We start from the raw sequence: 101,462 nt of genomic DNA on the forward strand, positions 1-101,462 counted from the left end.
TGCCCCAACTCGCCCCGGCGCCCGGCGCATCGATGGCCGACGAGCCGTAGCGCCTTGACCTCAAGCTGAGTTGAGGTCATAGGCCCCGGTGTGGCGATCAAGGAATACTCGCAGGATCGGCTCGCGGCCCAGCCCGTCGGCTACTGGACGCGCGAAGCCGCCGACCTCGCCATAGGCGGCATCCGGGCCGCGCTCGCGGAGGACCGAAGCGGGCGAAGCCGGCCGCCTTCGCGCGCACGAGCGCAACGCGAAGGTCCATGAGCGGATGCGGGTGGGCATCGGCGAGGCCGAGTACGCGGCGGCGATCGACGTCCTGCGCCGGCTCGTGGCCAACCTGGGCGGCAGCGGCGACCTGCCCTAATCGGCACTTCGGCCCGGTGCGGGCGTCCACGAGGGCGGTTCTTCGGGTATCGCGAGGGTGCGCTCCGCGATCGGGAGCTTGATATGCATTCGCCCGGTTGGTCGGCATTCGACGCTGCGCTCACCGTGACGAGTGAAGATCGCAAATCCTATCCGCGACCTTGAATTCGAAGGAGAAGTACCCCGAGTCGGATTCGAACCGACGCTGAATGGGTTTTGAATCCATTGCCTCTACCGCTGGGCTACCGGGGCCCCTTCGAAACAAAGGATACCGAAGACCCTCCGTGTCACAAACATACAGGAGCTAGGTAGGCTCGTGGGAGCTGAACCGCCTTGCAACGAGGAGCCCCCCGTGACCGCCGAGCACGAGTCGACGCCCACGCCCGACGCCGACCAGTCGCACGTTCCGCCGCTGACGACGCGCGTCGTCATCGCCGAGGACGAGGCGCTCATCCGTCTCGACCTCAAGGAGATGCTCGAGGAGGAGGGCTACGCCGTCGTCGGTGAGGCCGGAGACGGTCAGACCGCCATCGAGCTGGCCCGGGAGCACCGCCCCGACCTGGTGATCCTCGACGTGAAGATGCCCGTCCTGGACGGGATCTCCGCCGCCGAGAAGATCGCGGAGGAGTCCATCGCCCCCGTGCTGATGCTGACCGCGTTCTCGCAGCGCGACCTCGTCGAGCGGGCCAGGGACGCCGGGGCCATGGCATACCTCGTGAAGCCCTTCAGCAAGAGCGACGTCGTCCCCGCCATCGAGATGGCCGTGTCGCGCTTCGCCGAGCTCCGTGCGCTGGAGAAGGAGGTCGCCGACCTCTCGCTCCGCCTGGAGACCCGCAAGCTGGTGGACCGCGCGAAGAGCATCCTGCAGACGCAGTACGGGCTCTCCGAGCCGGCCGCCTTCCGCTGGATCCAGAAGACCTCCATGGACCGCCGTATGTCCATGCAGCAGGTCGCCGAGGCGGTCATCGAGGACGCCGAGGAGAAGAAGGCCGCCTCCGGCAAGGGGGAGTAGTACCCCGTAGCGCCCGGCAAACAGTGAGGCCCGCCTCCGGATCCAGAGATCCGGGGGCGGGCCTCACTCGTACGAGTACGAGTACAGGTACGACTACGACTATGAGCGCGAGGGCTCAGTCCTCGCCGAGGTACGCCTTGCGGACGTCCTCGTTGACCAGGAGCTCGCGGCCCGGGCCCGACAGGACGACCTTGCCGATCTCCATCACGTGGCCCTGGTCGGCCAGCGAGAGCGCCGCCTGGGCGTTCTGCTCGACCAGCAGGATGGTGGTGCCCTGCGACTTGAGCTCGGAGATGGTCGCCATGATCTTCTGCATCATGATCGGCGAGAGGCCCATGGAGGGCTCGTCGAGCATCAGCAGCTTCGGCCGGGACATGAGCGCGCGGCCCATGGCGAGCATCTGCTGCTCACCGCCCGAGAGGGTGCCCGCGGCCTGCTTGCGGCGCTCGCCCAGGATCGGGAAGAGGTCGTAGGCGCGCTGGACGTCCTGCTGGATGCCTTCCTTGTCCTTGCGGAGGAAGGCACCGAGCAGGAGGTTGTCCTCGATGGTCATGCGCGGGAAGATGTGCCGCCCCTCCGGGGAGTGGGCGAGTCCGAGCGCGACGATGTCGTGCGCGGGGATCTTCTTGAGGGACTTGCCCTGGAACTTGATCTGGCCGCCGCGCGGCTTGATCAGGCCGGAGAGGGTGCGCAGGGTCGTCGTCTTGCCGGCGCCGTTGGTGCCGATGAGGGTGACGATCTGGCCGGCGTCGACGCTGAACGAGATGCCCTTGACGGCCTCGATCTTGCCGTAGGCGACGCGGAGGTCCTCGACCTCCAGGAGTGCGGTCACCGGTCTTCTCCGTCCGTGCTCGTCGTGCTGTGCGTCGTCTCGCTGTGTGCGGCCTCGCTGTGTGCTTCGGCTGCTTCGACCTCGGCGAGTTCTTCGGCGCCGGGGGCGCCTTCGAAGGGTTCGCCGAGGTAGGCGGCGATGACGCGTTCGTCGCCCTGGACTTCGGCGGCGGTGCCCTCGATGAGCTTTTCGCCCTGGACGAGGCAGGCGACGCGGTCGCAGAGGTTGAAGATGAAGCGCATGTCGTGCTCGATGACGAGGACGGCGATGCCCTGGTCGCGGATGGCGAAGATGAGTTCTTCGGTCGCCCGGGTTTCCTGCGGGTTCATGCCGGCGGTGGGCTCGTCCAGGAGGATGAGGCCGGGGTCGCTGGCAAGGGCGCGGGCGATTTCGAGCTTGCGCTGCTCACCGTAGGGGAGGTTGCGCGCGAGGTGCTCGGACTTGTGGGCGAGGCCGATGAACTCCAGGAGTTCCATGGACCTCTTGCGGCTCGCCGCTTCTTCCCGGCCGAAGCTGGGGAGGCGCAGGAGGGAGGCCCAGAGGCCGACCTTGGTGCGGGTGTGGCGTCCGACGAGGACGTTTTCCAGCACCGTCATGTTGTTGAACAGACGGATGTTCTGGAAGGTACGGGCGACGCCGGCGGCGGTGACCTTGTACGACTTGGGCGGCAGGACCTTGTCCTTGTACCGGACTTCACCCTCGGTGGGGATGTACAGGCCGGTCAGGCAGTTGAAGAAGGTGGTCTTGCCGGCGCCGTTGGGGCCGATGAGGCCGACGATCTCGCCGCTGCGCACGGTGAGGTCGACGTTCTTGACGGCGGTGAGGCCGCCGAAGCGCATCGTGACGCCGCGTGCGTCGAGGACGGTCTCCGCCGTGGTGGCGGCGGGCGTGTCGGTGGTGGTGGTCGTCATGGGTTCAGACCCCTGCCTTGCCGAGGACCGTGGGCGCTTCCATCGACTCGTGGAGTTCGAGCTGGTTGCGCTTGTTGGGGATGATGCCTTCGGGGCGCAGGCGCATCAGGACGATGAGGGCGAAGCCGAAGACGAGGAGCTGGTACTCGCCGAGGAACTGGAGCTTGTTGGGGATCAGGAAGAGCAGTGATCCGCCGACGAGGGGTCCGGAGATGGTGCCCATGCCGCCGAGGACGACCGCGGCGAGCAGGAACGCGGAGTTCGGGGGCACGGCGTTGGCGAACTGGTACTGGTCGGGGGTGACCGTGTACTGGACGTGCGCCTGGACGGCTCCGGCGAGGCCGGCGAGGGTGGCGCCGAGGGCGAAGGCGATGAGCTTGACGCGGAAGCCGTTGATGCCCATGGCTTCGGCGGCGGTCTCGTCCTCGCGGATGGCGACCCAGGCGCGGCCGATGCGGGATTCCGCGCTGCGGCGGAACACCAGGATCACGATGAGGGTGATCACGAGCATCAGCAGGAAGTAGTTCGCGAATCTGCCGATGGTGAATCCGGCGATCGTATGTGTGGCTCCGAAGTCGAATCCGAAGAGGTTGACGTTCGGGATGTTCGCGATGCCGTTGGGGCCGTTGGTGATGTCGGGGCCCGAGACGCCGTCGAGGTTGTTCATGGAGATGCGGAAGATCTCACCGAAGCCGAGCGTCACGATGGCGAGGTAGTCGCCGCGCAGTCGCAGGGTGGGTGCTCCGATGAGGACGCCGAAGACCATGGAGGCGGCGGCGCCGATCAGCAGTGCGGCCCAGAAGGGGAGGTGCACTCCGAAGGGGGAGTTCGGGGAGCCGGAGACCAGGGCCGCGGTGTAGGCGCCGACACCGAGGAAGGCGACGTAACCGAGGTCGAGGAGGCCGGTGAGGCCCACGACGATGTTGAGGCCCAGCGCGACGGTGGCGAAGATCAGGATGTTGACGCCGAGGTTGGCGTACTGGTCGTCGGTCTGGGTGAGGGGGAAGGCGGCCGCGGCTGCGAAGGCGCCGACGAGGGCGACGTTGCGGTGGCGGGTGGTGAGGGCGGTGAAGCGGGCCAGGAGGCCTGCCTTGTTCAGCGCCGCGGCACCGAATCCGGCGGTGATCAGGAAGCCGACGAAGAGTTCCTGGTACGCGGTGGTGATGCCGTAGGTGAAGACGGTGAGCGCGAGCCCGAGGACGACGGCGATCAGGAGGATCTCGGCCCAGGCCGGCAGGGTGCGGGCGGGCTTGAGGGGCCCGCTGGCGAAGGCGGCCTTGAAGGTCGTCCAGCGGTTGCCGGCCTCGTGCTTGAACTTGTCCCAGTCGGTGTCGTCGGGGTCGGGGCCTTCGAGCGCGGGGCGCTCGAAGGGGAGTCCGAAGGCTCCGACGACGGCGAGGAGGCTGACCAGGGCGGCGATGCCGGCACCGGGTTCGAGGTCTACGAGGAGTCCGAGTTCGAGGACGATCGAGACGACGGTGTACCAGGTGGTGACGAAGGCGGCGAGGGCGGCGAGTTTGATCGCCGCGTCGGCGCCGGCGGGTGTGAGCCAGCCCAGGCCCTTGGTGCCGTAGGAGGCGAGGCCGAAGAGGGCTGTGAGGGCGCCGCCGATGAGGACGAGCCACTGGAGGCCGGCCGGGGAGCCGTAATAGGTGAGGTCCCCGGGGAAGGCGGTGCTCCAGGTCCAGGAGAGGAACGCGGAGACTACGGTGAGGGCGCCGCCCGCTGTGGCGAGGGCGCGGGCCGTCTTCTCGGGGAGGGGGATGAGTCCCTTGGCCGGTGCCTTGGTGTTCGCGGTGGCCGCGTTGTCCGCGGTGATGTTCGTCATGGAGATCACACCCTGTCCGCCACGCGCTGGCCCAGCAGGCCTTGTGGCCGGAAGAGGAGCACGAGGATGAGAAGTACGAACGCCCAGGTGTTACCCCAGGACTGGCCGCCGAGCTGTTCGAAGCCGGGGATGTCGGCGACGTAGACGGTCGTCAGGGTTTCGGCGAGGCCGAGGACGAGGCCGCCGACCATGGCGCCGTAGATGTTGCCGATGCCTCCGAGGACGGCGGCCGTGAAGGCCTTGAGTCCGAGGAGGAAGCCCATCTTGAACTGGACTTCGCCGTACTTGAGGCCGTACGCGACGGCTCCGATGGCGGCGAAGACGGCTCCGAGCGCGAACGCGGTGGTGATGATGCGGTCGGTGTTGATGCCCATGAGCTTGGCGGTGTCGGGGTCCTGGGCAGTCGCCTGCATGCCGCGGCCGGTGCGGGTCTTCTTGACGAAGAAGCCGAGGAAGGCCATGGAGATGGGGGCTGCGATCAGGAGGAAGACGTCACCGGTCTGGATGGTGACGCTGCCGAGGTGGAAGGGGCCGCCGGGGATCTCGGGGAAGATCAGGGAGGCTTCCGCTCCGGGGTACCAGGCCCATACCGCCTGCTGGAGGGCGATGGAGAGGCCGATGGCGGTGATGAGCGGGGCGAGCCTGGGAGCGTTGCGCAGGGGTCGGTAGGCGAATCGTTCGGCACCGACGGCGATCAAGGTGGCGACGACGATCGCCCCGATGATCATGAGCGGGAGGGCGATCCACATGGTGGTGCCCCCGGGGAGCATCAGCCAGACGGTGAGGGCCCCGAAGCCGCCGGTCATGAAGATCTCGCCATGCGCGAAGTTGATGAGCTGGACAATGCCGTAGACCATCGTGTAGCCAATGGCGACGAGCCCGTACATGGATCCCAGTAGCAGGCCGTTGACCAGCTGTTGCGGCAGTTCGTGCACCGCAGGTCCTCCGAGTCTTTCGACGGATGTGACTCCGCGCGGGGCGCTTGTTGTGCGCGCCCCGCGCGGCAGGTGTGGTGGTGCTCCGGTGATGGCCGGCCGTTCGAGCGGACTACCGGCTACCGGATGGTGAGCGTGAAGGTCAGCCGCCGAAGGTGCCGGACTCGACGGACTTCCACTCGGTGCCCTCGACCTTGTAGACGGTGAGCTGCTTGTTCGTGGCGTCACCGAACTCGTCGAAGGAGACCTTGCCGGTCACACCGTCGAAGGAGACACCCTGGACGGCGGTGAGGACCTTGGCGCGGGCGTCGGCGGGGAGCTTGCCGTCATTGGCGTCGACAGCGGCCTTGACGGCCTCGATGATCGCCCAGGCGGAGTCGTAGGAGTAGCCGCCGTAGGCGGAGAAGGGCTCCTTGTATCCGGCCTTGGTGTAGTTGGCGACGAAGTCCTTGGCGGACGGCAGGCTCTCGACCGGGGCGCCGACCGAGGTGGCGAGGTCGCCCGCGGCGCCGGCGCCGGCGAGCTCGATGTACTTCTTGTCGTAGATGCCGTCACCGCCGATGAGCGGGATGTTGGTGCCGGAGGCCTTGATCTGCTTGCTGAGCGGACCGGCCGCCGGGTACTCGCCGCCGTAGTAGACGACGTCGGCGCCCGCGCTCTTGACCTGGGTCACGATCGCGGAGAAGTCCTTGCTCTCCGGGTCGATGTGGCCCTCGCCGACGACCTGGCCGCCGAGCTTGGTGAACTCGCCCTTGAAGGTGCCCGCGAGGCCGGAGCCGTAGGTCTTCTTGTCATCAATGACGAAGACCTTCTTCTTGCCCGCCTTGTTGAAGAGGTACTGCGCCGCGAACGGGCCCTGGATGGCGTCCGTGGTGGCGGTGCGGAAGTAGCTCTTGTAGGTGCGGGTCTTCTCGCCGGTGGCCCACTTCGGCCCCTGGGAGAGGGACGGGCTGGTGTTGGCCGGGGAGATCTGGGCCAGCTTCGCGTCGTCGAAGACCTTCTGCATGGACTCCGAGACGGAGGAGTTCAGCGGGCCGACGACACCGAGGACGTCCTTGTCGGCGACGAGCTTGGTGGCGTTCTGCTGGCCGGAGGAGGCCTGCGCCTGGTCGTCGAGGGCCTGGATCTTGAAGGTGACGCCCTTGACGTACTTCTTCTCGTTGGCCTGCTTGGCGGCGAGGTCGGCGGAGTTCTTGATGCCGAGGCCGAGGGCGGAGAGGTCGCCGGTCAGCGGGGCGTCGACGCCGATGACGACCGTGGTGTCACCGCTGTCGGCGGTGTCGGCCTTGTCTCCGCGCGATCCACAGGCGGTGAGGGTGAGGGCACCCGCGGCGAGAGCGGCGGTCACGGCAATGAGAGAACGCTGACGCACGATCAGTCCTTTCCTGGCACTGCGTCCCCCGTGGGACGCACCGTGTCGAACGCGGGGAACCGAACTGCGAGGAATCCGGCTGGTCGCGGTGACTGGCCGTGACTCTAAGCGGGTCTTGGGACGTTATGGAGGGCTGAGGCCAATGATGTGACTCTCTTGTTATGCCACGGCGTAATACATAGCGGATCTCTGGGGGTGGAACGGGGGAATTCCGGCCGGTTCGTCTTGTCCGCATGTTGAGACAGGTGAGGACCATGGTGCGGTTTGAGTCCTGTCGCGCCAGGACTCTGGGGGCTTTTGCTCATGACGGCGAAGGGGTGCCCGCGTCTCGATCTACGGGACAGGCCCTGGTCAGAGCTGTGGCGAGATCCCTCGCATAGCGGTCGCCGGGGATGTAGCTGTGATCCTCTTTCTCAAACCCATTACTTAGGGTTACTTCGAGGAAAGGGAGTCCGGAATTCCGTGCCACATGCACGCAATCCGTGACGCGAATCCGTACGGCGAGGTCACGGGCTTCCCCGGGGGCGAGCGTGGCCGGAAGTGGTGGCCGGACCTCCACCGCCAGCGCCCGCGAGGACTGCCCCAGCCGCTCCAGGGTGAGGGTCGGCCCGGCCGCGGCGCGCACACGGACGGTGAACGCGAAGGCCGCGCCGGAGGGGGCCGGCTCGACCGGCTCGATGTAGGTCAGGGAGAACGCCTGCGAGGGCGCGGGCGGCGTGTACGGGGCGGGGCGCGGCCGGGCCGCGTACAGCGCGGCCCCGCCGGCGACCACGGCGCAGGCGCAGATCAGGGCTCCGAGAGCCAGGAAGGCCCGCCGGTGGCCCGCGTAGGCCTCGCGCGCCCGCAGGACCGCCGGGGGCGTGCGGGGAGCGGGGCGGGGGCTCTCGTGGGCCTCGGTGCCCTCCCCGGGCTCCACCGGGCCGATGCCGCCGCTCACTGCCAGGGACCGTCCGTCGGGGCGCCCGACCGGTAGCGGTCCGCGCAGCGCCGCTGCGCCTCCCGGGCGATGAGCCGGTGCGCGGCTGCCGGGTCCTCGGCGCCCTGCTCGGCGCGGGCGTCGGCGAGGACGGCGCGCAGGATGTCGTTCTGGCCGCCGGACAGGCCCATGGACTGGTAGTCGAGCCGGACGGCGTCCCGGCCCTCTCCGGCGTCGAGGATCACGCCCGCCCAGTGGGTGATCAGGAGGGTGCAGACCTCCTGGGGCGCGGACGGGGCGCCGGCGCCCGCGGGAGGGGTCTTCGGGCCGTCGCCGGCGCAGCCGAGCGGTGCGGCGGCCAGCAGCGCCGTCGCCGCCGCGGCCAAGGCGCGCAGCGGCGCCGGTCCGGATCCCATGCGGGAACGCTAGACCGGCGCCGCTGCGAGGGCAACGGCTAGTTGTTGCCGTCCTGTTGCGGGTTCACGTCGCGCAGCAGGCAGGTCAGTCGGGCGGTGCAGACCCGGCGGTCCTGTTCGTCCGTGATGACCACCTCGTAGGTGGTGGTGGACCGGCCCCGGTGTACGGGGGTCGCCACGCCGGTGACCAGGCCGGAACGGGCGCCGCGGTGGTGGGTGCAGTTCAGGTCGACGCCGACGGCGACCTTGGTGATGCCGCCGTGCATCATCGCGCCGACCGAGCCGATGGTCTCGGCGAGCACCGCGGAGGCCCCGCCGTGGAGGAGCCCGTACGGCTGGGTGTTGCCCTCGACGGGCATGGTGGCGACGACGCGCTCGGCGGAGGCTTCGAGAATGCGGATGTCCATCCGCTTGCCGAGATCGCCCGCCGAGAACAGCGCGGGCAGGTCGATGCCCAGGGCCGTGTACTCGTCGAGGACCTCCTGCGGGAACTTCACCGCGTGCTGCTGCTCGCCCATGGGCTTACTCCGCTCGTCAACGTTCGTTAACCATCTTGTCCTCGGGTCGTTCTATCAGGCCGGCTCGAAGCGCACGACGACGGACTTGCTCGCCGGGGTATTGCTGGTGTCCGCCGTGGAGTCGAGGGGCACCAGCACGTTGGTCTCGGGGTAGTAGGCGGCGGCGCAGCCGCGGGCGGTCGGGTAGTGCACGACACGGAAGCCGGGGGCGCGCCGCTCCACGCCGTCGTGCCATTCGCCGACGAGGTCGGTGTACGAGCCGTCGGCGAGACCGAGTTCGGCGGCGTCCTCGGGGTTGACCATGACGACGCGGCGGCCGCCGGTGATGCCGCGGTAGCGGTCGTCGAGGCCGTAGATGGTGGTGTTGTACTGGTCGTGGCTGCGCAGGGTCTGCAGGAGCAGGCGCCCCGCCGGGAGGCGCGGGTACTCCACGGGCGCGGCGGTGAAGTTGGCCTTCCCGGTCCTGGTGGGGAAGCGGCGCTCGTCGCGCGGGGCGTGCGGGAGCTGGAAGCCGCCGGGGTGGGCGACGCGGGCGTTGAAGTCCTCGAATCCGGCGACGACGCGGGAGATCCGGTCGCGCACGGTGGAGTAGTCCCGCTCGAACTCCTCCCAGGGGGTGCGGGAGGCCTCGCCGAGGACGGCGCGGGCCAAGCGGGCCACGATCGCGGGCTCGGAGAGCAGGTGCGGGGAGGCGGGGGCGAGGTTGCCACGGGAGGCGTGGACCATGCCCATGGAGTCCTCGACGGTCACGAACTGCTTGCCCGAAGCCTGGACGTCCTTGTCGGTGCGGCCGAGGGTGGGCAGGATCAGGGCGTGCTTGCCGGTGACCGCGTGGGAGCGGTTGAGCTTGGTGGAGACGTGCACGGTCAGGGAGGCGCGGCGGATCGCGGCCTCGGTGACCTCGGTGTCGGGGGTGGCGCCGACGAAATTGCCGCCCATGGCGAAGAGCACCTTGGCCTCGCCGTCGCGCAGGGCCTGGATGGAGCGGACCACGTCGAAGCCGTGCTCGCGGGGCGAGGTGATGCCGAATTCCTTGTCGAGGGCATCGAGGAAGGCGGCCGCGGGCCGCTCGAAGATCCCCATGGTGCGGTCGCCCTGGACGTTGGAGTGGCCGCGGACGGGGCAGACGCCGGCGCCGGGGCGGCCGATGTTGCCGCGCAGCAGGAGGAGGTTGACGACCTCGCGGATGGTGGCCACCGAGTGCTTGTGCTGGGTCAGGCCCATGGCCCAGCAGACGATGGTGCGCTCGGAGGCCAGCACCATGGCCAGCGCGTTCTCGATCTCGGGGCGGGTCAGGCCTGTGGCGGTGAGGGTCTCGGCCCAGTCGGTGTCCCGGGCGGTGGCCGCGAACTCCTCGTAGCCGTGGGTGTGTTCACGGATGAACTCCTCGTCGGTGGCGCCGCCCGCCTCGATGACCAGCTTGTTCAGGAGGCGGAAGAGGGCCTGGTCGCCGCCGATGCGGATCTGGAGGAACAGGTCGTTGAGGGCGGTGCCCTTGAGCATGCCGAGGGGGTTCTGCGGGTTCTTGAACCGCTCCATGCCGGCCTCGGGCAGCGGATTCACCGAGATGATCTTCGCGCCGGCGGATTTGGCCTTCTCCAGGGCCGAGAGCATGCGCGGGTGGTTGGTGCCCGGGTTCTGCCCGGCGACGATGATCAGGTCGGCCTGGTGGAGGTCCTCGAGCGAGACGCTGCCCTTGCCGATGCCGATCGTTTCGTTCAGCGCGGAGCCCGAGGACTCGTGGCACATGTTCGAGCAGTCGGGGAGGTTGTTGGTGCCGAACTCGCGGACGAACAGCTGGAAGAGGAAGGCCGCTTCGTTGCTGGTGCGGCCCGAGGTGTAGAAGAGGGCCTCGTCGGGGGAGTCCAGGGCGCGCAGCTCCTGCGCGATGACCGCGAAGGCCCGCTCCCAACTGACGGGCTCGTACCGGTCGCCGCCCGCCGGGAGGTACATCGGCTGGGTGATGCGGCCCTGCTGGCCCAGCCAGTAGCCGGAGCGGTTCGCGAGATCGGCCAGCGGGTGCGCGGCGAAGAACTCGGGGGTGACCCGGCGCAGGGTGGCCTCCTCCGCGACGGCCTTGGCGCCGTTCTCGCAGAACTCGGCGGTGTGCCGCTTGTCGCCCTCGGGCCAGGCGCAGCCGGGACAGTCGAAGCCGTTCTTCTGGTTGACCTTGAGGAGGGTGCGGGTGGCACGGGCCAGGCCCATCTGCTCCTGCGCGATCTTCAGGGTGTGCCCGATCGCGGGCAGGCCGGCGGCCGCGTGCTTGGGGGGCGCTACCTGCGGCGCGTCCTGTACCGGATCACCTGTGGGCGGCTTGGTGGCCATGTCGCTCCCCTTTGAGCAGTCTTCTTCGTACACATCCGATCCTGTCACGCTCCGTCCGGGCCGCCGACGCCGGATTTGCCCGGGGGCGTCGCGCGGCGGCATCGAGCGGCCGCGCAGCCCGTCCGGATTTGTCAGCGGCGGCGCCTAGGATCGGGGGCGTGGCAGATTCAGCGAAGAAGACCGACCAGCCGACCGCAGCGGACCGCCCCCGCCTGATGCTCATGGACGGGCACTCCCTGGCGTACCGGGCGTTCTTCGCGCTGCCCGCGGAGAATTTCACGACCGCGACGGGGCAGCCGACCAACGCCATCTACGGGTTCGCGTCGATGCTGGCGAACACGCTGCGCGACGAGGCGCCCACGCACTTCGCGGTGGCGTTCGACGTGTCCCGCAAGACGTGGCGCTCGGCGGAGTTCCCGGAGTACAAGGCGAACCGCTCCAAGACCCCCGACGAGTTCAAGGGGCAGGTCGAGCTGATCGGCGAGCTCCTCGACGCGATGAGCGTGCCGCGCTTCGCGGTCGACGGTTTCGAGGCCGACGACGTGATCGCCACCCTCGCCACGCAGGCCGAGGCCCTCGGCTTCGACGTGCTGATCGTCACCGGTGACCGGGACTCCTTCCAGCTGGTGTCCGAGCACACCACCGTGCTCTACCCGACCAAGGGCGTCTCCGAGCTGACCCGCTTCACCCCGGAGAAGGTCGAGGAGAAGTACGGGCTCACCCCCCAGCAGTACCCGGACTTCGCGGCGCTGCGCGGCGACCCGTCCGACAACCTCCCCGGCATCCCGGGCGTCGGCGAGAAGACCGCCGCCAAGTGGATCACCCAGTTCGGGTCCTTCGCGGAGCTCGTCGAGCGCGCCGAGGAGGTCAAGGGCAAGGCCGGACAGAACTTCCGGGACCACCTGGACGCCGTGAAGCTCAACCGGGTCCTGACCGAGATGGTCAAGGACGTCGCCCTGCCCAAGACCCCCGCCGACCTGGCCCGCGCCCCCTACGACCGGACGGCCGTCACCGGAGTCCTGGACGTACTGGAGATCCGCAACGCCTCCCTGCGCGAACGGCTGCTCGCCGTCGACCCGGGCGCCGCCGAAGCAGAGGCCCCGGCCCCCGTGGCCGCCGCCGTGGAGCTGGACGGCTCCGTGCTCGGCGCCGGCGAGCTCGCGCCCTGGCTGGAGAGCCACGCGGGCGCCCCCCTCGGTGTCTCCACCGTCGACAGCTGGGCGCTGGGCGCCGGCAACGTCTCCGAGATCGCGCTGGCCGCGGCCGCCGGCCCGGCCGCCTGGTTCGAGCCGTCCGCGCTGGACGAGACCGACGAGCGGGCCTTCGCCGCCTGGGCCGCCGACGCGGCCAAGCCCAAGGTGGTGCACAACGCCAAGGCCCTGATGCGGGTCTTCCCGGAGCACGGCTGGACCCTGGCCGGAGTCGCCATGGACACCGCGCTCGCCGCCTACCTGGTCAAGCCCGGACGCCGCTCCTTCGCGCTGGACGTGCTGTCCCAGGAGTACCTGCACCGGGAGCTGGCGCCCGCCGCCGCCGACGGGCAGCTCGCCTTCGGCGCCGATGACACCGCCGAGGCGGAGGCCCTGATGGCGCAGGCCCGCGCCGTGCTGGACCTCGGCGACGCCTTCACGGTGAAGCTGCCCGAGGTGGGCGCCGCCGAGCTGCTCCACGACATGGAGCTGCCCACCTCCGAGCTGCTGGCCCGGATGGAGCGGGCGGGCATCGCCGCCGACCAGAGCCACCTCGAAGCGATGGAGCAGCAGTTCGCCGCAGCCGTGCAGCAGGCGGTGAAGGAGGCGCACGCGGCGGTGGGCCACGAGTTCAACCTCGGCTCGCCCAAGCAGCTCCAGGAGGTGTTCTTCGGTGAGCTGGACCTGCCGAAGACGAAGAAGACCAAGACCGGCTACACCACGGACGCCGACGCGCTCGCCTGGCTGGCCACCCAGACCGATCACGAACTGCCCGTGATCATGCTCCGCCACCGGGAGCAGGCCAAACTGCGCGTCACCGTCGAGGGCCTGATCAAGACCCTCGCCGCCGACGGCCGGGTGCACACCAGCTTCAGCCAGACCGTCGCCGCGACCGGACGCCTGTCCTCCACCGACCCCAACCTGCAGAACGTGCCGGTACGCACCGACGAGGGCCGGGCCATCCGCCGGGGCTTCGTCGTCGGCGAGGGCTTCGAATCCCTCATGACCGCCGACTACAGCCAGATCGAGCTGCGCGTCATGGCCCACCTCTCCGAGGACGAGGGCCTGCTCGAGGCGTTCCTGTCGGGCGAGGACCTGCACACCACCGTCGCCTCCCAGGTGTTCGGCGTGGAGCGCTCCGAGGTCGACGCCGAGATGCGGCGCAAGATCAAGGCCATGTCCTACGGTCTGGCCTACGGGCTCTCCGCCTTCGGTCTCGCCCAGCAGCTGAACATCGAGCCCGGCGAGGCCCGCGGCCTGATGGAGACCTTCTTCGAGCGGTTCGGCGGGGTCCGGGACTACCTGGGCCGCGTCGTCGAGGAAGCCCGCGCCACCGGGTACACGGCGACCATCCTCGGCCGCCGCCGCTACCTGCCCGACCTCAACAGCGACAACCGCCAGCGCCGCGAGGCCGCCGAGCGGATGGCGCTGAACGCCCCGATCCAGGGCACCGCCGCCGACATCGTCAAGGTCGCGATGCTGCGCGTCGACAAGGCGATCACCGGAGCGGGGCTGAAGTCGCGGATGCTGCTCCAGGTCCACGACGAAATCGTGCTGGAGATCGCCCCGGGCGAGCGGAAGAAGGTGGAGGAGCTGGTGCGCCGCGAGATGGCCGCCGCCGTCGACCTGCGGGCGCCCCTCGACGTGTCCGTGGGCGTCGGCCCCGACTGGGAGTCCGCCGCGCACTGATCCCGTACGACCCCGCGCCCGTGGTCCGGGCAGCGCCCGTCCCCGCCTACGCGGTGGGGACGGGCGTTCTCGTGTCCTCGTCCGAGCGGTCGCGGACCCGCCGGTGGCGCAGCCGCACCAGGACCCCGTACAGCAGCAGCGCCACGACGAGGCCGCCGCCCGCGCCGAAACAGATGCTCGGGATGATGTCGAGCGGGGTGCGGATCCGGTCGAAGAAGGTGAAGAAGCGCAGCACGCGCAGGGTGACCCCCACCCCCACGCAAACGAGGACCAGCGCGAGCGCGCCCCACACCTCCGCCCGGCCGAGCACCGGGACGGCCGCGGGGGCCGGCGCGTCCGGCAGCCGGCGCAGTGCCGTCACCGTGAACCAGACCAGCGCGCAGGCCGCGATCGCCGAAGTGCCGTACTGCAGGTACGAGTAGAGGGGCAGGCCGAGGGCGAGCGGCTCGCCCAGCTCCGGCAGCGTGCGCGTCCCGAAGCGGTCGACGTGCGTGAAGGCGTCCCACACCACGTGGGTCAGGGAGCCGATGACCGCCGAGAGGTAGAACCAGAGCGCCAGCGCGGGCAGTCGGCGCCCACGCCACTCCTCACCCCGGACGAAGGAGTGCACCCTGCCCTGGCGGTGGCGGGGCAGGAGCGCGACCAGCGGCTCGCGCAGCAGCAGCCAGCACGCCGCGAGGACGGCGGTCAATGCCGCGTCCGCGGTCAGAACGCCGGGCAGGGAGTGCGTGAACGTGCCGTAGGGCCTGAGGCCCGAGAGGACCGTGTCCGCGAAGTAGAAGGTGTCCGGAGCGAACGACCCGAGCACCAGGGCCGAGCCGACGAGGGGGCCGCGCGCACGACCGGTCCGGCGGATGGCCGGAAGTACGGCGGCGGCGTGGCTGAGTGTGAACGGCATGGGACCTGGTCTCGGCTCTGGGCTGGTGTGGGTTCGGTGCTGTCGGTGCGTCCAGTATGGGCGGCCTGGGGAGCTCATGAGGAAATCGTGAATTCCGGCCCGCGATGCGTGCCCTGCGCAGCGAGTTGACGTAGGGTCACGCGCACGTCGAGGGGGAGGGGGTCCGGCTCATGACGGCTCGGATTCGGATACCGGGACGCGTGTCCGCGGGGATGACGGCCGGGTTCGGCCGGGTGGTGGGCAAGGGCGGGGCCGCCGTGCTCGTCTCCGCGCTGGTGGCCGCCGTGCTGACCGCCTCGCAGGGACCGGTCGTGGCCCGCGCGGAAGCGTCTCCGGTCGCGGAGACCGCGCCGGAACCTGTGCCCGACGGATCCGCGGGGGACGGCTCCTACTTCACCGCCCTGCCGCCACTGGTGAGCCCCGAGCCGCCGGCCGTGCTGCTGCCCGAGGACGGTGCGTCGCCGCCCGCGTCGCCGGCCGCCGCTGGTCCGGGGCCGCGCAACGAACCGGCGGCCATGGGCGGGGCGGAGGGCGCGCAGGGCATACCGGCGAGCGTGCTCGCCGCGTACCGCAACGCGGAACAGACGGTCGGGAGGACCGACCCCGGATGCGGACTGCGCTGGCAGCTCCTCGCGGCGATAGGCAAGGTCGAGTCCGGGCAGGCGCGCGGCGGCCAGGTCGACTCCGCCGGTACGACGCTGCGGCCGATCCTGGGGCCCGTCCTCGACGGCAACGGCTTCGCGAACATCTCGGACACCGACGGCGGGGCCTACGACGGGGACTCCCGCTTCGACCGTGCGGTCGGGCCGATGCAGTTCATCCCGTCCACGTGGGCCTCGTGGGGCCAGGACGCGAACGGCGACGGCCGGCGCGACCCCAACAACGTGCACGATGCCGCGCTCGCGGCCGGCCGTTACCTGTGCGCAGGCTCCCGCGACCTTCGGGCGGCCGCGGATCTGGACCGGGCCGTGCTGTCGTACAACCAGTCCTCCGCGTACCTGCGGACGGTGCGGTCGTGGTTCACGTACTACCTGAAGGGCACGCACGAGGTCCCGGACGGCCGCGGCAGTGGTGGCGGCAGTGGCGGCACCCCGGGGGTGACACCCCCGAAGCCGAGCCCGAGCCCGAGCCCGAAGCCGAGCCCGAGCCCGAGCCCGAAGCCGAGCCCGAAGCCGACGCCTACGCCGAAGCCCACGCCGACGCCGAGCCCGACTTCGCCCCCCAGCCCTTCGCCGAGCCCGACGCCGACTCCGACGCCGAGCCCGACACCCACGCCGACTCCGAGCCCGACGCCGACTCCAAGTCCGACTCCCACGCCGACCCCGAGTCCGACTCCGAGCCCGACCCCGACCCCCACGCCGAGCCACACGCCGACTCCGAGTCCCAAGCCCACCCCGAGCCCGACGCCCAAGCCCAAGCCCACGGCTTCGGTCTCCCCGTCGCCGTCGCCCAGGCCGTCGGCCAAGCCGTCGCCCAAGCCGGCTCCGAAGCCGTCACCGTCCGCGCCCGCCGCGACTCCGGCGCCCACCCCGACGCGCTGACGCGCGCAGCCCTTCGCCCCCCGCCGCCACTCCGTGGTGCGGGGGGTCTTCGGTGCGTGCCGCCCCGGGGGGAGCGGGGCTGATTCGATACTCCGGCCCAGAGCCCCACCTCCACCGAACCGCTGCCCGCGCGGGCGGAGGCGGTGGTTCCGCAGCACGTCCCATCCCGTCGAAAGGCCCCGCCGCCGGGCCCCCGCGAGGTCCCCGCGCGAGCAGTGGCGCAAACGGTTCTCATCTGTCACCCGCATTGCTACGGTGCCCACTCCCTGACGACCAATCAGATTCCGGAGGCCCCGGCATGCGCGCATTCGTCGCCGCCGCCAGCGGTCTCGTCCTCGCGGCGCTCCTCGTCCTCGCCATCACGGCGACGGGGGCGCCGGAAGGCAAGACCTCACCGAAGCCCCTGCTCACCACCGCGCCCGCCGCGCCCGGAAAGTAGAGGAGGGCCCGGCCATGCGACGTAGAGCAAGCCTCGTCCTGCTAGCCGTAGCCGTGTTCTGCATAGCCCTCGCGCCGCTGCTGCGCTGGTACGCGTACCCGAGGCTCGCGAAGATCCCGCCGAACCAGTACCAAGAGGTGGTCCTGGAGGCGAAGGACGCGACCCTCCTCGACTACACCGCGGGCATGGAGCCCAAGAAGGTCGACAAGGTCACCATCGTCCAGACCCTGAAGGGGAACGTCGAGGCATCGAGGGAGATCGAGGCCAGCGCCGGCAAGGACGTGGTCGTCTGGGACACGCTGACCCACATCATGGGCCCGGACGGGAAGATGGTCTCCCAGATCCCCGAGCGCTACATCTTCGACGCCCACACCCAGGCCCCGGTGCACGCCACCGGCGAAGCGGTGGACGGGGACCCGGTCAGGCGCGAGGGCATCGAGTTCAAGTGGCCCTTCTTCACCGAGCCGCGCGACTACCTCTACTTCGACCAGCAGACCCGCAGCTCCTCGCCGATCCACTACGTCGGCCCGCGCACGTTCAAGGGCATGGACGTCTACTACTACGAGCAGATCATCCCCTGGACGAAGGTCTCGCTCCCGAAGAAGATGCCCATCGAGGGCATCGACCCGGCCACTTTCGAGCAGACCACCGGCACCTCCCTCTGGTACTCGACCAAGGCGATGTTCTGGGTCGACCCGGTGACCGGGGCCCCCGTCAACGCCGAGCAGGAGATCAAGCAGGAGATGCGCGGCGGTATCGCCGCCGGAGCACCCGACGGCAAGCTCACCGTCTTCGCCGGACACGTGAAGATGCGAGAGGACTACAGCGAATACACCGTCGACCTGGTCAAATCCAACCGGATCATGGTCCTCACCCTGCACACCTACGCCCCGATCGGCCTGGCGCTCTTCGGGCTCGCGCTCTTCGGGCTCGCGCTCTGGCTGGAAGCACGCGGCCGGCGCCCCCGGGAAGAGGAGCCGTTCAGCGCCTGAGCCTGGAGTTGGTGTGCCGGGTGGGCTCGGCGGTCGCAGGGTCCTCGGGCCACGGGTGCTTGGGATAGCGGCCGCGGAGCTCGGCGCGGACGGCGCGGTAGCCGCCCTGCCAGAAGGAAGCCAGGTCGGCCGTGACGGCGGCGGGACGGCCGGCGGGCGACAGGAGATGGACGAGTACGGGGACCCCCGCGACCCGGGGGGTCTGCGCCAGCCCGAACAGTTCCTGCAGCTTGACCGCCAGTACGGGCTGCCCGTGCTCGGCGGCGTAGTCGACGCGGATCCGGGAGCCGCTGGGCACCTCGATCCGCTCCGGCGCCAGCTCGTCGAGCCGGGCGGCCTGGCCGGTCGCCCAGGGCAGCAGCCTGTTCAGTGCCTGTCCGGCGTCGATCCGTGCCAGGTCGGTGCGGCGGCGGGCCCGCGACAGCTCGGGCTCCAGCCAGTCGTCGGCCCGCTCCAGCAGCTCCCGGTCCTCGGCCACGTCGGGCCAGGGCGCGCCCAGCGTGCGGTGCAGGAAGCCGAGCCGGTCCCGGAGCGCTCGCGAGTCCGGGGTCCAGCGCAGCAGGCCGAGTCCCTCGACGCGCAGTCCGTCGAGCAGGGCGGCCCTGACGAGGGCCCGGTCGGGGTCGCGCAGCGGCCGGGCGGCGAGCTCGATCGCGCCGAGCCGCTCCACGGAGCGGGAGACGAGGTCCCCGTCCTCCCAGTGCACCTCCTCGCCCGAGCGGAACAGGTGGCCGGCGGCCGTGCGGGCGGTGTCCTCGTCGATGAGGGCTCCGAGCCGGACGCGGGCGGACGCGGAGTGCGGGGGCCTGTCGGCGACGGCGACGGCGAGCCAGGGCGCGCTGCGCAGGCCCGATCCCTCGCCGAGCTCGGCTCCGGTCCCGGAGGCCATCAGGAAGGCCCCCTCGCCCTTGGCCTTCGCGACCCGCTCCGGGAACGCGAGCGCGGCCACGAGCCCGGCGGCGGCGTCGTCGGGGAGGGTGCTTTCCCCCGCCCCTCCCCTTCCCGAAACCTGGCTCTGCCCGGACCCGGCCCTCGAGCGGCGGGCCGGCTGAGAACCGGCCCCGCCGGCGTGTGCGGCGTGGGCGTCCTGCGGCGCAGCCCCCGCAGGGTCTCCTCCAGCGGCGGAGCGCTCCAGTCGCCTGGCCTCCGCGCGCCAGCGGGAGCCGTACGGGTCGCCGCCCGCGCGGGCCCGGCGCCAGGCGGCGGCCAGGTCGTCCCCGTACTCCCGGGGCGGCTCCTCGCTCAGCAGGGCCACCAGCTCCGCTGCCCGTCGGGGCCCCAGCGCGGCGCTGCCGTCGAGCAGCGCCCGGGCCAGCCGCGGGTGCAGGCCGAGCCGGGCCATGCGCAGCCCCCGCGGGGTCGGGCGTCCGGCCGGGGACAGCGCGCCCACCGCGAGCAGTACCTCCCGCGCGGCGGCCATCGCCCCGGCAGGCGGCGGGTCGAGCAGGGCCAGCCCCGTCGCGTCCGGGTCGCCCCAGCAGGCGGCCTGGAGGGCGAACTGGGCCAGGTCCGCGATCCGGATCTCGGGGGCGGGGTAGGCGGTCAGCCGCCCGTCCTCCGCCTCGGCCCAGCAGCGGTACACCGTGCCCGGGGCCTCGCGCCCGGCCCGGCCCGCGCGCTGGCGGCCGGCCGCACGGGACGCCCGTACGGTGGCCAGCGCTCCCAGGCCCCGGGCGTGGTCGACCCGGGGTTCGCGGGCCAGCCCCGAGTCCACGACGATCCGTACCCCGGGCACGGTCAGGCTGGATTCCGCGACGGCGGTGGAGAGGATGACCCGGCGGTGCGGCGCGGGGGCCAGCGCGGCGTCCTGGACGGAGGCCGGGGCGCGGCCGTGTATCTGGAGGACCTCCACGCCGGCCGCGCCGAGCTGCCCGGCGACCCGGGCGATCTCACCGACGCCGGGCAGGAAGCAGAGGACGTCGCCGGAACGTTCCGCCAGCGCCCGCCGCACCACCGAGGCCACGTGCGTCAGCTGCGCCGGATCCACCCGCATCCCGTGCGGCGGCCGCACCGGGCGGGCCGGCGGAGCCCAGACGGTCTCCACCGGGTAGGAGATGCCGGCGGCCTCCACCACCGGGGCGCCGCCCAGCACCCGGGCCCAGCCGGCCGCGTCCGTGGTCGCCGAGGCCGCGAGGAGCCGCAGCTCCGGGCGCAGGGTTTCCCGTACGTCCAGGAGGAAGGCGGCGACCGTGTCAGCGTCCAGGTGCCGTTCGTGGCACTCGTCCAGGATCACCAGGTCGGTGCCGGAGAGCTCCTGGTCGCGCTGGAGCCGCTGGAGCAGTACCCCGGTGGTGACCACCTCGATCACGGTGGACGGTCCGACGACCCGCTCCCCGCGCACGGTGAAGCCCACCGAGGCGCCGACCTGCTCGCCGAGCAGCCAGGCCATCCGCCGGGCCGCTGCACGGGCTGCGATCCGGCGGGGTTCGGCAACCACGATCCGGCGACGCGGCCCGCTCGCCGATCCACTGCCCGCCGGCCCCACCAGTCCCGCCAGTACTAGGGGCACCAGCGTGGTCTTACCGGTGCCGGGAGGGGCGCAGAGCACGGCGGCCCCGTGGTCATCGAGCGCCGAGACGAGTGCGGGCAGGGCTTCCCGTACGGGAAGGGAGTCGAGGTCGGCCGTACGGATCACGCGTTCAGTCCCGCTCGCACACGAAGATCGCCGTACCGGGGATGAGGTTTCCGCGCAGCGGGGACCAGCCGCCCCACTCCTGGCTGTTCCAGGCGGGCCACTCGGGCTCGACCAGGTCGACGAGGCGGAAACCGCCCGCCACCACGTCCCGTACCCGGTCGCCGAGGGTGCGGTGGTGCTCCACGTAGACGGCGGCGCCCTGCTCGTCCTGCTCGACATAAGGGGTTCGGTCGAAGTAGGAGGCGGCCACGGACAGCCCCTCGGGACCCGGCTCGTCGGGGAAGGACCAGCGGATGGGGTGGGTGACGGAAAAGACCCAGCGGCCGCCCGGGCGCAGGACGCGTCGCACCTCGCGCATGACGTTCGCGGGATCGGCGACGAAGGGGACGGCGCCGTAGGCGGAGCAGGCGAGGTCGAAGGAGCCGTCGCGGAAGGGCAGCCGGCCGGCGTCGGCCTCGACGAGGGGCAGGCCCTCGCCGATCCGCAGGGCGTGCTGGAGCTGGCGGTGCGAGAGGTCCAGGGCCACGGGGCGAGCGCCCTGGGCGGCCAGCCAGCGCGAGCACTGGGCGGCGCCGGCGCCGATCTCCAGGACGTCCTTGCCCTTGAGGGAGGCGACGGGGCCGAGGAGGGCCGCGTCCGCCTCGTCCAGGCCTTCGGGGCCCCAGACGAAGCGGTCGTCGCCGAGGAACGCCCCGTGGTCGCTCTGGTACTCGTCGGCGTTGCGGTCCCACCAGCCGCGACTCGCCCGGCTGCTCTCCGCTTCCCCCGCGTCACGCCGCGTGGCCTCTGAGTCGTCCTCGGCGGCCGAGTCGGCTTCGTAGCCTTCTTCGGTGGCGCAGTCCTCTTGGTTCATGGGGCCCGTCGTCGTAGTCTGCGAATGTCTGCGGAAAGCGGGCGGGAAGGGCCATCGGCGCCTGCCCGCCCACTAATTGTGCCGGTTGTGTGGCGATCCGCCCGGGGTGTGCGCCTTCGCGCATTGACCCTGTCCGGCTGCCCCCGTATGCTACAAGTTGCGCTGCGAGCCTGTGCTCCTCAGACCTAGCAGGCTGCGCTTGCATCTGTTGATGACCCTCGGTTTTCGAGGCCCCCACCCCGCATTTCGCGGAACTGGGGCTTCCTTGGCTGTCCGGCTTCTTCGGCAGATGCCGATAAGGGCTCCCGGCGTAGCAGTACCTACGACTTTCTGTCCGTAACCGGAGCCCTTACCCACATGACGAGCAGCACCGAGACCACCGCCACCACTCCGCAGGTTGCGGTCAACGACATCGGTGACGAGGCAGCGTTCCTCGCCGCGATCGACGAGACGATCAAGTACTTCAACGACGGCGACATCGTCGACGGCGTCATCGTGAAGGTGGACCGGGACGAGGTTCTCCTCGACATCGGTTACAAGACCGAGGGCGTCATCCCGAGCCGCGAGCTCTCGATCAAGCACGATGTCGACCCGAACGATGTCGTCAAGGTCGGCGACGAGATCGAGGCTCTTGTTCTCCAGAAGGAGGACAAGGAAGGCCGTCTCATCCTGTCCAAGAAGCGCGCGCAGTACGAGCGCGCCTGGGGCACGATCGAGAAGATCAAGGAAGAAGACGGCATCGTCACCGGTACCGTCATCGAGGTCGTCAAGGGTGGACTCATCCTCGACATCGGCCTCCGCGGCTTCCTGCCGGCCTCCCTCGTCGAGATGCGTCGCGTCCGCGACCTCCAGCCCTACGTGGGCAAGGAGCTCGAGGCGAAGATCATCGAGCTGGACAAGAACCGCAACAACGTGGTCCTGTCCCGCCGCGCCTGGCTCGAGCAGACCCAGTCCGAGGTTCGCCAGACGTTCCTCACCACCCTGCAGAAGGGTCAGGTCCGCTCCGGCGTCGTTTCCTCGATCGTCAACTTCGGTGCCTTCGTGGACCTGGGTGGCGTCGACGGTCTCGTACACGTCTCCGAGCTGTCCTGGAAGCACATCGACCACCCGTCCGAGGTTGTCGAGGTCGGCCAGGAAGTCACCGTCGAGGTTCTCGACGTCGACATGGACCGCGAGCGTGTCTCCCTGTCGCTGAAGGCGACGCAGGAAGACCCGTGGCAGCAGTTCGCCCGGACGCACCAGATCGGTCAGGTCGTCCCGGGTAAGGTCACCAAGCTGGTTCCGTTCGGTGCGTTCGTCCGTGTGGACGAGGGCATCGAGGGTCTGGTCCACATCTCCGAGCTGGCCGAGCGCCACGTGGAGATCCCGGAGCAGGTCGTCCAGGTCAACGACGAGATCTTCGTCAAGGTCATCGACATCGACCTTGAGCGTCGCCGGATCTCGCTGTCGCTGAAGCAGGCCAACGAGTCCTTCGGTGCCGACCCGGCGTCGGTCGAGTTCGACCCGACCCTGTACGGCATGGCCGCGTCGTACGACGACCAGGGCAACTACATCTACCCCGAGGGCTTCGACCCCGAGACCAACGACTGGCTCGAGGGCTTCGACAAGCAGCGCGAGGTCTGGGAGGGCCAGTACGCCGAGGCGCAGACGCGCTTCGAGCAGCACCAGGCCCAGGTCATCAAGAGCCGCGAGGCCGACGAGGCCGCCGCTGCCGAGGGTGCGGCCGCTCCGGCCGCCGGTGGCAGCAGCAGCAGCAGCGCTGGTGCGGGCATCTCGGGTGGTTCGTACTCCTCCGAGGGTGCGGACGAGACCTCTGGCGCCCTGGCGTCGGACGAGGCCCTGGCCGCGCTCCGCGAGAAGCTGGCCGGCGGCCAGAGCTGATCGCAGCAGCCCGGGCACACACCGCGCCTCGCGTACGGTGTGAGCTGAGCTGAAGTTCCACGGTAAGGCCCGTCCCCTCAGGGGGGCGGGCCTTACCGCGTTGTACGGGTTCCGCTTTCGCGGGGGGTGTGTTCGCGTGAATACCGCCAACTGGGGAATGGTCACGGCTCCTTGGATGTTCTTGCCAGGGAACGCGGCGGAGGAGGAGTGGTGGCGGTGCTTGATCCACAGGGTTTGTACGAATGGGACGCCAAGGGCCTGGCGGTGGCCGACCTGGCGCTGGCCCAGGACTCGGCCGGGCTGGTCATGCTCTACCACTTCGAGGGGTACATCGACGCGGGCGAAACCGGTGAGCAGATCGTCGAGCGGCTGCTCGACACGCTGCCCCACCAAGTCGTGGCCCGCTTCGACGCGGACCGCCTGGTGGACTACCGGGCGCGCCGTCCGCTGCTGACCTTCCAGCGCGACCACTGGACGGAGTTCGAGGAGCCCCTCCTCGAAGTACGCCTCGTCCAGGACGCCACGGGTGCCCCCTTCCTGCTGCTGTCCGGCCCCGAGCCGGACGTGGAGTGGGAGCGCTTCTGCGTCGCCGTCCAGCAGGTCGTCGAACGTCTGGGAGTGCGTCTCTCCGTCAATTTCCACGGCATCCCCATGGGCGTCCCGCACACCCGGCCCGTCGGGATCACCCCGCACGGCAACCGCACCGACCTCATGCCGGGACACCGCAGCCCCTTCGACGAGGCGCAGGTTCCGGGCAGCGCCGAGTCGCTGGTGGAGTTCCGCCTCGGCCAGGCCGGGCACGACGTGCTGGGCGTCGCCGCCCACGTACCGCACTACGTCGCGCGCTCGCCGTATCCCGACGCCGCGCTGACCGCCCTCGAGGCGATCACCGCCGCGACGGGGCTGGTCCTGCCGTCGGTCGCGCACGCGCTGCGCACCGAGGCGCACCGGACGCAGACGGAGATCGACCGGCAGATCCGGGAGGGCGACGAGGAGCTGGTCAGCCTGGTGCAGGGGCTGGAGCACCAGTACGACGCGGCGGCCGGCGCCGAGAGCCGGGGCAACATGATGGCGGAACCCGCGGAGATTCCGTCGGCGGACGAGATCGGCCTCGAGTTCGAGCGGTTCCTCGCGGAGCGCGAGGGCGAGGGCTGAGGACCCGCCTCCCCTCGGGGGGCTGTACGGGCCCCAGGGCGCGGGAGCTAGTCTGCCGGGCATGTTGAAAGTTGGCCTGACAGGCGGAATCGGCGCCGGCAAGAGCGAGGTCTCGCGGCTGCTGGCGGGGTACGGGGCGGTCGTCGTGGACGCCGACCGGATCGCGCGGGAAGTCGTGGAGCCGGGTACGCCCGGGCTCGCGGCGGTGGTGTCGGCCTTCGGGGAGTCCGTACTGACTCCGCAGGGCGGGCTGGACCGGCCGAAGCTGGGGTCGATCGTGTTCGCCGACGCGGCGAAGCTGCGGATCCTCAACGGCATCGTGCACCCGCTGGTCGGAGCCCGGTCCGCCGAGCTGGAAGCCGCCGCGGGGACCGACGCGATCGTGGTGCACGACGTACCGCTGCTCGCGGAGAACGGGCTCGCGACGCTGTACGACCTGGTCGTCGTGGTGGACGCGGCGCCCGCGACCCAGTTGGCGCGGCTCACGGGGCTGCGGGGCATGGCGGAGTCGGAGGCCCGGGCCCGGATGGCCGCGCAGGCCACGCGGGAACAACGGCTGGCCGTGGCCACCCTCGTGATCGACAACGACGGGCCGCTGGAGGCGCTGGAGCCGCAGGTGCGCAAGGTGTGGGAGGAGCTCACGGAGCGAGCGGCGGGCGGCGGGGCCTGACGAGTTTGCGTGAGGTGTCGCCCGGGGCGCGTAGCGCGTGAGGTGTGGCCTGTGACGCGTGGCTCGTGATGGCGGACCTGTGCCGCATGACCCGTGCTGCGTGGCCTGTGCCGTATTACCCGCGCTGCGTGGCCTGTGCCGCACGACCCGTGCTGCGTGACGTGTTCACGGAATAGCGGACGGTGCGCGGGGCGTTGAACGCGCTTGTAGAGGGAAGGATCAGACCGTGTCCGACACCACGCCGCAGCTCCCGCCTCCGTCGCGGTCCTCGTCGCCCGAGACGCACGTCATCGACTACCGGGCCGCGGAGCAGCTCCTTGCCGCGCGTGACCCGCGCGGTGCGGTGAAGCTGCTCGACTCGGTCATAGCCGCCCACCCGGAGAACACGGCGGCCCGGCTGCTGCGTGCCCGAGCCTTCTTCGCCGCTGCCCAACTGCGTCCGGCGGAGCTGGAGTTCGAGATCGTTCTGGAGCGGGAGCCGGACAACGCGTTCGTCCACTTCGCGCTGGCCCGCACCCACGAGCGCGCCGGACGGCCGGAGCGGGCCCGCAAGCACTTCCGCCTCGCGGCGGCCCTCGACCCCCAGCCGGACTACCTGGCGGCGGCCCGCTTCGAGAAGTAGCCGGCCCGGACGCCGGAAGACCGACGCCCTATCGGCCCGGGGGGTCGTACGGGGGGACGTCGCGGCCCGGCTGGTAGTGCGGGCCCTGGTGGATGCGGTGGAGCACCACACCCAGGTCCACGGCCGCGAGCACCGCGACGGCGGCGCAGGCCGCCGCCCAGCCGGGCCGGGCGGCGAGCGAGAACGCCGCCGCCCCGGCGCCGGACCAGAGCAGACCCCACAGGCTCAGCCAGAAGCGCAGCCGCAGCGCGCTGCGGGCGGTCACCGGCTCGTTTCCGGTTCGCATGGCCATCGCCGCCTCGACGTCGTCGCCCACCCCGGCTTCCCCGTCCCCTCCATGGTCCCACCGGGGGCCTGACGTGTCAGGGGTTGAGCTTGTTCACGGCCTTCACGGTCGTCTTCTTGAAGGCCGGGACGGGCCCGTCGGCCAGGTACCCCATCTGCCCCCACGTCACGAACGTCACGGTGGAGCCGTCGCGCCCGATGCCGTACAGGTGCACGCCGGGCTCGGACTCCGGCATGGAGGTGTGCACTCCGTAGACGTGCGCGCCTTCCTCGACGGCGACCTTCCCGTAGTCCTGCCAGGAGGCCGTACCGCCCGGGGTCCTGCGCAGCCAGTCGGCGGCGCAGGCCGCCACCTTGCGCTCCAGGGCCGCGGCGAGCTTGGTGGCCGCGGCGTCGGAGGAAGTGCGTACCGACACCTGTACGGCGCCCGTGTCGAACTCGGTGGAGAAGACGCGGTGCCAGCTCCCGGTGGCCGGCAGTGCGCCTTCCGCGCAGAACGGCGCGAACTCGGGCAGCCCCTTGGTGACCTTCCCGGAGTACCAGGCGGAGGAGGGGTGCGGGGGCAGGTCGGTGCCGCCCAGGAATCCGGGCGCGGTGACGGCGGCCGTGGAGGTGGTGGAGGCGGCGAGTACGAGGGCGGTGGCGGCGGCCGCGGTGGCCGCCAGGACGGCGGTGGTCCGGTTGGCTCGATTGGTCCGGGCGGTCCGGGCGGTGCGTCGGAACATGGTCGGTTCTCCCCGTGTCGGTCTGTGCGGTGGTGTGTCGCTAGAAGGCTGTACCCCGCCTCGGGCCCGGGCCGACCGTTCGGGACGAACTCGGGACAATGGAACGGTCGTACGCACCGTCAGCTGCGGGAACATCGTTGGCATGGAACGGAAGTCCGGGACGGGGAGATCGGCCGAGGCGCAGGTGTTCGCGCGGTCGATGGGGGAACTGAAGGAACGGAGCGGGCGGAGCTACGGCGCACTCGCACGGGTGCTCCACCTGAGTACGTCGACCCTGCACCGGCACTGCAGCGGTGAGGCGCTGCCCGCGGAGTTCGCGGTGGTGGACCGCTTCGCGCGGGCCTGCGGGGCGACGCCGGCGGAGGCGGTGGAACTGCACCGGGCCTGGCTGCTGGCGGACGCGCGGCGGCGGGCGGTCGTGGTGGTGGAGCCGGTGGAGACTCCGGCGGCGGCCGGGGGAGACGGGCCGGACCCGGAGGAGGCGGAGGTGGCGGCTGCGGATCCCGATGTTCCGGGTCCGGCCGCGGCGCGCCGGTCCGGTCGCCGCCTGCTGCTGACCGGGGCGGCGGTGGCCGCGGTCGTGGCCCTCGGGGTGGGTGGCGGATGGCTTGCGCAGGCGGGTCCGGACCGGCGGGCGCCCCAGGCCGGGTCGACGGCGGCATCCACGGCCACGGCCACGGGGACAGGGGTGGAGCCCGGGCCGACGGCGCCGGAGTCCGGGCCGGGGGAGACGGCAGCGACAGGGTCTTCGGCTGCGCCGGCGGAGACCGGCCCGGTGGCGGGCGCGCCGACCGGAGCGACGGCCGCGGCTTCGGGGCCGGCAGCTTCGGGGCCGGCGACTTCGGCGGGCCCCTCTTCCGCCTCCCCGCCGCTGCGTGCGGCTGTCCGGTCGCACGTGTGGGCGGCGGGCTGCGACCACGCGTACCTCGCCGAGCCGGCTCCTTCGGCGGTGCCCCCGCCGCCGGTGGAGGCGGACGCGCCCGCGTGGGCGGCGGCGCGCAGGGCCGTCCACGCGGGGACCCAGATCGTGGAGGTCACGCTGCTGGGCACGGGTCCGGACCCGGTGGTTCTGGAAGCCATGGAGGTACGGGTGACCGGGCGGCGCTCCCCGCTGCCGTGGAACGTCTACGAGATGTCGCAGGGCTGCGGCGGAGGGCTCACCCCGGCCGGGTTCGCGGTCAATCTGGACGCACCGCGCCCGCTGGCCCGCCCTGTGGCCGGCAACGACGAGGGGGAGGCGATCAAGGCCCCGGCCTTCCCGCTCCGGGTCTCGGCCGCCGAACCGGCCGTCCTGCGGGTCGAGGCGAGGAGCACGGGATGTGACTGCGACTGGTACCTGGACCTCCGCTGGAGCGGCCCCGCCGGCTCCGGGACCCTCCGCCTCGACGAGAACGGCCGGCCCTGGCGCATCTCGGCCGCCTCCTCGGACCGTCCGGTCTACGGCTACGCCAACGAGCGGGGCCGCTGGGCCCGCTGAACGGTCCGCTGAACCGCGGGATCCCCGGATCCCCGGATCCCCGGAGGCCCGGGGGCCCGGGGGCCGGACCTCCGGGGATTCCGAACCATCGGACTTCCGTGCTTCCGTGCCCTCGGGCTTGTGGACCTCCGGGAAACGCGCAGCTCAACCGCATTGTCAGTGCTCCCGCCTAGACTCGACGGCAGACGGGATCCGTCTGACCGCGAAGGTGACGACGAGGACCGCGAGGACCGCGAAGGGGGGACACGATGGGCACGCCGACTACGGGGCGTGCACCGGCGCAGCCGCCCGTGCACGCCTCCGCTTCCGCCCTGCCGAGGCACGCCGCCGTGTTCCTCCCCGCCGCGGTGCCCCGCGAGAGCCGCATCGCCTTCTGGGCCCCCGACGGGGACGCCCTGCCCGCCGAAGGCACCCCGGCCACGCTCCAGGTGGTGCGCCCCCATGGCGAGGGAATCCGTACCCGTACCGTGCCCGCCGTCACGCTGACGGTCACCGGCGCCCTGCCCGTGCTCGTCCGGGCGGTCCGCGGGCCCGCCGCCCATCCCGCGACCCGCGCCTGGGGGACCGCTGCCGTCCAGGCGCTCGCCCTCGTCGCCCGGGGCCGTCTGCTGCCGGGGCTGACCCCCGACGGCGTCGACGCCTGGCGGGCGGGGCCCCTTGACGCACAGGACATCGGGTATCTGCGCGCGGTCGCCGCCGCCCTGCCCCCGGAGGGGTATGCCACCCCGCTCGCCGGAAGCCGTCCGCTCCACCTGCCCGAACCGGAGGCACTGGTCAGGGCGTTCCTCGACGCCGTCGCCGACAGCTTGCCCCGGACACCCGCCGCGTCCTTCGCCGCGGGCCGGCCGTTCGCCGCCCGTGAGCCGCAGCAGGTCCCGGGGATACGGGACTGGGCCGCGCAGGTCGCCTCGGGCGCGGACACCGGGGTCGGGATCTCGCTCCGCCTCGACCTGTCCTCCTTCCGCCTCTTCGACGAGGCCGAGGGCGGGGCGGGACACGGGGAAGAGGTGCGCCGTGCCGGGGCCGCCGTCGTGCAGGTGCACAGCCTCGCCGACCCGACCCTGGTCACGGACGCCGCCGTGCTCTGGGCGGGCGCCGCCGCGGCCGGCTTCGGACCCCGCGCCCGGATCGACGCCGTACTCGCGCTGCGCCGGGCGGCCCGTGTCTGGCCGCCGCTGCTGCGGCTGCTGGACCAGCCGGTCCCCGATGTCCTGGCCCTCTCCGACTCCGAGCTCGAAGACCTGCTGGGCCGGGCCGCGACCCGGCTGGCGGAGGCCGGAGTCCTGGTCCACTGGCCGCGCGACCTGGCTCGTACGCTTCAGGCGACCGCTGTCGTACGGTCCACCGCGCCCGGTTCCGCCACGGACGGCACCGCCTTCTTCGACGCCGAACACCTCTTCGCCTTCTCCTGGGAACTGGCACTCGGCGGGGACCGGCTCACCCCGGGTGAGATGGACGCGCTCGCGCAGGCCCACCGGCCCGTGGTGCGGCTGCGCGACCAGTGGGTGCGGGTCGATCCGGAGCTGGTGCGCAAGGCACGCAAGCGGGAGCTGGGTCTGCTGGACCCGGTGGACGCGCTGGCCGCCGTACTCTCGGGGACGGCCGAGGTCGAAGGGGAGCCGGTGGCGGCGGTGCCCGTGGGGGCGCTGGCCGCCCTGCGGGACCGGCTGACCGGGGAGCTGGCCCCGCTGCCCCAGCCCGCCGGGCTGAAGGCCACCCTGCGCGACTACCAGGCCCGCGGCCTGGCCTGGCTGGACCTGATGACCTCGCTCGGACTCGGGGGCTGCCTCGCCGACGACATGGGCCTCGGCAAGACGGTCCAGGTGATCGCGCTCCACTTGCACCGCGAGCACCCCGAGCCGACGTTGGTGGTCTGCCCGGCCTCGCTGCTCGGCAACTGGCAGCGGGAGATCGAGAAGTTCGCCCCCGGCACACCCGTACGCCGCTTCCACGGCGCCGGCCGCAGCCTCGAAGGACTGGCCGGGGGATTCGTCCTCACCACTTACGGAACCATGCGCGCCGGCGCGGCCCGGCTGGCCGAACAGCCCTGGGGCATGGTCGTCGCCGACGAGGCCCAGCACGTCAAGAACCCGTACTCGGCGACCGCGAAGGCCCTGCGTACGATCCCGGCGCCCGCGCGGGTGGCGCTGACCGGCACCCCGGTGGAGAACAACCTCTCCGAACTGTGGGCGCTCCTCGACTGGACCACTCCCGGACTGCTCGGCCCGCTCACCGCGTTCCGGGCCCGGCACGCCCGGCCCGTGGAACACCAGACGGAGGAGGACGGGGGCAACGAGGCCGCGGTCGCCCGACTGGCCGCGCTGGTAAGGCCGTTCCTGCTGCGCCGCAAGAAGTCCGATCCCGGGATCGCGCCCGAATTGCCGCCGAAGACGGAGACCGACCACCCCGTGTCCCTCACCCGTGAGCAGGCCTCCCTCTACCAGGCGGCGGTCGACGAGGCGATGGCCGTTATCGGCGCGAGCGAGGGCATCGAGCGACGCGGCATGATCATGAAACTGCTGGCCTCGCTCAAGCAGATCTGCAACCACCCCGCCCAGTACCTGAAGGAAGAGGAGCCGCGGATCGCGAACCGGTCGGGGAAGCTGGCCCTCCTCGACGAGCTGCTCGACACGATCCTGGCCGAGGGCGGCTCGGTCCTGGTGTTCTCGCAGTACGTGACGATGGCCCGGCTCCTCGAACGCCACCTCGCCGCACGCGGCATCGCCTCCCAACTGCTCCACGGAGGCACGCCCGTGCCCCGCCGCGAGGAACTCGTGGACCGCTTCCAGGCCGGCGAAGTACCCGTGTTCCTGCTCTCCCTCAAAGCAGCGGGCACCGGCCTCAACCTCACCCGCGCCGCCCACGTCATCCACTACGACCGCTGGTGGAACCCCGCCGTCGAAGAACAGGCCACCGACCGCGCCTACCGCATCGGCCAGACCCAGCCCGTCCAAGTCCACCGCATCATCGCCGAAGGCACCGTCGAAGACCGGATCGCCGAAATGCTCGAGGCCAAGCGCGCCCTGGCCGACGCCGTGCTCGGCTCCGGGGAGACGGCGCTCACCGAGCTCACCGACCGCGAGCTGGCCGATCTCGTCTCCCTGCGCAGGCCCGGATGATCACCGCGAGGGACGACCGCCGCCGCACCTTCGAGAGCGTGCCTCCCGGGGTGGAGGCCGTCAGCTGGTGGGGCCGGGCCTGGGTGTCCGCCCTGGAGTCGGTGGCCCGCGACGGAGCCCGGCTCACCCGGGGACGGGCGTACGCGGCCGAGGGCCACGTCGACGCCGTCACCATCACGCCCGGCCGGATCGTGGCCTACGTACGGGGCAGCCGGCCGCGCCCGTACCGCACCGAACTGTCCCTGCCCGCCTTCTCGGACACCGAGTGGAGCGAGCTGCTGGAGTCGGTGGTGGCCGATCCGACGGCGCTCGCCGCACTGCTGGAGCGGGAGGTCCCGGAGTCCCTCGCCGAGTCCGTCCTGCCCGGTGCGGGAGAGCTCGTGCCGCGCTGCTCCTGCCCGGACGTCACGCTCCCGCCCTGCAAACACGCAGCGGCCCTCTGCTACCGCGCGGCCCGCCTCCTGGACACCGACCCCTTCGTCCTGCTCCTGCTGCGCGGCCGCGGTGAGCGTGAGCTGCTGGAGGAACTCACCCGCCGAAACGCCGCGCACGCCGCGCGCGAACAGCCCGATGAGGCACCGGACTTCCCCGGGGTGCCGGCCCGTGCGGCGCTCGCCCGCGCCGTCCTGCCGCCGTTGCCCGCTCCGCTCAGGGCGCCCACCGCCGTCGGACTGCCGCCCGCGTATCCGGCGGACCCGGCCGCCCCGGACCCGCTCGCCCTGGACCAGCTCGCCGGGGACGCGGCCGCCCGCGCCCTGGCACTCCTGACCACCGCCGAGGACCCCATCGGCGGCCTCTCCCTCTGGCAGGACGCCGTCCGGCTGGCCTCGGCGCACGCCACGGCCGGGCTGACCGGGGCCGCCCGCACCCTCTACCGTGATCTGGCCCGCGCCACGGGGCGCAGCACCACCGACCTGGCCCGGGGTGCGGCCGCCTGGCGGCAGGGCGCCCTGCCGGCCCTGCTCGCCCTCGAAGAGCCCTGGGACCCGCCGGCCGGCCCCTTCGACCGGGCCCGCCCGGCCCTCCTCGCCGCCGTCCAGGGCTCGTTCCGCCCCGACCGAAACCGCCTCACGAGCTCCAACCGCCAGCTCCGCCTCGGCCGCGACGCCCTCTGGTACGCCTACGAGAACCGCCTGGGCGACGACGACTGGTGGCCCAAGGGCCGCCCTTCCCCGGACCCGGTCACGGCCCTGCTGGGCTGATCCCGGCCGCCCAGCGGTCGAGGGTGGTGAAGTCCTGCGGGCGCAGGCCGTGGCGGGGGTGGATGCGCAGGAGGAGGGCCGGGGCCGGGTGGTGGGCGGCGACCCAGGCGCGGTCCCGGGGGGTGATCATGTCGTCGACCCAGGCGAAGGGGCGGCCGGCCGCCCAGTCGAGGAGGGGGCGGGTCTTCCAGGAGAGACCGTCGGGGTCGCGGGCGAACAGCTCCGGCCATTCGATGACGGGAAGATCGGCGGGTAGTCCGATGTGCGGGGCGATCATCGTGTTGGCCTCGTGCATCCAGGTCGTGGCCCAGGTGAGTTCGTAGGGCAGGGCCAGCAGGCGGGCGCCGTGGGCCGGGTGCAGGCGCACCCGCAGGCCGCGCCTGGCGCGGCGGGATTCCGGCGCGCGGTAGGACAGCCAGACCGTGGGACGCATCCGGTGGCTGGTGTAGCCGCGCAGACCTGCGAGGCGGGACCGGAACGGGTTGAGGGGGCCGTCCACGTCGAGGAGGAGCAGCGGGCGAGTCATGAAGTAGGGATTACCCAGTACACGATGGAGTGAAATGCATACCGGCGCTATAACCCGAACGGGGTTACGGCGTTGTTTCCGGTACGGGTGCGATGCCCGTGGACCCCTCCGGAAGGCAGGAAAACTGATGCGTCAGAGTCGTCGGAATGGCTTGGTCGCGGCGGCAGTTGCGGGAGGTGGGCTGGCGGTCGCGGGGATGAGCGGCTTCGCCTACGCGGATACGCAGGCGGACGGTCAGGCGGAACGTTCGCCGGGGGTGCTCGCGGGGAACCTGCTGCAACTGCCGGTGAACACACCGGTGAACGTGTGCGGGAACACCGTGAGCGTGATCGGAGTGCTCAACTCGGCCACCGGGAACCGATGTACCAACGCGGCCCAGGGTGGAGGGCATCCGGGGCAGCCCGGTCATGCCGGGTCGCGGCCCTCGAAACCCGGCGCCGGAAGCGGTGCGGGGAACGGCGGCCGGAGCGGGAACGGTGGAAACAGCGGAACCGGCGGGCACGGCCGGGGTGCGTTCGCCGACGGGCGCGGAAAGGATTCCCCGGGGCTCCTGTCCGGCAACGGGATCCAGCTCCCCATCGAGGTGCCGGTGAACATCAGCGGCAATGCGGTGAGCGTCGTCGGCGTCGGCAACCCCTCCGCGGGCAACACTTCCGTCAACGGCTCGACCCCGGTCGTCGGCAAGCCCGTCCAGCCGCCCGTCCAGCCGCCCGTCACCGTACGGCCCGTCACCCCGCCGGCCCCGGCCCCGGCCCCGGCCCCGGCCCCGGCCCCGGCCCCGAACCACCCCTCGGCGCTCGCCCACACCGGGGCCGAGGGCGTCGGCTACCTGCTGCCCGGTGGTGGCGTCCTGCTGCTCGGCGGAGTGCTGCTCTACCGCCGGTTCCGGCTCAACTAGCCTGCTCCGACGCGTCGGAGACCGCCCGCCAGCCGTCCAGGACCGCGTCGATCCGGGGAGCCAGCCGGGCCCGGGCCGCGAACCGGGGTACGCCCCCCATCAGCAGGGCGTCGTAATCGGTGTCGAGGTGCCGCACCGCCGCCCGTACCGCCGCGTACACGGCCGGCGGGTCCAGGGCCCGGCCGGCCGCGCTGCGGCCCACCCGGCCGCTGCCGCGCACCGCGGCGTGTGCGGCGATGGCCTGGGCCCGGCCGGCGGGGCAGCCGGGGAACAGGCGCAGGATCTCGGCGGCGAAAGCCGCCGTGAACCGGGTGTCCTCGGCCGCGCGGCGCAGCCGGTCGCGCTCCCGTCGGCGGGCCCGCGCCTCGGCGTCCGCCAGGCAGGCCCGCTCGGCGCGGGCGAGGGCGGCGTCCTCGACGAGGATCCCCAGCCGTTCGTAGCGGCGGCGGCGCCGGTGGAAGCGGACGACGACGGCGGACAGCGAACTGGCCTCGTGGGCGCGGCGGGTGAGGGCCGTGTCACCGCGCGGCAGGTAGACGAGGTGTCCGAGGTCGGCGCAGTCCAGGCAGCGGGGGACGCCGGCCTCGCGGACGAGGTGGCGCAGCGGACCCTGCCTGCACTCGGCGCACTGGATCTGCTTGCTCGACTCGAAAACGACCAGGCTCATGCCGAAGTGATACCGCCGATCGATCCGTATATCACCTTGTACGTTCGGGTAGTTGCAGTTTCACAGATCCTTCCCGGACCTCATGATGTCCTCCTACCGTGAGTCGAGTGGGCCTCGGCTGGTCCATGGAGGAGGCAGATATGGCTGGAAGACAGGCGACGGTCGGTCGCCCGGGAGCTGCGGGCCGGCGTCCGAAAACGGAGCTGGCCTCCGACCTCGTGGCGAGAGAGGTCGCCATAGCACCGGGCGGCTGCACCGGCTGGCACTACCACCGGGTTCCGCTGATAGCGGTGGTCAAATCCGGCACCCTGACCCGGATCCTGCACGACGGCACGGTCGAGGTGCATCACACCGGCACCACCTTCGTCGAACCGGCCGGCCGCCGCCACATCCACGTCGGCCGCAACCTCGGCGCCGTGCCCGTCGTGCTCTGCGTGACCGCAGCCATAGCCGAGGGCGACCCCTTCGCCCTGCCCGCAGAGGCGCCGCCCGGGGCCACGCCGTGTGCGTGCCCCACACGTACTCGGTGAACCGGCCGCGGGCCCGCGCGAACCGGCTCAGACGAGTCGGCGGATCTCCCCGCGCACCCGGTAGAAGCCTCCGGACGCCGGGTGCAGCCCGTCCACCACGTACCGGGCGCCCGGCTCCCGTATGCCGCGCGGGAACTGCACGTTCCACGAGGGCTCGAACCCGCCCGACACCACCTGTACGCGCATCCGCTGGCCTTGCTGGACGCACTCCACGACCACACCGCCCGCGGGCATCGACGTCACCGACACCGTCGCCACCGCGGCGGGGGTGGCTGCCGGGGTGAAGACGGGCAGGGCGGCAGCCGACTTCACGTCCACGGCCGTCGGAACCGACCCCTCCCGGGCGGCCGCGATCGCGGCCTCGCTCGCGTCCACACACACCAGCGAACCGTCCGTGGTCACCAGGTAGAGCCGCTCGTCCAGATACTGCATGGACAGCGCGGACCCGCTCCCGGTGCCCAGCTTCCACAGCCGCCGCCCGTCGGCGTCGAAGCAGTACACCGACGACGCGAGGTCACCGGCGAAGACGTGCCGGCCGTCCGGCGAGGTCGCGCACGAGTAGACCGCCGCGTCGCACCGGTACGAGGCCTCCAGCGCGCCCGTCGCCTTCGACAGCCGCTCCACGGTGTTGCGGCCGGTACCCGCGTACACCGCGTGGTCCTCCTGCCAGCCGAACAGCACCGACCCGTTGGTCTGCGTATGCCACAACTCCCGCCCGCCGTCCGGCGCGTAGGCCGTAACCCCCTTGCTGTGCCCGTGGTAGACCGCCCGCTCGTCCGCCCGTACCATCCACGCGTTCGTCCCGGGCGAGCGGCGCGACCACTGGAACTCGTCCTCGTGGTCGATGACGGTCAGCCCGCCGTTGCGGTCGGAGACGTTCAGCACGCCCTCGCGGATGTCGAGCCAGAAGATGTCCACGTCGGCCGCGATGTCGTACGCCCCGAACGGCACCTTCGAGGACAGGTCGTACACCGTGCCGTCGTCACAGCCCGCGTAGATCCAGAACTCGTCCGCCACCAGGCACTTCACCCCGTCCGGCAGCGAGTACCGGGCCAGCACCTCACCGCCGTGGCTCAGCGTGTAGACGTCTCCGGCCTGATTGCCGACCCAGCAGCGGTCCTCGTCCACGTGGATCCCGAAGGCGGAGGACCCGGTACGGAACCGCCACAGGACCGGGGCCACGGCGCGAGCGGTGGACGGGGCCGAGGTCACCTGGCGGCGCGTCACCGAGCGGGCGGCGCGGACTCCCGGCACCGCGGGGGCGTAACCCTTGCGGACCTTCTCCCCGACCTTCTTGGCGGCGGCCGCCCGAGCCTTCTCGATGGTCGGGAAGGAGGAGTTCTGCAGCTGGCCGTCCGCGCCGATGCGCCCGTACCGCACCGAGACGGCGGTGCCGTCGACGGTCACCTCGTAGAACTTGTGGGCACCGCCGTCCTCCTGAGACAGCTCCAGATACGTCGTCTCCCGAGCCATGACAGACCCCTCCCCAAAGCCGGGCCGCCGGCCCCCTGTGCGCCGGTGATCCCTCCTGAAAAACGTTAGGGGCCACCACTGACAATGGGCTGGTGCAGCTGGAAGCGATCACATGGCAGCGGATGGCCGAGCGTCTCGCCGGTCACCTCGACAACGGCCCGGAAGACGGATGGCGGCGGGTGGGCATCGACGGGGCGCCCGCCGCCCGCACCGGGGTGCTCGCGGCGGAGCTCGCCGACGCGCTGCGGCTGCGCGGGCGTTCGGTCCTGGTGGTGGCGGCCGAGGGTTTCCTGCGCCCGGCTTCCCTGCGTTTCGAGTTCGGTCGCGAGGACGTCGACGCCTACCTCGAAGGCTGGTACGACACGGCGGCGCTCTGGCGCGAGGTGTTCGGCCCGACCGACCCCGACGGCACCGGCCGGGTGCTGCCCGACCTGTGGGATCCGGCCACCGACCGGGCGACCCGCAGCCCCTACGCCCAACTCCCGCCCGGCGGCGTGCTCATCGTGCACGGCCCGCTGCTGCTGGGCCACTGGTTCCCCTTCGACCTCAGCGTCCACATCGGTCTCTCCCCGGGCGCGCTCGCCCGCCGTACCGAGGAATCCGCCCGATGGACCCTCCCCGCGTTCGCGCGCTACGAGGCCGACACCGGCCCGGCGGACCGCGCCGACGCCCTGGTCCGGGCCGACGATCCGCGCCACCCGGCCTGGACGGGCCTGCGCGGCGGGCGGTCCGGCTGATTCCGCGGCCGCGGCGGGTCCCCCTGCGTGCCCCCGGGCCGTCACGGAGGTCCGGGAACGGCAACAGGGGGATTCCGGCACGGTGACGATCGGTTCCGGCCATCGATCCGGCCGGAACCGCGCGCTACGTTGGCGGCACGCTTCGACGGCGGCCACCCCGGTGGCGCCTTGGCAGAGGGAGAAGGCAATGCGCGCACACGGCATGGCGGTTCGGGACGCGAGACGGACGCGCGCACAAGCGGCGCTCACCGCGCTGGCCCTGTGCGGGACCCTGGCCCTGACGGCTTGCAACGGTGAAGACGAGGCCGGCGCCGCGGGAACCCCCGCGAGCCCCGCCACCAGCGCGGCGGCCACGGGGACCGCCTCGCCGTCGGCCCCGCAGTCCTCGGCTCCCACGAAGAAGCCGGCTCCGAGCGCCACTTCGGCCGCCACCCCGACCGCCACACCGGCGGGCACGAAGAAGGCGCCGGCGCCCGGTTCCACCTGCGACCACAAGATGCCGATCTCGCCCGACGAGGTCGCCGTCAACCGCTACACCCCCGAGGGCGGCGTCCACAGCCTGATCATCAAGCACGGCAACTGGGGCTGCGCCGCCCCAGGCGCGGACGCCGCCCCCTTCGAGACGACGGGCAAGGAGACCTACCTCAACATCGCCGACGACGCCAGGATCACGGCCGTCACCCCCATCGTCGCGAGCACCGTGAGCCAGCCGATCACGCTGCAGCAGCTCATCGACTGGCTGATCGCCCACCCCAACCAGGGCCGCGTCTTCCGCTACCACCTGGACGGCACGGGCGTCATCGACTCGCTCGACCAGCAGTACACCTCCTGAGGCGCACGCCCTGACGGCGCTCCTATACGGCCGCTCTCCCTAAGGCCGTCCGCCCAGCCGGGTCACCGCCAGCGCCGCCGCCCGGCAGCCGGCCCCCGCGGCCCACGCCGTGCCCGCTCCCGCCAGCCGGGCCGCGAGGAAGGCGCCGGTGAAGGCGTCCCCGGCGCCCGTGGAATCCACCGCCTCGGCGCTCTCCGCCGCGACCTCGGCCGTCACCCGGCCGTCCTCGGCGATGAGCGCCCCGGCTCCGCCCCGGGTGACCACCACGAGCGCCACCCGCCGGCTCAGTTCCGCCGCCGCCCGTGCGACGCCGGCCGCCCCGGCCGGCCCGTGCACCTCCGCGAGCAGCAGTGCCTCGTCCTCGTTCGGCAGCAGTACGCCGGCCCCCGCCGCGGCGGCCAGGAAGCGCTCCGGACCCAGTGCCGCCAGGAACCCCGCCGACGCGGGATCCACGCTCACCGGTACGTTCCGGGCGCGGGCGTCCCGTAGCGCGACCAGGGCCAGTTCCCGGCTGCTGTCAGCGAAGAACAGGTAGCCCGACAGATGGAGATGGGAAACCCCGTCCAGCATCCCGGGCTCCCAGTCGGCGGGGGAGAGCCGCAGCGAGGCCCCGCTGTCGGTCAGGAAGGTCCGCTCCGCGTCCTTGCCGACCAGCGCGACCACCGTCCCGGTCGGCTCGGCGGGATCGATCACCAGCCTGGGCCGTACCCCGGCGTCCAGCAGCGCCCGCTCGTGCCACCGGGCCGATTCGCCGCCGACCCGCGCGAGGAGGCGTACCTCCAGGTCGCCCGAACGGGCCGCCCAGCACGCCGCGTTGGCCCCCGCGCCGCCCGGCATGGTACGGATCCGGGCAGGGGTGTCGGTACCGGGAGCCAGTGGCTCCGCGTGCACCGCCACGACATCCGTCACCACGTCCCCGACGACCAGCAGCGCCCCCCGCCCGGCGGGAGCGGCCGGTGCGGCGGTCACTGCCGCGCCGCCCAGGCCCGCGCGATCCCGGCCCCGAGGCGCACGTTGCCCCGTACCGCCGCGAGGTTGGCCTCCAGGGAGGCGCCGCCCGTGGCGCGCACGAGGAACCCCAGCAGGAACGGTGTCACCGCCTGCCCCGTGATGCCCCGCTCCCGGCACTCCGACAGCGCCTCGGCCAGGACCCGGTCGTGCAGCTCCGGATCGAGCTGCTGCGACCGCGCCACCGGGTTGGCCACGATCAGCGCCGACTCCGCTCCCGCGAGCAGGTCCTGAGCGGCCATCACGGCTGCCACCTCCTCCGGCCGGTGCACCGTCCAGTCCACCGGCTCTCCGGAATCGGCCAGGTAGAACCCGGGGAAACGATCCGTCCCGTACCCGAGGACCGCCACCCCCAGCGTCTCCAGCCGCTGCAGCGTCGCGGGCACGTCCAGGATCGACTTCACCCCCGCGCAGACCACGGTGATCCGAGTCCGCGACAGCAGCGCCAGGTCCGCCGACTCGTCCTGCGACCGCGTCCAGTCCCGGTGTACGCCGCCCAGCCCGCCCGTGGCGAAGACCCGCAGCCCCGCCCGCGCGGCGAGGAAGGCCGTGGCCGAGACCGTCGTCGCGCCCGTCGCCCCGGTGGCGAGGGCGGGCGCCAGATCCCGGTGGCCGAGCTTGCGCACGCCCTCACCCCCGGCGATCCGCTCCAGCCGGGCCTTGTCCAGCCCGGCGTACGCGACCCCGTCGATCACCGCGATCGTCGCCGGAACGGCTCCCTCCGCCCGGACCAGCTCCTCGAGTTCCCGGCCCACCGCCAGATTGCGGGGGCGGGGCAGACCGTGGGCGAGGATCGTCGACTCCAGCGCCACCACGGGCTGCCGGCGTTCGAGCGCCTCGCGCACCTCCTCCGACAGGACCGGGACCGGGCCCCCGGCCGCGGCGGGGGCCGCGAAGGAGGAAGACGCCGTGCGCTCAGATGCTGTGTGCTGCGACATGTCCCCATCCCTGGCACACGATCCGGGACCCCAAACGCGCGGACGCCCTACCGGCGTGAACCCGCCCGGGTAGCGTTCCCGCATGAGCCCCGAGGACGCGCGCCCCTCCCTGGACCCGCGCGCCTTCTACGACGAACTCGCCGACCGCTACGACCTGCTGTACGCCGACTGGCGAGCGAGCACCGCCCGCCAGGGCCGCGCCCTGGACGCCCTGCTCACCGCCACCCTCGGCCCCGGACCGCACCGGGTCCTCGACAGTGCCTGCGGCATCGGCACCCAGGCACTGGGACTGGCCGCCCTCGGCCACCGGGTCACCGGCACCGACCTGAGCCCCGGCTCCGTCGCCCGCGCCACCCGCTAGGCGGATGCGCGCGGACTCGTCCTGCCCGTGGCGGCCGCCGACATGCGGGCACTGCCCTTCGCCGACGGCTCGTTCGACGCGGTGGTCTGCGCCGACAACGCACTGCCGCACCTGCTGACCGCCACCACCGGGGTACGGGCCGCCCTGGCCGACATGCTGCGGGTCCTGCGCCCCGGCGGCCTGCTGCTCCTGTCCACCCGCCCGTACGGGCAACTGCGCGGAGCCCGGCCACGGAGCGAGGCTCCACACGTGCACACGGGCCCGACGGGCGGACGATCACCTTCCAGCTGTGGCACCGGCACCCCGACGGGACCCGATACGACCTGGAGTTCTTCCAACTGCTGCCCGCCGGGGACACCTGGACGACCCGGGTCGCGCGCACCACGTACTGGGCCGTGGCCGAGGAGGAGACGGCCGCCTTCGCGGCGGCGGTCGGTTTCACCGAGACCGCCTGGCACACCCCGGCGGACACCGGCTTCCACCAGCCGGTGCTCACCGCGCGCCGTCGCTCGACAGGGTGACGGGTGGGGCGGCCGCGCGCTGGACGCTCTGGTCACCCCGGTGCGCGGGGCGCCCCGATTAGGCTCACGGGACATGAGCACAAGTGATCACCGCGACGCCCCCGCCTCCTTCGCCGTCTCCGTGGCGGATCTCCCCGACTCCGAGCTGGAAGCGGACGCTCTCGACCCCGCGCAGATCGTCTCCGGGAATCCCGTCGTCACGGGCAAGGTGCTGTGGGAGGCGCCGGACGGCTCGCAGGTGCGCGGGATCTGGCAGATCACCCCGGGGGTGGTCACCGACACCGAGGCGAACGAGCTGTTCGTGGTGGTCAGCGGTCGCGCCACCATCGAGGTGGAGGGCGGCGGGACCCTGGAGGTCGGCCCCGGCTCCGCATGTGTCCTGCGGGAGGGCGACAAGACCGTCTGGACCGTCCACGAGACGCTCCGCAAGGCCTACCACATCAGCTACTGAGCGCTGCCCCAGGCCGTCTCTTTCGGATCTTGTCGGCCGAGCCCGCGGGGTCTGGTGCCGTGCCTGGCACGGCGGAGGGGCGGTTCGTGTACTGGACGTACTCGGCCGTCCCGACAACGCGGCCAGGTGCGGTGCCAGACTCCGCGGGCCCGGCAAGATCCGAAAGAGCCGGCGCTAGGCCTTCACCGGATGGCGGCGCGAGGTGAACAGTGCGAGCGCCGCCATCGGCAGCAGCAGGGCGGCGGCGACCGCGTTGAGCCAGCCGTAGCCCGCCTGGGACATGACCAGCCCGGCGGCGGCGCCGCCCACCCCGGCGGCCGTGTTCATCGTGAGGTCGCCCAGCCCCTGTACGGCGGCGCGCGCGGGCTGCGGCACCGAGTCGGTCAGCAGCGCCGAGCCGGACACCATGCCGGCGGACCAGCCGAGGCCGAGCAGGAAGAGGCCGGCGGCGCTCTGGGCGTGGTTCCCGCCCGCGGTGCCGGCGAGGAGCGCGGCGATCGACAGCAGCCCCGCCGCGAGGCCGATCACGGACAGCCGGCCGATCCGGTCCGCGAGCCAGCCCATCACCGGCGAGAAGCCGAACATGCCGGCGATGTGCCCGCTGATGACCAGCCCGACGAGCTGGAGTCCGGCTCCGTGGTGGCCCAGGTCCACCGGGGTCATCACCATGATCGACACCATGGTGGTGTGCGACACCGCGATGGTGAGCAGCGCGAGCCGGGCCCGGGGGGAGGCCTTGACGGCCGCGAACCCGGCGCGCAGCGACCGTCCGGCGCGGGTCTGCTCCTCCGGCGGGGCGAGCGCGCGGGCCGTCAGCAGCGGGTCCGGGCGCAGGAGTACGCCGATCAGCGCGGCGGTGAGGAGGAAGACGGCGCCGGCCCAGACGAAGGGCCCCGCCGTCGGGGGTATGGAGGTGCCGGCGAAGCTGCGGCTGGCCGGGGCGGAGAGGTTGGGGCCGAGCACCGCGCCGATGGTGGAGGCCCATACGACGACGGAGATCGCCCGTGCCCGGTGGTCGGGCTCGGCGAGGTCGGCGGCGGCGAAGCGGGCCTGGAGGTTGGCGGAGGAGGCGGCTCCGAAGGCGGCCATGCCGAGCATCAGCAGCGGGAAGCTCTTGATCGAGGCGGCGAGCACGACCAGGGCCGCGCCGGCCGCGCCGATCACGTAGGCGAGGACCAGGCCGGGCCGGCGGCCGCGCGCGGTCATCAGCGCGGCGAGCGGCAGGGAGACCGCGGCGGTGCCGATCACGGAGGCGGTCGAGGCGAAGCCGGAGAGCGACTCGGTGCCGCTGACCTCGGTGGCCAGCACCGGAGCCAGGGCGATGCTGATGGGCACACCGATCCCGCCCAGCACCTGGCCGGCGATCAGCACGCTGGAGGTACGGCGCCGCAGCCGGGGCAGGTCGGCGGGGTCGACCGGCGGTGCGGGCCGGTCGGCGTCGGGTATCGCGGTCACGCGGGACACCCCCGTCGCGGGTGGGTCGAGGGTGCGGAGCCGGATGCGGCGGCAGGAGTGGTCACCGCCGCAGTTTCCCACCCCGCCACCGCCCGGGGGAACCGGATTCGGGTGCCCGCGGAACGGAACCGGACAGCGGGCGCGGGAGGCCCCACCGAGCGGGCCCGCCCGCCCACCGGCCTCGGACCGGACGACAGCGGCGAAACCACCGTCCGGCCGCCGTCCGGCCGCCGCCGGACGGAGTCCGGCGCAGGGGACCGGAGCCGGTGAGGGTCGCCAGGGCCGAGCTGTGCGAGGGGCGCGTGAAGAATGAGGGGCCCGCCAGGGCCGAGGCGTTCGAGGTACGCGTGAAGAGCTAGAACAGCGGCTCGGGGAGTACCCCCTCCAGGGCGAGCAGCCGGCGCTTGGTCTCCACGCCGCCGCCGAAGCCGCCGATGCCCCCGTCGTTCTCCACGACCCGGTGGCAGGCCACCACCAGCGGCAGCGGGTTCGAGCCCATGGCGTTGCCGACGGCCTGGGCCGCGCCCGGGGCTCCGGCCCGCGCGGCCAGCTCGCCGTACCCCACGACCGTCCCGTAGGGCACGGAGCGGTCCAGCTCCAGCAGGACCTGCCGGTTGAATCCGGAGCTGAGCCGCCAGTCCAGCGGCAGCTCGAAGCGGCGCAGTCCGCCGGCGAAGTAGGAGGTCAGCTGGCGTATCGGCTCGGCCAGCAGGACCTCTTCGCCCGGCGGTGGGCGCAGGGCGTCGGCGCCGAGCCGGGAGATCAGCGTGCCGATCATCTTCTCGGCCCGGTCCGGCCCGGCGTGGAACTCCACCCGGACCAGGCCTTCGGGGGTGGCGGCGAGGAGCAGGGGGCCGATGCCGCTGTCAACGACGGTCCATTCGAGGTGCGGCCCGCGGGGCTCAGGAGTGTCCACCCCTTCACGGTACGGCTCCCCACTGACAGGGCCGCTTCCCGCTCGGGTCAGTAGCCGCCGACCGCTTCCCGTACGACGTCGGGCTTGTCGGTGATGATTCCGTCGACGCCCATGTCCTGGACCTTCCGGGCGGTCGCGGCGTCGTCCACGGTCCAGGTGGCCACCTCCAGCGCCTTGCCGTGGGGGCCGGTCAGACCGTGCACCGCGCTGACCCAGTCGCTGTTGATGGTGGTGTGCGCGGGGTTGATCCGGTCGGTGAACTCCGCGTACTGCGGCAGGTCGGCGAGGGCCGGAGTGCCGAGGAAGGCCGTGCTCAGGTCCGGGCGCAGCTCGTGCACGGTGCGCACCGAGGCGGCGCTGAAGCTCTGGATGACCAGGCGGCGGGCCACGCGGTTCTCCTCGAGCCAGCCGGTCTCGCCCAGCACGTCCAGGGTCTGCTGTTCGATCCCCGCGTAGATCTCCGGCCTCTTGATCTCGAGGAGCAGCCGCTGCTGGTTGCGCTGGACCCGGCGCATGTACTCCCGCAGGGTCGGTACGCGGGCGCCCGTGAACTCCTGGCCGAACCAGCTGCCCGCGTCGAGCTGGGCGATCTCCACCGCGGTGAAGTCCTTCACCCGCCAGGGCTTGCGGTCGGGGAACACCTGCTCGACGTCGGTCGTCCGGGCCAGGGTTTCGTCGTGGATCACCACGAGCGTCCCGTCCTTGGTGCGCTGGACGTCGTTCTCCACCCAGTCGAAGCCCATCATCATGGCGAGGTCGATGGCCTCCAGGGTGTTCTCCGGGGCGTACGCCGAAGCCCCCCGGTGGGCGTACACGATCGGGTTGGACAGCCAGTCCGGGCCGGGTGCGGCCGAGGCGGAGCCCGCACCGCACACGGTCAGCGCGAATCCCAGGAATGCGGCGGTGGCCGCGGCGGCGGATCGGACGTACATGCGCGTTCTCCTCGGGTCATGGGCCCTGCTCCTGCCGTCAAACGGGCGCGGAGCGGCATTCGTTGCGGCGATGCACTGGCGGCAGCGCGTTTCCGACGCACTTTCAGGGAGAGCCGCGTACGGCGATCATGGGGTTGGTGATCACCGGGCCGCCACCGAACTACGACAAACGGACCAGGCGCGCGGGTCCCCGCCCGGGGCAGCGGGCGTCGAGTGTCAGTGGGGGGTCGTACGGTTGACCCATGCGGCCCGTATCGAAGATCGAACGCACGGTGGCGCCTTTCGAGGTCGTCAGCTCCTACACGCCCAGCGGCGACCAGCCGGCGGCCATCGCCGAGCTGGAGAAGCGCATCCGTGCAGGTGAGAAGGATGTCGTGCTGCTCGGCGCGACCGGAACCGGCAAGTCGGCGACGACCGCCTGGATGATCGAGAAGCTCCAGCGGCCCACACTGGTGATGGCGCCGAACAAGACGCTCGCCGCCCAGCTGGCGAACGAGTTCCGCGAGCTCCTGCCGAACAACGCCGTCGAGTACTTCGTCTCGTACTACGACTACTACCAGCCCGAGGCCTACGTACCGCAGTCGGACACCTACATCGAGAAGGACTCCTCGATCAACGAGGAGGTGGAGCGGCTGCGCCACTCCGCGACCAATTCCCTCCTCACCCGGCGCGACGTCATCGTCGTCGCCTCCGTGTCCTGCATCTACGGCCTCGGCACCCCGCAGGAGTACGTCGACCGGATGGTCCCCCTCAAGGTCGGCGAGGAGATGGACCGCGACCAGCTGCTGCGCCGCTTCGTCGAGATCCAGTACACGCGCAACGACGTGGCCTTCACCCGGGGCACTTTCAGGGTGCGCGGAGACACCATCGAGATCTTCCCGGTCTACGAGGAACTGGCCGTCCGCATCGAGATGTTCGGGGACGAGATCGAGGCCCTGTCCACCCTGCACCCGCTGACCGGCGAGGTGATCAGCGAGGACCGCGAGCTCTACGTCTTCCCCGCCAGCCACTACGTCGCCGGCCCCGAGCGCATGGAGAAGGCGGTCCGCGGCATCGAGGCCGAGCTGACCGAGCGCCTCGCCGAGCTGGAGAAGCAGGGCAAGATGCTGGAGGCGCAGCGCCTGCGCATGCGCACCACCTACGACCTGGAGATGATGCGCCAGATCGGCTCCTGCTCCGGCATCGAGAACTACTCGCTGCACATGGACGACCGCGAGCGCGGCTCCGCCCCGAACACCCTGATCGACTACTTCCCCGAGGACTTCCTCCTCGTCATCGACGAGTCGCACGTCACCGTGCCCCAGATCGGCGCGATGTACGAGGGCGACGCCTCGCGCAAGCGGACCCTGGTCGACCACGGCTTCCGGCTCCCGTCGGCCCTGGACAACCGGCCGCTGAAGTGGGAGGAGTTCCAGAAGCGGATCGGCCAGACCGTCTACCTGTCGGCCACCCCGGGGAAGTACGAGCTCTCGCGCGGCGACGGCTTCGTCGAGCAGATCATCCGCCCGACCGGACTCATCGACCCGGAGGTCGTGGTCAAGCCCACCGAGGGCCAGATCGACGACCTGGTGCACGAGATCCGCCAGCGGGTGGAGAAGGACGAGCGGGTCCTGGTCACCACTCTCACCAAGAAGATGGCCGAGGACCTCACCGACTACTTCCTGGAGCTCGGCATCCAGGTCCGCTACCTGCACAGCGACGTCGACACCCTGCGCCGCATCGAGCTGCTGCGCGAGCTGCGGGCGGGCGAATACGACGTCCTGGTCGGCATCAACCTGCTGCGCGAGGGCCTCGACCTGCCCGAGGTGTCGCTGGTGGCCATCCTCGACGCCGACAAGCAGGGATTCCTGCGGTCGGGGACCTCGCTGATCCAGACCATCGGCCGCGCGGCGCGCAACGTCTCCGGCCAGGTCCACATGTACGCGGACAGCATCACCCCGGCGATGGCGCAGGCGATCGACGAGACGAACCGGCGCCGCGAGAGGCAGGTCGCGTACAACACGGCCCACGGGATCGACCCGCAGCCGCTGCGCAAGAAGATCAACGACATCGTGGCCACGATCGCCCGGGAGGAGCTCGACACCGAGCAGCTGCTGGGCACCGGGTACCGGCAGACGAAGGACGGCAAGGCCCTCAAGGCACCCGTCCCGGCGCTGGGCGGGAAGGCTGCGACCGCCGCGTCGGGCGGCAAGGCCGGAGCCAGGGGCCAGAAGGGCCCCGTGGTGGCGACCGACCGTCCCGCCGCCGAACTGGCCGCACTCATCGAGCAGATGACCGAGCGGATGCGGGGCGCCGCGGCGGAGCTGCAGTTCGAGGTCGCGGCCCGGATCCGGGACGAGGTCGGCGAGCTGAAGAAGGAGCTGCGACAGATGAAGGAAGCGGGCCTCGCCTGACCCGGGGCCGGTCAGTAGGGTTGGCACAGCCGCAGGTACACGCTGCGCACCCCCATCGGGGGAGGGCTATGGAGAGGGGACAGCGCGTGACGGTCAACATGACCAAGGGTCAGGCCATCAATCTGCAGAAGGCGGACGGAGGCACGCTGACCGCGGTCAGGATGGGCCTCGGCTGGCAGGCCGCCAAGCGCCGGGGGCTGTTCGGCTCGCGGACCCGGGAGATCGACCTCGACGCGTCGGCGGTGCTCTTCGCCGACAAGCAGCCCGTGGACGTCGTATTCTTCCGCCACCTGCAGAGCGACGACGGCTCGGTCAAGCACACCGGCGACAACCTCGTCGGCGGTGTCGGCCAGGGCGGGGACGACGAGTCGATCCTCGTCGACCTGCAGCGCGTGCCGGTGCACATCGACCAGATCGTCTTCACGGTGAACTCCTTCACCGGCCAGACGTTCCAGGAGGTCGAGAACGCCTTCTGCCGCATCGTCGACGAGACTAACGGGCAGGAGCTGGCCCGCTACACCCTGGACGGGGGCGGCCAGTACACCGCTCAGATCATGGCGAAGGTGTCGCGCGTCGGTGCGGGCTGGCAGATGACGGCCCTCGGGAACCCGGCCAACGGCCGTACCTTCCAGGACCTGATGCCGGCGATCCTGCCGCACCTGTAAGCAGGACCGGCAGTACGGCACAACAGCACAGCACGACCGGGCCCGATCGAGGGCCCGGCGGAAGAACGGGTACGGGGGAGGGGCTGCACGATGACGGCCGAACTGGTCCGGGGGCAGAACCACCCCCTGTCCCGGAGCCGGGTGGAGATCAGGGTCTCGGCGGGCACGCCCGTGCTCGCCCTGGCCCAGCTCGGCGACGAAGCGGGCCGGCTCGCCGGCCCCGGTGCGGTCGCCCACCCGGGCGCCCGCACCGTGCCCGGGCTGGAAGTGCCCGGCGCGGCCTCGGGGCAGCACCGCATAGCGGTCGACCTCGACGCGGTCGCACCGGCCGTCCACCGGGTCGGCTTCGTCCTGGTCCTGCCGCCCGGCGGCCCGGGGCACTTCGGCGCGGTCCCCGCCTCCTACGTGTGCGTGGCCGACCCGGAGGGCGCGGAGCTCGCCGGGTACACCCTGACCGGACTGGAGTCGGAGACCGCCGTCGTGGCCCTGGAGCTGTACCGGCGCCAGGGAGCCTGGAAGGTGCGCGCCGTCGGCCAGGGGTACGCCGACGGCCTCGGCGCGCTCCTGGCCGACGCCGGACTGACCGCACCGGCCGCCGCGGAGCTGGCCGCAGGCGCGCTGGGGACGGCGCCGGCCGGGGACATCACCCTGGCCGTCATGCCCGGCGGGCCGCCCCCGACCGTGCCGCGCGGCCTCCGGGCCCCGGCCCCGCAGGGTGTCCCGCCGTCGGCCGTCCCCACGCCACCGGAGCCCCTCCCGGTCTCCGGAGCCCCGTACGCCGGTACGCCGGGCACGGACACCCCGAGCTCCCCGCCCACCATCAGCTACGCCCACCCGCGCCGCCGCACCAGCACCGAGCCGCCCGAACCCGCCCCGCGCCCGGCAGCGCCGCCGCGGCCCGGCGAGCCGCCGCGCCCCGTCGCCGGGGACGCCGGCGGCTGGTCCATGGAGGAGCGGCTCTACAACCAGGTCTGGGGCATGTTCGAGGATCTGGCCCGCTCCGTCGCCGCCTACCGCGGCGCCGTCGAGTTCGCCGACTCCCGGATGGACCGGGAGCTCGACGAGGCGCTGTCCGACCCCCGCCACCGGCTCGGCGGCTCCGCGAACATCGCCCGGGACGCCGCCCGAACCCACCGCGAGGAACTGGTCGCGCGGGCGCAGGAAGCGCTCGACCGGGACCTGGTCCAGCTCGCCGCCGAGTCCGAGGTGGTCGAGCCCGCGCTGCCCGCCGCGTATGCCCGCTGGGACAACCCGGTCTGGCAGGCGCACTCCGTGCCCGCCGAAGCCCCGCTGGCCCTGCGCCTGGGCGACCTCCACCTGCCCGAGCAGCCCGGCCTGCGCATCCCCATGCTGGTCCGGGTCCCGCTGGAGCGCGGCCTGTGGATAGACAACGGCCGTACCGGCTCCGAGGCGGCCATGGCGATGGACACCGACCGGCTGCGCCGGGCCGCCATGGACATGGCCGTCGCGTACGCGGGGCGCATGCTGGCCGTCCACCCCGCCCACCGGTTCGCCGTCCACGTCATCGACGCGGCCGGCGCCGGAGCCGCCTCGCTGGCCCCGCTGGTGCGCGCCGGGGTCCTGGCCGGGGCGCCCGCCGCCGGGGCCGCGGGGGTCACCGAGACCCTGGAGCGGCTGACCCGTCGGGTGGACCTCGTACAGATGGCGGTGCGGGCCGGGGCCCCGGAGGACCTGCCGCCGGATGTGGACACCTCCGACCAGCTGCTGATCGTGCACGATTTCCCGCACGGGTTCGACGATCGTGCCGTCACCCGTTTGCGCTACCTCGCCGACGAGGGGCCGGCGGTCGGCGTGCACCTGCTGATGGTCGCGGACCGTGACGAGGCTTCGGCCTACGGGCCGCTGCTGGACCCGCTGTGGCGCTCGCTCATGCGGCTGTCGCCCGTGCCGGACAACCACCTCGCCGACCCCTGGGTGCATCACGCCTGGATCTTCGAGCCGGACCTGCCCCCGCAGGGCAGCCGGGTCCTTGACCAGGCATTGGAGCGGGTCGCGGCGGCCCGGGGCGGCGCACGGTAGCCCGGGTCCGGGCGGTCGGCAGCCCGCCCGGATGACTGCCCGCTGACCAACCCTTGGCATTCCCTTTACCTTGGGCGCCTCTGGCGGGTACCCTGGTGAGTGCGGAGGGGAGTATTCCTGCTTTCCTGCTACGGCGTGCCCGTCAATACGGACTGCAATCGGTCCCGGGGCGTCGGCCCGTGGCCTCCTGGCCGTCCGGGTGGAAGAGACCTCCGGCAGCGATGACGCTGACAAAGTTCTGAGCCATCTGCCGGAGGCGTGTTAATAGTGGACGTTTCGTTGACCCTCTGGGTGCTGACCATTCTCGGTCTGAGCATCCTCATCGGCGCCGATTTCTTCATCGGCCGCAAGCCGCACGACGTCTCCATGAAGGAAGCCGGGATCTGGACGGTCGTCTGGATCGTCCTCGCCGGCCTCTTCGGCTTGGGCCTGCTGGTGTTCGGGCACGGCCAGGCCTCGCAGGAGTTCTTCGCCGGTTTCATCACCGAGAAGTCCCTGAGCGTGGACAACCTCTTCGTCTTCGTCCTGATCATGGCGAAGTTCGCGGTCCCCTCACAGCTCCAGCAGCGCGTGCTGCTGATCGGCGTGCTGATCGCCCTCGTCCTGCGCGCCATCTTCATCGCCGCCGGCGCCGCGATCATCACGAACTTCTCGTGGGTCTTCTACATCTTCGGCGCGTTCCTCATCTACACCGCGTGGAAGCTGATCCAGGAAGCCCGCAAGGACGAGGAGGAAGAGGAGTTCGAGGAGAACCGCCTCCTGAAGTCCATCGAGAAGAAGTTCGGCGTCGCCGACCGCTACCACGGCACCAAGCTCTTCATCCAGAGCAACGGCAAGCGCATCCTGACCCCGCTGATGGTCGTCATGCTCGCCATCGGCACCACCGACGTGCTGTTCGCCCTGGACTCGATCCCCGCGATCTTCGGCCTCACGCAGGATCCGTACATCGTCTTCACCGCCAACGCCTTCGCCCTGATGGGTCTGCGCCAGCTGTACTTCCTCATCGGCGGCCTGCTCAAGAAGCTGGTCCACCTCAGCTACGGCCTCTCCGTCATCCTCGGCTTCATCGGCATCAAGCTCGTCCTGCACGCCCTGCACGAGTCGGGCCTGCACGTCCCGCAGATCTCCATCCCGGTCTCCCTGGGCGTCATCTGCGGTGTCCTGGTGATCACCACGATCACCAGCCTGATCGCCTCGAAGAAGCAGGCCGAGGCCGAGGCCGCGGCCGGCCCGGAGCACATCGACGCCTGATCCTTCGTCGCGCGACCGGGGTGGCCCGGGCCTAGGCTGGTGAGTCCGCTTGGTCGCCGTACGACAGGAGGCCCTGTAATGAGGCCGTACCGCATGCGTATGCGCCGGGCCTGCGTGGCCGTCTCGGCCGCAGGCCTACTCATCGCCCCGGTCGCCGCGGGTTCCGCGTACGGGGCCACCGCCCCGGCGCCGTCCGTGTCCGCCGCTCCGTCCCCGGACGGCGACACGGGCTTCCCACAGCTCACCCCGGCCGTCGCGGCCCGACTGGACGCGGCCGTGCGCCAGGTCATGGACCAGGCCAAGGTGCCCGGCGTGACCGTGGGCCTGTGGGCCCCGGGCAAGGGCAGTTACGTGAAGTCCTTCGGCGTGGCCGACAAGGCGACCGGTGCGCCGATGACGCCCGACCTCGGTGTGCGCATCGGCAGCGAGACCAAGACGTTCACGGTCACCGCGCTCCTGCAACTGGTCGACCAGGGCAAGCTCGCCCTGGACGACCCGATCGGCAAGTACATCAGCGGAGTGCCGAACGGGGACCGCATCACCCTGCGCGAACTGGCGGGCATGCGCAGCGGGCTCTTCAACTACAGCGAGGACCCGGGCTTCGGCGCGAAGATCGCCTCCACCTTCACGCCGCAGCAGCTGCTGGCCATGTCCTTCAAGCATCCGGTGAACTTCGCGCCGGGTGCGGAGTTCGAGTACTCCAACACCAATCTGATCCTGCTCGGCCTGCTGGTGGAGAAGATGACCGGCCGGCCGCTCCAGGAAGTCATCGACCAGGACGTCGTGAAGGCCGCCGGGCTGAGCGACCGCACCCTCTTCCCGGTCGGGACGCAGTTCCCCGAGCCGCACGCGCACGGCTACACCACCGATCTGCCCGGCGGCAAGCTCGTGGACGCGACCGACTTCAATCCCTCCTGGGCCTGGGCCGCCGGAGCCATGGTCTCCGACCTCCAGGACCTGCGCAGTTGGGCGAAGACCCTTGCCACCGGCACGCTGCTGACCCCCGCGACCCAGGCCGAGCGCCTGAAGACCCAGCCGATCGGCATCATCCCCGGCGCCGCCTACGGGCTCGGCATCTTCAACGTCCAGGGATGGATCGGCCACAACGGATCACTGCCCGGGTACGAGACCCTGACCGTCTACCTGCCGCAGGAGCAGGCGACCATGGTCGTCGTGCTCAACACCGACGACACGTACGAGGGCCAGGAACCCAGCACGCTCTTCGGCGAGGCGATCACCGGCATCGTGACCCCCGACCACGTGTACCCCGGCCACAAGCCGGTCGCGCCCAAGAGCAGCTGAGCGGCTGCACGGTTATACGGGGGCGGCCGCTCCGGCCGCCTCCGTCTCCTTGTCCGTCTCCTTGTCCGCGCCCGGCGCGCCCGTCCGCTGCCGTACGACCGTCGGGTTCGTCTCCGGCAGCAGCGCGAAGCAGGCCAGCGAGACCAGGGCGATCGCCGTCAGGTACACGGCAACAGCCCACGGCGGCCCGGAGCCGTCCGCCAGGGCCGTCGCCACGATCGGGGTCAGCGCCCCGCCCAGGACACCGCCGAGGTTGTAGCCGACGGCCGCGCCCGTGCAGCGGATCCGCGGGGGGTACAGCTCGGGCAGGTACGCGCCCACCACCGCGAACATCGTCACCATGCCGAACAGGGCGCCGACCAGCCCCAGGGTCATCAGCGGCGGGTCCGCGGTGCGCAGCAGCGCCACGAACGGGAACATCCACAGCGCGGACGCCGTGCAGCCCGCCAGGCACAGCGGGCGCCGGCCGTAGCGGTCGCCGAGCACCGCGATCACCGGGGTGGCCAGTCCCTTGAGGGCGACGGCCACCATGATGCAGGCCAGCATCACGGAGCGGTGCACGCCGAGGTGCTCGGTGGCGTACGCGAGGGACCAGGTGGTGACCGCGTAGAAGACCGCGTAGCCCACGGCCAGGGCCCCGCCGGTCAGCAGGAGCAGGCGCCAGTGGCCCCGTAGGACCTCGGCCAGTGGGGCGTCGGCCCGGTGGCCGGTCTCGGCCAGCGCGCGGAACGGCGGGGTCTCCTCCACCGAGCGGCGCAGCCACAGCCCGGTCAGGGCCAGCAGCCCGGCCACCCAGAACGGCACCCGCCAGCCCCACGCGGCGAACTGTCCGTCGGACAGCGCGCTCGACAGGACCAGCATCAGGCCGTTGGCCAGTAGGAACCCGACCGCCGGACCCATCTGCGGGAAGCTCGACCACAGCCCGCGCCGCTGCTCGGGGGCGTGCTCGGCGGTCAGCAGTACCGCGCCGCCCCACTCCCCGCCGAGGCCGAGGCCCTGGAGGAAGCGCAGCAGGACCAGCAGGATCGGCGCGGCCATCCCGATGGAGGCGTACGAGGGCACGCAGCCCACCGCCACCGTGGCCAGGCCGGTGAGCAGCAGGGAGGCGAGCAGCACCGGGCGGCGGCCGTACCGGTCGCCGATGTGGCCGAAGACGGCGGAGCCGAGCGGGCGGGCGAGGAAGCCGACGCCGAAGGTGCCGAAGGCGGCGAGGGTTCCGGCGAGCGGGGAGAAGGAGGGGAAGAAGAGCGGGCCGAGCACCAGGGCCGCGGCGGTGCCGTAGGCGAAGAAGTCGTAGAACTCGATGGCGGTGCCGGCGAGGGAGGCCGAGGCGATCCGGAGCATCGAGGGGTGCGGTGCGTCGGCCGGGACGGCCTGGGTGGGGGGAGCCGGGGAGGGGTCTTGTTGCATGGTGCAGCAATTACCCCGCCCCGCCCCCTCAGGACGTGCGTTCGGCTGTCAATGACCGGAAGGAAGTGCGGTCCGGCGTGAGGTTGACGGGTTGCCCCGCCGCCCCGCCGTCCCGCCGCGCAGCCGTCCGGGCCGGGTACTACCAGCCGCGCTCGCGCCATTCGGCGAGGTGGGGCCGCTCGGCGCCGAGCGTGGTGTCGTTGCCGTGGCCGGGGTAGACCCAGGTCTCGTCCGGCAGCCGGTCGAAGAGCTTGTGCTCGACGTCGTCGACGAGCTGGGCGAAGGCCTTCGGGTCGCCCGAGGTGTTGCCGACGCCGCCCGGGAAGAGGCAGTCGCCGGTGAACACGTGCGGGTGGCCGTGCGGGTCGTCGTAGACCAGCGCGATCGAGCCGGGGGTGTGGCCGACCAGGTGGCGGGCGGTCAGTGTGACCCGTCCGACCGTGATCGTGTCCCCGTCCGCGACGAGCACGTCGGTCGCGACCGGGATGCCCTCCGCGTCGTGGGCGCCCGCGTACGTCCGCGCGCCGGTCGCCCGGACCACGTCCGCCAGTGCGCCCCAGTGGTCGCCGTGCTGGTGCGTGGTGACCACGGAGGCGATGCCGCCGTCGCCGATCAGGCTCAGCAGGGTCGCCGGCTCCGCGGCCGCGTCGATCAGCAGCTGCTCGTCGGTGGACCGGCAGCGCAGCAGATAGGCGTTGTTGTTCATGCCGCCCACCGCGACTTTGGAAATCATCAGGTCCGAGAGTTCGTGCACGTCGGCCGGACCGCCGACCTTGACCGCTCCGCTGTACGTCATACCGGCAATCCTAGAGCGGGGGGAGGCCGGGCAGGCCGTCGCCGGCCAGGACTGCGAGGTGAGCGCCCTGGAGGCCGCGCCCGGCGAGCCAGCCGAGGAGTTCGTCCGCGGGGCCCTCCAGGACGACCGGAGTGCCCTCCGTGCCGCCGGTGTGCCATTCCCGGTCCGTCGCGGACCGCCGCAGTGTGACCGGCGGCACCTCCGGGCGGCCCGACCAGCGGGCGGCGAGGAAGGAGATCTCCCGCTCGCTGAAGTCGTCCGAGAGGTCGGAGAGCTCGTATCCGATGTTCAGGTCGACGTGGTGCAGCTCGACCTCGATCAGGCGGCGGAAGGGCACCCGGGCCGCGGTGTCGGTGACCCCGTTGCGCAGTTCCACGGTGCGGGTCCAGTCCTGCGGGCGCTCGGCCACGGCCTGCCAGCGGTCCCCGGAATTCCGGACGTCTTCGAGCTGTTCCAGCAGGGGACGCCCCGCATCGCGCTCGATGTCGGATTCCCGGGAGGTGGCACTCTCGTACATCGGGCGGCCCTCGAACACCTCGACCAGTGCGTCCGCGTTGCGGGCGAGGTGCGCCAGGACGTGGCCGCGGGTCCAGCCGGGGAGATGTGACTCTTCGGCCAGGGCCCCGTTGTCCAGCTTTGCCGCCGCGGCCAGCAGCCGCTCCGTGGCCTCACGTACCGAGCGCAGGTCGTCCACATGATCAATCATGCGGCCGAGCCTAGTGGTTGAAGGCTTCCGGCCACACGATCGGGTGAAGCCGGTGCCGGAGTGCCAGAAATCGAATGCACGTGCTATACGCTCGGAGTCCAGTCTCCAAGTCCACCGCGGAGCCGCCCCCCAATACCCTGGACCGGGGGCCAGTGCCCCCGCTCTCTCAAGAAAGGTGCGGACCGGCGTGACCGACCGTCTCATCGTTCGTGGCGCTCGCGAGCACAACCTCAAGAACGTCTCTCTTGACCTGCCGCGCGACTCGCTCATCGTCTTCACCGGACTCTCCGGTTCGGGCAAGTCCTCCCTGGCCTTCGACACGATCTTCGCCGAGGGTCAGCGCCGCTACGTCGAGTCGCTCTCGTCGTACGCCCGCCAGTTCCTCGGGCAGATGGACAAGCCCGACGTCGACTTCATCGAGGGCCTCTCCCCGGCCGTCTCCATCGACCAGAAGTCCACCTCGCGCAATCCGCGCTCCACCGTCGGCACGATCACCGAGGTCTACGACTACCTCCGCCTGCTCTTCGCCCGCATCGGCAAGCCCCACTGCCCCGAGTGCCGCCGGCCGATCTCGCGGCAGTCGCCACAGGCGATCGTCGACAAGGTGCTCGCGCTGCCCGAGGGCAGCCGCTTCCAGGTGCTCTCGCCGCTGGTGCGCGAGCGCAAGGGCGAGTTCGTCGACCTCTTCGCCGACCTCCAGACCAAGGGCTACAGCCGCGCCCGGGTGGACGGGGAGACGATCCAGCTCTCCGAACCGCCCACGCTGAAGAAGCAGGAGAAGCACACCATCGAGGTGGTCATCGACCGCCTCACCGTCAAGGACAGCGCCAAGCGCCGGCTGACGGACTCCGTGGAGACCGCCCTCGGGCTGTCGAGCGGCATGGTGATCCTGGACTTCGTCGACCTCGCGGAGGACGACCCCGAGCGCGAGCGGATGTACTCCGAGCACCTCTACTGCCCGTACGACGACCTGTCCTTCGAGGAGCTGGAGCCGCGCTCCTTCTCCTTCAACTCGCCCTTCGGCGCCTGCCCCGAGTGCACCGGCATCGGTACGCGCATGGAGGTGGACCCGGAGCTGATCATTCCGGACGAGGACAAGTCCCTGGACGAGGGCGCGGTCTCGCCGTGGTCGCTCGGCCACACCAAGGACTACTTCCAGCGACTGGTCGGCGCGCTCGCCGAGGAGCTCGGCTTCCGCACCGACATCGCGTGGGCCGGGCTTCCGCTGCGGGCGAAGAAGGCCCTGCTGTACGGCCACAAGACGCAGATCGAGGTCCGCTACCGCAACCGGTACGGGCGCGAGCGCGCCTACACCACGGCCTTCGAGGGCGCGGTGCCGTTCGTGAAGCGGCGCCACTCGGAGTCCGAGAGCGACGCCAGCCGCGAGCGCTTCGAGGGCTACATGCGCGAGGTGCCCTGTCCCACCTGCCAGGGCACCCGGCTCAAGCCGATCGTGCTCGCGGTAACGGTGATGGACCGCTCCATCGCCGAGGTCGCCGCGATGTCGATCAGCGAGTGCGCGGACTTCCTGGGGCGGATGAAGCTCGACGCCCGTGACAAGAAGATCGCCGAGCGGGTCCTGAAGGAGGTCAACGAGCGGCTCCGCTTCCTCGTCGACGTCGGCCTGGACTACCTCTCCCTCAACCGCGCCGCCGGCACGCTCTCGGGCGGCGAGGCCCAGCGCATCCGCCTCGCCACGCAGATCGGCTCCGGCCTCGTGGGCGTGCTCTACGTCCTGGACGAGCCCTCCATCGGCCTGCACCAGCGGGACAACCACCGGTTGATCGAGACGCTGGTACGACTGCGGGACATGGGCAACACGCTCATCGTCGTCGAGCACGACGAGGACACCATCAAGGTGGCCGACTGGGTCGTGGACATCGGCCCCGGCGCCGGCGAGCACGGCGGCAAGGTCGTCCACAGCGGCTCGTTGAAGGAGCTGCTGAAGAACCCCGAGTCGATCACCGGCCAGTACCTGTCGGGCAAGCGGTCCATCCCGCTCCCGGACGTACGCCGCCCCGTGGACCCGTCGCGCAAGCTCACGGTCCACGGCGCCAAGGAGAACAACCTGCAGGACATCGACGTGTCCTTCCCGCTGGGCGTGCTCACGGCGGTGACGGGCGTATCGGGCTCCGGCAAGTCGACGCTGGTCAACGACATCCTGTACACGCACCTGGCGCGCGAGCTCAACGGCGCGCGCTCGGTTCCGGGGCGGCACACGCGGGTGGACGGCGACGACCTCGTCGACAAGGTCGTGCACGTCGACCAGTCGCCGATCGGCCGGACCCCCCGGTCCAACCCGGCCACGTACACCGGTGTCTTCGACCACGTCCGCAAGCTGTTCGCGGAGACGATGGAGGCGAAGGTGCGCGGCTACCTGCCGGGCCGCTTCTCCTTCAACGTGAAGGGCGGCCGGTGCGAGAACTGCTCCGGCGACGGCACGATCAAGATCGAGATGAACTTCCTGCCGGACGTGTACGTCCCGTGCGAGGTCTGTCACGGCGACCGGTACAACCGGGAGACGCTGGAAGTCCACTACAAGGGCAAGTCCATCGCCGAGGTCCTGAACATGCCGATCGAGGAGGCCGCCGGGTTCTTCGAGGCGGTTCCGACGATCTCGCGGCACCTGAAGACGCTGAACGAGGTGGGGCTGGGGTACGTGCGGCTCGGCCAGTCGGCGCCGACGCTGTCGGGCGGTGAGGCGCAGCGCGTCAAGCTGGCCTCGGAGCTCCAGAAGCGGTCGACCGGGCGGACGGTGTACGTCCTGGACGAGCCGACGACGGGTCTGCACTTCGAGGACATCTCGAAGCTGATCAAGGTGCTGTCGGGGCTCGTGGACAAGGGGAACTCGGTGATCGTCATCGAGCACAACCTCGATGTCATCAAGACCGCGGACTGGGTCGTGGACATGGGCCCGGAGGGCGGTTACGGAGGCGGCCTCGTCGTCGCGGAGGGCACGCCGGAGCAGGTCGCCTCGGTGGGTGCGAGCCACACGGGCAAGTTCCTGCGGGACATCCTGGGCGCGGACCGGATCTCCGACGCGGAGCCGGTCGCCCGGCCGGCGGCGAAGAAGACGGCCGCGCGGAAGAAGGCGGCGGCCCCGGCCAAGAAGGCGGCGGCCCCGGCAGCCGCGAAGAAGGCCACGAGGGCCCGCAAGGCGTAGCCCTCGACCGGCGGGGCTGGACTTTCCAGCCTCGCCGGCGTTCGAGGCGCGCGGGGTCCGGGCCGGAGCCCCAGGGGCTCGGGCGCAGCCTCGGGTCGGCGCCGGCATGACGGCCGTCGGCCGTGAGGCTGGCCGGCCGCTAGTCGTTGAGCTCGGACGCGTACGGGGGCTCCGCGCCTGCGCGGGTGCAGGTCAGGGCGGCCGCCGCGGCGGCGTAGGACAGGGTTTCGGGCCAGTCCGCAGGGCCGGCCGAGAGACGGTGGAGCAGGGCCGCGTTCACGGTGTCGCCCGCGCCGATGGTGTCCACCACCGAGACCTGGTGTGCGGGCACCGAGTGCTCCGCTCCCTCCCGCGTCCACACCGTGAGGCCACCGGCCCCCCGGGTGAGCACCACCGCCGAGGGCCCCGCCGCCAGCCAGTCGCCGACACGGCCGCCCAGCCACGCCGCGTCCTCCTCCGACAGCTTCAGCACGCCGACGTACGGCAGCCAGGACAGGAAGCGGGCCCGGTAGGCCGCCGGGTCGGCGATCAGCGCCGGGCGGATGTTGGGATCGAGCAGGGTCAGCAGCCCGCGCCCGGACTCCCGGCGGAGCAGGGCCTCGTAGGCGCCGGCCCCGGGCTCCAGCACCAGGGAACAGGTGCCGAGCGCGAGGGCCCGTACCCCCTCGGGCAGCGCGGGCGGCAGCCGGAACAGCCGGTCGGCCGTGCCCTCGACGTAGAAGCCGTACGCCGCCGAGCCGTCCGGGGCCAGCGAGGGCACCGCCAGCGTGGTCGGCTCCGGTCCGCGCTGGACCAGCGAGAGGTCCACTCCGGCCGCGCGCAGCCCGGCGAGCAGCGAGACGCCGAAGCCGTCCGTCGAGATCCGCGAGCAGAAGGCGACCCGCGCGCCGAGCCGGCCCAGCGCGAGCGCGGTGTTGTACGGTCCGCCGCCCGGCCGGGGCAGCAGTGCGCCCGGCGGCTGCGCGACGGGCACCAGGTCGATCAGGGCTTCTCCACCGACGACGATCACGCGGGGGAAGCTACCCCATCGGGCGGCGGTATCGTCGGGTGGGCCCGCCCGGGCCCGGCCCGGGCGAGCCCAGCCGCATCCTCACTCCGGGAGAACCGCATGTCCGCGTCGCAGTCCACCCCCTCGCTTCGCTGGGAGGTGCCCCCGGCCCGCCGTACCGTCCTCAAGGGCGCCGCCGCGATCGTCGGAGCCGCCGCCGGCGGTGTGGCGCTCACGGCCTGCTCCACCGGGACCGGCAGCGGCGCCGGCTCCCCGGCGGTTCCCACCGAGCCCGTAGAGCTGGGCGCGGCGTCGGAGGTGCCCGTCGGCGGCGCGAAGCTGTTCCGGGAGAAGAAGCTCGTGGTCAGCTGCGCGGAGGCGGGTCAGTACAAGGCCTTCAGCGCCCAGTGCACCCATGCGGGCTGCGTCCTGGACAAGATCGTCGAGGGTGAGGGGAACTGCCCCTGCCACGGCAGTCGCTTCGACGTGACCACGGGCAAGGTGCTGCGCGGCCCGGCCTCCGACCCGCTGCCGGAGGTCCCGGTGCGGGCCGAGGGCGGCAAGCTCATCGCCGGCTGACGGCGTAGCCGCTCCGGCGCTCACTCCCAGTCCCAGCCGATCCCCAGGATCCCGCGCCGCACCCCCTGTTCCACCAGGTGCACGGCCCGGTGCGGTCCGCTCGGGGTGAGGTCCGCGAGCCGCCCGCGCGGTGCGTCCGGCCCGCTGCGCGTGAAGCGGCGGCAGCGCACCGGCAGCGCCGCCTCGTCGAAGCGGACCTGGAGCACGTACTGCCCGCCCGTGTAGCTGAAGCCGCGCACGTACTCGGCGCTGCGCCCGGCGGTGCCGTCCTCGAAGCCGTAGCCGAAGACGTAGGTGTCCCCGGCGCGCAGCCGGGCGTCGAAGAGCAGCTCGGCGACGACGAGCTCGGCTTCGGGGTGGCGGCGGATCCGCCCGGTCCGGCAGTTCTCGTCGGCCCGTACGCGGATCCGCTCCGGGTCGCAGCCCGGGTCCCCGTGGTGGACGGCGATGTACCGGTCGACCCCGTCGCGGTGGGCCCGTACGACGTGCTGCGATTCGCGGCCGAGCAGCTCCCCGGCGGGCCCGATCCGCACCCGCTCGTGGTGGCCGACGGTGTGCAGGCCGCCGTCGGCGGGCAGTTCCATGCCGGCCAGCAGGGTTTCCACGGCCGCGCCCACGCTGAACAGGGCGCGGTACGAACGGGCGGGCGGCCGGGCCGTCCCGGGTCCGGCGGGATCCGGTGCGGCCAGCAGCCGCAGCAGGGCGCCCTCGGGCAGTTCCAGAATCTGCTCCAGGGCCCGTACGGCTTTGAGTGACTCGGGGCGGCGCGGCCGTCGGGCGCCCTGCTGCCAGTAGCTGAGGCTGGTCACCCCGAGCTTGATGCCGCGGGCGGCGAGCCGGTGCTGCACCCGGTGCAGGGGCAGGCCGCGGGCGGTGAGGGCGGCGCGGAGCGCGAGGTGGAAGGGACCTTCGCGCAGCAGCTGCGGGAGGTCCAGGGCGCTGTCGGAGCGGGCGCTGTCCGAGTGGGGGCCGTCCGAGGCGGCGTTGGCCGAGAAGGTGCCGTTCGCGCTGGACCGCATGGCGGCTCCTCCTGTGAACGTTCACGCGGCGGGGTGCGGGCGCTGCGGCGGGTGACGCCCCTGGTCCGGGTGGGTCCAGGTGGGTCCGGGTGGGGTGACGGCAGACGTTCACACTCTGGCCCCACCGTTCACACCGCGATGTCACGCCGTATTGAAGCGTGTTGACCTGTTCCCGACAACACCTGATGCTCCTCCACAGCGTCCGGACGCGCTCCTCCACCCCCACTCCCCACCTCGGGAGGAACGCGATGCGCCATCAGAACCGGCGGCTCACCCTCGCCGCCTTCATCACCGCCCTGCTCCTCGCCCTGCCCACCGGTACCGTCACCGCCGCCGATGCCGCCGCCGGTACGGGCACCACCACCACTGCCACCACCGCGACCACCGCCGCCACCGGGAACACCACAGCCCTGGCGTCGAAGCGGCTGAACATCACCATGCAGGCGCAACAGAAGACCAACTGGTGCTGGGCCGCCGCGGGCAACACCATCGCCACCTGGTTCGGCCGCAGCTACAGCCAGAACCAGTTCTGCAACGCCGCCTTCAACCGCCAGCAGGGCTACGACTGCCCCAACAACCAGGCGAACCTGGCCAATGTGCAGACCGGCCTGCGCTGGGCCGGCATCAGCTCCGGCTCCTACGTGACCGGCTGGCTCCAGTACTCCACCGTCCAGACCGAGATCAACGCCAACCGCCCCGTCGAGACCCGCATCCAGTGGTCCAACGGCGGTGGCCACATGCACGTGATCTACGGCTACGACACCGCGAACAGCTGGGTGTACTGGGGAGACCCGTGGCCCTCCAGCGATCGCTACAACTGGGCTTCGCACGCCTGGTACGTGGACAACAGCACCTTCTCCTGGACCCACTCGCTCTACCGGATCGGGGCGTGACCTCATGAATCCTCGCCTCGCCGTGGCGGCCGTCGCCGCCACCGCCGTACTGGCCCTGGCCCCCAACCAGGCATCAGCGGCGCCGGTTCCACAGCCCCAGAACGCCACCGCCGAGAACCTGGCGGCCGCCGGACGGACGGCCGCGGCCCCCGACACGCTCGCCACCCTGTCCCGCTTCTTCGCCCGCGAGGGCAAGGTCTCGCTCACCGCCGCGCAGCCCCGTATCGAGGGCGAGACGGTGCCCGTGCACTACCTCTCACCGGAGTTCGTCGCGGGGAAGGCGGGCGCGAGCGTGGCCCGGCTGGAGTTCCTCGCCAGCAAGGCCGTCTCCTCGGACGGCCAGCAGGCCGCCCTGTGGACCGCGAAGACGCGAGCGGGCTGGCAGGTGGTGAACATCGCCACCGGCGACGACGAGTTCCGCTACGCACGGCTCGGCTCGGCGAAACTCCCCGGCGGCACGGTGTTCCGCGAACCGCAGATCGACGCCTGGTACGTGGCCGGCGGCCAGCGGGTGCTGCCCCTGGACGAGGACGCGGCGGCGGCCGTCGGCGCACAGGGCACCAGCCTCGCCGCCTACCGGGCGCGGGTCGTGAAGGCCTACGGCGACAAGCTGCCCGGGTCCGCCTACGGCAAGTCCGGGAACGCCGGTGGCTTCGCCCCCACGGAAGCCACGGCCGCCGACACCGCCCGCGACACGGCCGCCTCCGCCTCCGCGTCCCGGCCGGGCTCTCCCTTCGCAGGACTCCCGACGGCCGTCGGGGCCCTGGCCCTGGCGCTGGGCGCGGCCGGCGCGGTGGCCGCGCGGCGCGCCCGGCGGCAGCGGGTGGTGCGGGCGTAGCCACCCGAGGGGCCCGGCCGCCCGGTCGCCTGCCGGGCGGCCGGGCCCTGCGGGGCCGCGGCCCGGTTGTCGGCGGGCGACAGTAGGGTGGTTGGCATGGCCGACCCTTCCAGCTACCGCCCGCAGCCGGGACAGATCCCCGACTCCCCGGGGGTCTACAAGTTCCGCGACGAGCACCGCCGGGTGATCTACGTCGGGAAGGCCAAGAGCCTGCGCCAGCGGCTGGCCAGCTACTTCCAGGACCTCTCCGGGCTGCACCCCCGTACCGCCACCATGGTGACCACGGCGGCCTCCGTCGAGTGGACGGTGGTCTCCACCGAGGTCGAGGCGCTCCAGCTCGAATACTCCTGGATCAAGGAGTTCGACCCCCGGTTCAACGTCAAGTACCGGGACGACAAGAGCTACCCCTCCCTCGCCGTCACCATGAACGAGGACTATCCGCGGGTCCAGGTCATGCGCGGACCCAAGAAGAAGGGCGTGCGCTACTTCGGCCCGTACGGGCACGCCTGGGCCATCCGCGAGACCGTCGACCTGATGCTCCGGGTCTTCCCCGTCCGCACCTGCTCCGCCGGGGTGTTCAAGCGGTCCGCCCAGATCGGCCGCCCCTGCCTGCTCGGCTACATCGGCAAGTGCTCCGCGCCCTGCGTCGGCCGGGTCACCCCCGAGGAGCACCGCGAACTCGCCGAGGACTTCTGCGACTTCATGGCCGGCCGCACCGGCACCTACCTCACCCGCCTCGAACAGCAGATGACCGAGGCCGCCGAGGAGATGGAGTACGAGAAGGCCGCCCGGCTGCGCGACGACATAGGGGCCCTGCGCCGCGCGATGGAGAAGAACGCGGTCGTGCTCGCGGACGCCACCGACGCCGACCTCTTCGCGGTCGCCGAGGACGAGCTCGAAGCGGCCGTGCAGATCTTCCACGTCCGCGGCGGCCGGGTCCGGGGCCAGCGCGGCTGGGTCACCGACAAGGTCGAGGCCGTCGACACCGCCGGGCTGGTCGAGCACGCCTTGCAGCAGCTGTACGGGGAGGAGAAGGGCGAGGCGGTCCCCAAGGAGGTGCTGGTCCCGGCGCTTCCCGAGGACACCCCGGCCCTGAGCCAGTGGCTCACCGAGCGGCGCGGGTCGAACGTGAGCCTGCGCATCCCGCAGCGCGGGGACAAGAAGGCGCTGATGGAGACCGTCCACCGCAACGCCCTGCAGTCCCTCGCCCTGCACAAGACCAAGCGCGCCGCCGACCTCACCACCCGCTCGCGGGCCTTGGAGGAGATCGCCGAGGCACTGGAACTGGACGGTGCGCCGCTGCGCATCGAGTGCTTCGACATCTCCCACCTGCAGGGCGACGACGTCGTGGCCTCGATGGTCGTCTTCGAGGACGGGCTGGCGCGCAAGGGCGAGTACCGGCGCTTCCAGATCAAGTCCTTCGAGGGGCAGGACGACGTCCGCTCCATGCACGAGGTCGTCTCCCGGCGCTTTCGCCGCTATCTCCAGGAGAAGCTGAAGACGGGGGAGTGGTCCCCCGACGAGGGCGGAGAGGTGGACGCGGCAGAGGAGGACGGGCGGCCCAAGCGCTTCGCCTACCCCCCGCAGCTCGTGGTGGTCGACGGCGGGAAGCCGCAGGTGGCCGCCGCCAAGCGGGCCCTGGAGGAGCTCGGGATCGACGACGTCGCCGTGTGCGGCCTCGCCAAGCGCCTGGAGGAGGTCTGGGTCCCCGGGGAGGACGACCCGGTGGTGCTGCCCCGCAGCAGCGAGGGCCTCTACCTGCTCCAGCGGGTCCGCGACGAAGCCCACCGGTTCGCCATCCAGTACCAGCGGGGCAAGCGCGGCAAGCGCCTGAAGGCCGGCCCGCTCGACGAGGTCCCCGGGCTCGGCGAGAGCCGCAGGCTGGCCCTGCTCAGGCACTTCGGTTCGGTGAAAAAACTGAGACAGGCGACAATCGACCAGATCTGCGAGGTCCCCGGCATAGGCCGCAAGACGGCCGAGACCGTGGCCGTGGCCCTCGCCCAGGCGGTTCCCGCCGGTCCCGCCGTCAATACGGCGACCGGGGAGATCATTGAGGATGAGACCCCCGCGCCCGCGGGAGCAGCATCCGATCGGGGGACCGAGCAATGACCGAGCGCGAAACCCGGCACGACCGAGGATCAGAGCAGGATTCCGGGAGTGACATCGCATCCGAGTACGACCGAGACGGAGCACAGGTGAGTACGGGCACGACAGTGGAGCCCGGAGATACCGCCGAGGCGGCCATCCCCGAGCTGGTGATCATCTCCGGTATGTCAGGAGCCGGCCGTAGTACGGCGGCCAAGTGCCTGGAGGACCTCGGCTGGTTCGTCGTCGACAACCTCCCGCCCGCGCTGATCACCACCATGGTGGAACTCGGCGCCCGCTCGCAGGGCAACGTGGCGCGCATCGCCGTCGTCGTCGACGTCCGCGGACGTCAGTTCTTCGACGCGCTGCGCGAATCCCTCGCCGACCTGGAGACCCGCGGGGTCACCCGGCGGATCGTCTTCCTGGAGTCCTCGGACGACGCCCTCGTCCGCCGCTTCGAGTCGGTCCGCCGCCCGCACCCGCTCCAGGGCGACGGCCGCATCGTCGACGGCATCGCCGCCGAGCGCGACCTGCTGCGCGAGCTGCGCGGCGACGCCGACCTGGTCATCGACACCTCCAGCCTGAACGTGCACGAGCTGCGCGCCAAGATGGACGCCCAGTTCGCGGGTGACGAGGAGCCCGAGCTGCGGGCCACCGTGATGTCCTTCGGCTACAAGTACGGCCTCCCCGTCGACGCCGACCTCGTCGTCGACTGCCGCTTCATCCCCAACCCGCACTGGGTCCCGGAGCTGCGCCCCTTCACCGGCCTGAACGAGGAGGTGTCGGGCTACGTCTTCAGCCAGCCCGGCGCCAAGGAGTTCCTCGACCGCTACACCGAGCTGCTCCAGCTCATCGCCACCGGCTACCGCCGCGAGGGCAAGCGGTACGTGACCATCGCGGTCGGCTGTACCGGCGGCAAGCACCGCAGCGTCGCCATGTCGGAGAAGCTCGCCGCCCGCCTCGCCTCCGAGGGAGTCGAGACCGTCGTCGTCCACAGGGACATGGGGCGCGAGTGACCGGACGTACCATGCGGCTCCGCCGCCTGCGCCGGCTCACCAACGGCAAGGGCGCGGACGGAGCGGGCCGCACCGGCCTGCGCCGCGGCGAGGCCCCCGAGGTGGTCGCGCCCAAGGTCGTGGCACTCGGCGGCGGCATGGGCCTGTCGGCCTCGCTGACCGCCCTGCGCCGGATCACGGGCGAGCTGACCGCCGTCGTCACCGTCGCCGACGACGGTGGCTCCAGCGGGCGCCTGCGCGAGGAGCTCGGCGTACTGCCGCCCGGCGACCTGCGCAAGGCGCTCGCCGCGCTGTGCGGTGACGACGACTGGGGCCAGACCTGGTCCCGGGTGATCCAGCACCGCTTCCAGTCCCAGGGCGAGCTGCACGAGCACGCCGTCGGCAACCTGCTGATCGTCGCGCTGTGGGAACAGCTCGGCGACCACGTGCAGGCCCTGGACCTCGTCGGCAAGCTGCTCGGCGCCCAGGGCAGGGTGCTGCCGATGTCGGCGGTCCCGCTGGAGCTCCAGGCTCTGGTCAAGGGCCACGATCCGGCCCGCCCCGAGGACGTGGACACCGTACGGGGGCAGGCCACCGTGGCGCTGACCCCCGGCGAGGTGCTCTCCGTACAGGTGGTGCCGAGCGATCCGCCGGCGGTGCCGGAAGCGGTCGCGGCCGTGCTCGACGCGGACTGGGTGGTGCTCGGTCCGGGGTCCTGGTTCTCGTCGGTGATTCCCCACCTGCTGGTGCCCGAACTGCTCGACGCGCTGGTCGAGACGAAGGCCCGGCGGGTGCTTTCGCTGAACCTCGCGCCACAACCCGGCGAAACAGAGGGCTTCTCTCCGCAGCGTCATTTGGAGGTTTTGGCCCGACACGCCCCTAAACTCGCCCTGGACGTGGTGCTGGCCGATCAGGCCGCCGTGCCCGATCGCGAGTCACTCGCCGATGCCGCAAAACGGTTCGGCGCCGCGGTCGAGCTGGCGCCGGTTGCCAGGCAAGACGGCTCTCCGAAGCATGATCCGGAGCTGCTCGCCGCCGCGTACGACCGTATTTTTCGGATGCATGGAAGGATCGGCCCATGGCGATGACGCCCGCGGTGAAGGATGAGATCGCCCGCCTGCCTGTCACCCGCACCTGCTGCAGGAAGGCGGAGGTCTCGGCGATCCTGCGGTTCGCGGGCGGGTTGCACCTGGTGAGCGGTCGGATCGTCATCGAGGCGGAACTGGACGCGGGGATCGCGGCCCGCCGCCTGCGCAAGGACATCCTGGAGATCTTCGGGCACTCCTCGGATCTGGTGATCATGGCTCCGGGCGGTCTGCGCCGGGGCAACCGCTACGTGGTCCGCGTGGTGGCCGGAGGCGACCAGCTGGCCCGCCAGACCGGCCTCGTGGACGGCCGCGGCCGCCCGATCCGGGGCCTGCCCCCGCAAGTGGTCTCCGGGGCGACCTGCGATGCCGAGGCAGCCTGGCGCGGGGCCTTCCTGGCCCACGGCTCGCTGACCGAGCCGGGCCGATCCTCCTCGCTGGAGGTCACCTGCCCCGGTCCGGAGGCGGCCCTGGCCCTGGTCGGCGCCGCCCGCAGGCTCTCCATCGCGGCCAAGGCCCGTGAGGTCCGCGGCGTGGACCGGGTCGTCGTACGGGACGGGGACGCCATCGGCGCCCTGCTGACCCGGCTCGGCGCCCACGACTCGGTACTGGCCTGGGAGGAGCGGCGGATGCGGCGCGAGGTGCGCGCCACCGCCAACCGCCTCGCCAACTTCGACGACGCCAACCTGCGCCGCTCGGCGCGGGCCGCGGTGGCCGCCGGTGCCCGGGTCCAGCGGGCCCTGGAGATCCTTGCCGAGGAGGTCCCCGAGCACCTCGCCGCGGCCGGCCGGCTGCGCATGGAGCACAAGCAGGCCTCCCTGGAGGAGCTCGGCGCGCTCGCCGACCCGCCGCTGACCAAGGACGCGGTCGCGGGCCGGATCCGCCGGCTGCTGGCGATGGCCGACAAGCGGGCCCAGGACCTCGGGATCCCGGGCACCGAGTCGAACCTCGACCTCAGTGACAGCGAGGAGCTGGCCGACAACATGGCCGGCTGAGACCACGCAGGACCGAACGGCGGAATGCGCTGTTCCGTAAGGGGCCCGCACGATCACTCGTGCGGGCCCCTTACGGTAGGCCCCATTGACATGAGCATGGGCTGGTCGTGAGCCTGGCGTCCGGAGCTGTCGTGACAGGCGGCAGCTTTCGTGGCAGACGACGCCCAGGGGGGCACATGAGGCACCGCGCGAGATCGATCCTCGCCGCAAGCGCATTCGTCTTCGGCACCACACTGGCCGCACTACCCGCAGCGGCCCACGCGCAGGCCGGTGCGCCGGCGCAGTCCGCCGCCGACGAGGTTCGGGTCTACGACGCCGACATCACCAAGGAGCAGGTCCCGCTGGTCCTGGCCGCGGGCCAGGACGCGCACGAGCTCTCCGAACGCGCTCCGGAGACCGGGACCGCCAAGGTCGAGCTCTTCCTCACCGGCGGCCAGGCCAAGGAGCTGGCGGCCCAGGGGATCGAGCTCGCCGAGCGCAAGGTCGAGGCGAAGGCCGCGGCCCGCTCCCTGGCGGCCGGGGACGGGGTGTTCCGCCCGTACAGCGGCAAGGGCGGGCTCCAGGAGGAGATCCTGCGCACGGCCCGGGAGAACCCCGGCCTCACCAAGGTCGTCTCCATCGGCAAGACCGTCCAGGGCAAGGACATCCTCGCCCTGAAGGTCACCAAGAACGCCAAGAAGGCCAAGGACGGCGACAAGCCCTCCGTGCTGTACATGTCGAACCAGCACGCCCGTGAGTGGATCACCCCCGAGATGACCCGGCGGCTGATGCACCACACCCTCGACAACTACGGCAAGGACCCGCGGATCACCAAGCTCGTGGACTCCACCGAGCTGTGGTTCCTGCTCTCCGCCAACCCCGACGGCTACGACTACACCTTCGCCCCCGACGGCCAGCGGCTGTGGCGCAAGAACCTGCGCGACAACAACGGCGACGGCAAGACCACCGCGGTCGACGGCGTCGACCTCAACCGCAATTTCCCCTACAAGTGGGGCTACGACAACGAGGGCTCCTCGCCCAGCCAGGCGAGCGAGACCTACCGCGGCGCCAAGGCCGCCTCCGAGCCCGAGACCGTGGCCCTGGACAAGTTCCAAAAGCGCATCGGCTTCGACTACGCCGTCAACTACCACTCCGCCGCCGAGCTGATCCTCTACGGCGTGGGCTGGCAGGTGGCCACCCCCACCCCCGACGACATCGCCTACAAGGCGCTCGCCGGCACCCCGGAGAACCCGGCGATCCCCGGCTACTACCCGCAGGTCTCCTCCGAGCTCTACACCACCAACGGCGAAGCGGACAGCCAGGCGGCCAACGCCAACGGCATCATGATGTTCACGCCGGAGATGACCACCTGCCAGACGGCCTCAGGGATCGACCCGGCCGACGCGTGGAAGCCCGAGGACTGCGCCTCCGGCTTCAACTTCCCGGACGACGAGAAGCTCATCCAGGGCGAGTTCGCCAAGAACATCCCCTTCGCGCTCTCCGTGGCCGAGAGCGCCGAGCACCCGGACCGGCCGAAGTCCTCGCTCGGCCTGACCGCCGCGGACTTCACCCTCGACCCCTTCACCACCTCCTACGCGGCCCGAGGCGAGGACCAGACGGTCGCCGTCACGGCCCGCAAGGCGCTGAAGGACAAGGAGCTGCATTACAGGATTGTCGGGGACCGGATCAACGGTGGGCGCACCCACGACGAGGACCTCAAGGCCTGGAAGGGCGGCGAGGTCTACGGCGGCGACGACAACAACTGGTTCGACGAGTACCGGGCCGAGGTCGACGGCGCCAGGCCCGGCGACAAGGTCGAGGTCTGGTTCACCGGCCGCGACCGCGGCGGCAAGCAGGTCGCCAGCGAGCACTTCACGTACACGGTGGCCGAGCGGCCGCGAGCCGACGTACTGGTGGTCGCGGAGGAAGGCGCCCCGGCGCAGCACGCGCAGAAGTACGTCGACGCCCTGCGCGCCAACGGCAAGAGCGCGACGGTCTGGGACGTGGCGGTCCAGGGCGCCCCGCACCACCTCGGAGCGCTCTCCCACTTCCGTACGGCCGTCCACTACACCGGGGCCAAGTCTCCGGGCGGCGACACGCAGCTGGCGGTACGGGACTTCCTGAACGAGGGCGGCAAGCTGATCGAGGCCGGCGAGCTGGCGGGCGGCAACGCCCAGGTCGGCCGCGCCGTCACCAACGACTTCAGCCAGTACTTCCTCGGCGCCTACGGCCGCGCGGGGGTCACCGCCCCCACCGGCTTCACCGGCGCGGGCTCCCTGAACGGGGCCAAGGGCGCCCTCGGCGACGCCACGGGCAACCCGCTCGACCGCCCGGGCTCCTACACGGTCACCTCCGACACCCTGCCCGCGGCGCAGTTCCCGCGGTTCAAGAGTGCGCAGTCGGGCCAGTACGCCGGGGTCGTGAACCCGTACGCCCCGTACGCCGGCGCGTCGATGGCCTCGGCCACGCACGAGGACGACGACTGGAAGCGCCTCACCCGCACCATCGACCTCACCGGGGTCACCGCGGCCGACAAGCCGCAGCTCAAGATGGCCCTGAACTGGAACACCGAGGAGGGCTACGACCACGCGGTCCTGGAGTCCCGTACCGCGGGCGGCGACGACTGGACCACGCTGCCCGAGGCGGGCGGTCTGAGCAGCAGCACCGTGCCGGAGGAGTGCGGGGCCGGGTTCTTCGTGAACGGCCACCCGTTCCTGCGCCGCTACCTCACCCTCGACGCGGGCGGCTGCGTCCCGCAGGGCAGCAGCGGCTCCTGGAACAGCTTCACCGGAGTCTCCGGCGGCTGGAAGCAGGTCTCCTTCGACCTGAGCGCGTACGCGGGCAAGAGCGTCGAGGTCTCCCTCGCCTACATCACCGACCCGGGCTCGGGCGGCCGAGGAGTCTTCGCCGACGAGGCCCGCGTCTCGGTCGGCGCCGTGGACCAGCCGGCCGAGGGATTCGAGACCTCGCTCGGCGCCTGGAGCGCCCAGGGCGCACCTGCCGGAAGCCCCGATGTTCCGGGCGATTGGTCCCGGTCGGGCGAGCTGTTCAAGTCCTACGCCTCCGTCACTACGCGTGACACCGTGCTCCTGGGCTTCGGCCTGGAGCACCTGCCGGCCGCGGCCGACCGCGCGGTACTCGTCGGTAAGGCGCTGCGTTCACTGAACCACTGATCAGAGCCCCCGCCCGCCCTCACCGTGAGTGACAAGGCACAAGGTCCCCGAGGTCCCGCACCCTTCCTGGAGTGCGGGGCTTCGGGGCGTGTCAGAGGATGGCCGATGTCACTCCGAAGCTCACGGAGAGGTAGGGTCGTAAGCGGTCGGGGACATCCCATACAGCTCGCCGGCGGACAGGCCGGCGCACCCAACGAGGAGATCGGTTCGTGACGATCCGCGTAGGCATCAATGGTTTTGGCCGAATTGGCCGTAACTACTTCCGGGCGCTCCTGGAGCAGGGAGCGGACATCGAGATCGTCGGTGTCAACGACCTGACTGACAACGCCACCCTGGTTCATCTGCTCAAGTACGACACCATCCTGGGTCGGCTCAAGGCCGAGGTCAGCCACACCGACGACACCATCACCGTCGGTGGCAACACCTTCAAGACCTTCGCCGAGCGCGACCCCGCGAACCTGCCGTGGGGCGAGCTGGGCGCCGACATCGTCATCGAGTCGACCGGCATCTTCACGAAGAAGGCCGACGCCGCCAAGCACATCGCGGCCGGCGCGAAGAAGGTCCTCATCTCGGCTCCGGCCAAGGACGAGGACATCACGATCGTGATGGGCGTCAACCAGGACAAGTACGACGCGGCCAACCACCACGTCATCTCCAACGCCTCCTGCACCACCAACTGTGTGGCGCCGATGGCCAAGGTCCTCCTGGAGAACTTCGGCATCGTCAAGGGCATGATGACGACGGTCCACGCTTACACGAACGACCAGCGGATCCTGGACTTCCCGCACTCGGACCTGCGCCGCGCCCGTGCCGCCGCCGAAAACATCATCCCGACCACCACGGGTGCCGCCAAGGCCACCGCGCTGGTCATCCCGGAGCTGGCGGGCAAGCTCGACGGCATCGCGATGCGCGTCCCGGTCCCCACCGGTTCCGTGACCGACCTCGTCATCGAGCTCGAGCGCGAGACCACCAAGGAAGAAGTCAACTCGGTCTTCCAGAAGGCCTCTCAGGGCCAGCTCAAGGGCATCCTGGACTACACCGAGGACGCGATCGTCTCTTCCGACATCGTGAACTGGCCGTACTCCTGCACCTTCGACTCCTCCCTGACGATGGTCCAGGGCAAGAGCGTCAAGGTCATCGGCTGGTACGACAACGAGTGGGGCTACTCCAACCGCCTCGTCGACCTGACCGTGTTCGTCGGCGGCCAGCTCTAAGCACCAAGGCAGCAGGCACCACAATGTGAGCACCGGGGCTCGGGCAGCGCGACGAAGCGCTGTGCGGGCCCTGTTGCTTGCCTTGTACCTCTCACCTCGCACGGATACAGGATCCGGCCGGGGAAAAGGAGTAGTAACAGCAATGAAGACGATCGACGAACTTCTCGCCGAGGGTGTTTCCGGTAAGCGGGTCTTCGTCCGCGCCGACCTCAACGTGCCGCTGGCCGGCACGACCATCACTGACGACGGTCGTATCCGCGCCGTTGCGCCGACCATCGCGAAGCTCGCCGAAGCCGGCGCCCGCGTCATCGTCGCTTCGCACCTGGGCCGCCCCAAGGGCGCCCCGGACCCGGCCTTCTCGCTCGCTCCGGCCGCTGCCCGCCTCGGTGAGATCCTCGGCAGCGACGTCGCGTTCGCCACCGACACCGTCGGCGCCTCCGCCAAGGAGACCGTCGCCGCCCTCGCCGACGGCTCGGTCGCCGTCATCGAGAACCTCCGCTTCAACGCCGGTGAGACCGCGAAGGACGACGCCGAGCGCGGCGCTTTCGCGGACCAGCTCGCCGAGCTGGCCGACATCTACGTCGGCGACGGCTTCGGCGCTGTCCACCGCAAGCACGCCTCGGTCTTCGACCTCCCCGCGCGCCTCCCGCACGTGGCCGGCGGCCTCATCGCCACCGAGGTCGGCGTCCTGCAGAAGCTGACCGCCGAGGTCAAGCGCCCGTACGTGGTCGTCCTCGGCGGCGCCAAGGTCTCCGACAAGCTCGCCGTCATCGACCAGCTCCTCGGCAAGGCCGACCGCATCCTCATCGGCGGCGGCATGGCGTACACCTTCCTCAAGGCCCAGGGCCACGAGGTCGGCATCTCCCTCCTTCAGGAGGACCAGATCCCGGTGGTGCTCGAGTACATGGAGCGCGCGCGGAAGACCGGCGTCGAGCTGGTCCTGCCTGTGGACGTGCTCGTCTCCAGGGACTTCCCGGACCTGAAGACCAAGGCCCCGGCGGACTTCATCACGGTCGACGCGGACAAGATCCCCGCCGACCAGGAGGGTCTGGACATCGGGCCCAAGACCCGTGAGCTGTACGCCTCGAAGATCGCCGATGCCGAGACGGTCTTCTGGAACGGCCCCCTGGGCGTCTTCGAGCACCCCGATTACGCGAACGGCACCAAGGCCATCGCGCAGGCGCTCCTCGACAGCAGCGCCTTCACCGTCGTCGGCGGTGGCGACAGCGCCGCCGCGGTGCGCATCCTCGGCTTCGACGAGAACGCTTTCGGCCACATTTCCACCGGTGGTGGCGCCTCCCTCGAGTACCTCGAGGGCAAGACGCTCCCCGGCCTCGCCGCACTGGAGGTCTGAACCGCATGACCACGCGTACCCCGCTGATGGCGGGCAACTGGAAGATGAACCTCAACCACCTCGAGGCCATCGCCCACACCCAGAAGCTCGCCTTCGCCCTGGCCGACAAGGACTTCGACGCCGTAGAGGTCGCGGTCCTGCCGCCCTTCGTCGATCTCCGCTCGGTCCAGACCCTGGTCGACGGCGACAAGCTGAAGATCAAGTACGGCGCCCAGGACATCTCGGCCCACGACTCCGGCGCCTACACCGGCGAGATCTCCGGCGCGATGCTGTCGAAGCTGAAGTGCGCGTTCGTGGCCATCGGCCACAGCGAGCGCCGCCAGTACCACGGTGAGAACGACGAGATCTGCAACGCCAAGGTCAAGGCCGCCTACAAGCACGGGATCACCCCCATCCTGTGCGTCGGCGAAGGTCTGGACGTCCGCAAGGCCGGCCAGCAGGTCGAGTACACGCTGAGCCAGCTCGACGGCGGGCTCCAGGACATCCCGGCCGACCAGGTCGAGTCCATCGTGATCGCGTACGAGCCCGTCTGGGCGATCGGGACCGGCGAGGTCGCCACTCCCGACGACGCGCAGGAGGTCTGCGGTGCCATCCGCGGCCGCCTCGCGGAGCTGTACTCGCAGGAGCTGGCCGACAAGGTCCGCATCCAGTACGGCGGCTCGGTCAAGTCCGGCAACATCGCCGCGATCATGGCGCAGCCCGACGTCGACGGCGCCCTGATCGGCGGCGCGGCGCTGGACGCGGACGAGTTCGTCAAGATCGTCCGGTTCCGCGACCAGTGACGTTCATCGTGAGTATGCGGTAGGGCGGATCCGTCGTACCCTTGCGGGGGCCAGCAGGCTGAACCAGCTGCTGGCCCCCGTGCTCGTAATCGGCAATGCGGGAAAGCCAGTAAGCCCAGAAAGTAGGAATCAGCCGTGATTATGGGGTTCGAGATCGCCTTGGTCGTCTTCAGCGCCCTGCTGATGCTGCTCGTGCTGATGCACAAGGGCAAGGGCGGCGGTCTTTCCGACATGTTCGGCGGCGGTATGCAGTCGTCGGTCGGCGGCTCCTCGGTCGCGGAGCGCAACCTCGACCGGATCACCGTGGTGATCGGTCTGCTCTGGTTCGCGTGCATCGTCGCGCTCGGTCTGCTCATGAAGTCCGGCAGCTGAACCGTTCTGGCCAATCCGGCAGTCCGGTCGGCTCCCCCCGGCCTATCATGAGGTCCTGCGTTCTTGTCTGGAATGGGTAACTCCACTCCTGGACGGGCGTTGGGCCTTACGTAGACTTGGGCGCCCGCGACGGAATCCACTCACGCTTCGCGGCACCATTACGCAGGGGAGTTACGACCGTGGCAAGTGGCAACGCGATCCGTGGTAGTCGGGTCGGAGCGGGGCCGATGGGTGAGGCCGAGCGCGGCGAGTCCGCGCCCCGCCTGCGCATCTCCTTCTGGTGTTCGAACGGGCACGAGACGCAGCCGAGCTTCGCCAGCGACGCGCAGGTGCCGGACACCTGGGACTGTCCGCGCTGCGGGTTCCCGGCCGGCCAGGACCGGGACAGCCCGCCCGCGCCGCCGCGCACCGAACCGTACAAGACGCACCTGGCGTATGTACGGGAGCGTCGGACGGACGCCGACGGCGAGGCGATCCTCGCCGAGGCGCTCGCCAAACTGCGCGGCGAGATCTGACCCGTTCCGACCGAACAGCCGTGTGGCATCAGGCCCGGCCCGCAAGAGTCCTCTCTCTTGCGGGCCGGGCCTGTTTGTGTCGGTTGTGCCGCTTCCCATCCCTTAGGTTGGGATCGGCGGGACGACAGGACGGGAAGAAGTGGGTTTATGTCCGAGATGAACGCAGAGCAGGCCGCCGCGCGCAGCGCGTCAAGCGAGGGTGGTGGCGGGCGACGAGAGGGCCGTACGAGGCTCAACCGGACGCCCGAGTGGCTCGCACTCGGCAAGCACCGGGACGAGTTGGGACAGACCCACCTGCGGGAGCTGTTCGAGGCGGATCCCGGCCGGGGCGCCGGCTACACCCTGCGGGTCGGCGACCTGCACATCGACTACTCGAAGCACCTCGTGACCGACGAGACGCTGACACTGCTGCGCGAACTGGCCGCGGCGACCGGCGTGGCCGAGCTGCGCGAGGCCATGTTCCGCGGCGAGAAGATCAATACGACCGAGGACCGGGCGGTCCTGCACACCGCGCTGCGCGCCCCGGCAGGGGCGGTCGTCGAGGTCGACGGGGAGAACGTCGTACCCGGCGTCCACGCGGTCCTCGACAAGATGGCGGCCTTCGCCGGCCAGGTCCGGTCGGGGGAGTGGACCGGCTTCACCGGCAAGCGCATCAAGAACGTGGTCAACATCGGCATCGGCGGCTCCGACCTCGGTCCGGCGATGGCGTACGAGGCGCTGCGCGCCTTCTCCGACCGGGGTTTGACCCTGCGCTTCGTGTCGAACGTGGACGGCGCCGACCTGCACGAGGCCGTGCGGGACCTGGACCCGCAAGAGACGCTCTTCATCATCGCGTCGAAGACCTTCACGACGATCGAGACCATCACCAACGCCACCTCGGCGCGCGCGTGGCTGCTCGAGGGCGTCGGCGGCGACCAGGCGGCCGTGGCACGGCATTTCGTGGCGCTGTCGACCAACGCCGAGAAGGTCTCCGGATTCGGCATCGACACGGCCAACATGTTCGAGTTCTGGGACTGGGTCGGCGGGCGCTACTCCTTCGACTCCGCGATCGGCCTCTCCCTGATGGTGGCGATCGGCCCGGAGGCATTCCGGGAACTGCTCGACGGATTCCACGCCATGGACGAGCACTTCCGTACGGCGCCCGTCGAGGAGAACGCCCCGCTGCTGCTGGGCCTGTTGGGGATCTGGTACGGGGCGTTCTTCGACGCCCAGTCGCACGCGGTGCTCCCGTACAGCCACTACCTCTCCCGGTTCACCGCGTACTTGCAGCAGTTGGACATGGAGTCCAACGGCAAGTCGGTTGACCGCGAGGGCAACCCGGTGGACTGGCAGACCGGGCCGGTGGTGTGGGGCACGCCCGGCACCAACGGCCAGCACGCGTACTACCAGTTGATCCACCAGGGCACCCGGGTGATCCCGGCGGACTTCATCGGCTTCGCGAAGCCGGTGGCCGAACTGCCCCCGGCGCTGGCGGCCCAGCACGACCTGCTGATGGCGAACTTCTTCGCGCAGACGCAGGCGCTGGCCTTCGGCAAGACGGCCGACGAGGTCCGGGCGGAGGGGGTGGCCGAAGAGCTGGTCCCGCACAAGACCTTCGCCGGCAACCACCCGACGACGACGATCCTGGCGACCGAGCTCACTCCGGGGGCGCTTGGCCAGCTGATCGCACTCTACGAGCACAAGGTGTTCGTCCAGGGCGCGGTGTGGAACATCGACTCCTTCGACCAGTGGGGCGTGGAGCTCGGGAAGGTGCTGGCCAAGAAGATCGAGCCGGCGCTCGCCGAAGGCGCTGACGTACCCGGCCTGGACGAGTCGACGCGCGCGCTGGTGGCGGCGTACCGCTCGCTGCGGGGCCGCTGACCCGCCCGCACCTGACGTGACAGGGCCCGCCCTCCACGCGGAGGGCGGGCCCTGTCACGTCGTACGGGGTCAGGCGGAGGCCGGGGGATACATGGCCGGCGGGAGCTTCGCGGCCGCCGCGCGGTCCAGGAGCCACAGGGTGCGCGAGCGGCCGTACGCGGCGGCCGCCGGGGCCTGGACCTCGCCCGCTCCGCCCAGCGCGATCGCCACCGCCCCGGCCTTGTCCTCGCCGGCGGCCAGGAGCCAGACCTCGCGGGCCGCCCGGATCGCCGGGAGGGTGAGCGAGATCCGGGTCGGCGGCGGCTTCGGCGCGCCGTGGACGCCGACGACCGTGCGCTCGCTCTCGCGGGATGCCGGGTGCTCCGGGAACAGCGAGGCCACGTGCGTGTCCGGGCCGACGCCCAGCATCAGCACGTCGAAGCGGGGGACCGGGCCGTGGTCCTCGGGACCGGAGGCCTTCTCGAGCTCCGCCGCGTAGGAGGCGGCCGCCGCGTCCACGTCGACCCCGTACGGGCCGTCGGAGGCGGGCATGACGTGGACCCGCGCGGGGTCCACGGGCACGGAGTCCAGCAGGGCCTCGCGGGCCTGCACGTGGTTGCGTTCGGGGTCGTCGGCGGGCACGTAGCGCTCGTCCCCCCACCACAGGTCGAGCCGCGACCAGTCGATGGCGTCGCGGGCCGGGGCCGCGGCCAGCGCGGCGAGCAGGCCGTTGCCGTTGCGCCCGCCGGTGAGGACCACGGACGCGGTGCCGCGGGCCGCCTGTGCGTCCACGATCTTCGTGATCAGCCGGGCGGCTGCGGCCTGGGCCATCAGCTCCTTGTCCCGGTGGACGACGACCTGGGGAGTCGTCATACCCATGTGCTGCCGCCTTGTCGTCTGTTCTGGGTACGGGTGGGGACGCCGCTGCGCGGAGCCCTTCCCCCATCCCGCCCCTTCCCGGAACCGGGGAAGGGGCGGGTGGGGGACGGCTCCGCGCAGCGGTCCTGTTCGTGCTACTTGGCCGTGGCCTTCTTGGCCGGCTTCGCCGGAGCGGCGGGGGCCTCGGCCTTGGCCGGGGCCGGCTTCGCGGCCGAAGCCGCGGCCTTCGCCGGCGCCGGAGTGGCGGTCGCCAGCTTGGCGACGCCGAACTTCAACGAGGCCTCGTAGGTGTTGTCCGGGTCCAGGCGGCGGAGTTCCTCCGCCAGGAGCTCGGCCGTGTCGCGGCGCTTGAGCGCCACCGCACGGTCGGGCTGCCCCGGCATGCACAGCGTGGCCAGCGCCCCGTCCGCCCGGTCCAGGACGATCTCGCCGTCCTTGGTCTCCAGCCGGACCGCGGTGAGCCCGGGGCCCGCCGAGGAGGTGCGCTTGACGGGGACCTGGAGCCGGTCCGCGAGCCACATCGCCAGCAGTTCGCAGCTCGGGTTGTCGTCCTCGCCCTCGACCGTCGCCGAGGACACCGAGTGGGTCTGCTGGTCGAGCGCGGCCGCCAGCATGGAGCGCCACGGGGTGATCCGGGTCCAGGACAGGTCCGTGTCCCCGGGCGCGTACGCCGTCGCCCGGCTGCCGAGCGCCTCGATCGGGCCCTCGGTGGAGTACGTGTCCGTGATCCGGCGCTGGCCGAGCGCCCCCAGGGGGTCGCCCGCCAGGTCCTGCGGAGCGCCCTGCGGCCACCAGACGACGACGGGCGCGTCCGGGAGGAGCAGGGGGAGAACCACCGACTGGGCGTGGTTGACCAGTTCGCCGTGCAGACGCAGCACGACCGTCTCGCCGCTGCCGGAGTCCGCCCCGACGCGGATCTCCGCGTCGAGACGGGCGCCCTGGCGGCTGCGCGGCGAGCGGCTGGCCCGCTTGATGACGACGACGATCCGCGAGGGGTGCTCGTGGGACGCGTCGCCCGCCGACTTGAGCGCGTCGTACGCGTTCTCCTCGTCGGTCACGATCACCAGCGTGAGGACCATGCCGATGGCCGGCGTGCCGAGGTCCCGGCGTGCCTGGACCATCGCGGCATTGATCTTGCTGGAGTTGGTCTCCGTGAGGTCGATCTTCATGGCCGGCGCCAGCTCCGTCCGTCTCGTGCGAGCATCTCGTCCGCCTCGACCGGCCCCCAGGTGCCCGACGGGTACTGTGCGGGCTTGCCGTGCGTGTCCCAGTACCGCTCGATCGGGTCGAGGATGTTCCAGGACAGCTCGACCTCCTGGTGGCGCGGGAACAGGTTCGCGTCACCCAGCAGGACGTCGAGGATCAGCCGCTCGTAGGCCTCGGGGCTCGACTCCGTGAAGGACTCGCCGTAGGCGAAGTCCATCGTCACGTCCCGGACCTCCATGGAGGTGCCCGGAACCTTGGAGCCGAAGCGCACCGTCACGCCCTCGTCCGGCTGGACCCGGATGACCAGGGCGTTCTGCCCCAGCTCCTCGGTCGCGCCCGACTCGAACGGCAGGTACGGGGCACGCTTGAAGACGACCGCGATCTCGGTCACCCGCCGGCCCAGGCGCTTGCCCGTCCGCAGGTAGAACGGGACGCCCGCCCAGCGGCGGTTGTTGATCTCCAGGCGGATGGCCGCGTAGGTGTCGGTCGTCGACTTGGGGTTGATGCCGTCCTCTTCGAGGTACCCGACGACCTTCTCACCGCCCTGCCACGCCGCCGAGTACTGGCCGCGCACGGTGTGCTTGCCCAGGTCCTCGGGCAGCTCCACGGCGGTCAGCACCTTGAGCTTCTCGGCCACCAGCGCCTTGGGATGGAAGGAGCCGGGCTCCTCCATCGCGGTCAGCGCCAGCAGCTGGAGCAGGTGGTTCTGGATGACGTCGCGGGCCGCGCCGATGCCGTCGTAATAGCCGGCCCGGCCGCCGATACCGATGTCCTCGGCCATGGTGATCTGCACGTGGTCGACGTACGACCGGTTCCAGATCGGCTCGAACATCGTGTTGGCGAAGCGGAGCGCCAGAATGTTCTGGACGGTCTCCTTGCCCAGGTAGTGGTCGATCCGGAAGACCTCGTTGGGCGGGAAGACGTCGTGCACGAGCTGGTTGAGCTCCTGCGCACTGGTCAGGTCGTGCCCGAACGGCTTCTCGATGACCGCGCGCCGCCAGGAGCCCTCCTTCTGGTCCGCCAGCCCGTGCTTCTTGAGCTGGGCGACGACCTTGGGGAAGAACTTCGGCGGGACGGACAGGTAGAAGGCGAAGTTGCCGCCGGTGCCCTGCGCCTTGTCCAGTTCCTCGATCGTCGACTTCAGCGTCTCGAACGCCTGGTCGTCGTCGAAATCGCCCTGGACGAAGCGGCAGCCCTGTACCAGCTGCTGCCACACCTCTTCGCGGAAGGGCGTGCGGGCGTGCTGCTTGACCGCGTCGTGCACCTCCTGCGCGAAGTCCTCGTCCTGCCACTCGCGGCGGGCGAAGCCGATCAGTGAGAAGCCCGGCGGCAGCAGGCCGCGGTTGGCGAGGTCGTAGACGGCAGGCATCAGCTTCTTGCGCGACAGGTCACCCGTAACGCCGAAAATGACCAGGCCGGACGGCCCCGCGATGCGCGGGAGCCGCCGGTCCTGTGCGTCACGAAGCGGGTTCGCTCCGTTTACAGACAAAGTGTTCAGGCCTCCGTGGGGGCGAGGCGATCAAGCTCCGCCTCGGTCGACTTCAGCAGATCGTTCCAGGACACCGCGAACTTCTCGACGCCCTCTTCTTCGAGCAGCTGCACCACATCGTCGTACGAAATGCCCAGCTTCGCGACCGCATCGAGCTCGGCGCGCGACTGGTCGTAGGTGCCGCGGATGGTGTCGCCGTCGACCACACCGTGGTCGGCGGTGGCCTCCAGGGTGCCCTCGGGCATGGTGTTCACCGTGCCGGGGGCGACCAGGTCCACCACGTACAGGGTGTCCTTGTACGCCGGGTCCTTGACGCCGGTCGAGGCCCAGAGCGGGCGCTGCTTGTTGGCGTGCGCCTTGTCCAGGGCCGCCCAGCGCTCGGTGGAGAACACCTCTTCGTAGGCCTCGTAGGCCAGACGGGCGTTCGCGAGCGCCGCCTTGCCCTTGAGGGCCTTGGCCTCGTCGGTGCCCAGCGCGTCCAGGCGCTTGTCGATCTCGGAGTCCACGCGGGACACGAAGAAGGAGGCGACCGAGTGGATCTTGGCGAGGTCCAGGCCCGCGGCCTTCGCCTTCTCCAGACCCGCCAGGTACGCGTCCATGACCTCGCGGTAGCGCTCCAGCGAGAAGATCAGCGTGACGTTGACGCTGATGCCCTTGCCGATGACCTCGGTGATCGCCGGCAGGCCCGCCTTGGTCGCCGGGATCTTGATGAGCGTGTTCGGGCGGTCCACCAGCCAGGCGAGCTGCTTGGCCTCGGCGATGGTCGCCGGGGTGTTGTGGGCCAGCCGGGGGTCGACCTCGATCGAAACGCGGCCGTCCTGGCCCTCGGTCGAGTCGTAGACCGGGTGCAGGATGTCGGCGGCGTCGCGGACGTCCGCCGTGGTGATCATGCGGATCGCCTCTTCGACGGTGACCTTGCGGGCGGCCAGGTCGGCGAGCTGCTGCTCGTACCCCTCGCCGCCGCTGATCGCCTTCTGGAAGATCGCCGGATTGGTGGTGACACCGACCACGTGCTGCTGGTCGATGAGCTCTGCCAGGTTGCCGGACGTGATCCGCTTGCGGGACAGGTCGTCCAGCCAGATCGCGACGCCCTCGTCGGAAAGGCGCTTCAGTGCGTCTGTCATGGGAATTGCATCTCCTACTGGTCTGGGTACGGGCGTCAGCGCGCGGCGGCGGCGAGCGACTCGCGCGCGGCAGCGGTCACGGCTTCGGCGGTCAGGCCGAACTCGCGGTAGAGCACGGCGCCGTCGGCCGAGGCACCGAAGTGCTCCAGCGAGACGATCCGGCCGGCGTCGCCGACGTAGCGGTGCCAGGTCAGGCCGATGCCGGCCTCGACCGCGACACGCGCCTTGACCGAAGGCGGCAGGACGCTGTCCTTGTACTCCTGGGACTGCTCCTCGAACCACTCGACGGACGGCATCGAGACGACCCGGGCCGGGACGCCCTCGGCCTGCAGCGCGTCGCGCGCGGCGACGGCGAGCTGGACCTCGGAGCCGGTGCCGATGAGGACGACCTGGGCCTCGCCGCCCTCCGCCTCGAAGAGCACGTACCCGCCCTTGGCGGCGTCCTCGTTGCGCTCGTAGGTCGGCACGCCCTGGCGGGTCAGCGCCAGTCCGTGCGGGGCGCCCTTGCCGAAGACCTTGGTGTGGCGGCGCAGGATCTCGCGCCAGGCGATGGCGGTCTCGTTCGCGTCGGCCGGGCGGACCACGTTCAGGCCCGGGATGGCGCGCAGCGCGGCGACGTGCTCGACCGGCTGGTGGGTCGGGCCGTCCTCGCCGAGGCCGATGGAGTCGTGCGTCCACACGTAGGTGACCGGCACGTGCATCAGCGCGGAGAGGCGGACGGCGTTGCGCATGTAGTCGGAGAACACCAGGAAGGTGCCGCCGTAGATGCGGGTGTGGCCGTGCAGGGCGATGCCGTTCATGGCCGCGGCCATGGCGTGCTCGCGGATGCCGAAGTGGATGGTGCGGCCGTACGGGTCGGCCTCCGGCAGCGGGTTGCCCACCGGCAGGAACGAGGAGTTCTTGTCGATGGTGGTGTTGTTCGAGCCGGCCAGGTCGGCCGAGCCGCCCCACAGCTCCGGGATGACCGCGCCGAGCGCCTCGAGGACCTTGCCGGAGGCGGCGCGGGTGGCGACGCCCTTGCCGGTCTCGAAGACGGGGAGCTTGTCCTCCCAGCCCGCGGGCAGCTCGTTGGCGTTGATGCGGTCGAACTCGACGGCGCGCTCCGGGTTGGCGGTGCGCCAGGCGGAGAACTCCTTCTCCCAGGCGGCGCGGGCCTCGCGACCCCGGTCCCCGAGGGCGCGGGTGTGCGCGATGACCTCGTCGGAGACCTCGAAGGTCTGCTCCGGGTCGAAGCCGAGCACGCGCTTGGTGGCGGCGACCTCGTCGTTGCCGAGGGCCGAGCCGTGCGAGGCCTCGGTGCCCTGGGCGTGCGGGGCGGGCCAGGCGATGATCGAGCGCGCGGCGATGAAGGAGGGGCGCTCCGTCTCGGCCTTGGCGGCCTCCAGGGCCTCGAACAGGGCCTTCGGGTCGAGGTCCCCGCTGGCCTGCGGGGCGATGCGCTGGACGTGCCAGCCGTACGCCTCGTAGCGCTTGAGGGTGTCTTCGGAGACGGCCGTCTCGGTGTCGCCCTCGATGGAGATGTGGTTGTCGTCCCACAGCAGCACCAGGTTGCCGAGCTTCTGGTGGCCGGCCAGCGCGGACGCCTCGTGGGAGATGCCCTCCTGGAGGCAGCCGTCGCCCGCGATCGCGTAGATCATGTGGTCGAACGGGGAGGCGCCCGCGGGAGCCTCGGGGTCGAACAGGCCGCGCTCGTAGCGGGCGGCCATGGCCATGCCCACCGAGTTGGCGATGCCCTGGCCCAGCGGGCCGGTGGTGGTCTCGACGCCCGTGGTGTGGCCGTACTCCGGGTGGCCGGGGGTCTTCGAACCCCAGGTGCGGAAGGCCTTCAGGTCGTCCAGCTCGAGCCCGAACCCCCCGAGGTACAGCTGGGTGTAGAGGGTCAGCGAGGAGTGGCCCGCGGAGAGCACGAACCGGTCGCGGCCGACCCACTCCGGGTCCGCCGGGTCGTGCCGCATCACCTTCTGGAAGAGGGTGTACGCGGCGGGGGCCAGGCTCATCGCCGTGCCGGGGTGGCCGTTACCGACCTTCTGGACCGCGTCGGCGGCCAGGATCCGGGCGGTGTCGACAGCACGCTGGTCCAGTTCGGTCCAGTCGAGCTCTGTGGTCGTCGGCTTGGTGCTCACCGTGGGTCAGGGCTCCTCTCCACATGTCTAGTCCCGGTGACGTCGCACCGGCGCGATTCCGAGCCTACCCCCGGGCTACCCCCGCCACAGCGTGCAGCTATTCGAGTACTCGAGGTCCGCTCCGTACGTCTGAGCGCGGACTCCTGACGTCTGAGCGCCGATCGGACCAACACGGGGCGACCCCCGCGCGGGACGAGCCAATGGCTACGTCTAGAGTGGCGTGGTACGCGCAAGCCTTTACGGGGCCTTCATGTTTAAAAAGGTTCACGTCGGAGCTTGCTGGATTCTCTGTCAGGGGTGTGCGTGACGGCCGTCGAATCCCGTCCAGCGGGGGTGCTCGGGACGAGCCCCGGTCACCGGCCGTTCGGGGCCCGGGCCATGGCCTTCGTGGCACTGACCAAGCCGCGGATCATCGAGCTTCTGCTCATTACGACCGTGCCGGTGATGTTCCTCGCCGAACAGGGCGTGCCTTCGCTGTGGCTGGTCCTCGTGACCTGCTTCGGCGGCTACCTGTCCGCGGGCGGCGCGAACGCGCTGAACATGTACATCGACCGCGACATCGACGCGCTGATGGACCGGACCTCGGGACGCCCGCTGGTGACCGGCATGGTCAGCCCGCGCGAGTGCCTGGTCTTCGGCATCACCCTCGGGGTGCTCTCCACCCTGTTCTTCGGGCTGCTGGTCAACTGGCTGTCGGCCGCGCTCGCGCTCGGCGCGCTCCTCTTCTACGTCGTGGTCTACACGATGCTGCTGAAGCGGCGTACCTCGCAGAACATCGTCTGGGGCGGCATCGCGGGCTGCATGCCGGTGCTCATCGGCTGGTCGGCCGTGAAGAACGAGGTCTCCTGGGCCGCCGTCATCCTCTTCCTCGTCATCTTCTTCTGGACGCCGCCGCACTACTGGCCGCTGTCGATGAAGGTGAAGGACGACTACGCGCGGGTCGGCGTTCCGATGCTGCCGGTCGTGGCGGGCAACAAGGCCGTGGCCAAGCAGATCGTCCTCTACAGCTGGGTGATGGTGGCGGTCTCGCTGCTGCTGACCCCGCTGGGGTACACCGGCTGGTTCTACACCTCGGTCGCGCTGGTGGCCGGCGGCTGGTGGCTGTGGGAGGCGCACGGGCTCAACGCGCGCGCCAAGGCCGGCGCGTCGGGTGCGAAGCTCAAGGAGATGCGGCTGTTCCACTGGTCGATCACCTACGTGTCGCTGCTCTTCGTCGCCGTCGCGGTGGATCCCTTCCTCCGCTGACGCTTCCTCCGCTCGTTACCCGCCGGTAGCATGCCTTTCATGGCAGACACCGAGGAGACCGCCCCCACGGCGGACAAGAAGCAGGACCGTACGGCCGCGAAGCTGGCCAAGCAGATCGGCGCGTTCGCCGGGCAGCACGGCGGCGCCGAGGGCCACCTCGCGCACATGGGCCAGGCGGGTACCCGGATCGTCCTCGTCGGCACCGACGGGGAATGGGGCGACCTGGTGGCCCCGACGTACGACACCGCGCGGCTCGCGGCCGAGAAGGCCGGGCTGACCCTCCACGAGGAGTTCGACGGCGAGTTCGCCGCGCGGGTGCGGACCGGGCCGTACGAGTGGACCCGGATGGCGGGCATCCAGCTCGGCGGAACCGCCAACCCGGCGGCCTGACACCGGCGGCTCGACACGGGCGGCTCGATACCGGCGGCCCGTGCGCGGCGGCCTGATCCCGGTCGATCAATGGCCTGATCATTTCGGCGTCACCCGCTCGGTCAACAGCGCGAGCAACACCTCACACCCCGCTCACCCGTTAGGACGTGTGGAAGCCCCTTCCTCACGTCCGCAACGGGATGCCCGGATGATCGAAACGCCGCCCCTGGTGGACCAGTACTGCCAGGGAGTGCTCCGCACGGAGCTCGGCCTCGCCACCTTCGAGGCCCAGCTGATCCCCTCGGCCGGCCCGCCCGCCGCCGGCACCACCTTCTTCGACACGCAGGCCGGCTTCGCGGTGCGCCGCTGGTGCCCGCCGCTGCTCGGGCTCGAACCGCACTGCCCGCCCGCCCGCTACCTCGCCCGGCGGCGCGAGCTGGGCGCCGCCGAGTCGGCCCGCCGACTGCTGCGCGGCAGCGGGGTCGGCGCCCGGCTCGTCGACACCGGGGCGCCCGGGGACCTCACCGGGCCCAAGGAACTGGCCCTGGCCGGCGGGGCGGAGGCCTTCGAGCTGGCGCGGCTGGAGCTGCTGGCCGAGCAGGCGGCGGACACCTCCGGGACCGTGGCGGCCTTCCTGGCCAACCTCGCGGGGGCGGTCCACCACGCCGCCGCCGGGGCGGTGGCCTTCACCTGCGGGGCCGGAGCCGGAGCCGGGGCGGACGGCGCGGCCCGGGCCTGGGGAGCGGCCCTCGAAGCCGGTCCTGAGCCGCCCGGTCCGGGCGAGGTGCGCGGCGCGGCCGGGCGGTGGCTGGCCGGACGGGCCAGGGGCGGGGCGGTACGGGATCCCGTACTCCTGCGGCACCTGGCGTGGAGCGCGGTGTCCTCGGGGCTGCCGCTCCAGCTGCACACGGGCGGGGAGTCGGGGGAGCCGGAGCGGCTGACCGGGTTCGCACGGGCGACCGAGGGCCTGGGGGCGCGGCTGGTCCTGCTCGGCGGGTACCCCCACCACCGGCAGGCGGCGCGGCTGGCCGCGGTCTTCCCGCACGTCCACGCCGACCTCGGTGCGGCGCTGGGGCCGGCCGGGGCGCGGGCGGCCGCCGTGCTGGCGGAATGCCTGGAGACCGCGCCGTTCGGAAAGCTGATGTTCGCCGGCGGCGGCCGGCAACTGGCCGAACTGCACGCGGTGGGCGCGCTGGTCTTCCGGGAGGCGCTCGGCCGGGTGCTCGGCGGCTGGGTCGCCGATGGATCCTGGTCCTGGCGGGACGCGGAGCGGGTGGCGGCGATGATCGCGACGGGCAATGCCCGCCGCGTCTACCGGCTGGACGAACGGGGTTAGGGCGCGTCCTTCGGATCAGGCCGGGTCCTTCGGATCAGGCCGGGCCAGCCGGATCACGCCGAGTCCGCGGTGTCCGGCGGCGCGGGCTGATCCGGTCCGGTCCGAAAGGCGCTCCCTGGGGCCGTGCTCCGGGTCAGACCGTGGTGAGCCGGGCGTCGTCCTGGGCCGGGATCCCGGCCTGCTCCGAGGGGCGTTCGCGCAGGCTCAGCGCCACCCGGAGCACCGAGATCCACACCAGGCAGGAGCCGAGCATGTGGGCGGCGACCAGGGCCTCGGGGACCTCGGTGAAGTACTGGACGTAGCCGATGCCGCCCTGGGCGAGCAGCACCACCAGCAGGTCGCGGGCGCGCGCCCGGGTGTCGACGGGGGCATCGACCACGCGCAGCACCAGCCACATCGCGATGGCCAGCGCGCACACCAGCCAGGCGGAGACCGCGTGGACGTGCGCGGTGGCCGACCAGTCGAACGGCATCCGCTTGATCTCGCTGCTGTCCCCGGCGTGCGGGCCGGAACCGGTGACCACCGTGCCGGCGCCGATCAGCACGACGGTGGCCGCCAGCAGCGCCCACGAAAGCTTCTGCACCGGAGCGGGCACGCGCGGCTTGGCCGGGCCGTCGCCCTCGCGGGTGCGCTGCCAGGTGATCGTCGTCACGGTGATCAGCGAGGTGGCGAGCATGAAGTGCCCGGCCACGCTGTAGGGGTTGAGGCCCGTCAGGACGGTGATGCCGCCGAGGACCGCGTTGCCCATCACGATGGCGAACTGGAGCCAGCCGAGCCGAGTCAGCGAGCGGCGCCACGGCTTGGCGCAGCGGGCCGCGGTGATCGCCCAGCCAACGGCCGCGCAGAGCACGTACGTCAGCATGCGGTTGCCGAACTCGATGGCGCCGTGGAAGCCCTGCTCCTGGGTCACGATCAGGCTGTCGCCGGTGCACTTGGGCCAGGTGTCGCAGCCGAGACCGGATCCGGTCAGCCGCACCGCGCCGCCGGTGACGACGATGACGACGCTCATGAGCACCGCTGCGAACGCGGCACGCCGGACGGTCCGGGGCGACGGCGTCCAGCGGCGGGCGAGATATCCGAGGGGGGTCAACACGGCCCTTATCGTACGCGGACACTTGTGCAAAGTTTCACGAGGGGGTGGCGACCGGTTTCACGAGGTGGGGGCGACCGGCCCGTCCGGGCCCATGACCAGCCGGAACCTGGCCCCGGCCGGGTCGCCTTCAGTGTGCCACCACACGCGAATCCGCCAATGCGCGCCGTCGCCCGGGTAGTCGGCCGAGGTCGCGAAGCGGTGTGCCAATTCAGCGCCTACATCCTGCGCTGTCCTATTTCTTACTTCCGCACCGCTGTGCCAGGGATGCGACTGTACGTTCCACAGCCCGTCGGAGCCTCGGACCTCGATGCGCCACACCGCGACCCAGGGGGTCACCTCCAGCATCGTGTGGACCTGATCGGCCTCCAGGCGCAGCCGCGAGGCGATCGCCTCTTCGGGGACGCCCTGGACGTGGGCGGCCACCACGGCCTGGGGCAGCAGCCGTTCGGGCAGCAGCCCCCGCGTGCGCAGGCCGGTCAGGGAGAGGAAGGACAGGAAGCGCAGCCGCAGTTCGAGCTGGTGGCCGATGTGGTCCAGGGCCTCCTCGGCCTGCTGCGACTCGTCGGAGCCGGGATCGGCGAGCAGCAGCCGCCGGAAGGAGCCCTCCGCGTCGACCGCCCAGGCCACGGATTCCTCGGCGAGGCCCAGCTCCGCGAGCCGGTCGCCGAGGAACACCTTCGCCTGCGCGAGGCCCCGCTGATTGACCGGATCCTCCTGGTCCAGGGCCGCCCAGACCTCCACCGCCGCGAGCGTCAGGTCCCGGGCCCGCTCGCCGGCGGCCCACTCCATGGCGCTCGGGCCGCTCTCGGAGCCGGGGCCCAGGGGGTGCTTCGGCAGCCGCTCCCCGTCACTGAGGGGCCAGGACAGCCAGACGCCCTGATTGATCAGGCCCCAGGCGTACCAGCGGGCGTACTCGGCGTCGTGCCCCGCCGCCTGCTGCGAGAACCGCATCCCCTCCTCGATGGCGGCCAGGGCCCCGGCCCGGTCCCCGCCGGCGAACCGGCGGGCCGCCAGGTCGCTGAGGCGCAGTCCCAGCCGGGCCGCGCACTCGGCGTCGGCGCGGGCCGGCTCGCGCAGGGCGCCGATCAGCTCGGCCAGCAGGGCGTCGGCCTCCGCCGGCTCCGCGTGCGCCGCGCCCGACCGGATCCGTGCCCACTGTTCGTCCAGCCGCAGAACGGCTTCCCGCTGCGCCATGCCGCCCCCCGGCGTCTGTGGTGCGCTCCCCTGTGGAGGCGTCCATCCTCCTGCCGAGCGGGCGTCAGGGGGAAGGGATTCACTCCCAGCGGAACCAGCGTGCGGCGGCGCCCAGGCCGAGTACGGCCCAGCCCGCCAGGATCGCCGCGTCGCCCCAGGGCAGCGCGGCCCCGTGCTGGAGGACCTCGCGCAGCCCGTCGGAGAGCGCGGAGATCGGCAGCAGGCCGAGGATGGACTGGACCGCCCCCGGGAACTTCTCCATCGGCACGATCACCCCGCCGCCGACCAGCAGCAGCAGGAAGACCAGGTTGGCGGCGGCCAGGGTCGCCTCCGCCTTGAGGGTGCCCGCCATCAGCAGGCCGAGCCCGGAGAAGGCGGCGGTGCCCAGCAGGATCAGCACAGCGGCGGACAGCGGGTTGCCGTGCGGGGACCAGCCCAGGGCGAAGGCGATCGCCGTCAGCAGCGCGATCTGCAGCACCTCGGTGACCAGCACGGACAGCGTTTTGGCGGCCATCAGGGCCCAGCGCGGCAGCGGGGAGGCCCCGAGCCGCTTGAGGACCCCGTAGCGCCGGTCGAAGCCGGTGGCGATGGCCTGGCCGGTGAAGGCGGTGGACATCACGGCGAGCGCCAGGATGCCGGGGGCGAGGAAGTCCACCGACTTCCCGGTGCCCCCCTCTCCAGTGGGCACGGTGACGATGTCCACGGCGGAGAAGAGGGTCAGCAGCAGCGCCGGGATGATCACGGTCAGCAGCAGCTGCTCCCCGTTGCGCAGCAGCATCCGGGTCTCCAGCGCGGTCTGCGCCAGGATCATGCGGGACACGGGCGCGGCCCCCGGACTGGGGGTGAACGTACCGGCGCTCATGCGCGCAGCTCCTTGCCCGTGAGTTCCAGAAAGACGTCTTCGAGGGTGTGCCGCTCCACCGAGAGGCTGTCGGGCATCACCCCGTGCTGGGCGCACCAGGAGGCGACGGTGGCCAGCAGCTGCGGGTCGACCTCGCCGGTGATCCGGTACACGCCGGGGTTGAGCTCGGCGGCCCGCGTCCCGTCGGGCAGCGCCTTCAGCAGCGAGCCGAGGTCCAGGGCGGGGCGGCCGGTGAAGCGCAGGGTGTTCTCGGCTCCGCCGCGGCACAGCGCGTCGGGGGTGCCGTGGGCGATGACCTTGCCGGCGTCGACGATGGCGACCTCGTCCGCGAGCTGCTCGGCCTCGTCCATGTGGTGGGTGGTGAGGACGACCGAGACCCCGTCGGCACGCAGTTCCCGTACGAGTTCCCAGGTCGCGCGGCGGGCCTGCGGGTCCAGGCCGGCGGTCGGCTCGTCCAGGAAGACCAGCTCCGGGCGGCCCACGACGGCCATGGCGAGGGCCAGGCGCTGCTGCTGGCCGCCGGAGAGCCGGCGGTAGGAGGTGCGGCCGCAGCCGCCGAGGCCGAGGCGTTCCACCAGGGCGGGGACGTCCAGGGGATCGGCGTAGAGCTTGGCCATGTGGCTCAGCATCTCGACGGCCCGGGCGCCGGAGTAGACGCCGCCGGACTGGAGCATGACGCCGATGCGCGGGCGCAGGGAATCGGCCTGCGTCACGGGGTCGAGGCCGAGGACGCGGACGGATCCGGCGTCGGGGCGGCGGTAGCCCTCGCAGGTTTCCACAGTGGTCGTCTTGCCCGCGCCGTTGGGACCGAGGACCGCGGTGACCGAGGCCCTCCGGACGGTGAGGTCCAGGCCGTCCACCGCGGTTTTGGGGCCGTACCGCTTCACCAGTCCGCGGATTTCCACGGCGGGGTCGTTGCTCATGGGGAGTGAGTCTACGGAGCGGTGGGAGGTGGCCGGGGCGGGGCCTAGGTCCCGCCTCCGAAGGTGCACGGACCTGTGTATTCATGACTTTTTCGTCGGTCCGGGCCCGGGGGAGGGCCCTAACGTCGAATGGTGAACAGCATCGCTCAGAACGTCGAAGCCACCTCGGGGCAGGCCGAGCACAAGGCCCATGACCTCGGGCACCCGCCGCGCTACTTCGTATCGGCGATGCTCGCCGGTGCCTACATCGCCGTCGGGGAGGTGCTGCTCCTGGTCGCGATCTCGCCCTTCGTGGCCAAGGGGTCGCCGGCCGTGAAGCTGCTGGAGGGCGCGGTCTTCCCGATCGCCCTGACCATCGTGATGTTCGCCGGCGCCCAGCTGTTCACCAGCAACGTGATGATCATGCTGGTCGGCGCCCTGTCCGGGCGGACCGGCCGCAGGGACCTCTTCCTCTCCTGGGGGCTCTCGCTGGCCGGGAACCTGGTCGGAGCCTTCGCCTTCGGCGCCATGGTGCACGCCTCGGGCGTGGTTTCCTCGCCCTCCGCGCGGTCCATGCTGACCGAGATGGTGCACGGGAAGACGGCGCTGGGCGGCGGGCAGCTGTTCTGGCGCGCGGTGCTCTGCAACATGCTGGTCTGCCTGGCCATCTGGATGTTCACCCGGGCCCGCGGCGATGCCGCCAAGATTTTCGTCCTGTGGCTGCCGGTGGCTGTTTTTGTCGCCGTCGGATTCGAACACTGTGTAGCGAACATGGCTGTTTTCAGCCTCGCGATCCTGGATGGCTCAGCCGGGTTCGGTGATCTTTTCCGCAATCTGATGTTCACCGTGCCGGGGAACATCGTGGGCGGAGGATTGCTGGTGGGAGCCGTTTACTGGTTCACCGGCGGGGCCCTGCGCGAAGGCGGGGAGCCGGCCTCCCGGTAACGCTCTGTGGATAGATAAGGTAACCCTTAGTGATGGAGGCCACCAGAGGTGGCCTCCATCACGGCTTGTCGGGGCGGGACTAATTACGCAACAATGGCGTTGTGAAATACGGCGAACGGATGAGCGAGGCCCCACAGGGCGAACTCGCGACCGGGGAGCGGTCAACCCGCAACCGGGTCGCGCGGTCGATCCTGGACCACGGTCCTTCCACCGTCGCCGACCTCGCCCAGCGCCTCGGCCTCACCCAGGCCGCCGTTCGCCGCCACCTCGACACGCTCGTCACCGACGACGTGGTCGAACCCCGTGAGCAGCGTGTGTACGGTGCGCGGACCCGGGGCCGGCCCGCCAAGGTCTTCGCGCTGACCGACTGCGGCCGCGATGCCTTCGACCAGTCCTACGACGCGCTCGCCGCCGACGCCATGCGCTGGATCGCGCAGGCCGCCGGGGGCGGGGAGTCGGGCGATGCCGCCGTGGCCGCCTTCGCGAAGGCCAGGCTGACGGCGCAGGCGGAGACCTACCGTGAGGCCGTGGAAGCGGCCGACCCGGCGGAGCGCACCGAGGCCCTTGCCAGGGCGTTGACCGGAGACGGGTACGCTGCTACGGCAAAGAGCGCTCCCGGTCCGCGCAGTGGTGAACAGCTCTGCCAGCACCACTGCCCGGTCGCGCACGTGGCCGAGCAGTTCCCGCAGCTCTGCGAGGCGGAGACCGAGGTCTTCTCCCGCCTGCTCGGGACGCATGTGCAGCGTCTCGCCACGATCGCCCACGGCGACGGGGTGTGCACGACGTTCATTCCGCGAAGCGGAAACGGCGCCGCTGCCACGGGCGCCACACAGACCAATCCCTCAGTATCTGCAAGCACGGCCGGGAGGAACCCCGCATGACCACGGAGACTGCTCACCCTGAGCTCGATGGCCTCGGCACCTACGAATATGGCTGGGCCGACTCCGACACGGCCGGAGCCACGGCCAAGCGGGGTCTGTCCGAAGAGGTCGTCCGCGACATCTCGGCGAAGAAGTCCGAGCCGGAGTGGATGCTGAACCTCCGCCTCAAGGGCCTCAAGCTGTTCGGCAAGAAGCCCATGCCCAACTGGGGTTCCGACCTCTCCGGCATCGACTTCGACAACATCAAGTACTTCGTGCGCTCCACCGAGAAGCAGGCCGCTTCGTGGGAGGACCTGCCGGAGGACATCAAGAACACGTACGACCGCCTCGGCATCCCGGAGGCCGAGAAGCAGCGCCTCGTCGCCGGTGTCGCGGCCCAGTACGAGTCCGAGGTCGTCTACCACCAGATCCGTGAGGACCTGGAGGAGCAGGGCGTCATCTTCCTCGACACGGACACCGCGCTCAAGACGCACCCGGAGCTCTTCCAGGAGTACTTCGGCACGGTCATCCCGGTCGGCGACAACAAGTTCGCCTCGCTGAACACCGCCGTGTGGTCGGGCGGCTCGTTCATCTACGTCCCCAAGGGCGTCAAGGTCGACATCCCGCTCCAGGCCTACTTCCGTATCAACACGGAGAACATGGGCCAGTTCGAGCGGACGCTGATCATCGTCGACGAGGACGCCTACGTCCACTACGTCGAGGGCTGCACCGCCCCGATCTACTCCTCGGACTCGCTGCACAGCGCCGTGGTCGAGATCATCGTGAAGAAGGGCGGCCGCTGCCGCTACACCACGATCCAGAACTGGTCGAACAACGTCTACAACCTGGTCACCAAGCGCGCCGTGGCGTACGAGGGCGCGACCATGGAGTGGATCGACGGCAACATCGGTTCCAAGGTCACCATGAAGTACCCGGCGGTCTACCTGATGGGCGAGCACGCCAAGGGCGAGACCCTGTCCATCGCCTTCGCGGGCGAGGGCCAGCACCAGGACGCCGGCTCCAAGATGGTCCACATGGCGCCGAACACCTCCTCCAACATCGTCTCGAAGTCGGTGGCCCGAGGCGGCGGCCGCACCTCGTACCGCGGTCTGGTCGAGATCGGCGAAGGCGCCCACGGCTCCAAGTCCAACGTGCTGTGCGACGCGCTCCTGGTCGACACCATCTCCCGCTCGGACACCTACCCCTACGTGGACGTCCGCGAGGACGACGTGTCCATGGGCCACGAGGCGACCGTCTCCAAGGTCTCCGACGACCAGCTCTTCTACCTGATGAGCCGCGGTCTGACGGAGTTCGAGGCCATGGCGATGATCGTGCGCGGCTTCGTCGAGCCGATCGCCCGTGAGCTCCCGATGGAGTACGCGCTGGAGCTGAACCGGCTGATCGAGCTGCAGATGGAAGGCTCGGTCGGTTAGTCCCGGCCCGCCTGACGTCCCGCAGTAGATTCTTTAAGGAAGAGAGCAACACGACAGCCATGGCTGAGGCTCAAAACATTCCGGCGGGTTCCACCACTGCCGGCGCGATCGCGGTGGCCGCCGAGTCCACCGTCGCCACCCGGATGAGCGCCCCCCCGTCCTTCGACGTGGCGGACTTCCCCGTGCCCAACGGCCGCGAGGAGGAGTGGCGCTTCACGCCGCTCGCCCGCCTCAAGGGCCTGCACGACGGCACCGCGGTCGCCAACGGCACCATGAAGGCCCAGATCGACGCGCCCGAGGGCGTCACGGTCGAGTCCGTGGAGCGCGGCGACGCGCGCATCGGCAAGGCCGGCATCCCGGTGGACCGGATCGCCGCCCAGGCGTTCTCGTCCTTCGCCAAGGCCACGGTCGTGACCGTGGCCAAGGAGGCCGTCCTGACCGAGCCCGTGCGTGTCTCGCTGCACGGCGAGGGCGGCACGACCTTCGGCCACACCGTCTTCGACGTCCAGGCCTTCGCCGAGGCCGTCGTCGTCATCGACCACACCGGTGACGGCGTGCGCGCCGCCAACGTCGACTTCCTCGTCGGCGACGGCGCCAAGCTCACCGTCGTCTCCGTGCAGGACTGGGACGACACCGCCGTCCACGTCTCCCAGCACAACGCGCTGATCGGCCGCGACGCGACCTTCAGGTCGATCGTGGTCACCTTCGGCGGCGACCTCGTACGCCTCCACCCGCGCGTGGCCTACGCAGGCCCCGGCGGCGAGGCGGAGCTCTTCGGCCTGTACTTCACGGACGCCGGCCAGCACCAGGAGCACCGCCTCCTGGTCGACCACAGCGCCCCGCACTGCAAGTCGAACGTGGTCTACAAGGGCGCGCTCCAGGGCCAGGACGCCCACGCCGTCTGGATCGGTGACGTGCTCATCGAGAAGACCGCCGAGGGCACCGACACCTACGAGATGAACCGCAACCTCGTCCTCACGGACGGCGCGCGGGTCGACTCGGTGCCGAACCTGGAGATCGAGACCGGCGAGATCGTCGGCGCCGGCCACGCCTCCGCGACCGGCCGCTTCGACGACGAGCAGCTCTTCTACCTGCAGTCCCGCGGCATCCGGGCTGACGACGCCCGGCGCCTGGTCGTCCGCGGCTTCTTCGCCGAGCTCGTCCACCAGATCGGTGTCCCTGACATCGAGGAGCGCCTGCTCGCCAAGATCGAGACCGAGCTGCAGGGTTCCGTCTGATGACTTACGTCAAGGCCTGTGCGCTGAGCGAGCTGGAGGAGAACGCCCCCAAGCGGGTGGAACTCGACGGCACGCCGGTGTCCATCGTCCGCGCCGAGGGGGAGGTGTTCGCGATCAACGACATCTGCTCGCACGCGAACGTGTCCCTCTCGGAGGGCGAGGTCGAAGACTGCATGATCGAGTGCTGGCTGCACGGGTCGTCCTTCGACCTGCGCACCGGCAAGCCCTCGGGCCTGCCCGCGACGCGCCCCGTACCCGTATACCCCGTAAAGATCGAAGGGGACGACGTGCTCGTTTCCCTCACCCAGGAGTCCTGAGGTATCCATGGCAACGCTTGAAATCCACGACCTGCACGTCTCCGTCGAGGCCGAGAACGGCGCCCGCGAGATCCTCAAGGGCGTCGACCTCACCGTCAAGCAGGGTGAGACGCACGCCATCATGGGTCCGAACGGCTCCGGCAAGTCGACCCTCGCGTACTCCCTCGCCGGTCACCCGAAGTACACCATCACCGGTGGCACCGTGACCCTCGACGGCGAAGACGTCCTGGAGATGTCCGTCGACGAGCGCGCCCGCGCCGGTGTCTTCCTCGCCATGCAGTACCCGGTCGAGGTTCCCGGCGTCTCGGTCTCCAACTTCCTGCGTACGTCGGCCACCGCCATCCGCGGCGAGGCGCCGAAGCTGCGTACCTGGGTGAAGGAGGTCAAGTCCGCGATGGAGCAGCTCCAGATGGACCCGGCCTTCGCCGAGCGCAACGTCAACGAGGGCTTCTCCGGCGGCGAGAAGAAGCGCCACGAGATCCTGCAGCTTGAGCTCCTCAGGCCGAAGATCGCGATCCTCGACGAGACCGACTCCGGTCTCGACGTCGACGCCCTGCGCCAGGTCTCCGAAGGCGTCAACCGCGTCCGCGCGACCGGCGAGGTCGGCACCCTGCTGATCACGCACTACACGCGGATCCTCCGTTACATCAAGCCCGACTTCGTTCACGTCTTCTCCGAAGGCCGCATCGTTGAGTCCGGCGGCGCCGAGCTCGCCGACAAGCTGGAGGCGGAAGGCTACGAGTCGTACAGCACGAAGGGTGGCGCGACCGCGTGACACAGCTGCCTGGCCTCCTCGACACCGAGGCGATCCGCAAGGACTTCCCCCTGCTGGATCGTGTGGTCCACGATGGGAAGAAGATCGTTTACCTGGACAACGCGGCGACTTCGCAGAAGCCGCGCCAGGTGCTCGACGCGCTGAACGAGTACTACGAGCAGCACAACGCCAACGTCCACCGCGGCGTGCACGTGCTCGCCGAGGAGGCCACGGCGCTGTACGAGGGTGCTCGCGACAAGGTCGCCGCCTTCATCAACGCACCGAGCCGCAACGAGGTGATCTTCACCAAGAACGCCTCGGAGTCGCTCAACCTGGTCGCGAACATGCTCGGCTGGGCGGACGAGCCCTACCGGGTCGACCGCGAGACCGAGATCGCCATCACGGAGATGGAGCACCACTCCAACATCGTCCCGTGGCAGCTGCTCTCGCAGCGCACCGGCGCGAAGCTGAAGTGGTTCGGCCTCACCGACGACGGCCGGCTCGACCTGTCCAACATCGAAGAGGTCATCACGGAGAAGACGAAGATCGTCTCCTTCACGCTGGTCTCCAACATCATGGGCACGGTCAACCCGGTCGAGGCGATCGTCCGGCGCGCGCAGGACGTCGGCGCCCTGGTGCTGATCGACGCCTCGCAGGCCGCTCCGCACATGCCGCTGGACGTGCAGGCGCTCGGCGCCGACTTCGTGGCCTTCACCGGTCACAAGATGTGCGGCCCGACCGGCATCGGCGTCCTCTGGGGCCGCCAGGAACTGCTTGAGGACCTGCCGCCCTTCCTGGGCGGCGGCGAGATGATCGAAACCGTCTCGATGCACTCCTCGACGTACGCCCCGGCGCCCCACAAGTTCGAGGCCGGTACGCCCCCGATCGCCCAGGCCGTCGGCCTCGGCGCGGCCGTGGACTACCTGACCGCGATCGGCATGGACAAGATCGCCGCGCACGAGCACGCGATCACCGAGTACGCGATCAAGCGTCTCTCGCAGGTCCCGGACCTGCGCATCATCGGCCCGACCACGGCCGAGGACCGCGGCGCCGCGATCTCCTTCGTGCTCGGTGACATCCACCCGCACGACGTCGGCCAGGTACTGGACGAGCAGGGCATCGCGGTCCGCGTGGGACACCACTGCGCCCGCCCGGTCTGCCTGCGGTACGGAATTCCGGCGACGACGCGAGCGTCTTTCTATCTGTACTCCTCTCCGGCCGAGGTCGACGCACTGATCGACGGGCTGGAGCACGTACGGAACTTCTTCGGATAAGACGAAGCGACGAAGGCGACGAGGGCGCAGTGAAGCTGGAATCGATGTACCAGGAACTGATCCTGGACCACTACAAGCACCCGCGTGGGCGAGGCCTGCGCGACGGCGACGCCGAGGTGCACCACGTCAATCCGACCTGCGGTGACGAGATCACCCTGCGCGTGAAGTACGACGGCGAGACGCTCACGGACGTCTCGTACGAGGGTCAGGGCTGCTCCATCAGCCAGGCCGGCGCGTCGATACTGAACGAGCTGCTCGTCGGCAAGGAGCTGGGCGAGGCGCGGAAGATCCAGGAAACCTTCCTGGAGCTGATGCAGTCCAAGGGCAAGATGGAGCCCGACGAGGCCATGGAGGAGGTGCTGGAGGACGCGGTCGCGTTCGCCGGTGTCTCCAAGTATCCGGCCCGGGTGAAGTGTGCTCTGCTGAGTTGGATGGCGTGGAAGGACGCGACCGCCCAGGCACTGGGCGACGCCGAGAGGAAGACGGCATGACCGAGAACGCGACGCCCGAGGCGTCCATCAAGCCGGCCACCGAGGAAGAGGTCCGCGAGGCCCTCTACGACGTGGTCGACCCCGAGCTGGGCATCGATGTCGTCAACCTGGGCCTGATCTACGGCATCCACGTGGACGACGCGAACATCGCGACCCTCGACATGACCCTCACCTCGGCGGCCTGCCCGCTGACGGACGTCATCGAGGACCAGGCGAAGTCGGCGACGGACGGCATCGTCAGCGAACTGCGCATCAACTGGGTGTGGATGCCGCCGTGGGGCCCGGACAAGATCACCGACGACGGTCGCGAGCAGCTGCGCGCGCTCGGCTTCAACGTCTGATCCCCGATCGGCGGCCGTCCGACGGCTGAGTGAACAGATGACCCCCGGCACGGGTGTGCCGGGGGTCATCTGTTTTCCCGGCAGCCGGGCCGTGTGCACCGGGAGTTGGCCACAGTGGCCGAATCTTCTCGACGGCCGTCACAACGTGACGGCGCACACGAGAGGACCCTCCGTTGGCCGTTCGCCCTTCACCGGCACGCCGCCTCGGTGCCGTGGGAGCCGCCGGGGCCGCCGCCCTGCTCGCCGCAGGGCTGGCCGCGCCCGCCCACGCCGCCCAGGAAACCGCCGCCGCAGCGACCATCGCGCTCTCCGCCGGGCACCTGTCGGGGGCCGTCGGCGCGACCGGAGACCCGGGCGCCACCGTGGACATCGCGCAACAGGGGACACCCGCCGCCTTCCTCAAGGTCGACGCCCAGTCCTCCAGCAACCCGGCGGTCGCCGGACCCGGCGACGTACGCATCGACCGGACCGGACACGGCGACCGCGAGCTGACCGTCCGCCCGCGGGGCCGGGGCTACACCGACCTGACGGAAGCCGACATCGAGGCCGCCGCCCGGGTCGGCGACACCGTCTACCTGGGCTTCCGCGCCCCGCTCGCGGCCGCCGTGCCCGGCGGCAAGGCGCTGGTCGTGCCCGTCACCAACATCGACCAGGTCGTGGCCGGGGTGGCCAACCCTTTTCGGCGAGCCGCTCGAGATGAACCTCGGCGGGCCGGCGGTTCGTGACATCCGCGAGAACGCGGCCGACCAGTACCTGATCCCGGCCGGCTCCTGGGCGGCGGACGACAACTCCGCCCTCTACGCCCTCTACCAGTGGGACGGCGTCCCGGCCCACGCTCCGGTCAAGCGGGCCGACCTGCCGACCACCGACCCGGGCGGCTGGGAGGCCATCGTGGCGGTCCTGGACCTGTCCGTCGCGGGCGTGCGCGTGCAGCTGGTCACCGACAGCGGCTCCGCCGACCTGTACGGGGACGGCACCGAGGCCAAGGATCTCGGCCGCCCGGAGTCGAAGAAGTCCCGCGCGGCCTGGTTCACGCTGAACTGAGCCCCGCGCACTGCCCGGTGGGCTGCGCCGCCAGATCCTCGCGGCGGATCCGCCGGTGTGTGGAGCCAAGCCCGCGGTGAGCTGCGGGAAGCCGGGACACGCGGATATGTACGGGCGTCCATAACGATGAGTACAGTCGTACGCATGCCCTACATACTGCTCGCCGCCGCCATCGCCGCAGAGGTCGCCGGTACCACCGCCATGAAGTTCAGCGAGGGCTTCACGAAGCTGTGGCCCTCGCTGATCACGCTGGTGGGCTACGTCATCGCCTTCACGCTGCTCGCGCAGACACTGAAGTCGATGTCGGTGGGGACGGCGTACGCGATCTGGGCCGGGGTCGGCACGGCGGCGATCGCCGCGATCGGCATGGTCTTCATGGGGGAGGCCGCGACGGCCGCGAAGATCGGCGGGATCGTGCTGGTCATCGCCGGGGTCGTACTGCTGAACCTTGGGGGGACCACGCACTGATGGCCGGCCGTACCGGTGCCCGGCCGTACTGATGCCCCACCGGGATGTGCGGCGGGGATCAGCGGCGTTACGGCGTGCCGGCCGCCACAAGATCGGTAGGGGAGACATACCTCTGGGTCGAATGGTTGTACGGGGACGGCGCCGGCCCGTGTCCCGCCGCGGTACGACCGGCACGGCGCGGGTGCCTGCCTGTGTACTGTCGTACGCATGCCTCGTCTGTCACCCGCAGCAGCCGCCCGCTGATGGCCGGCTCGGTGCGCCGGTATGACCCGGACCGGCGGGGCCGGATCATCGACGCGGCCATCCGGGTGGTGGGTGCCCGGGGCATCGCGGGGCTGAGCCACCGCAGCGTGGCCGCGGAGGCCGACGTACCGCTCGGCTCCACGACGTACCACTTCAAGACCCTGGACGACCTGCTGGTCGCGGCCCTGCGGCAGGCCAACGAGGGCTTCGCCCGGACGGTGGCCGACTCCGCGGCGCTGGCCGATCCGGACGCGGACCTCGCGGCCGCGCTGGCCGCCCTGCTGGGCGGGTTCCTGGGGGCGGACCGGGCCCGGGCGGAGCTGGAGTACGAGCTCTACCTGGCCGCCCTGCGTCGCCCCGCGCTGCGTCCCGTGGCGGCCGAGTGGTGCGAGGCCGTCTCCGCGGCGCTGTCCGCGCGGGCGGATCCGGCGACGGCCCGTGCGCTGGTGGCGGTGATGGACGGGATCAGCCTGCAGGTACTGCTCAAGGGCGCGCAGTACGACGAGGCGTACGCGCGCGAGGTCCTGCGGCGGGTGCTGCGACCCTGACGGGCGGCCCTCACCGGCGCCCCGGCCGGGGCGCCGTCCAGGGCCCGGGCCCGGGCCCGGGCCGCCGCCCCGGCCGCCGAGGGCTAGGTTCTGTTTCCTGGATCAGGTGCGGAGCCAGATCGTGAGGGCTGCGAGAGTGACTGTTCCGAGGTAGACATAGGCGCGTTTGTCGTAGCGGGTGGCGACTGCCCGGAAGTTTTTGAGGCGGTT

At 71.3% G+C, this 101,462-nt stretch carries 89 protein-coding genes, 1 tRNA gene and 2 pseudogenes; 54 read left to right on the forward strand and 38 right to left on the reverse strand.

All coding sequences use genetic code 11. The annotated features are described in order from the left end of the window. Nucleotides 1–539: 539 nt before the first annotated feature. Nucleotides 540–612: transfer RNA gene (locus tag OTB20_RS28000), tRNA-Leu, on the reverse strand. Between the two features lie 100 nt (nucleotides 613–712). Here OTB20_RS28000 and OTB20_RS28005 point away from each other — a divergent pair. Further along, nucleotides 713–1,372, forward strand: coding sequence for an ANTAR domain-containing response regulator (locus tag OTB20_RS28005; RefSeq protein WP_267754997.1), 660 nt, complete (start codon nucleotides 713–715; stop codon nucleotides 1,370–1,372). 115 nt (nucleotides 1,373–1,487) lie between these two features. On the opposite strand, the gene OTB20_RS28010 is transcribed toward OTB20_RS28005, so the two are convergent. The 9 genes from OTB20_RS28010 to OTB20_RS28050 all read right to left on the reverse strand — a co-directional run bounded on the left by OTB20_RS28010 (nucleotide 1,488) and on the right by OTB20_RS28050 (nucleotide 11,425). Next, complete coding sequence (locus tag OTB20_RS28010; RefSeq protein WP_267754996.1) at nucleotides 1,488–2,204, reverse strand: ABC transporter ATP-binding protein; 717 nt, start codon at nucleotides 2,202–2,204, stop codon at nucleotides 1,488–1,490. Beyond that, the gene (locus OTB20_RS28015; protein WP_267754995.1) at nucleotides 2,201–3,115 is read right to left on the reverse strand and encodes an ABC transporter ATP-binding protein; all 915 of its coding nucleotides are present in this window, start codon (nucleotides 3,113–3,115) and stop codon (nucleotides 2,201–2,203) included. Before OTB20_RS28015 ends, OTB20_RS28010 begins: the two co-directional genes overlap by 4 nt. Nucleotides 3,116–3,119: 4 nt before the next feature. Then, nucleotides 3,120–4,943, reverse strand: coding sequence for a branched-chain amino acid ABC transporter permease (locus tag OTB20_RS28020; protein ID WP_267821633.1), 1,824 nt, complete (start codon nucleotides 4,941–4,943; stop codon nucleotides 3,120–3,122). 5 nt (nucleotides 4,944–4,948) lie between these two features. Continuing rightward, nucleotides 4,949–5,878, reverse strand: coding sequence for a branched-chain amino acid ABC transporter permease (locus OTB20_RS28025; RefSeq protein ID WP_267754990.1), 930 nt, complete (start codon nucleotides 5,876–5,878; stop codon nucleotides 4,949–4,951). Between the two features lie 142 nt (nucleotides 5,879–6,020). After that, nucleotides 6,021–7,250, reverse strand: coding sequence for a branched-chain amino acid ABC transporter substrate-binding protein (locus tag OTB20_RS28030; protein ID WP_267821635.1), 1,230 nt, complete (start codon nucleotides 7,248–7,250; stop codon nucleotides 6,021–6,023). Between the two features lie 301 nt (nucleotides 7,251–7,551). Beyond that, the gene (locus OTB20_RS28035; protein WP_267821638.1) at nucleotides 7,552–8,187 is read right to left on the reverse strand and encodes a Tat pathway signal sequence domain protein; all 636 of its coding nucleotides are present in this window, start codon (nucleotides 8,185–8,187) and stop codon (nucleotides 7,552–7,554) included. After that, nucleotides 8,184–8,582, reverse strand: a complete 399-nt coding sequence (locus OTB20_RS28040; protein ID WP_267821640.1) for a hypothetical protein — start codon at nucleotides 8,580–8,582, stop codon at nucleotides 8,184–8,186. Before OTB20_RS28040 ends, OTB20_RS28035 begins: the two co-directional genes overlap by 4 nt. Nucleotides 8,583–8,620: 38 nt before the next feature. Then, the gene (locus tag OTB20_RS28045) at nucleotides 8,621–9,100 is read right to left on the reverse strand and encodes a PaaI family thioesterase (protein WP_267754982.1); all 480 of its coding nucleotides are present in this window, start codon (nucleotides 9,098–9,100) and stop codon (nucleotides 8,621–8,623) included. Nucleotides 9,101–9,154: 54 nt separating this feature from the next. After that, entirely contained in the window at nucleotides 9,155–11,425 is a 2,271-nt protein-coding gene (locus OTB20_RS28050; protein WP_267821643.1) for an FdhF/YdeP family oxidoreductase, read from the reverse strand. A gap of 215 nt (nucleotides 11,426–11,640) precedes the next feature. Here OTB20_RS28050 and polA point away from each other — a divergent pair, with 215 nt between their 5' ends. Next, nucleotides 11,641–14,304 carry a DNA polymerase I gene (gene polA, locus OTB20_RS28055; protein WP_267821752.1) on the forward strand — a complete coding sequence of 888 codons (2,664 nt, stop codon included), beginning with the start codon at nucleotides 11,641–11,643 and terminating at the stop codon, nucleotides 14,302–14,304. Nucleotides 14,305–14,350: 46 nt separating this feature from the next. On the opposite strand, the gene OTB20_RS28060 is transcribed toward polA, so the two are convergent. Continuing rightward, nucleotides 14,351–15,202 carry a DUF4184 family protein gene (locus OTB20_RS28060; RefSeq protein WP_267821645.1) on the reverse strand — a complete coding sequence of 284 codons (852 nt, stop codon included), beginning with the start codon at nucleotides 15,200–15,202 and terminating at the stop codon, nucleotides 14,351–14,353. Between the two features lie 212 nt (nucleotides 15,203–15,414). Here OTB20_RS28060 and OTB20_RS28065 point away from each other — a divergent pair, with 212 nt between their 5' ends. From OTB20_RS28065 to OTB20_RS28075, 3 genes are all read left to right on the forward strand, one after another. Further along, nucleotides 15,415–16,743 carry a lytic transglycosylase domain-containing protein gene (locus OTB20_RS28065; RefSeq protein ID WP_267821754.1) on the forward strand — a complete coding sequence of 443 codons (1,329 nt, stop codon included), beginning with the start codon at nucleotides 15,415–15,417 and terminating at the stop codon, nucleotides 16,741–16,743. Between the two features lie 298 nt (nucleotides 16,744–17,041). Then, nucleotides 17,042–17,182, forward strand: coding sequence for an SPW_0924 family protein (locus OTB20_RS28070; protein ID WP_267821647.1), 141 nt, complete (start codon nucleotides 17,042–17,044; stop codon nucleotides 17,180–17,182). Between the two features lie 14 nt (nucleotides 17,183–17,196). Beyond that, nucleotides 17,197–18,174: a DUF3068 domain-containing protein gene (locus tag OTB20_RS28075; protein WP_267821650.1), complete on the forward strand. Its 978-nt coding sequence runs from the start codon at nucleotides 17,197–17,199 to the stop codon at nucleotides 18,172–18,174. Here the strand turns inward: OTB20_RS28075 and hrpB are convergent. Together hrpB and OTB20_RS28085 are read right to left on the reverse strand one after the other, a co-directional pair. After that, on the reverse strand, nucleotides 18,164–20,809 hold the full coding sequence (gene hrpB / locus OTB20_RS28080) for an ATP-dependent helicase HrpB (RefSeq protein WP_267821652.1): 2,646 nt from the start codon (nucleotides 20,807–20,809) through the stop codon (nucleotides 18,164–18,166). The two genes, OTB20_RS28075 and hrpB, sit on opposite strands and share 11 nt — an antisense overlap. A 4-nt stretch (nucleotides 20,810–20,813) precedes the next feature. Continuing rightward, nucleotides 20,814–21,662, reverse strand: a complete 849-nt coding sequence (locus OTB20_RS28085; RefSeq protein ID WP_267821656.1) for a class I SAM-dependent methyltransferase — start codon at nucleotides 21,660–21,662, stop codon at nucleotides 20,814–20,816. Between the two features lie 357 nt (nucleotides 21,663–22,019). On the opposite strand from OTB20_RS28085, the gene rpsA reads away from it, so the two are divergent. From rpsA to OTB20_RS28105, 4 genes are all read left to right on the forward strand, one after another. After that, nucleotides 22,020–23,543, forward strand: coding sequence for a 30S ribosomal protein S1 (gene rpsA, locus OTB20_RS28090; protein ID WP_267754968.1), 1,524 nt, complete (start codon nucleotides 22,020–22,022; stop codon nucleotides 23,541–23,543). A 216-nt stretch (nucleotides 23,544–23,759) separates the two neighbouring features. Continuing rightward, a complete protein-coding gene (locus OTB20_RS28095) occupies nucleotides 23,760–24,698 on the forward strand; it encodes a PAC2 family protein (protein WP_267754965.1) in 939 nt (312 codons plus the stop codon). Between the two features lie 61 nt (nucleotides 24,699–24,759). Then, nucleotides 24,760–25,368, forward strand: a complete 609-nt coding sequence (gene coaE / locus OTB20_RS28100; RefSeq protein WP_267821659.1) for a dephospho-CoA kinase — start codon at nucleotides 24,760–24,762, stop codon at nucleotides 25,366–25,368. 226 nt (nucleotides 25,369–25,594) lie between these two features. Then, nucleotides 25,595–25,990 carry a tetratricopeptide repeat protein gene (locus OTB20_RS28105; protein ID WP_267821662.1) on the forward strand — a complete coding sequence of 132 codons (396 nt, stop codon included), beginning with the start codon at nucleotides 25,595–25,597 and terminating at the stop codon, nucleotides 25,988–25,990. Nucleotides 25,991–26,018: 28 nt separating this feature from the next. On the opposite strand, the gene OTB20_RS28110 is transcribed toward OTB20_RS28105, so the two are convergent. Both OTB20_RS28110 and OTB20_RS28115 read right to left on the reverse strand, forming a co-directional pair. After that, nucleotides 26,019–26,276, reverse strand: a complete 258-nt coding sequence (locus OTB20_RS28110; protein ID WP_267755116.1) for a DUF6343 family protein — start codon at nucleotides 26,274–26,276, stop codon at nucleotides 26,019–26,021. Between the two features lie 76 nt (nucleotides 26,277–26,352). Continuing rightward, nucleotides 26,353–27,000 carry a hypothetical protein gene (locus OTB20_RS28115; protein ID WP_267821664.1) on the reverse strand — a complete coding sequence of 216 codons (648 nt, stop codon included), beginning with the start codon at nucleotides 26,998–27,000 and terminating at the stop codon, nucleotides 26,353–26,355. A 142-nt stretch (nucleotides 27,001–27,142) separates the two neighbouring features. Between OTB20_RS28115 and OTB20_RS28120 the strand changes: the two genes are divergently transcribed. The 3 genes from OTB20_RS28120 (at nucleotide 27,143) to OTB20_RS28130 (ending at nucleotide 32,798) form a co-directional block, all read left to right on the forward strand. Continuing rightward, nucleotides 27,143–28,477, forward strand: coding sequence for a helix-turn-helix domain-containing protein (locus tag OTB20_RS28120; protein WP_267821667.1), 1,335 nt, complete (start codon nucleotides 27,143–27,145; stop codon nucleotides 28,475–28,477). Between the two features lie 248 nt (nucleotides 28,478–28,725). Next, entirely contained in the window at nucleotides 28,726–31,596 is a 2,871-nt protein-coding gene (locus tag OTB20_RS28125; protein WP_267821669.1) for a DEAD/DEAH box helicase, read from the forward strand. Continuing rightward, on the forward strand, nucleotides 31,593–32,798 hold the full coding sequence (locus OTB20_RS28130; protein ID WP_267821671.1) for an SWIM zinc finger family protein: 1,206 nt from the start codon (nucleotides 31,593–31,595) through the stop codon (nucleotides 32,796–32,798). The genes OTB20_RS28125 and OTB20_RS28130 overlap by 4 nt, the downstream gene beginning before the upstream one ends. Here OTB20_RS28130 and OTB20_RS28135 read toward each other — a convergent pair. Next, nucleotides 32,779–33,324, reverse strand: a complete 546-nt coding sequence (locus OTB20_RS28135) for a hypothetical protein (protein WP_267821673.1) — start codon at nucleotides 33,322–33,324, stop codon at nucleotides 32,779–32,781. The two genes, OTB20_RS28130 and OTB20_RS28135, sit on opposite strands and share 20 nt — an antisense overlap. 196 nt (nucleotides 33,325–33,520) lie before the next feature. Between OTB20_RS28135 and OTB20_RS28140 the strand changes: the two genes are divergently transcribed. Beyond that, a complete protein-coding gene (locus OTB20_RS28140) occupies nucleotides 33,521–34,222 on the forward strand; it encodes a chaplin (RefSeq protein ID WP_324290423.1) in 702 nt (233 codons plus the stop codon). Here OTB20_RS28140 and OTB20_RS28145 read toward each other — a convergent pair. Further along, entirely contained in the window at nucleotides 34,215–34,889 is a 675-nt protein-coding gene (locus tag OTB20_RS28145; RefSeq protein ID WP_267821677.1) for a DUF2293 domain-containing protein, read from the reverse strand. The genes OTB20_RS28140 and OTB20_RS28145 overlap by 8 nt on opposite strands. Nucleotides 34,890–35,029: 140 nt before the next feature. Here OTB20_RS28145 and OTB20_RS28150 point away from each other — a divergent pair, with 140 nt between their 5' ends. Then, nucleotides 35,030–35,419, forward strand: a complete 390-nt coding sequence (locus OTB20_RS28150) for a cupin domain-containing protein (protein ID WP_267821679.1) — start codon at nucleotides 35,030–35,032, stop codon at nucleotides 35,417–35,419. A gap of 27 nt (nucleotides 35,420–35,446) precedes the next feature. On the opposite strand, the gene OTB20_RS28155 is transcribed toward OTB20_RS28150, so the two are convergent. Further along, nucleotides 35,447–36,892 (reverse strand): WGR domain-containing protein, encoded by a 1,446-nt coding sequence (locus OTB20_RS28155; protein ID WP_267754941.1) that lies wholly within the window; start codon nucleotides 36,890–36,892, stop codon nucleotides 35,447–35,449. Nucleotides 36,893–36,984: 92 nt separating this feature from the next. Between OTB20_RS28155 and OTB20_RS28160 the strand changes: the two genes are divergently transcribed. Then, nucleotides 36,985–37,629, forward strand: a complete 645-nt coding sequence (locus tag OTB20_RS28160) for a uridine kinase (RefSeq protein WP_267821681.1) — start codon at nucleotides 36,985–36,987, stop codon at nucleotides 37,627–37,629. A 187-nt stretch (nucleotides 37,630–37,816) separates the two neighbouring features. Continuing rightward, a complete protein-coding gene (locus OTB20_RS28165) occupies nucleotides 37,817–38,461 on the forward strand; it encodes a hypothetical protein (RefSeq protein WP_267821683.1) in 645 nt (214 codons plus the stop codon). Nucleotides 38,462–38,500: 39 nt separating this feature from the next. Here OTB20_RS28165 and OTB20_RS28170 read toward each other — a convergent pair whose 3' ends face one another. Both OTB20_RS28170 and OTB20_RS28175 read right to left on the reverse strand, forming a co-directional pair. Next, nucleotides 38,501–39,430: a carbohydrate kinase family protein gene (locus OTB20_RS28170; protein ID WP_267821684.1), complete on the reverse strand. Its 930-nt coding sequence runs from the start codon at nucleotides 39,428–39,430 to the stop codon at nucleotides 38,501–38,503. Beyond that, on the reverse strand, nucleotides 39,427–40,407 hold the full coding sequence (locus tag OTB20_RS28175; protein ID WP_267821686.1) for a pseudouridine-5'-phosphate glycosidase: 981 nt from the start codon (nucleotides 40,405–40,407) through the stop codon (nucleotides 39,427–39,429). The genes OTB20_RS28170 and OTB20_RS28175 overlap by 4 nt, the downstream gene beginning before the upstream one ends. An 82-nt stretch (nucleotides 40,408–40,489) precedes the next feature. Between OTB20_RS28175 and OTB20_RS28180 the strand changes: the two are divergent. Next, nucleotides 40,490–41,289, forward strand: a pseudogene (locus OTB20_RS28180) (class I SAM-dependent methyltransferase). A gap of 73 nt (nucleotides 41,290–41,362) precedes the next feature. Continuing rightward, nucleotides 41,363–41,740 (forward strand): cupin domain-containing protein, encoded by a 378-nt coding sequence (locus OTB20_RS28185; RefSeq protein WP_267754933.1) that lies wholly within the window; start codon nucleotides 41,363–41,365, stop codon nucleotides 41,738–41,740. 174 nt (nucleotides 41,741–41,914) lie between these two features. Here the strand turns inward: OTB20_RS28185 and OTB20_RS28190 are convergent, their stop codons facing one another. The 3 genes from OTB20_RS28190 to OTB20_RS28200 all read right to left on the reverse strand — a co-directional run bounded on the left by OTB20_RS28190 (nucleotide 41,915) and on the right by OTB20_RS28200 (nucleotide 45,043). Continuing rightward, the gene (locus tag OTB20_RS28190; protein ID WP_420716504.1) at nucleotides 41,915–43,204 is read right to left on the reverse strand and encodes an MFS transporter; all 1,290 of its coding nucleotides are present in this window, start codon (nucleotides 43,202–43,204) and stop codon (nucleotides 41,915–41,917) included. Between the two features lie 346 nt (nucleotides 43,205–43,550). Then, nucleotides 43,551–44,111 (reverse strand): methylated-DNA--[protein]-cysteine S-methyltransferase, encoded by a 561-nt coding sequence (locus OTB20_RS28195; RefSeq protein WP_267821690.1) that lies wholly within the window; start codon nucleotides 44,109–44,111, stop codon nucleotides 43,551–43,553. 47 nt (nucleotides 44,112–44,158) lie between these two features. Then, nucleotides 44,159–45,043 carry a glycerophosphodiester phosphodiesterase gene (locus OTB20_RS28200; protein WP_267821691.1) on the reverse strand — a complete coding sequence of 295 codons (885 nt, stop codon included), beginning with the start codon at nucleotides 45,041–45,043 and terminating at the stop codon, nucleotides 44,159–44,161. Between the two features lie 242 nt (nucleotides 45,044–45,285). Between OTB20_RS28200 and uvrB the strand changes: the two genes are divergently transcribed. The 5 genes from uvrB (at nucleotide 45,286) to OTB20_RS28225 (ending at nucleotide 52,694) form a co-directional block, all read left to right on the forward strand. After that, nucleotides 45,286–47,436: an excinuclease ABC subunit UvrB gene (gene uvrB, locus OTB20_RS28205; RefSeq protein ID WP_267752244.1), complete on the forward strand. Its 2,151-nt coding sequence runs from the start codon at nucleotides 45,286–45,288 to the stop codon at nucleotides 47,434–47,436. 86 nt (nucleotides 47,437–47,522) lie between these two features. Beyond that, nucleotides 47,523–48,101, forward strand: coding sequence for a TerD family protein (locus tag OTB20_RS28210; RefSeq protein WP_267821693.1), 579 nt, complete (start codon nucleotides 47,523–47,525; stop codon nucleotides 48,099–48,101). A 90-nt stretch (nucleotides 48,102–48,191) separates the two neighbouring features. Next, nucleotides 48,192–50,141, forward strand: a complete 1,950-nt coding sequence (locus tag OTB20_RS28215) for a TerD family protein (protein ID WP_267821695.1) — start codon at nucleotides 48,192–48,194, stop codon at nucleotides 50,139–50,141. A gap of 267 nt (nucleotides 50,142–50,408) precedes the next feature. After that, nucleotides 50,409–51,392, forward strand: a complete 984-nt coding sequence (locus OTB20_RS28220; protein ID WP_267821696.1) for a TerC/Alx family metal homeostasis membrane protein — start codon at nucleotides 50,409–50,411, stop codon at nucleotides 51,390–51,392. Between the two features lie 93 nt (nucleotides 51,393–51,485). Beyond that, nucleotides 51,486–52,694, forward strand: a complete 1,209-nt coding sequence (locus tag OTB20_RS28225) for a serine hydrolase domain-containing protein (protein WP_267821697.1) — start codon at nucleotides 51,486–51,488, stop codon at nucleotides 52,692–52,694. Between the two features lie 12 nt (nucleotides 52,695–52,706). Here OTB20_RS28225 and OTB20_RS28230 read toward each other — a convergent pair whose 3' ends face one another. From OTB20_RS28230 to OTB20_RS28240, 3 genes are all read right to left on the reverse strand, one after another. Continuing rightward, nucleotides 52,707–54,038: an MFS transporter gene (locus OTB20_RS28230; protein WP_267821756.1), complete on the reverse strand. Its 1,332-nt coding sequence runs from the start codon at nucleotides 54,036–54,038 to the stop codon at nucleotides 52,707–52,709. A 205-nt stretch (nucleotides 54,039–54,243) separates the two neighbouring features. Beyond that, nucleotides 54,244–54,900, reverse strand: a complete 657-nt coding sequence (locus OTB20_RS28235) for an MBL fold metallo-hydrolase (RefSeq protein WP_267821699.1) — start codon at nucleotides 54,898–54,900, stop codon at nucleotides 54,244–54,246. Nucleotides 54,901–54,910: 10 nt separating this feature from the next. After that, nucleotides 54,911–55,606, reverse strand: a complete 696-nt coding sequence (locus tag OTB20_RS28240) for a maleylpyruvate isomerase family mycothiol-dependent enzyme (RefSeq protein WP_267821701.1) — start codon at nucleotides 55,604–55,606, stop codon at nucleotides 54,911–54,913. 187 nt (nucleotides 55,607–55,793) lie between these two features. Between OTB20_RS28240 and uvrA the strand changes: the two genes are divergently transcribed. After that, complete coding sequence (gene uvrA, locus OTB20_RS28245) at nucleotides 55,794–58,769, forward strand: excinuclease ABC subunit UvrA (RefSeq protein WP_267821703.1); 2,976 nt, start codon at nucleotides 55,794–55,796, stop codon at nucleotides 58,767–58,769. A 139-nt stretch (nucleotides 58,770–58,908) separates the two neighbouring features. On the opposite strand, the gene OTB20_RS28250 is transcribed toward uvrA, so the two are convergent. Next, nucleotides 58,909–59,778 carry a carbohydrate kinase family protein gene (locus tag OTB20_RS28250; protein ID WP_267821705.1) on the reverse strand — a complete coding sequence of 290 codons (870 nt, stop codon included), beginning with the start codon at nucleotides 59,776–59,778 and terminating at the stop codon, nucleotides 58,909–58,911. A gap of 99 nt (nucleotides 59,779–59,877) precedes the next feature. Between OTB20_RS28250 and OTB20_RS28255 the strand changes: the two genes are divergently transcribed. Further along, nucleotides 59,878–60,336, forward strand: a complete 459-nt coding sequence (locus OTB20_RS28255; protein ID WP_267821707.1) for a Rieske (2Fe-2S) protein — start codon at nucleotides 59,878–59,880, stop codon at nucleotides 60,334–60,336. A gap of 20 nt (nucleotides 60,337–60,356) precedes the next feature. Here the strand turns inward: OTB20_RS28255 and OTB20_RS28260 are convergent, their stop codons facing one another. Then, on the reverse strand, nucleotides 60,357–61,355 hold the full coding sequence (locus OTB20_RS28260) for a hypothetical protein (RefSeq protein WP_267821709.1): 999 nt from the start codon (nucleotides 61,353–61,355) through the stop codon (nucleotides 60,357–60,359). A 248-nt stretch (nucleotides 61,356–61,603) separates the two neighbouring features. On the opposite strand from OTB20_RS28260, the gene OTB20_RS28265 reads away from it, so the two are divergent. The 13 genes from OTB20_RS28265 (at nucleotide 61,604) to pgi (ending at nucleotide 77,495) form a co-directional block, all read left to right on the forward strand. Beyond that, on the forward strand, nucleotides 61,604–62,248 hold the full coding sequence (locus OTB20_RS28265; RefSeq protein ID WP_267821711.1) for a papain-like cysteine protease family protein: 645 nt from the start codon (nucleotides 61,604–61,606) through the stop codon (nucleotides 62,246–62,248). A gap of 4 nt (nucleotides 62,249–62,252) precedes the next feature. Further along, nucleotides 62,253–63,086: a hypothetical protein gene (locus OTB20_RS28270; protein ID WP_267821713.1), complete on the forward strand. Its 834-nt coding sequence runs from the start codon at nucleotides 62,253–62,255 to the stop codon at nucleotides 63,084–63,086. Between the two features lie 96 nt (nucleotides 63,087–63,182). After that, nucleotides 63,183–65,195, forward strand: coding sequence for an excinuclease ABC subunit UvrC (uvrC, locus tag OTB20_RS28275; RefSeq protein WP_267821715.1), 2,013 nt, complete (start codon nucleotides 63,183–63,185; stop codon nucleotides 65,193–65,195). Further along, nucleotides 65,192–66,187, forward strand: coding sequence for an RNase adapter RapZ (gene rapZ, locus OTB20_RS28280; protein ID WP_267821716.1), 996 nt, complete (start codon nucleotides 65,192–65,194; stop codon nucleotides 66,185–66,187). Before uvrC ends, rapZ begins: the two co-directional genes overlap by 4 nt. After that, nucleotides 66,184–67,254 (forward strand): gluconeogenesis factor YvcK family protein, encoded by a 1,071-nt coding sequence (locus OTB20_RS28285; protein WP_267821717.1) that lies wholly within the window; start codon nucleotides 66,184–66,186, stop codon nucleotides 67,252–67,254. Before rapZ ends, OTB20_RS28285 begins: the two co-directional genes overlap by 4 nt. Continuing rightward, nucleotides 67,245–68,246, forward strand: coding sequence for a DNA-binding protein WhiA (whiA, locus tag OTB20_RS28290; RefSeq protein ID WP_112449750.1), 1,002 nt, complete (start codon nucleotides 67,245–67,247; stop codon nucleotides 68,244–68,246). The genes OTB20_RS28285 and whiA overlap by 10 nt, the downstream gene beginning before the upstream one ends. A gap of 176 nt (nucleotides 68,247–68,422) precedes the next feature. Then, nucleotides 68,423–71,398 (forward strand): M14 family metallopeptidase, encoded by a 2,976-nt coding sequence (locus OTB20_RS28295; protein WP_267821718.1) that lies wholly within the window; start codon nucleotides 68,423–68,425, stop codon nucleotides 71,396–71,398. A gap of 209 nt (nucleotides 71,399–71,607) precedes the next feature. Further along, nucleotides 71,608–72,612, forward strand: coding sequence for a type I glyceraldehyde-3-phosphate dehydrogenase (gene gap / locus OTB20_RS28300; protein ID WP_267821720.1), 1,005 nt, complete (start codon nucleotides 71,608–71,610; stop codon nucleotides 72,610–72,612). Nucleotides 72,613–72,754: 142 nt separating this feature from the next. Beyond that, entirely contained in the window at nucleotides 72,755–73,966 is a 1,212-nt protein-coding gene (locus tag OTB20_RS28305) for a phosphoglycerate kinase (RefSeq protein ID WP_267821722.1), read from the forward strand. 5 nt (nucleotides 73,967–73,971) lie between these two features. Further along, nucleotides 73,972–74,748, forward strand: a complete 777-nt coding sequence (gene tpiA, locus OTB20_RS28310) for a triose-phosphate isomerase (RefSeq protein ID WP_267821724.1) — start codon at nucleotides 73,972–73,974, stop codon at nucleotides 74,746–74,748. A gap of 141 nt (nucleotides 74,749–74,889) precedes the next feature. Then, nucleotides 74,890–75,120, forward strand: a complete 231-nt coding sequence (secG, locus tag OTB20_RS28315) for a preprotein translocase subunit SecG (protein ID WP_267752505.1) — start codon at nucleotides 74,890–74,892, stop codon at nucleotides 75,118–75,120. A 227-nt stretch (nucleotides 75,121–75,347) separates the two neighbouring features. After that, the gene (locus OTB20_RS28320; RefSeq protein ID WP_037792871.1) at nucleotides 75,348–75,635 is read left to right on the forward strand and encodes an RNA polymerase-binding protein RbpA; all 288 of its coding nucleotides are present in this window, start codon (nucleotides 75,348–75,350) and stop codon (nucleotides 75,633–75,635) included. Between the two features lie 156 nt (nucleotides 75,636–75,791). After that, entirely contained in the window at nucleotides 75,792–77,495 is a 1,704-nt protein-coding gene (pgi, locus tag OTB20_RS28325) for a glucose-6-phosphate isomerase (RefSeq protein ID WP_267821757.1), read from the forward strand. Nucleotides 77,496–77,564: 69 nt separating this feature from the next. On the opposite strand, the gene pgl is transcribed toward pgi, so the two are convergent. The 5 genes from pgl to tkt form a co-directional block, all read right to left on the reverse strand. Beyond that, nucleotides 77,565–78,347 carry a 6-phosphogluconolactonase gene (pgl, locus tag OTB20_RS28330; RefSeq protein ID WP_267752367.1) on the reverse strand — a complete coding sequence of 261 codons (783 nt, stop codon included), beginning with the start codon at nucleotides 78,345–78,347 and terminating at the stop codon, nucleotides 77,565–77,567. 140 nt (nucleotides 78,348–78,487) lie between these two features. Further along, on the reverse strand, nucleotides 78,488–79,522 hold the full coding sequence (gene opcA, locus OTB20_RS28335; protein WP_267821725.1) for a glucose-6-phosphate dehydrogenase assembly protein OpcA: 1,035 nt from the start codon (nucleotides 79,520–79,522) through the stop codon (nucleotides 78,488–78,490). Then, a complete protein-coding gene (gene zwf, locus OTB20_RS28340; RefSeq protein ID WP_267752369.1) occupies nucleotides 79,519–81,048 on the reverse strand; it encodes a glucose-6-phosphate dehydrogenase in 1,530 nt (509 codons plus the stop codon). Before zwf ends, opcA begins: the two co-directional genes overlap by 4 nt. A gap of 5 nt (nucleotides 81,049–81,053) precedes the next feature. Next, nucleotides 81,054–82,172, reverse strand: coding sequence for a transaldolase (tal, locus tag OTB20_RS28345; RefSeq protein WP_267821726.1), 1,119 nt, complete (start codon nucleotides 82,170–82,172; stop codon nucleotides 81,054–81,056). A 35-nt stretch (nucleotides 82,173–82,207) separates the two neighbouring features. Beyond that, entirely contained in the window at nucleotides 82,208–84,295 is a 2,088-nt protein-coding gene (tkt, locus tag OTB20_RS28350; protein WP_267821728.1) for a transketolase, read from the reverse strand. A gap of 297 nt (nucleotides 84,296–84,592) precedes the next feature. Between tkt and OTB20_RS28355 the strand changes: the two genes are divergently transcribed. The 3 genes from OTB20_RS28355 to OTB20_RS28365 all read left to right on the forward strand — a co-directional run bounded on the left by OTB20_RS28355 (nucleotide 84,593) and on the right by OTB20_RS28365 (nucleotide 87,245). Continuing rightward, on the forward strand, nucleotides 84,593–85,540 hold the full coding sequence (locus OTB20_RS28355) for a heme o synthase (protein WP_267752508.1): 948 nt from the start codon (nucleotides 84,593–84,595) through the stop codon (nucleotides 85,538–85,540). Between the two features lie 39 nt (nucleotides 85,541–85,579). After that, nucleotides 85,580–85,930 (forward strand): hypothetical protein, encoded by a 351-nt coding sequence (locus OTB20_RS28360; protein WP_267752372.1) that lies wholly within the window; start codon nucleotides 85,580–85,582, stop codon nucleotides 85,928–85,930. 187 nt (nucleotides 85,931–86,117) lie between these two features. Beyond that, on the forward strand, nucleotides 86,118–87,245 hold the full coding sequence (locus OTB20_RS28365; protein ID WP_267821730.1) for an amidohydrolase family protein: 1,128 nt from the start codon (nucleotides 86,118–86,120) through the stop codon (nucleotides 87,243–87,245). A 133-nt stretch (nucleotides 87,246–87,378) separates the two neighbouring features. Here OTB20_RS28365 and OTB20_RS28370 read toward each other — a convergent pair whose 3' ends face one another. The 4 genes from OTB20_RS28370 to OTB20_RS28385 form a co-directional block, all read right to left on the reverse strand. Continuing rightward, nucleotides 87,379–88,368: a COX15/CtaA family protein gene (locus tag OTB20_RS28370; protein WP_420716503.1), complete on the reverse strand. Its 990-nt coding sequence runs from the start codon at nucleotides 88,366–88,368 to the stop codon at nucleotides 87,379–87,381. A 27-nt stretch (nucleotides 88,369–88,395) separates the two neighbouring features. Further along, nucleotides 88,396–89,532: a hypothetical protein gene (locus tag OTB20_RS28375; RefSeq protein WP_267821732.1), complete on the reverse strand. Its 1,137-nt coding sequence runs from the start codon at nucleotides 89,530–89,532 to the stop codon at nucleotides 88,396–88,398. Between the two features lie 79 nt (nucleotides 89,533–89,611). Continuing rightward, nucleotides 89,612–90,394, reverse strand: coding sequence for an ABC transporter permease (locus OTB20_RS28380; protein ID WP_267821734.1), 783 nt, complete (start codon nucleotides 90,392–90,394; stop codon nucleotides 89,612–89,614). After that, complete coding sequence (locus OTB20_RS28385) at nucleotides 90,391–91,317, reverse strand: ABC transporter ATP-binding protein (protein ID WP_267821735.1); 927 nt, start codon at nucleotides 91,315–91,317, stop codon at nucleotides 90,391–90,393. Before OTB20_RS28385 ends, OTB20_RS28380 begins: the two co-directional genes overlap by 4 nt. A 132-nt stretch (nucleotides 91,318–91,449) precedes the next feature. Between OTB20_RS28385 and OTB20_RS28390 the strand changes: the two genes are divergently transcribed. The 13 genes from OTB20_RS28390 (at nucleotide 91,450) to OTB20_RS28445 (ending at nucleotide 101,252) form a co-directional block, all read left to right on the forward strand. After that, complete coding sequence (locus OTB20_RS28390; RefSeq protein WP_267821737.1) at nucleotides 91,450–92,241, forward strand: formate/nitrite transporter family protein; 792 nt, start codon at nucleotides 91,450–91,452, stop codon at nucleotides 92,239–92,241. Between the two features lie 119 nt (nucleotides 92,242–92,360). Next, nucleotides 92,361–93,122, forward strand: a complete 762-nt coding sequence (locus OTB20_RS28395; RefSeq protein ID WP_267821739.1) for a helix-turn-helix transcriptional regulator — start codon at nucleotides 92,361–92,363, stop codon at nucleotides 93,120–93,122. Then, nucleotides 93,119–94,534 carry a Fe-S cluster assembly protein SufB gene (gene sufB / locus OTB20_RS28400; RefSeq protein ID WP_267821741.1) on the forward strand — a complete coding sequence of 472 codons (1,416 nt, stop codon included), beginning with the start codon at nucleotides 93,119–93,121 and terminating at the stop codon, nucleotides 94,532–94,534. Before OTB20_RS28395 ends, sufB begins: the two co-directional genes overlap by 4 nt. Before the next feature lie 59 nt (nucleotides 94,535–94,593). Beyond that, entirely contained in the window at nucleotides 94,594–95,772 is a 1,179-nt protein-coding gene (sufD, locus tag OTB20_RS28405; protein WP_267821743.1) for a Fe-S cluster assembly protein SufD, read from the forward strand. Continuing rightward, nucleotides 95,772–96,089 carry a bifunctional 3-phenylpropionate/cinnamic acid dioxygenase ferredoxin subunit gene (locus OTB20_RS28410; RefSeq protein WP_267752384.1) on the forward strand — a complete coding sequence of 106 codons (318 nt, stop codon included), beginning with the start codon at nucleotides 95,772–95,774 and terminating at the stop codon, nucleotides 96,087–96,089. Before sufD ends, OTB20_RS28410 begins: the two co-directional genes overlap by 1 nt. A 7-nt stretch (nucleotides 96,090–96,096) precedes the next feature. Then, nucleotides 96,097–96,864: a Fe-S cluster assembly ATPase SufC gene (sufC, locus tag OTB20_RS28415; protein ID WP_267821745.1), complete on the forward strand. Its 768-nt coding sequence runs from the start codon at nucleotides 96,097–96,099 to the stop codon at nucleotides 96,862–96,864. Then, nucleotides 96,861–98,117: a cysteine desulfurase gene (locus tag OTB20_RS28420; RefSeq protein ID WP_267821747.1), complete on the forward strand. Its 1,257-nt coding sequence runs from the start codon at nucleotides 96,861–96,863 to the stop codon at nucleotides 98,115–98,117. Before sufC ends, OTB20_RS28420 begins: the two co-directional genes overlap by 4 nt. A 29-nt stretch (nucleotides 98,118–98,146) precedes the next feature. Next, nucleotides 98,147–98,608 carry a Fe-S cluster assembly sulfur transfer protein SufU gene (sufU, locus tag OTB20_RS28425; RefSeq protein WP_267752388.1) on the forward strand — a complete coding sequence of 154 codons (462 nt, stop codon included), beginning with the start codon at nucleotides 98,147–98,149 and terminating at the stop codon, nucleotides 98,606–98,608. Beyond that, a complete protein-coding gene (locus OTB20_RS28430) occupies nucleotides 98,605–98,949 on the forward strand; it encodes a metal-sulfur cluster assembly factor (RefSeq protein ID WP_073913993.1) in 345 nt (114 codons plus the stop codon). Before sufU ends, OTB20_RS28430 begins: the two co-directional genes overlap by 4 nt. Nucleotides 98,950–99,161: 212 nt before the next feature. Further along, the gene (locus OTB20_RS42540) at nucleotides 99,162–99,674 is read left to right on the forward strand and encodes a hypothetical protein (protein ID WP_324290424.1); all 513 of its coding nucleotides are present in this window, start codon (nucleotides 99,162–99,164) and stop codon (nucleotides 99,672–99,674) included. Further along, nucleotides 99,646–99,993, forward strand: a complete 348-nt coding sequence (locus OTB20_RS42545) for a hypothetical protein (RefSeq protein WP_324290425.1) — start codon at nucleotides 99,646–99,648, stop codon at nucleotides 99,991–99,993. Before OTB20_RS42540 ends, OTB20_RS42545 begins: the two co-directional genes overlap by 29 nt. A gap of 144 nt (nucleotides 99,994–100,137) precedes the next feature. Next, nucleotides 100,138–100,461 (forward strand): DMT family transporter, encoded by a 324-nt coding sequence (locus OTB20_RS28440; protein ID WP_267821749.1) that lies wholly within the window; start codon nucleotides 100,138–100,140, stop codon nucleotides 100,459–100,461. Between the two features lie 242 nt (nucleotides 100,462–100,703). Beyond that, nucleotides 100,704–101,252 (forward strand): TetR/AcrR family transcriptional regulator, encoded by a 549-nt coding sequence (locus OTB20_RS28445; RefSeq protein WP_267821750.1) that lies wholly within the window; start codon nucleotides 100,704–100,706, stop codon nucleotides 101,250–101,252. A 102-nt stretch (nucleotides 101,253–101,354) separates the two neighbouring features. Here OTB20_RS28445 and OTB20_RS28450 read toward each other — a convergent pair. After that, nucleotides 101,355–101,462 (reverse strand): annotated as a pseudogene (locus OTB20_RS28450) (IS5/IS1182 family transposase); the annotation flags it as partial.

Source organism: Streptomyces sp. H27-H1, assembly GCF_026627445.1.
GTDB lineage: Bacteria > Actinomycetota > Actinomycetes > Streptomycetales > Streptomycetaceae > Streptomyces.

Bases quoted from the DNA above. Each gene is read 5' to 3' on its own strand.
- sufD (WP_267821743.1), top strand. From the start codon at position 94,594: ATGGCTGAGGCTCAAAACATTCCGGCGGGTTCCACCACTGCCGGCGCG.
- OTB20_RS28075 (WP_267821650.1), top strand. From the start codon at position 17,197: ATGCGACGTAGAGCAAGCCTCGTCCTGCTAGCCGTAGCCGTGTTCTGC.
- OTB20_RS28365 (WP_267821730.1), top strand. From the start codon at position 86,118: ATGATCGAAACGCCGCCCCTGGTGGACCAGTACTGCCAGGGAGTGCTC.
- OTB20_RS28320 (WP_037792871.1), top strand. From the start codon at position 75,348: ATGGGTGAGGCCGAGCGCGGCGAGTCCGCGCCCCGCCTGCGCATCTCC.
- OTB20_RS28050 (WP_267821643.1), bottom strand. From the start codon at position 11,425: ATGGCCACCAAGCCGCCCACAGGTGATCCGGTACAGGACGCGCCGCAG.
- OTB20_RS28150 (WP_267821679.1), top strand. From the start codon at position 35,030: ATGGCTGGAAGACAGGCGACGGTCGGTCGCCCGGGAGCTGCGGGCCGG.
- OTB20_RS28070 (WP_267821647.1), top strand. From the start codon at position 17,042: ATGCGCGCATTCGTCGCCGCCGCCAGCGGTCTCGTCCTCGCGGCGCTC.
- OTB20_RS28045 (WP_267754982.1), bottom strand. From the start codon at position 9,100: ATGGGCGAGCAGCAGCACGCGGTGAAGTTCCCGCAGGAGGTCCTCGAC.
- OTB20_RS28115 (WP_267821664.1), bottom strand. From the start codon at position 27,000: ATGTTCCGACGCACCGCCCGGACCGCCCGGACCAATCGAGCCAACCGG.
- OTB20_RS28255 (WP_267821707.1), top strand. From the start codon at position 59,878: ATGTCCGCGTCGCAGTCCACCCCCTCGCTTCGCTGGGAGGTGCCCCCG.
- OTB20_RS28260 (WP_267821709.1), bottom strand. From the start codon at position 61,355: ATGCGGTCCAGCGCGAACGGCACCTTCTCGGCCAACGCCGCCTCGGAC.
- whiA (WP_112449750.1), top strand. From the start codon at position 67,245: ATGGCGATGACGCCCGCGGTGAAGGATGAGATCGCCCGCCTGCCTGTC.
- OTB20_RS28060 (WP_267821645.1), bottom strand. From the start codon at position 15,202: ATGCCGTTCACACTCAGCCACGCCGCCGCCGTACTTCCGGCCATCCGC.
- OTB20_RS28135 (WP_267821673.1), bottom strand. From the start codon at position 33,324: ATGACTCGCCCGCTGCTCCTCCTCGACGTGGACGGCCCCCTCAACCCG.
- OTB20_RS28110 (WP_267755116.1), bottom strand. From the start codon at position 26,276: ATGCGAACCGGAAACGAGCCGGTGACCGCCCGCAGCGCGCTGCGGCTG.
- uvrB (WP_267752244.1), top strand. From the start codon at position 45,286: ATGCGGCCCGTATCGAAGATCGAACGCACGGTGGCGCCTTTCGAGGTC.
- rpsA (WP_267754968.1), top strand. From the start codon at position 22,020: ATGACGAGCAGCACCGAGACCACCGCCACCACTCCGCAGGTTGCGGTC.
- OTB20_RS28120 (WP_267821667.1), top strand. From the start codon at position 27,143: ATGGAACGGAAGTCCGGGACGGGGAGATCGGCCGAGGCGCAGGTGTTC.
- OTB20_RS28385 (WP_267821735.1), bottom strand. From the start codon at position 91,317: ATGAGCAACGACCCCGCCGTGGAAATCCGCGGACTGGTGAAGCGGTAC.
- OTB20_RS28295 (WP_267821718.1), top strand. From the start codon at position 68,423: ATGAGGCACCGCGCGAGATCGATCCTCGCCGCAAGCGCATTCGTCTTC.
- OTB20_RS28165 (WP_267821683.1), top strand. From the start codon at position 37,817: ATGCGCGCACACGGCATGGCGGTTCGGGACGCGAGACGGACGCGCGCA.
- pgi (WP_267821757.1), top strand. From the start codon at position 75,792: ATGAACGCAGAGCAGGCCGCCGCGCGCAGCGCGTCAAGCGAGGGTGGT.
- OTB20_RS28305 (WP_267821722.1), top strand. From the start codon at position 72,755: ATGAAGACGATCGACGAACTTCTCGCCGAGGGTGTTTCCGGTAAGCGG.
- OTB20_RS42545 (WP_324290425.1), top strand. From the start codon at position 99,646: ATGAACCTCGGCGGGCCGGCGGTTCGTGACATCCGCGAGAACGCGGCC.
- OTB20_RS28015 (WP_267754995.1), bottom strand. From the start codon at position 3,115: ATGACGACCACCACCACCGACACGCCCGCCGCCACCACGGCGGAGACC.
- OTB20_RS28020 (WP_267821633.1), bottom strand. From the start codon at position 4,943: ATGACGAACATCACCGCGGACAACGCGGCCACCGCGAACACCAAGGCA.
- OTB20_RS28200 (WP_267821691.1), bottom strand. From the start codon at position 45,043: ATGTACGTCCGATCCGCCGCCGCGGCCACCGCCGCATTCCTGGGATTC.
- OTB20_RS28235 (WP_267821699.1), bottom strand. From the start codon at position 54,900: ATGACGTACAGCGGAGCGGTCAAGGTCGGCGGTCCGGCCGACGTGCAC.
- OTB20_RS28445 (WP_267821750.1), top strand. From the start codon at position 100,704: ATGGCCGGCTCGGTGCGCCGGTATGACCCGGACCGGCGGGGCCGGATC.
- OTB20_RS28175 (WP_267821686.1), bottom strand. From the start codon at position 40,407: ATGTCGCAGCACACAGCATCTGAGCGCACGGCGTCTTCCTCCTTCGCG.
- OTB20_RS28145 (WP_267821677.1), bottom strand. From the start codon at position 34,889: ATGAGCCTGGTCGTTTTCGAGTCGAGCAAGCAGATCCAGTGCGCCGAG.
- OTB20_RS28225 (WP_267821697.1), top strand. From the start codon at position 51,486: ATGCGTATGCGCCGGGCCTGCGTGGCCGTCTCGGCCGCAGGCCTACTC.
- rapZ (WP_267821716.1), top strand. From the start codon at position 65,192: ATGACCGAGCGCGAAACCCGGCACGACCGAGGATCAGAGCAGGATTCC.
- secG (WP_267752505.1), top strand. From the start codon at position 74,890: ATGGGGTTCGAGATCGCCTTGGTCGTCTTCAGCGCCCTGCTGATGCTG.
- OTB20_RS28185 (WP_267754933.1), top strand. From the start codon at position 41,363: ATGAGCACAAGTGATCACCGCGACGCCCCCGCCTCCTTCGCCGTCTCC.
- opcA (WP_267821725.1), bottom strand. From the start codon at position 79,522: ATGAAGATCGACCTCACGGAGACCAACTCCAGCAAGATCAATGCCGCG.
- OTB20_RS28410 (WP_267752384.1), top strand. From the start codon at position 95,772: ATGACTTACGTCAAGGCCTGTGCGCTGAGCGAGCTGGAGGAGAACGCC.
- OTB20_RS28215 (WP_267821695.1), top strand. From the start codon at position 48,192: ATGACGGCCGAACTGGTCCGGGGGCAGAACCACCCCCTGTCCCGGAGC.
- sufB (WP_267821741.1), top strand. From the start codon at position 93,119: ATGACCACGGAGACTGCTCACCCTGAGCTCGATGGCCTCGGCACCTAC.
- OTB20_RS28065 (WP_267821754.1), top strand. From the start codon at position 15,415: ATGACGGCCGGGTTCGGCCGGGTGGTGGGCAAGGGCGGGGCCGCCGTG.
- pgl (WP_267752367.1), bottom strand. From the start codon at position 78,347: ATGACGACTCCCCAGGTCGTCGTCCACCGGGACAAGGAGCTGATGGCC.
- OTB20_RS28125 (WP_267821669.1), top strand. From the start codon at position 28,726: ATGGGCACGCCGACTACGGGGCGTGCACCGGCGCAGCCGCCCGTGCAC.
- OTB20_RS28430 (WP_073913993.1), top strand. From the start codon at position 98,605: ATGACCGAGAACGCGACGCCCGAGGCGTCCATCAAGCCGGCCACCGAG.
- OTB20_RS28360 (WP_267752372.1), top strand. From the start codon at position 85,580: ATGGCAGACACCGAGGAGACCGCCCCCACGGCGGACAAGAAGCAGGAC.
- tpiA (WP_267821724.1), top strand. From the start codon at position 73,972: ATGACCACGCGTACCCCGCTGATGGCGGGCAACTGGAAGATGAACCTC.
- OTB20_RS28265 (WP_267821711.1), top strand. From the start codon at position 61,604: ATGCGCCATCAGAACCGGCGGCTCACCCTCGCCGCCTTCATCACCGCC.
- uvrC (WP_267821715.1), top strand. From the start codon at position 63,183: ATGGCCGACCCTTCCAGCTACCGCCCGCAGCCGGGACAGATCCCCGAC.
- OTB20_RS28230 (WP_267821756.1), bottom strand. From the start codon at position 54,038: ATGCTCCGGATCGCCTCGGCCTCCCTCGCCGGCACCGCCATCGAGTTC.
- polA (WP_267821752.1), top strand. From the start codon at position 11,641: ATGCTCATGGACGGGCACTCCCTGGCGTACCGGGCGTTCTTCGCGCTG.
- OTB20_RS28140 (WP_324290423.1), top strand. From the start codon at position 33,521: ATGAGCGGCTTCGCCTACGCGGATACGCAGGCGGACGGTCAGGCGGAA.
- OTB20_RS28240 (WP_267821701.1), bottom strand. From the start codon at position 55,606: ATGATTGATCATGTGGACGACCTGCGCTCGGTACGTGAGGCCACGGAG.
- OTB20_RS28130 (WP_267821671.1), top strand. From the start codon at position 31,593: ATGATCACCGCGAGGGACGACCGCCGCCGCACCTTCGAGAGCGTGCCT.
- OTB20_RS28380 (WP_267821734.1), bottom strand. From the start codon at position 90,394: ATGAGCGCCGGTACGTTCACCCCCAGTCCGGGGGCCGCGCCCGTGTCC.
- OTB20_RS28270 (WP_267821713.1), top strand. From the start codon at position 62,253: ATGAATCCTCGCCTCGCCGTGGCGGCCGTCGCCGCCACCGCCGTACTG.
- sufC (WP_267821745.1), top strand. From the start codon at position 96,097: ATGGCAACGCTTGAAATCCACGACCTGCACGTCTCCGTCGAGGCCGAG.
- OTB20_RS28155 (WP_267754941.1), bottom strand. From the start codon at position 36,892: ATGGCTCGGGAGACGACGTATCTGGAGCTGTCTCAGGAGGACGGCGGT.
- OTB20_RS28395 (WP_267821739.1), top strand. From the start codon at position 92,361: ATGAGCGAGGCCCCACAGGGCGAACTCGCGACCGGGGAGCGGTCAACC.
- OTB20_RS28440 (WP_267821749.1), top strand. From the start codon at position 100,138: ATGCCCTACATACTGCTCGCCGCCGCCATCGCCGCAGAGGTCGCCGGT.
- tal (WP_267821726.1), bottom strand. From the start codon at position 82,172: ATGACAGACGCACTGAAGCGCCTTTCCGACGAGGGCGTCGCGATCTGG.
- OTB20_RS28040 (WP_267821640.1), bottom strand. From the start codon at position 8,582: ATGGGATCCGGACCGGCGCCGCTGCGCGCCTTGGCCGCGGCGGCGACG.
- OTB20_RS28085 (WP_267821656.1), bottom strand. From the start codon at position 21,662: ATGAACCAAGAGGACTGCGCCACCGAAGAAGGCTACGAAGCCGACTCG.
- coaE (WP_267821659.1), top strand. From the start codon at position 24,760: ATGTTGAAAGTTGGCCTGACAGGCGGAATCGGCGCCGGCAAGAGCGAG.
- OTB20_RS28375 (WP_267821732.1), bottom strand. From the start codon at position 89,532: ATGGCGCAGCGGGAAGCCGTTCTGCGGCTGGACGAACAGTGGGCACGG.